Consider the following 114,546-nt stretch of genomic DNA (forward strand, 5'->3'; position numbering starts at 1 on the left):
TCATCCGCGCCCTCAACTTCCCCGAAACAACCGAGGACGAGGAAGGCTTTGCCGCTCTGCGCAAGGCCATGCTGGATCGCACCACGGCCCAACTTGTGCAGGCTGCGCAGGATATTCTGACGCTCCTCAGCCAGGATGGCATCTACATGGACGATCTGCGCCCCGACCGGGCGCGCCCAGAAGTATGGCGTCAGTTTGCCGGTGGCGAACGCGGGAGACCGGTGGCAGCTTTGGGTGGTGTGCGGGACCGTTCTTCGCTGGCTCTGACAGCCGGACGGATGAAGCAGGACCCGATCTTTCGCGATGCAGCCCACCACTTTTTGCGCCGTTTCGATCAAACGATCTCTGCTTTTGTAGAGAATGCAAGCGATGAAGACATCGCCGCCCTCAGCGACACGCGCACCGCGCGGGCCTTTATGCTCTTGGGGCGTGTTGCGGGTACATTCGATTGACGCCACCGCCCATCACGCGCATCCCAGCGCCGGGGACCGGACGCAGTGATGCCGTGGCCTCGGATGGGTATGTCTATGCAGTTGCCACCGACCCGGAATGTGCGGACGGAATCGCGGCCCAGACCCGCAATACCCTGCACGACCTTGACCGTTTACTCGAAGAACTGGGCAGCAACCGAACCCGCCTGTTGCAGGCCACCGTTTACCTTAGCGACATAGCGCTGAAACCGCAGATGGACGCGGTTTGGCGGGATTGGATCGGGGCAGAGGCAAACTGGCCGCAACGCGCCTGTGTCGGTGTCGGGCTGGAAACCGGATACCTGATCGAAGTTGTAGTGATCGCGCAAGGTCTGTGACGGCTACGCCCCAAACCCACTCCACGGAATGAACCGCACCGGATCACCGGGCCGCACATGAAGTGCGTCGTCGGGCAACTCCACAAGGCCCTCGGCCCAGGACAACCCGCTGATCCGCCCAGATCCTTCCGACTGGAACACTTCGACCCGTCCGTCGCGCGTCCGGGCGCGCAGAAACTCCCGTCGCCCCGCCTTTTTGCGTTTTTCGAAGCCGGCCGGAACGTCGAACCCCTGCGGCGCTGACCACCCGGCACCTGCCATCTGCGCCAGCGCAGGAGCGGCAAAGACCAGCGTGCATACCATCGCCGCCACAGGATTGCCCGGCAGACCAAAGACCGGCACGCCCTGCCACATCCCCAAGGCCAACGGGCGTCCGGGTTTGATAGCGATGCGCCACAGCGCCATGTGACCTGATGCATTAAGAAGGGCCGAGACGTGATCTTCGTCCCCCGCCGACGCCCCACCACTGGTCACAATCACATCAACACGGGCCGCTGCATCGTCAAATCGGCCCGAAAGTGCTGTGCGGTCATCGTTGACGTGGCCAAGATCAATGCCCACATGCCCAAGCCGGTCTATCAGGCCCAACAGCATTGGCCGGTTCGCATCATAGATTTGGCCCGGGCCAGCGTCTGAACCGGGGGCAACCAACTCATCCCCCGTGGACAAAACCCCAACGCGCAAAGGCGCGCGCACCGATACCGTTCCCACACCCACAGCGCTCAGCAGCGCCAGATCTGCCGGAGTCAACCGTCGCCCAGCGCTCACCACGCAGGCCCCGGTCTCCACATCCTCACCTGCTGCACGGGTGTTCGCACCCGCCTTGATCGGCCCGTGGAATGAAATGCGACCCCCGGTGCGCTGCACATCCTCTTGCAAGATCACCGTGTCGACGCCCCCCGGAAGCGCCGCACCAGTCAGGATGCGTACCGCAGATCCTGACGGCACTTCAAAATCTGGCGTGCGCCCGGCAGTCATTTGCGCGGCAATCACGGGCATGTCATGCACGCTCTCCGCCTTGCCCCCTGCAAAACCATACCCATCCACGGCCGTATTCGGCAACGGAGGATGGGCGCGCGGGGCTATGACGTGAGCCGCCAAAACCCGGTTCAATGCCGCATTCACCGGCGCGGTCTCGGACCCTACGACCGGCCCCAGACGCTGCCTCAGATCGGCCAACGCCTTATCAACGGGGGTCCAATGCACGCCCGGCGGCAAGGCAAAACAGTCGTTCTTTAGGGGTGGCACGGGGGCACGCTCAAGGCTTGCGCGCAAGGCATCCTCGTGGCCCACCCCGAGGATCCATCCCTCTTCCGTATCCCCTTCGCGCAGCATCACATCCATCTGTTCGCCCGGGACACCGGCCAACGCCTGCGCCGTCACCCGCACCTGCGCGCGATCCTTGATCTCGTCCACGCCCTGACGCGCAGCAATCTCCGCAGCCAAAAGCGAAGGATACACCTCGGCCAGTACAATCGGCGTATCTGGCGCCTCAAACGGGGCAACCGAAAGAGCCGCGCCGTAGCGTTCGCGCAAGCCCTGCAAACGGGCGATCCCGAGCAGTGCCTGAGAGCCAACAGAACCCGTGGTGTAAAGCTTCCAACAGGGCTGCGCAGATGCGATCAGCGTCTCGATCTTTCGACGCTCGGTCATGCCGTGCCCATGCCGGGCGCTCCCTTTGGCAGGCAGAACATCATCTGCAATAGCCGCAGGGCAGCCCCAAAACGGCCCCACACCCGGAAACAACCGGTTCAAGTCGCCCGCCACCTCAAAGCGATTGTTCGCGTTGTCATCCGCATCCTTGATCCACTTTGCCAGATTCCCCCAAAGGGCCAAGGGGTCGCTGGTCCCTGTCACCGCGCGGGCAAAGCCCGCCGGATAGCCAAAGGGAAAATCAAAACCCGCCAACACCCGCTGCCCGGCAAGGATAGCTGCATCGAACTCAGCACAAAGCGTGGCCATCGCATCCGCCCGCGTGCGGTGATAGGTGCACGTGGTCTGGCCCCCTGCCTGAACCGCGATCCAAATCGCATCGGCCGAAGGCACTTTGGGCGAAGGCGCCTTGGAGGCGGACCAATCGACAACAATGACCCGGTCAAAGCCGCTCACAGCCCGACCTCGGTCAGTATGAAATCAGCGACAGAACGCGTGTCATTAAGGTCGAACACCGGACGGTCCAGCTCCAGATGCGTATCGCTTGCAACAGCGCGGATGGTGGGATCGCCCGGCGCGATCAGCGGGTTGCCGGTCTCTGCGCGGTGCGCCTCCACTTTGGGGTGGGCGTCGCGTTTATATCCCTCCACAAGCACCAGATCGACCGGACTGAGACGGGCCAGCAACGCCTCGAGGGGCGGTTCATCTGCTCCGCGCAGTTCCTGCATCAGCGCAATGCGGTTGCGTGAGGCCAGCAGCACTTCACTGGCACCTGCAACGCGGTGGCGATGACTGTCTTTGCCTGGATGATCGACGTCAAAGGTATGATGGGCATGCTTGACCGTGGAAACGGTGATGCCACGACCCGTTATTTCAGTGACCAATCGTTCCATCAGACCAGTCTTGCCTGCGTTCTTCCAACCAACAACGCCATAAATTCTCATAACATTGCCTCGGCGCGCACCAGATCCTCTGGCGTATTAACGTTGAAAAAAGCGGCCTCATCCGGAAACACGGCAAGGCGACCATCGTGCCGGTCGGTCCATTGGACAACTTTGCGCACGCCTGCGTTTAGGGCCGCGCGCAAATCATCGCGCAAGGCCACGGGCCAAAGCCCAAAGGTCGGGTGGCGTGCCTGTCCGCGCTTTGGATCAGGGGTCGCGGCAAGAACCATCGGATGTGCCATGCCCTCTGCCGCCAACTGGAGGCTGGGGACAAGATCGCAGGGAAAGAACGGCGTGTCTGCCGCGGCTGTTACTATGGTTTCGGCACCCTGTGCGGCAGCCCAATCCAACCCCGCAAGCACGCCGGCAAGCGGACCTGCAAATCCGTCTACGCTGTCTGCAATCACCGGGATGTTTAGACCTGCAAACCGGTCCGCATCCCCATTCGCATTCAGCGCAAGCCCATCAACTTGCGGAGACAACCGTTCAATAACATGCGACAGCAGGGTCGCCTTTCCAAGCCGCAAAAGGCCCTTGTCTCCGCCCCCCATACGCGTCGCCTGCCCTCCGGCCAAAATCACCCCCAGCGGCGCATTCATCGCGAAAACCCTGCAAATTGGGCAGGCAAATCGGTGTATTTTGGGCCGTTTTCTTCCAAACAAACCCCGCCTCGCCGCACAGTCACGCTCTAGCTCCCTTGCGCCGTTGCTTTGAAGCCTCTTGTGGCACAGCATCCGGGTCCGCGTCCCGCACAAGCCGTTCTTCTCCACTCAGGCAGACAAAGCGTTGTCCGCGCATCCGCCCAATCAGAGTCAGACCCACCTCGCGCGCGATCTCAACTCCCCAAGCGGTAAAGCCTGAGCGGGACGCCAAAGCAGGGATCCCCATCATTGCCGTCTTAATCACCATCTCGGACGTGAGGCGACCGGTGGTATACAGCACCTTGTCATCCGGTGCCGTTCCAGTTGCCATCATCCAGCCCGCAATTTTGTCGACCGCATTGTGACGACCCACATCCTCCATGTAGACCAGTGGCTGATCCCCCTGACACAGCACCGTGCCGTGAATCGCGCCCGCTTCCAGATACAAGGACGGCGTCCGGTTGATCCGCGTGGCCAGCGCATAAAGGTCCGAGGTGCGCAAAGGTGTGGCAGGCAAGGTCAAACCTTCCAGCCCCTCCATCATATCCCCAAAGACCGTTCCGACCGCGCAGCCGCTGGTGCGGGTCTTTTTCTTCAGCTTTTCTTCGTGGTTGGTCGGCGTTGCCGTGCGAACCACAACCGTTTCCAACTCGTCATCGTAATCGACGCCGGTGACTTCTTCGCCCGCACCCAACATTCCCTGATTTCGCAGGAACCCAAGGGCCAGATAGTCGGGGTAGTCGCCAATGGTCATCGCAGTGACAATCTCCTGACCATTCAGGAAAATCGTGAGTGGGCGCTCTTCGATCACCGCAATTTCGGTGGCAGCCCCGGTGTGATCGTGGCCGACCACGCGACGGGTCAATCGCGCTGCCTGCGGATCAGGCGCAATCAGATAGTCGGTGGTGTCATATTCGCGCGCCAATTGCATCCCCCCTGCCGGACAGCTAAGCCTTGTTTCAGACCAACCTAAGGCCCCTTCATGCCCTTCACCACCACCAAATCCGCCTTTTGGGCGGGCGTGCGCGACGGCGCTCCGTTCATCTTTGTGGCTGGACCCTTTGCGCTGCTGTTCGGGGTGATCGCAACCGAGGCGGGGTTGAGCATATTCGAGGTAATCAGTTTCTCGGTCGTGGTGATCGCTGGGGCGGCCCAGTTCACTGCGTTGCAACTGATGCAGGACGAGGCGCCGACAGTGATCGTGCTACTCTCGGCGCTTGCGGTAAACCTGCGGGTGGCGATGTATTCGGCGGCTCTGACCCCCTATCTGGGACGCGCCCCGCTCTGGCAAAGGGCGTTCGCTGCGTACCTGCTGGTGGATCAAAGTTATGCGCTCAGCCATGCCAAGTTCGAGGCAGACGCATCGATGAGTATACCTCAACGGATGGCTTATTATTTCGGGACTTGCCTCTTGGTGCTGATCGTGTGGTTCGGGTGCAGCTATGCGGGTGCAGCCATTGGCACAGCGCTGCCCGTCGGCCTGCCAATCGATTTTGCCCTGCCGATTGCATTCCTGTCGATGGTGGCTCCGATGATGCGCACCCTGCCCCATCTGATCGCGGCAGGGGTGGCGGTGGTGGTGGCGCTGCTAGCCGTGTCCATACCTTACTCGCTTGGTCTGATCGTGGCGGGCATGGCGGGTATGATCGCGGGCGCGCAGGCTGAGGTTTGGCTGCGCGCCGATCCGATGCTGCCCGTAGATGAGGATCCCCAATGATGGACAAGGATACCCTCTGGATTGTGATCTTTGGCCTTGGCATCGGCAGCTTTCTGCTCCGCTTTGCCTTCCTTGGGTTTGTCGGGGACAGGCCGCTGCCGGCGTGGCTGGTGCGGCACCTGCGTTATACGGCTGTGGCGATCCTTCCGGCCCTTGTGGCCCCGCTGGTGGTCTATTCTGGCGAGGGTGGCACCACTGATCCGACCCGTTTGGGCGCGGCGGTGGTCACGCTGGGTGTGGGCATCTGGACCCGCAATGTTTTTGCCGCCATTGGGGCGGGTGCAGCGACATTGTTTTTGCTGGTCTACATCCTGGGATGACCCGGACTGTCCCACGCTGGGACACCTTTCCACCATAACAAATTCAATGGGTTACAGAGGCCAATTAACCTGTTCTTCAGGTTTACACCAATTATCGCGTGGCATGGAAGCGCTTGGAAGATGTCTGTTTTGACTGTCTCGGCATCATCACAACCGCCGATTTGACACCAACGCGCGATGGGTGAAACGCCTCGTTCCGGGGGCTTTAGAGATCAAGGATATCCGCGCGCAGGCCCGTCGCGCAGAGGCCCGCCAAATCGCCAATCCCGGATGAGGAGCGCACTGGAGATTGATCGTGCCTTTGGCTTGATCCCGATCTGCTCTCTTTGCGGCGGCAGCTGGGCCTTTGCCAGACCGCTTTAGCTTACAAAGCGCGCGAGCTGATCCCTGACCGGAACAGATGCACCAAGGCGATCTGCCAACAAGAACATGCCGCCAAACTTGCGCTGTAGATACAGACTGTCCATTGGCAAGGGCGGCGGAACATAGCCCGCTTGGGCGAGGGCTGCGCCTTCGCGTGTCAGCTGCTTGGACAGGGATCGGTCAGAAAAATCAAATGGCCCGTCGCTGCGAAGAGCTGCGAACACGGCTTCGATCATGGACAGGATACGCGCATCAAACGGGCCGTCGCCGTCAATGAATTGCATCCGGATGGCCGCCGTGCGCAGCCCTGCGGTGTCCGCCGCGAGACCCGCGCGCATCAGGTCGCGGTAGCTCTGGGTCAGGGCCGGATCCAGATACCGGGTGGCCCCAAAATCGAGAAGGATGATTTTGCCTGTGTCCGGGTTGTAACGGTAGTTGGCAAAGTTGGGATCGCTTTGTGTGACGCCGAATTCAAAGAGTTCACGCAGGGTCAGGTCGATCAGCACGCTGGCAATGCGGTTGCGCTCAATTTGGGGCTTTTGGATGGCTGCCTCAATCGGACTGCCCTGCACATATGACATGGTCAGGATGTCACCTGTGCTCCAATCCGGTTGGAGGGCTGGCACTTGGAAATCATCATCGCCTGCCAGAAGTCTGGCAAAGTGCGTTAAGTGTGCACCCTCGCGGACATAATCCGTCTCTTCATGCAATTGGGTGCGTGCCTCTTCGATATAGGGCGCGAAGTCGAACCCTTTTGGCAGTAAGCCAGACATTCGGATCAGGCCTGCGACGTTGGCCACGTCACTGTCGATGCTGCGCGCAATTCCGGGGTACTGCACCTTGATCGCCAGATCCCGCCCATCGCGCAAAAGGGCCCGGTGCACCTGTCCGATGCTGGCCGCCGCAATCGGGTGAACATCAAAACGCTTGAACGCGCGCAGCCAGTCGCCCCCCCAGTTCTTGCTCAGCACCTGTTTGAGTTGGCGCGGCGGCATAAAGTGCGCCTGATCGCGCAGGCGCGCCATGATATCGGCGAGTTCAGGCGGCAGCACGTCGCCCGCGTCCATCGAAATAAGCTGGCCCACTTTCATCGCCGCCCCGCGCATTCGGGCCAGTTGATCGGCCATCCGGCGCATATTGGCCGGGGTCATCAACAGGCTGCGCATATCAGGACGGGTTCCGCGACCGACTTCGCTCAGAGCTTGGATCGCCATATTTCCAGCGATCCCTGCTGTCATGGTCCCCAGCCGTGTAAAGCGGTTCAGGCGTCCGGATGGCACCGGCAGGGGGCGAGAGGTTTGCGCGCGCTCGTTCATCACCGCCAACCTGTGCCGAGAGCGCAAAAAGGCAAGCGGTCGCGGCCCACCTGAGCAAAGGCAGGCGTCGCCGGGATATGTCGCGGACGCCCCAATGGGCGCGTGGGCAGGACGGGTGGCACTGTGCGTCGGTCATCCCCCCCCTCGCGACGGATTGACGCGATGCAAATCCAGCGAGGCCCGCCTGTCGTACCTTTTGCAAAGGAGTAATGATGATGTCCGCAACAGACGAAAAAACAATGCTGATCGTTGAAGATGACGATGCCCTGCGTGCCCGCATGGCAGTGGCTATGGAAAAGCGCGGTTTCGAGGTGCACACAGCGTCGAGCGTCGCAGGTGGGCTTCGCGCTATATCCGAGAACGCCCTCGGTTTCGCGATCGTCGATCTGCGTTTGCAGGATGGCAATGGCCTTGATGTTGTTAAAGCGTTGGAGAGCGCCGACCCGACAGCGCGCGCCATGATACTGACGGGATATGGCGATATCCCAACAGCCGTGGCCGCCGCCCGCATTGGGGCCGTTGATTACCTGTCAAAACCAGCAACGGCGGATGAAATCGTCGATGTCCTGCTGACCCCGCCCGATCAAACGCCCCCGGCACCCGAAAACCCTGTGACACCTGAAAATGCCCGGCTGCAACACATCGAAGCGGTGTTTCAGGAGGCCGGTCACAACGTGTCTTTGGCCGCGCGCCTGCTCAACATGCATCGCCGCACCTTGCAACGCATTCTCAAACGTAACGGGGTGATGGCAGATGCGGCGCGCTAAAACAGATATGATTGTCTTGCAGGCCATGCGCCCCGGTGGGCGGCGCGACACGCTGTTGCGCGCATTGTTTTTAAGGATTGGAAGGGTGTCTGCCGTGTTTGGACGCGCCAGCTGAATGCCAGTGGCTAACTACAGCCATATTGCCAAGTGGCCCCCAGACTAAAGGAACGCAGGTTCGCCACACGCGACGTCGACCGGTTCCATGCCTAACAACGCAAGGTGCCTTCCGTTCTTCCATCGCTGGGCTCTGACGCGCGCAAAGAGGTGGCCCTAGGAGTGGCGCGCAAACTTTCGGCGCACGCCCATCAGGGTTGTCCGGTTGAGGTACCATAGAAAGGTCCCGATCGCGTTATTCCGCGCGTCTGTTTGGGGCATATCACCTCGAGACATTCGGGTCATCTGCCATGCGAAATACTCGACTCTCGAGACCGCGTTGATGAGTTTTATGAACCAGTTCGTCGCATTCACCCCGAACCGTCCCTGCCCGACGACCAGCCCGTCTTCTTTGATCCCAATCGTGTCTAGCGATCCGTCAATCAACCCTGCCACCGCATCGGGTTGAACACACAAAGGGCGCGCCAGACCGATCATGTCGATTCCATCCTCAGCGATTGCATGGGCCATCGCAGCACTGCTGCGAAAGCCCCCGGTGACCATCAGCGGGACGCGCACTGCGCGGCGCACTTCGCGGGCATATTCCAGAAAATATGCCTCTCGTTTGATGGTGCTGTCGCGCTGTTGTTCTTCGGTTCCGTTGACGAAACTCATCTGTTCATAGGTGCCGCCAGACAGTTCAATCAGATCGATCCCGTCCTCTTCGAGCCACCGGGCAACTTGGCAACTGTCCTCGAGCGTAAATCCACCCTTTTGGAAGTCGGCTGAATTGAGCTTGACCGCGACGGGAAAGTCCGCGCCCACAGCGGCCCGCGTTGCCGCGTAGACCGCCCGCAGGAACCGTGCGCGGTTTTCAAGTGCCCCGCCCCATTCATCGCTGCGTTGATTGATAATTGGCGACAGGAACTGACTGATGAGATAGCCGTGTGCGCTGTGGATTTGCACGCCATCAAAGCCTGCCTTTTTGGCCAAGCCGGCCGTGGTGGCATAGCGCTGAATGGCATCTTTGATATCTTCTGTCGTCATCGCCTTGGGTTTTCCGAACAGGCCAAGAATGCGCAGCTTTTCGGCAGATGGAGACAACGGCCGCATATTCACAACGATCGGGCATTGCCGCCCCGGATGGCTGATTTGCATCCAGATTTGACTGCCGCCCGTCTTGGCGGCCTGCGCCCAGTCTGTCAGCGCAGGCAGGACGCTTTCGTCCTGGACCACCACATTGCCGGGCCGTTCGAGGTAACGTCGGTCCACCATCACGTTGCCCGTCACGTTCACGGCCATGCCGCCATGTGACCAGCGTTCATAGAGCGTTTGATGTGCTGTGTTGGGTGCGTCATCCGCGTTCGCGAGCGCTTCGGTCATCGCGCTTTTGCAGAACCGATTTTTCAGGCGCACGCCGCAGGGCAGATCGAGCGGGTCGGCGTAGCTTGGTTTTGTCATTGCGTTAAACACCACTCAGACCGGGGAAAGGAATTGACGAAAATAGGGTCTGGGGGAGCGTGCCTTATGAGGGCGCTGGTCGCAAACACAATTGCGAGGCGAGACATGTCGCCAAAGTGACTTTTGCGGCACGCCGATCAGATGGCCCGCCGCCTTGATACTGTGTTTGAGCGTGAGCGCGCGTGGGGTCCACCCCCCTTAGTCTGGCAGAACGATGCCTTCGATACCGTCGACGATACCGCCCTCGTCGTCTTCGAAGTACTTTTCTTCGACCACATCGGGACGCGCGGCGATTTGTTCCATCAGCCGGGCTGGGAACATGACCTGCTCGATATCACCAAATCCGGGGACCTGCCGCAACAGACCCGTGGTCGCGCTGGTACAGAATGCGCGTGGCACTGCTCCGTTGGACATCGCCAGTCGCAGTGCAACTGCTGACTGTTCGGGTGTCACTTCCAATGTCTGGCTCACCACGTGGAAAGTGCTGCGGGCGTGGGCGCTTTTGTAGCCCTGAAGCACTGCGGGCGTGACGCCATAGAGCACGTCGTCCTGCTCGGGCACCCGGTCGTTCACAAAGGACCCTGCGGGGTCGAATATCACCCGCTGCGCCCCGTTGATCAACAATGCCGTATGCGCGCCCTTGCCGGTGCGATTGCTGACAACCGTTATGACGGTAATCGTATCAGGTCCGGACGCGCGGTAGGCTGACCTCTTCACCCGGTCGTCGGATGCGTATGGAATTTCGGGCGGTTGCGCACAGGCCGCGCACAACAGAAGCATCGCAAAGGCGGCAAACATACGCATCACAATCACTCCCACCCTGTCTGGATCACTCAGGTGATGAATATGGCCATGCCTACGATGATCACAAGGATCACGATCACGCTCCACGTGACCCACTGCATGAACCCATCAAAGGTCTTTTCGTTTTCTTTGATGTCCATCTCGCCGTGCTTGTGCTCTGCCATGTTTGATCCCTTTCACTTGCCTAGTTTCGCGCTTTAGCGCATCGCGCGGGCGCTGTCACTTGCGAGTTTGCCGCATCACGTCTCTTCGAGGTCCTGCGCGAGGCGAAAGCCGATTCGATTGGGCTCGGCCTGTTCTACCGCCTTGGGCAGTGCACGCAGCATCACATTCGTTTGTGTGACATGCTGAATCAGCTGGGTTTTGGCCCCCGTGGGGTCACTGCCATAGAATGTCACGATATCAGGGTCAAAATATCCCATCCCCTCGATCCGCAGCACGCCTGCGTCCCCACCGGTAAACCCCATGGCCACCTCGTGTTCGTTGTCGAGCGATTCTTCGAAGTTCTTGAGGTACATCACGATGCGTTCGTAAGCCCATTGAGCCGGACTTTTCTTGTCGGTTGGTGTCTTTGACACCGCGTCCGGAACGGGTTTGGTGGCGATATTGGGTGCCTTGGGGTCGCTGTGCACCTCGTGGCAGCGCGGCAAGGCCGCTGATTCTGCCGCCTCGGCGCTGGTTTTGATCTTGTCGTCCATGGCCTTACCCCTTGCGCTGATAGACCCACGCCCCGTCGTCGCGCCGCGTCCGCATGGCTTTTCCATCTTGGTAAAGGTGGCTCAGATGCGCAACGGCTTCAACCAGTGCCAGACCATATTCAGCCTCGCCGATGCTGCGTTTGAACAGCGGGGCAAAGCATTCGGTCGCAGATTTGGGGGTATCAATAAAGTCCAGGAGCCGCGCCAGCGCCCCGTGGTGGTTGTCGATCAACTGCCGCATGCGCGTGGGCAGGCCGGTAAAGGGCAGCTTGTGCCCGCCGAGCACCAGTTGGTCGTCGCGCGCCAGTTCCTTTAAACGCTCGCAGGCCTCCAGCCACTCGCCAATCGGGTCTGCCATGGGTTCCGTCGCGTAGACCCCGATGTTGGGGCTGATCGAGGGCAGGATCTGATCCCCGGAGATCACGAGATTGTCGTCCCTGCTCCAAAACGTCGCATGTTCGGGTGAATGCCCGTTGCCGATGTGGATGTCCCATTTGCGCCCACCCATTTCAATCGTGTCGCCTTGTTGGATGCGGGTGAACCCCAGCGGCATCGCTTCGACCACATCGCCAAAGTTGAAAGGCCGTTCAGCAGTGCGTTTTTCAAAGGTGTCGGCGTCCATCCCCGCGCTGCGCCAGAAGGCGAGCGTTTCGGGGGTCGGAGTGGCTTGCACGTCCAGACTTAGCATCCTGGAAAACAGCCATGCGGTGCGGGTGGTGATCAGCTCTGCGTCAAATTCGGCCTGAAACCAGCCCGCAAGGCCCACGTGGTCGGGATGGTGATGGGTGACAATCACGCGGGCGACCGGCTTGCCCGCCATTGGCCCGTTCATCAGCATGGACCAGATTCGTTTGGTCGTGTTGGACGAAAACCCGGTGTCGATCACCGTCCAGCTGTCACCATCATCCAACGCATAGACGTTCACATGATCCAGTTTCATCGGCAAAGGCAGACGCATCCAAAGTACGCCGGGCGCGACCTCGATCGCGTCGTCCCCCTTGGGCGGTGTCGTCCATGGGTATCTCAGGCCTGTGGCCACTCCGTCTGCCACTGCGTCAGGCCGCGAACTCTTCGGGTGTCATGCCGAAAAGGTCCTGATCGCCTGCCTGCGTCTGCGCCAGCAGCGAACCATGTTCGGGCAACAGACGTTGGATGTAGAAGGCGGCCACTTTGCCGCGTGCCCCGTCTGCGTCTGCCACTGCGGACATCAGATGCACATGCCCCCCCAGCACACGGGCAAAAGCCCGCAGATACGGCACGGCCCCGGCAAAGCGGGTCCGGTGATCCTGTTTGACCAACCACTCAGTTGTTTCACGCAAGGATTCGCTGGCTTGCCAGACAGGCTCGGCAAGGTCGGGCAAGGTATCGCGCGCCGCCTCGGCGGCGGCTTCGATCTCGTCCAGGATAAGGTTGGCCGCGTCGCCCCCGTCCATCATCTTGCGCGCCACAAGGTCCATGGCCTGAATGCCGTTGGTGCCCTCGTAGATCGTGGTTACACGCACGTCGCGGGCGTATTGGGCCGCCCCGGTTTCTTCGACAAAGCCCATGCCGCCATGGACCTGAATGCCCATATTGGCGACCTCGTTGCCGATGTCCGTGCCAAATGCCTTGGCAATGGGTGTCAGCAGGGCTGCGCGGGATTTCCAGCGCGGATCACCCGTGGCTGTTGTCATATCGATTGCCACAGCACACATCAGGCCAATGCCGCGCGCCGCATAAGTCTCGGCGCGCATGGTCATCAGCATCCGGCGCACATCAGCGTGGTCAATGATTGTGCCAGTGTCGCCATCGGTCTTGCCTTGCTTGCGGTCGAGCGCATAGGCCAGCGCGTGCTGATACGCGCCTTCGGCCACGCCCACACCTTGTCCGCCAACCCCAAGCCGCGCGTTGTTCATCATGGTGAACATGGCGGCCATGCCGCCCCCTTCGGCGCCGACCATCCACCCGGTGGCCCCGTCATATTGCATCACGCAGGTCGGCGAGCCGTGCAGGCCCATCTTGTGTTCAAGGCTGACAACCTTGAGCGCATTGGCCACGCCCGCATTTCCGTTCTCATCGGGGATGTTGCGTGGCACGAGGAACAGGCTGATCCCTTTGGTCCCGGCGGGTGCGCCGGGCAGGCGGGCCAGCACCAGATGGCAAACATTGTCCGTAAAGTCGTTGTCACCCCAAGAGATGTAGATCTTTTGACCTGTGACGCTAAACGTGCCGTCGCCGTTGTCTTCGGCTTTGCTGGTCAGCGCGCCCACATCCGATCCCGCTTGGGGTTCGGTCAGGTTCATGGTGCCGGACCACTCGCCCGAGATCAGTTTGGGCAGGTACAATTCCTTGATCGCATCGCTGGCGTGATGCTCCAACGCCTCGATCTGTCCCTGTGACATGAGAGGTGCAAGTTGCAGCGACAGGCACGCCGCACTCATCATCTCGTTCACCGCAGAGGTCACTGTCATCGGCAGCCCCATGCCGCCATATTCGGGGTCTGCCGCCATCCCGACCCAGCCCCCTTCTGCAATGGCTTTGTATCCGTCGGCATAGCCCGGAGACGTCCGCACAACCCCGTTTTCCAGATGGGCCGGGTGCAAATCGCCGGGGCGTTGCAGGGGCGCCATCACCTCTTCGCACAGCTTTCCTGCTTCGGTCAGGATTGCGGATGTGACGTCAGGCGTGGCCTCGGCGAACCGATCCGTCGCAATGACCTGATCCAGCCCGACGATGTGGTCGAACAGAAAGGAATAGTCATCAACAGGGGCGCGATAGGGCATTTGGGTGGGCTCCAATGGTCGTAATGGCTTGGCAAGCGCGGGGCGCGTGCGTACATGGGCGTCTTTGGCTTTATAGTTGCGGCAGGCGCGCGTGGGCGCAACTTGAACGCGGCGTCACGGATGACATGGAAACACAACGGCTTGCATCAGACCCGCCCGGCATTGCCCGGGCTGCCGAAATATTAAGCGCTGGCGGGCTGGTCGCCTTTGCCACGGAGACCGTCTATGGCCTTGGCGCGGATGCGCGCGATGGCGGGGCGGTCGCGCGGGTTTATGCCGCCAAGGGGCGGCCAAGCTTTAACCCGCTGATCGTCCATGTGGCAGACCTTGAGATGGCGCAGCGCTACGGCGTATTTAATCAACAATCGCTGGCCCTGGCGCGGCAATTCTGGCCCGGTCCGCTGAGCATTGTCGTCCCACTTGCGCCACATCACGGGTTGTCATCGCTGGTCACAGCCGGGTTGGACACCGTCGCACTGCGCGTTCCTGCCCACTCCGGCGCACGCGCCCTTTTGGCGCAATTTGACGGCCCCATAGCCGCGCCATCAGCCAATCCGTCCGGCCGGATCAGCCCCACAACGCCCGAGCATGTGATGGCAGGCCTGCAGGGCAAGATTGATGCCGTCCTTGACGGCGGCACCTGCACCGTTGGCCTTGAGTCGACGATTATTGGAGGCGCGCCGCTGGCTCTGCTGCGTCAAGGAGGCGTTCCCGAAGAAGAGATCGTTGAGATCACCGGCCCGTTGGCCCAAGCGGGAACAGACATCACCGCCCCGGGGCAACTCGCTTCGCACTACGCCCCGCGCGCCACCCTCAGGCTCAACGCCAAAGGCGCGCAGAAAGGCGAAATCATGCTTGGCTTTGGGCCCGGCCCCTGCGATCTCAACCTCTCCCCCGCGGGCGACCTCACACAGGCTGCTGCGAACCTCTTCGCCCATCTCCACGCGTTGGACGCAATCAACAAACCCATTGCAGTCGCCCCAATTCCCGACACAGGACTGGGCGCGGCCATAAACGACCGCCTTGAACGGGCCGCAGCGCCGCGCTGATCCACGTCGGTTCAATCTGACCAAAAAGCCATTGGAGGTGGCCGCGCGGCCCGGGGAAAACCCCTTCATAAAATGGCGTGGCGCAGCCTCTGTCGGATCACTTGATCCTCAGGCGCGCCCGGCAATTCCCGACAAGCCCAAAGGATCAATGCCGAGCGTGCCCAAGGCTGCCGCCCATTTGGCATCGTCATCGGGGTCAAAGACCAGAGATGCATCGCCCTCGACCGTCAGCCAACCGTTGCGGGCAATCTCGCCCTCAAGCTGACCAGCCCCCCACCCGGCATATCCGAGCATGACCAACGCCGCCTGGGGGCCCTTGCCCGCAGCCATGTCTTCAAGCACATCCAGCGTCGCGGTCATGCCAAAGTCGTCCCCAAATTCGAGCGTTTGCAGGCGCGATCGGTAATCGGTGCTGTGCAGCACAAAACCGCGCGTGGTCTCAACCGGCCCCCCGATATGAACCGACAGATCGCTCAGGGCCGGATCAGCCTCTATCTCCAATTGCGCCATGAGCGCACCCAGATCAACATCCCGCGCGGGTTTGTTGATCATCAACCCCATCGCCCCGTCCTGCGAATGGGCGCAGATCAACACGACTGAACGGTCAAAGCGCGGATCACCCATACCAGGCATCGCCACCAGCAATTTGCCTGTCAGATCGAGGGCGATAGGGTCGCTCATCTTGGTCTCCTGCCGGTGTCAGCGGGTCTTGCCTGTCCAACATGCCGCCCCGACGGGCGCATCACAAGAGGCGCCCTAATGACCGGCAAAGGTGCGCGCACTGGATCGTGACTTGGATTTTACCGCACCCATAGGCATGTAGGGGTCATGAAAATGCCCCTTGCCCTGCCCGCCGCTCTTGCCACCATTGCCGCCGCGTTCACCGCTTTGCCCGCGCAGGCGCAAAACGCCTATGCCAACCCCGTGACGTCAGAGGTCTTGCAAGGCTGGGACCTGCCCGACGGCCGACGTGTGGCCGCCCTGCGCCTCACGCTTGCGCCGGGATGGAAAACCTATTGGCGCAGCCCCGGCGATGCTGGCATCCCCCCCAGTTTTGACTGGAGCCTTGCGCGCAATCTTAAAAGCGTCGCCATCACATGGCCCACGCCGTCGGTTTATGTGGACAATGGAATGCGCTCGATTGGCTATTCGGGACAGCTGGTTATCCCGTTGCATGTCACCTCGGCCCGCGCCGGCAAACCTGTGCGCCTGCGTGGTACCATGGCACTGGGCGTATGCGCGGATGTATGCATCCCGCACGAGATCGACTTTGACACGATGCTTGATGCACCCGACACCTCTCCGACACCTGCGATTGTGGCGGCACTCGCGGATGTGCCCTACAGCGCGTCCGAGGCCAAGGTGGCCAGCGCCACCTGCCGCCTGCGCCCGCTGGACGACGGTATGGAGATCGAAGCCCATGTGACCCTGCCCAACACCGGCGGCAATGAAGTGGCCGTGATCGAAACCGGCACGCCCGATCTATGGATCAGCGAAGCGCGCACCACCCGCAAGGGCAACACGCTGATCGCTGTAAGCGAAATGATGCACGCGAACGGTGGCGCCTTTGGGATCGACCGCTCTGACGTTCGGATCACGATACTGGGTGGCAACTACGCCGTTGATGTCAAAGGCTGCACCGCCGGTTAGTCCACGGACAATTGACGTGGCTCAGGCCGAACGCCTGCGCGCGATCTGAAACCCGAGCGCACCCAACACATAGGCCAAAGCCCCCAGACCCAGCACTCCCCCACTGAACAACATCAGCGCAGCAGGCATCGCGTTACGATCTGCCAACGCGGGCAAAGCGTCCAACACCAGTTGTGGCAATTGACCGAACACAATTGTATGACCCAGCGTGCCCGCAAACCATGCCAGCACCAGCGCCCACAGCACTGTAAAGCTCCACCGCACTGAGGCCGTCGGTGATACCAGCCCACGCCGCATCGCTTTGATCTGGCGCGCCACGTCATGCTGTATCGCCACAAGTGCCGGAACGACGAGCAGCACCAAAATCATCCCGAACCCAAGCCCGTAGACCAGTGTGACGATGGTGGGTTTGAGAAACTGCGCCTGCTGGGAGGTTTCATAGAGCAGTGGCGTCATCCCAAGCACTGTTGTGAGCGTTGTCAGCATCACAGGGCGCAGCCGGTCCGAAGCTCCGTCAATGATGGACGGAAACAGCCCCCGTTCTTCGGCATATTCGTCAATTGTGGTCACCAGCACGATGGAATCATTGATGATAATCCCCGTCATGCCCAGCAAACCAACCACTGTGAACATACTCAGCGGTATATCCCACAGCGCATGCCCATAGATGGTCCCCACAAGGCCAAACGGGATGATCGCCATCACCACAACGGGCCGGGTCCAACTGGAAAAGACCCACGCCAGCACAAGGTAGATGCCCAGTAACACCAGTATGAGGCCAGTCATGGAATCGCGCAGGAATTCATCCTCTTGCTCGCTGAGCCCCGCCTGTCGGTACTCGACCTGCCGCTCTGCGGCGATGGTGGGCAGAATATCATCCGCCATCGCCTGATTGATCTCGGTTGCGCGGGCCGGGTTATCTTCGGAAATGTCACCGGTGACCGAGATCAAGCGAATTCCGTTTTCGCGCCGCACTGTGGAAAATCCTGTCCGGCTGGCCACGCTGACGATGTCGGCCAAGGGAACATACAGCCCGTCAGGCGTGCGCATCTGGGTGCGATCCAGAAAATCAGCCGTCAATTCGCCTTTGGGCAATTCCACACGGATTTCGGCACTGCGGGGTCCGTCTGGATAGGTCGCTGCCTCGATCCCGTTCAGCCGATCCCGCAGGGCGCGCCCCAATGTGTCGATGGTAAAGCCCAGCGCCTGCCCTTGCGGGGTGAGATCAAGGATCAACTCTTCCTTGTCGTAGGCCAGATTGTCCTCGACCGCGCTGACTTCGGGGTATTGCAGCAGCGCGCGTTTTAGGTCTTCGGACGCGGCCTTGAGCGTGTCTGTGTCCGCCCCGAAAAACTCTACGTCCAGCGCGTCGCCGCCGGGCCCCGAGCGCCAGCCGCGAAAGCTGACCGTTTCCACAAGCGGATGGTGGATCACCGCATCCTGCAACTGTGCCACGAAAGCGAAAGAGGAATAGGGACGCAGATCGGCATCGATCAGTTCGATTGAAATACCGCCCAGCAGGTCACTGTCCTTGGTGTCTGTGCCCGCCAGGCCCCGGCCCGCGTTGCCGCCGATCTCAGCGATCACATAGTCGATGGGATTGCGCCCATGTGTCTCTTCCAACTCGGCGCCCAGCGCTTCGGTGGCGCGCTGCATTTCGCGCATCATGGTCAGCGTGTCTTCGCGACTGGCCCCTTCGACCATAGCAAAGTTGCCGGTGACCGACCCGCGTTCCGGTGCGTTGAAAAAGCGCCACTGCACATCACCTTGGATGAACAGGGCGACTTGGCTGGCAAGGATCACGCAGACCCCGGCCACCACCGCGTAGCGGCATGCGATGACCCCGGCCATAAATGGGCGGAACAGCCGTTCGCGCATCCATTCGAACCCGGCGTTGACGATCACAGACGGGGTATCAAGGCCGCGCAGGCCCATGGCCGCGACCCATTTCGTTTTCCGCGCACGAGGCATGACCAGAAACGCCGCCCCTGCAATGCCGGGACCTGCGGCAAGGTAGGGCAGTGCCGCCCGCCAGTTGGTCATGACCTCGGGCCACAGAACGAAACTGATTGCCCCGGAAACAACTGCCGCGAGGGCCGCGATAGCGGCCAGTGCGACCCCCAAACGGGAGCGCGAGAACGTCGTTTTGTTTGACCCCTCTAGCGCGTGGGCCATGTGGTGCGGCAGGATCAGGAAACACTCGATCAACGAGGCGATCAAAACCGCGATCACCGTGAACGGGATGTCGCGGATCAGATCACCAAATCGCCCACCCACAGCAATCAGGCCGAAAAAGGCGATCACAGTGGTCAATGTGGCAGCAAAAACAGGCATGGCCATCCGTCGCGCCGCGTTCTCAGAGGCAACCTTGGGCGCTTCACCATAGGCGCGGTGCCGGTGATCGGCGTGTTCGCCCACCACGATGGCATCATCGACCACGATGCCCAGCGTGATGATCAGACCAAAGAGCGAGACCATGTTGATGGTAAGACCGCCCGCATACATCAGGGCAATCGCCGCCATCAGGGCCACCGGAATGCCCAGCGCCACCCAGAATGCGGTGCGCGCATTGAGGAACAAGAACAGCAGCGCGACCACCAAGCCCAATCCGACAATTGCGTTGTCGAGCAGGATGTTCAAGCGGGCCGAAATCGCCTCGGCCCGGGTGCGGATCAACTCGACTGTGACAGAGGGCGGCAAGGTGGCCTGCAACTCTGCGGCCACGTCCTGCACCTGTGCCTGCATTTCAATTGCGTCGCCCCGGTTCGAGCGGTCCACGCGGATGGACACAGCCGGGTTCTCGCCCACGAAATAGCTGCGTTCGCGGTTGGCCCCCAATTGATCCACCCGCGCCACATCACGAATGCGCAGCTTGGACCCATCAGGGTTGGACCGCAGGACAATGCCGCCAATCGCGTCTGGTGTTCGTTTCTGTGTGCCGGTGCGCACGCGCGCATTGGCGCCGGTCACATCACCTGCGGGATCGGTGTCGACCTCGGCCGCAATGGCCGCGGAAATCTCGGCCATCGTCACGTCATTGGCGATCAGTTGCAGCGACGGCACCTCGATCAGGATCTGGGGGGCGGCGATGCCACGAATGGAGGTCCGTGTGACCCCAACCGCAAACAGGCGCACGACCAGTTCATCTGCAAACAGCCCCAGTTGCGGTGTTTCCACAGGGCCAGTGATAACCACATCTGTCACCCTGTCGCGCCATGCGCCACGGCGCACATTGGGGTCATCCGCATCATCGGGCAGCGTGTTGACCTGATCGACCGCCGTCTGCACATCATCCGCCGCGCGGCCCATGTCCCAGCCGGGCTCAAATTCCAGCGTGATGGCGCCGGACCCTTCGCGCGATGTGGAGGACGAGGATTCGACCCCCTCAACCGCCAGCAGTCCGGGTTCAAGCACCTGAATGATGGCCGCATCAACGTCTTCGGCCCCTGCCCCATCCCAAGACACATTGACCGTCACGTTGTCGACAATCACATCTGGAAAGAACTGTGCACGCATGTTCGGCATCGCAGCAAAGCCCGCCGCCAGCATCATCAGCAAAAGCAGGTTTGCAATGGTGCGGTGCCGTACAAAATAGCTGAGGATACCGCCGGCCGCTTTGGGGATCGCACGCACCACCGCCCTAGCCCCCCATCCGGCTTTCGATACGTTCGACAGTCCGGGCGGGCACGCGGGCCTCGGCCAGTTGGGACAGCACGCGGGCTTTGGCCTCGGCGGGCATACGATCGTTTGCTTCGACAAAGGCGATCAGACGGGCGCGGCGTTCTTCGGTCAATTCCAGCATCTGCGGCTCGGTCGGGATGTTCGCCGCCTCGGGACGCAAGGGGCGCACTGAGATACCCGGGCCAAGCAGCGGTGTTCGGGTTTTTACCACATCGCGCCCTTCCAGATCGGGACTGCGCACCAGAACATCATCGCCCTCGCGGTGCAGCACGCGCACCTCCAGCGCCTCAAGCCGGTCATCTTCGCCCAGCACCAGCACTGTGCCATTCGCATCAACCGCAGAGGCCGGCAAACGTACCACGCGTTCGAGCGGCGGTTCCTGCACGGTCACCGTCACAAAATCACCCGGCTTGAATCCAAGTGCTGTGTCCAGCCGGGCGAAAATCAGGCGTCCTGTCTGCATCTCGCCCGATACCGCACTGGATCGTGTGATGATGCCGCTGGCCTGCAAATCCACACCAGACACCTCCAGCGTCGCGGTCACGGGGGCTGGCATCACCTGACCATTCTCGCCCAACAGGCGGGCGTATTGCGCCGTGGACACCCGAAACGCGACCTCAAGCGCCGCCGGATCGATCAGCAAGGCCAGTTTTTCATTGGCCGTCGCCAGACGTCCTGCCACCACATCTGTTTCGCTGAGCGTGCCATCGAATGGGGCGATCAGAGTTGTGTCATCAAGTACGCGTTCCGTCTCTCCCAGCGCGATCATGGCGCGGGCCAGCCGGGTTTGAGCCTGATCAATGCGGGCCTCGGCAATCGTCGCGGCCTGGCGGCGGGCCAGCACTGACTGGCGCGCAGAGGCTGCTGCCAGTTCCGCGGCTTCCACGGCTGCGGCCGTTCCGACACCGCGATCCGCCAGATCAACCTGCCGCAGGTACGCGCGGCGCTGCAAATCTGCCTGATCCTGTGCCGCCGCCTCTTCATCCAGCGACAAGGCAAGGCCGCGTTCGGCGTCGCGCACCTCGGCCTCGGCATCCAGCAGATCGGCCTTGGCGCGGTCCAGCGCCGCTCTTGCATCAGCGGGGTCAATGCGCACCAGCACTTGACCGGCCTTGACCACGCCGCCGTCGTCAAACCCTTCGAACAGTTCAATTATCCGGCCCGAAGTGGCAGCGCGCAACTCAAGCCGGCGCCGGCTTTCCACCTCTCCGAACGTTTCAAGCAGCGGAGTTTCGGTGCCGGGTACGGCGCGTTCGACCCCAACGGCAAAGACACGTTCCCGCGCGGGCGGCGCGTTGGTCTGTTGTGCCATGCGTTCCTGCACCGCGGACCCAACCAGTTGCGCGGCATAGGCCAGCAACCCGAGAGTAACCCCGGCCAGCACGAAACCAATCAAACTTTGTCTAATAAAACGCATGTATCTTCGCTACTTTTTCGACCCGTACCAAGTAGATAGCACATTATATGGGCTTTCCAGTCATCCAAACCCACAAAGCTGTTACGCGTTGGCCCCCTATTTCCGTCGCTGATGTTCGTCCAAACGGGGCAAAATTTCCACAAAGTTGCAGGGGCGGTGGCGATAGTCGAGCTGTTTGCCCAAAATTTCATCCCACGCGTCCTTGCACGCACCCGGGCTGCCGGGCAGTGCAAAAAGATAGGTGCCGTTGCAAACGCCACCTGTCGCGCGGCTTTGAACGGCGCTTGTCCCGATCTTTTGCATCGACACGATCGTAAACACGGTGCCAAAGGCGTCGATCTCTTTTTCGTAGACATCGCGGTGCGCCTCGACCGTGACATCGCGCCCCGTCAGGCCCGTTCCGCCGGTCGAAATCACCACGTCGATTTCTGGATCATCGCACCATGCGCGCAGTTGCTCGGCGATCTCAGCCCGCTCATCTGTGAGGATTTTGCGATCAGCGAGGGTGTGCCCTGCCTCTGTGAGCCGCCCGACCAGCAGATCCCCCGATCGGTCCTCGTTCAGCGTGCGTGTGTCACTGACGGTCAGAACAGCGATGCGGATCGCAATGAAGTCTTTGCTTTGATCAATACGGCTCATGCGCGCTCCAATATGGCCAACCGCAGCGCCAAAGCGCCAAACACGCTGGCGCAAATCCAGTCCAGCACCCGGCTGCCACGGGCAAAGCGGCGGCCCATACCGCCCGCGAACACCCCAACGGCGCTGTTGATGATAAATCCCCCAAAGCTCATCATCGCGCCAAAGATCAGGAACTGGCCCAGCACCGATCCCGCGTGCGGATCAACAAATTGCGGGACGAAGGCCAGCACGAAGAGGATCACTTTGGGATTGGACAGGTTCACAATCAGGCCACCACGAAAGGCCATGGTTGCATTTGATACGGGCACATTTTCGGCTTGCCCGGAATGGCGCAGTGTCTGCACGGCCAGCCACAAAAGATAGGCGACCCCGACCCAGCGAATGATTTCAAACGCGGCTGGAACCGTTGCGACCAGAGCGCCGAGGCCCAATCCCGCGAGACCTGCATGGATAAACGCCCCCAGTGAAATCCCTGCGCTGGCCGCCACCGCCGCGCGCGGCCCCGAACGCAGCCCCTGCCCAAGGCAAAACACCATATCCGATCCCGGCGTCAGGTTCAGCGCCAGACCTGCCGGGATAAAGGCCAGTAACATCAGCGGATCAACCATCGGCCAACCGCGCCTTCAACGCCAATAGATCTGCCCATGCCTCGCGCTTGGCCGCAGGGTTGCGCAGCAGGTAGGCGGGGTGGAACATCGGAATCGCGGGCTTGCCTTCGGCAGTCGTCCAATCGCCGCGCAGCCGCGTGATCCCCCGCTTGCCCAGAAGAGCCTGACAGGCGTGATTGCCGACGACGACCAACACATCCGGGGCAGCCAGCGCGATATGACGCTGCAAAAATGGCTGCATCATTGCGATCTCTTCGGGTTTTGGGTCCCGGTTTTGCGGCGGGCGCCATGGCAGGACATTGGTGATGTAGACCGAGCTGTCCCGATTGAGGTCAATCGCCGCGAGCATTTTGTCGAGCAACTGCCCGGCCCGGCCCACAAACGGACGCCCCTCGCGGTCCTCATCCCGGCCCGGTGCCTCGCCCACAATCATCACCCGCGCACCCGGCGCACCGTCAGAAAACACCAGATTGCGCGCGCCCAGCTTTAACTCGCAATGCGGAAAGGCCTCCAAGGCGGCCCGCAATCCCTCAAGATCCTGTGCACCTGCGGCCGCAGCGCGGGCTGCGGCAACGACATCAACCTCGCCTACAGGGGCCGCGACAACCGCAACCGCCGCCACCGGAGCCGCCGGAGCCGCTGGTTTCTCAACCTTTGCAGGCACCTCATACCGATTGATCGGTTCATCCGCGATGCACGTATCCACGCCCAGCTCAATCTGCCAGGTCAGGGCGCTTAATGCGCTGTGATACTCCGCCGAATCCATAAGACCAGACTAGCGACTGCTTGGGCAAAGCTGAATGGCCCATCGCGCTTGCCGCGCCGCCCGCTCAGTGCATATAAGCTGACAAGCACAGCGACAGGGGCCGCCATGACCTTTACCCACCGCCACCTTCTGGGCATCGAACACCTGCGGCCCGAAGAAATCGTGACCCTTCTGGACCTTGCCGAGGACTACGTGACGCTTAACCGATCTGCGGAAAAGCATAGCGACGCGCTGGCTGGCCTCACCCAGATCAACATGTTCTTTGAAAATTCGACGCGCACGCAGGCCAGTTTCGAACTGGCGGGCAAACGGCTGGGCGCGGATGTGATGAACATGGCGATGCAAGCCAGTTCCATCGCTAAGGGCGAGACACTGATCGACACCGCGATGACACTGAACGCCATGCACCCCGACCTGCTGGTGGTGCGCCATCCACACTCGGGCGCTGTGGACCTGCTGGCGCAAAAGGTGAACTGTGCCGTTCTCAATGCCGGCGACGGGCGGCACGAACACCCCACCCAAGCCCTGCTTGACGCGCTTACCATTCGGCGAGCCAAGGGGCGGTTGCACCGGTTGAGCATCGCGATCTGCGGCGACATCGCGCATTCGCGCGTGGCGCGGAGCAACATTATGCTGTTGGGCAAGATGGAAAACCGCATCCGGCTGATTGGGCCGCCGACACTGATGCCTTCGGGAATCGGAGAGTTTGGGGTCGAAGTCTATGACGACATGGCCGAAGGACTGGCGGACGTTGACGTGGTCATGATGCTGCGCCTGCAACGCGAACGCATGGATGGCGGGTTCATTCCGTCGGAACGCGAATACTTCCACCGATTTGGGCTGGATGCTGAAAAACTGTCTCACGCCAAACCGGATGCCATCGTGATGCACCCGGGGCCGATGAACCGCGGCGTGGAAATTGACGGAGAGCTTGCCGACGATATCAACCGCTCGGTCATTCAGGATCAGGTCGAAATGGGGGTCGCCGTGCGCATGGCCGCTATGGATTTGCTGGCGCGCAATCAACGCAAGCTCAAGGGCGCTGCATGAGCGCGCAAATCCACGTCCCGGCCAGTGAACAAGGCCTTGTGCGGGTATTTGCCCTATCCATGCCGTCAGAAGAGGTCAGCGAGCGCACCAAGACGGTCGAAGAAACCTTTGCCCTTCTTGGCCCCGACGGTCCGCTCGACAATGCCCATATCGCCTTGTTCGAAGTGGCCGACATTCAGGAAATCGGGCTAACCGAATACCTCGTTGAGGGCGGCGACGTCACCGAGGAAACGATTGGGACGGACCAAGCCAAGCTGAACAGTTTGGACGGCTGGGTGATGGTCGTCTATTCCCGGGCCTTTGGCCAAAAGGCGATGACGCTGACACCGATCCCGGAAATGACCCTGATTGGCACCTACGGGCAACACCGCACCGATTGGCAGGCGAAAGAGAACATCGAGTCCGACAGCGCCAAACCCTACTCCGCGCCACCTGAAACGGTGAAAAAGAAGCCCTCGGATGCGGCCATGTCCGGGCGTGTCGCGACGCTGGTGCTGTTGGTGCTGGCGGTATTTACGGCAGTGTTTATTTGGATTGCCGGGTAGGGTTGCGCAGGCAGCGGGCGATGCAATGGTTGCGCGGCTTTCCGATATCGGGCCTTTGGGAGGGATGCCGCGAACAGCGGCTTTCGATGTCAAACCTCTGGTCGCTGGGTTACGACACAATTGCGGCGTAGCGCTGGCCTCAAGGCCAAACAGATCTAGCGAAACTGCGTGACTGTCTTGCCTTTCAGGCAATGAGGAAAAAACGGAAAACTGTCCGTAGCAAAATAGGTGTAAGTGCCTTCCACCATGGCGCCATTACATTCGTCTAAGTTGCCGCTGTGCAAACTCTACAAAGTTCGAGTGATCCCGTTGCCCCAACGTCAAATCTTTGTAGGATGCTTCATGATACTGATTTAGCTGGAGGTATTTCGATGTCTGAAGTCGCGCTGAAAGGCGATGAGCTCAAGAAACTGCTCAAGGTGGCAAAGAAACAAGAGATCGCCTTTGCTTATGCGCCGGGCAAGAAACCGGAAGATGATATCTTTTCGATGGATCGCAAGAAGGCGCCGGAAGTCGTGTCCCGCCAGGTCCGTAAGGAATCCGATGGATCGAAATATGCCTTTGGGCTTGCGTCAGTGAGCGGGAAGGTCATTTCTTTGAAATGCGAGCGTGAGCTCCCAGGCATGTCAAAGAAGCTGAAAAAGCTATTCAAGGCCGAGAAATGCGCCCTAAATGTTGTGATCCTCGACGGAAGCGGCAACGTTCTTGAAGAGGACATCGAAGAGCTTCCAGACGATGGATTGCCGGATGACGGTGATGACAAAGACGGTAGCGAGCTGGAAGATGAGGCGCGCCGCAAGACCGTTTTGGAGATGGCAGCGGCCATAAAAAGCAAGTTGGCCGCGTTGCCTGAGAATGTGCGCAAGGCCTTATCAGAGCACTACGCCAAAGCTGTGAAGGCGGTTAAGGATGGTGACCTTGATGCTGCTGAAAATGGCTTCAACAAACTGAATGCGGCAATCAGCAAGGTTGAGAATGCCAACACGGGAACAAGTGACAGCCCTGCGCCGCCGCCTCCTCCCCCTCCATCCAATCCGGATGTGATCAAACTGCTCGGCGTGGCGGCGTCTTTGGAAAAGCGTATCGACGGTTTGCAGGACAGCGAAAGCAAAACAAAGCTGCTGGGGGTACTGGAGCGCCTGAAAAATCAGATTGAGGCGGAAGACATCAAGGCCGCCGGAGAGACCGCAAAGGTGCTTGGGGCTGCGATCACCAAAGCTTCGGCGGCGCAGACACAGGAGGCGAAAGACCCCCCTGATACTGACGAAGACGACAGTTCGGATGAAACGCCTCTAATCGATCATACCGCTACAGAAGATGGACGTGCATGGAGTGATGCTTTTGCCAGCCTCGAAGCGCCTGTACTTGCCGCCTTGGGTAAAGGTTTCGGCGATGTCGGCAAAATGCGCGCGGCCTGGTCGGCCTTTACCGGCGCGGGCGCGCAGCAGAAATATGACGGCGCATTAAAACTGGTACCCGGCATCGAAAAGTTGCTGGCCGATGCGGAAGCCGCCGAAAGCTCGGACGCTGAGAAAGACATTCCGACCAATATCGTTCCTTTTGTGCGTGCCAGATTGGGATGGATCAAAGCACGCACGTCGCTGCGCGGAGAAATGGGCAAGCTGCGAAACGCGATTATCGCGGAGTGTCAGGGGGAAGAGTATGGAGGGATCGCCGACGATACCCACGAGCTGTTTGAATATCTCGACGCCTTGGATGACAAGCTAGAGAATGCGCTGGAGGCGCTGGTTCAAGAACCCGACGGGAAAAAACGGGAAGATCTGAAGAAAAAAGCTCGCAGTATCTTGAGTGATTTCCAAGCCGAGTTGGAAACGCCGTTCTTCAAAGATGTCGACGGAAACAATGGCTTCACCACTGTCAGTGTACGCGGCACGGCAATACCGGCGCTTTCTGCCGTGAACTCGGCCCTCGCAAGCTAAGCGAAATATAGGAATTTGATCGATGAACTCCGAACAAGAAGATTTTTTCAAAAAACACCTGAAGAAATCCAAATACGCCAGAAATTCCAAAAAGAAGAATGATGAACGCCAGCGCAAGTATGAAGCCTACCTACAGCTTAAAGACAATGTAGCGCGCGCAATCGCAAACTTGCCTGACACCGTCTCGGACAAAAAGCCCGGTTTGGTGTCGATGATGGAAGGTGCCGACAAAACGGTGTCTGACTTCAAGACGCTTGGTACGGCGTTTGAATCCATGCAGCAGGTCGAACTTCAGGTTACTGCTGTGATGGACCTCGCGAAGTCCAAAGCCAAAAACGCAACGCCCAAAGGCCAGATCCTGTTGCTGGTGTCGCAAGCGACGTCTGCCGTGATGGCCGAAGGCACCGCGGGGCGCGAAAAGTTTGAAAAGGTCGCCACGAAGTTTGAAGCCCGTTTGGGAGACTCCGCTGGGCTAGGTCTGGTGCAGGAAAAAGCATTTACGGCCGATCACGGCAGTGCATTGCAAGCGCTCCAGCGGATTCCCGGACAGATTGAGGATGATGTTGATGCCGCAGAGGCCAAGATCAAAGAGATCCGCGATGCATGGGATGTAAAACGCCGCAAGCACGAGGCTGATCTTGGCAATCTGCTGAAAAACCCAAGCGACTTGGTCGACTCGATCAACAACAGCAAGGCCAGAGGCGATCTGCTTGCGCTGCTGAGAGAGGCGGACGCCCTTATTCAAGACTTGGAACGGTGGGACAATGTGGACGCGCCAACTTTGCGCGGGGATTACAAGAAGCTTTATAAGTTGAGTTCTGACGCCTCTCAGGACTTTGAGGCGCTGAAGTCTGAGGGCGAAACCTTGTTAAAGGACGCAACGAAGATCAAAACGCTTCACACCAAACAGTACTACGAAGATGCCGCAGCTCTTAGCGCGCGTATCACCGCCCTGCGCAAGAACGGCGGCGCGCTCAATTTTAAAAAGTTGAAGAAAGAGCAGACAGCGCAACTGCTGGGATTGATCCAGCAATGCGAAGCAACTTTGTTTGTAGGCTGCAACGCGGCGATGTTGGTGCCGCTTGAGACGTTGGTGGCGGATGCAGAGGCCATGCTGCACGACTTGCAGAATGCTGAAGTTACCAATGCACACGCTTCGAAAAACTTGAAAGAAATCGCAACGCTCCTCAAATCGGGGTTGGGGTCGAAGGCGATCCGGCAAACCGATCTGGCAAACCTGACAAAGGAATTGACGGATTTGAATGGCGAGTGGGTGTCGATGGCACCGCAAGACGCGCAGCAAGCCATTTTGGATCTCAAGCTGAAGACGCGCGAAGCCGTTAAGAACGAGCAGGAACAGCAAGAGTGGCGAAAGTTGCGATTGGCCGAGATCAGCGCTCTGGAGAAAGAGCTTGCGACCTTGAACAAGGAGTTCCAGGCGTTCCTCAAATCAAAGGGCGAAAAGAAGGCCAATTATCAAGGGTCGATGGCATCCGATCTGGCCTTGTGCAAAACGTGGACCACAACCAAGGAACACCGCTCGTTTGAATCGACGGTCGAAACCAAACTGGCCGACGCACGCTCAAACATCGCCAACGCTTTGGCGCGACTAAAGGGTACCAATCAGAAGGATATTCTGTTGGGTGAACTGCTGACTGAGCACAAGTCGATAGAAGAAGGCAAAAGCGATGCAGAGAAGGCGCGTCAGCAATTGCTGACAAACATTTCCGACTTCGAGTCAGAATTGAAAACGGCCAAGAAGGAAAACCCAGCACTCAAAACGCATCCTGAAGATCTGGCTTTGGTCGCCAACACCCTGAAACAAGCAAAGGACGCGGCCAAGAAGGGTGGCGATTCAGCAAATGGTGAACGGTTGTTGAAAGCTGCCAAAGATCGGTTGGCGGATGCGATCAAAAAGCCTGCGAAGCTTGACTACGATTCACTCGGCAAGATCGGCGAAAATTGGTCAAAGGCGCATGCTGCGTTCCTCGAGAAAGTCACTAAACTGAGCAAGGAAGTGAACGACCTCGCTGACAGCTCTCAGGAAAAAGAGCGCGCCAAGAAACTTTCAGACCAGTTATCAGCAGCAGCTGACCGGATGGAAGCTGATGGGTTTGACGCGGTTGCGGACAAACTCAAAGAAGAAAAGACGCCCGAAGGCGAACGTAAGGCAAATCGTGAAAAAGCTCTCGCGCTTGTTCGGACATACCGCGACGTTGTTCCGGGGGATCAGTTGATAAAGGTCTGCGCCGGCGGCGCACCGTTTGAAGGTGGCAAAAATTTCGCAGGCCCGGTCCATCAATGTCTTCGCGAAATCGAACTTGAAGTTTTGCGCGGGATCTAAGGGAAACACGACATGGCATATAATGACAAACAAGAAGCGTGGCTGACCAAGACCGTAACCGCCGTTGCAGCATCGAAAGACGCTGGCGAGATGGCTGTAAAACGTGACGAAGGCCGCAAAGTTATCGCCGAGCAACTGGAAAGCCAGAAACTGGTCATCCAGCAAACCCTGATGGGCACAGAGATCGATATGAAAGTCGAAGGCTTCCGGGCGATCCTGCGCGAAAAAGTAGGTTTATCGAACAAAATGGCGCTGCTCGATCCCGGCCATGATCCGATGGCCGAGGTCGACAGTTGGCATGACCTGCCCCAAGCCAAGGATATCCCGCCCAATGTGGTGCGCGCGATCGTAACGGAAGTCAGCAAGATCCTGATCGTACAGGCTGAGTTGTTGAAGAACGACTATTACAAAGAGCCTGAGCTGTCTGATCCGCCGACAGCAGAAGAGCTTGACGCCCAAAAGGAGGCGCGGCGACGCCTTGCTGAGGATTTGTGGAAACCTCTGGAGCGCGAAGGCATCATTCCTGAAAATTTCGTCCCGGATGAGTATTCAGAGGTCAATCGTACCTTCATGGAAGCCAACGCTTTGTATGAAGAGCGATTGCAGGAATACACCGCTGAACTAGGCGAGCATGGGGAGTTCATGCGCAAGTTTGAAGATGGCATGGCCGTCGGTCAGGGCCTGATCAAACTCGCCACAGCCGGAGCTGATCTGACGGCCGCTGCTGGCGCGCTCGCCAAGTCATCTGACGTTGTGAAGGACGCAAAAGAAGCCAAAGAGATTCTGGGGTGGGTCGAGTTGGGCATGTCCTCTTCTTCGGCCATGGTCAAAGGCGCTCTGAAGGAGCGTGATGCGATTTCCGTCATAGACGGGCTGAACATGTATGTGAGCAAGTTGCTCAGCGAAGTTCTGGATGAAGACCTTGCCAAGGCGATCAATACGAGCGTCGAGGTGGCCTTGCGGTCTTGCTCGGCCGGTAAGAAGTTTGCTCAGGGCGATTACAAAGGCGGAATGCTTGAAGTTGCCACTGCCGTGTTCACCGGGTTCTCAGGTGTCGACAAAACCGAAGAAGATGAAGGTCTGAAAACCTCGGGCAAAGACATCCACGACGGGATCGCAAAACTCGCGAACGATCCAAAGATCGCTGAATTGCTCAAGAGTGGCGATACGAACAAAGCCATGGGCGAGATATTCAAACAACTGCCGGGCATCGTAGGAAGCGCCAAGGGCGCGTTGGAACAGCTCAACGAATCCTTGTCCGAAGATACGAAAGAAGCGCGTGCCGCACAGGCCAAGATCAAGGAGAAATTCAGCGACGAGGCGCTTGCTGCCCAAGCAGAAGAGGCTGCGCGCATTCAGCGCGAGGATTTTGAGGAATTCATGCGCCGCGAGGACCGCGCCTTTGGCGAAATGATGGCTTATGGTTTTGCCGATCCTGACGGCGATGACGAGGAGATCGAACAAGCCGAGCTGAAACGCCTTGAGTCACTGGAACATCTGATTGCCGTACAGGTTCGAAATCAAAAGATGTTTGATCTGTCTCGAAAGATCTCAAAGGGCGGCATTGATCTGGTTTCGAAGCTTGTGCCCGGAATGTCGCTTGTCGCTGCTGCACAGCAGCTTGCCTACTCCATTGCAGAAGCGATCAAGCATACGCAGCAGTTGCTGATCTGGATGGACAACGTGTCGGATGCTGGAAAGGCGCAGACGGTTCAGATGGACGCCATGATGAACCGGTATGGGCTGCAAAAGAAGCAGGCCCTGCAAGCAAACCTGACGGTTGCGATTGACGCGGTTCGGGTGTGCGGAGAAGCGATGAAACTGGCCGGGCAAGCGGCTCCGGTTGGGCTTGTTGTTTCCGCTTCGGCCGACACCGCTGCAGCCGCACTCGAAGTTGCCGCCAAGATCGTCGAGATAGCAGAGATGGAAAGCGCCTGGCGTGACTATAAAAAAGCTCTGTCCAACCCAAAAGATCGCAAGAACATTCGCAAGACGTTGCGCACCAATCCAACCTTGTCGAAATATGCGATGGCGTATGGGGCCATCGATGATGGCAATCCGATTGCCCAAGAAGCCATGCGCCGTTGCGGGTTGAACGAGCGCACCCTTGCGCAAAAAGACGCAAAGGTCAGTGATGTCGTCACATATCTGGAGACGATCTACCGCGATGACCCTGTCTTGCTGCGCTCTGTTCCACCGCGGGATGCGTGGCACCCAAGTGGTGATCCCGAACTGACCTTTCGCAGTTGGATCGCCTATTTCAACGCAGCGGTCGCGAATGCAGAACCGAAGTTGAAGCAGATGGATGTCAGTAAAATCAACGTCCTTCTTGGAGAATTGGTCAAACTGGAAGAGGCGATGCAGGCCGCGATTGTTGAAGCTCAGGAGGCGAACAAGGCGCTGGAACCTGCTGATTTTGCAGACAGTCCCGTTGCACCTGATCCTGCGGTTCTGTCGGCCCCTGCGATCACTGCCGAAAAGCTTCGCGTTGGGTTTTCAAAACTGTCTGTGATGGGTGTGGACGGAAATCGTCACGTCGAAATGGCCAGCTACGTCGATGCGATGAGTGCCAAGGCAAAGCTGAAAATGGATGAGTGTAAGAAAATCGAAACCGCACAACCATGGCTCATGATCTAACCCTGAGGACCAAATGGTCCGTCGTTTACCGTGCGGGGCTTTGCCCATCGCGGTTCTTCTAAAGGATTGGCGCGCCGGCCAATTGCAAGTGGCTGGGCGGCCCGCACCTACCGCGAATTGCACCCCACCCAGATTTTGCATTTGCGGCGAAGGCCGGTAACGCAGGTTGCAACGTTGCCTTGAGGGGCCGAATTTGTCCGCAGTCGGTGCCCCCAGTAGAAAGGTTCCCCCTTGGCGGGGTTCGATACTGCATAACCACAGGTCTGTTTGAGACCGAACACGCCGCCCATTTCAATTCAGATTTGCCGCGTCTCGTCTTTCCAATATGGCTCTCGAAGCCTTGGCTTAAAAACTTTGCCACTGTCCTCGCGCGGCAATGCCGCGTGGAAATCGACAATTCGGGGGAATTTGAAGCGGGCGAGCTTTCCGTCAAGGAATTCCAACACGTCGCGTGCGTTCGGCGCCCACCCATCGGCAGGCTGTATCGCCGCGACAACTTGCTCGCCGAATTCGGGGTCAGGGGCACCAAAGACGGCGACGTCATAGATAAAGGGCGCCCGTAGGAGCACACCTTCGATTTCTGCCGGGAATATGTTTGCACCGCCCGAGATGATCATATCTTTCTTGCGATCAGTGATGAACAGGTATCCGTCCTGATCAAGCCATCCAAGGTCACCGACAGAGTAGTGTCCATGTTTCTCGACGTCGGCGCGCGCATCCGGATCATTTGAATAATCAAATCCTCCGAAAGCATCCAAACGCGCATAAATTTCGCCGACTTCACCGGGCGGTCGCTCTTGGCCTTCCGAATCCAGTATCAATACCGATCCGCCCAATTGCATCCGACCGGCGGTCCCCGGCCTTTCGAGCGCTTCGGCTGAGGAAACCATCGTCATAAACCCGATCTCTGTCGCGCCGTAGCTTTCCCAGAAAACCGGCCCCCACCAATCAATCATCGCGACTTTCAGTTCGTGGGACCATGGGGACCCTGTCGAAACGCAAAACTCTACCGACGAAACGTCATACCTGTTGCGCACCTCTTCGGGCAGCTTGAGCATCCGGCTCATCATTGTCGGAACGAGGTAGATGTGGGTCACTTGTTCGGCTTCAATCGTGGCAAGAAACCCCTCGGGGTCAAATCGGGGCGCGACAAGAGTTGAGACTTCTGGTGTCACCAACGCAGCACTTGTCAGCGTAGAGGGTGCGGAGTGATAGATGGGGGCCGCGGTGAAGAACTTTGCGCCCGGCTTTAGCTGTAGCATTTCATCCGCGACCCGATGCAGAACGTCTTCGAAATTCTTGCGTACGCCGGGTTGCAGACGTCGCACACCTTTGGGTTTTCCGGTTGACCCGGAAGTATACCGCAACAAAGGGCGCATCGCCGAGCGCTGTGTTATCGGGTCCTGCGCTTGCCGCAACGTGTCCCATTCTGGATACTGGTCGCCGTAATTCGCCTGCTCGGGATCAATTCCAAACGCAAGGCGCAGAGTGTTGTTGGGGCGAACGCCAATGACTTGGCGCCCCTCAAGAGCTGTGCCGACGTTTTCAATTAGGTCGCGATGTATAATCACGATATCTGCGCCGCTATCGTCACAAATATCTGCAACTTCATCGCCCGCCGCATGCCAGTTTTGTGCGACGATAACTGTTCCAGACAAGGCCGCAGCGCGCATGATTTCGAGTTGTGTGAGATCGTTTCGCATAATGATCGCAACCGGAACATCTTCTCCGGCACTGAGCGCTTTTAATGCGGCTGCCCCTTGAGAAGCGCGTGTTTCGAAATCCTTGCAACTCAGTCGCGTTTCAAAGTCGGTGACGAAAGCGGGTTCGAAACTGTCGGCTACGCTCATTTGGGCTCCCTGGCGCTGGATTGTAGCGCCACTGATAAGCTAGCAGATCGCTTTTTGGATGTCTCTGGATCTAAGGTGTTCCGGCATTGTCGCCACCCTTGATCAAATGTCGCATGTTTTCACGAGTTTTGCGGCCTTTAACAGGCTGTAAGAGCTCAGTGTCCTTTCAGACTCTCAAAGCGAATACGGGAATTCACGTAATGCGATACTATGCGGGCTGGCAGACAATTCTGTAAACTAAAGACACGCCCCCGCCATTCAGACAACGAGCGTTTGGGGTGGACCGCAAGCTGCCATCGGGCCACACTCGGGCGCCCTAAATACAAAGCACAGCCCCACCTGCCCCCGTCCAAGGCACGGACGCCCCGTTGATCTTTCGTGACTTTGCACCTCCCCGGGGTGCATCCTGTCTTTTGCCGCATCGCCCCTCTTTGGGCGCACCACTGGCAGGCCTGTCTCTGGACAATCCCTGCACTTTGCCCGACAACGCAGAAGGGTCCAGATTGAGGAATGTCATGGCTATCTTTCCTACTCTCACAGCCGTAGGGCACGAGGCTGCATGAGCACGACCCTGTTCACGAACGCCAAGCTGATCGACCCCGAAGCGGGCACCGTCACCTCTGGTGCGGTGGTCGTCCGCAACGGAAAGATTGCAGACGTCTTAACGCAAAATACTGATCTTGATGAAGACACGTTGGCGCCTGTCAACTTCGACCACGTCATTGACTGCAACCGTAAACACCTCGCCCCCGGCATCGTTGATATCGGGGTAAAGGTCTGCGAACCGGGTGAGCGCCACAAGGAAAGCTTTGGTTCCGCTGGACTCGCGGCCGCTGCTGGCGGTGTCACCACCATGGTCACACGCCCCGACACCGACCCCGTGATCGACAATCCCGAGGCCCTCGAATTTGTCATCCGGCGTGCCCGCGAGGCCGCGCCGGTCAACGTTCTGCCCATGGCCGCATTGACCAAAGGGCGTGCGGGTCGCGAGATGACCGAAATCGGGTTTCTGCTGGACGCAGGCGCCGTCGCCTTCACCGATTGCGACCATGTGGTCGGCGACACAAAGGTGTTCGGACGGGCGTTAACCTATGCCCGCAGCCTTGGGGCGCTGGTGCTGGGCCACCCTCAGGATCCCGGTCTATCTGCCGGGGCAGCGGCAACCTCTGGCAAATTTGCGAGCTTGCGTGGTCTCTCCGGCGTTTCGCCCATGGCCGAGCGGATGGGGCTCGACCGCGACATCGCAATGATCGAGATGACGGGCGCAAAGTATCATGCGGACCAGATCACCGCAGCGCGCGCGCTGCCACCGCTGGAGCGGGCCAAGCAGAACGGGTTCGACATCACGGCAGGCACCTCGATCCACCACCTCACACTGAATGCGCTGGACGTTGCGGACTACCGCACCTTCTTCAAGATCAAGCCGCCGCTGAGGGACGAAGAAGACCGCCTCGCCATTGCCCAAGCGGTGGCGTCCGGTCTGATCGACGTGATTTCGTCCATGCACACCCCGCAAGACGAAGAAAGCAAACGCCTGCCCTTCGAGGCGGCGGCCTCGGGCGCTGTCGCGCTGGAAACTCTGCTGCCTGCCGCCATGCGCCTGTTCCACAGTGATCACATCACTCTGCCGCAGCTGTGGCGGGCGATGTCGCTGAACCCGGCCAAGCGGTTGGGACTGGATTGCGGACGTCTTGCCCCTGGCGCTCCGGCGGACCTTGTCCTGTTTGACCCGCACGCGCCCTTTGTGATGGATCGGGCCACACTACATTCCAAATCGCGCAACACCCCCTTTGACGGGGCGCGGATGCAGGGTAAAGTTCTCGCGACCTACGTGGCGGGCAAGTCCGTCTATCAAAAACAATAGATATCAAAGGCTTGGCACATGCCGCTGATTGAAACCCCGACGACCATCCTGCTGCTCTGGGCAGTCATCGGCTATGCGCTCGGCTCCATACCGTTCGGTATGGTGCTGGCGCGCGTCATGGGCCTTGGCAACCTGCGCGAGATCGGATCCGGCAATATCGGGGCCACAAACGTCTTGCGCACGGGCAACAAACTGGCTGCTGCCCTTACCCTGCTGTTGGACGCGGCAAAAGGAGCGGCAGCGCTGCTTTTGGCGCGCTATGCCACGGGTGCAGAGGATGCAGCCCAACTGGCCGGCCTCGCTGCGATGATCGGGCACTGCTATCCCGTCTGGCTCAAGTTTCAGGGCGGTAAAGGCGTCGCGACATTTCTGGGCCTGTTGCTGGCGCTGGCATGGCCTGTGGGGTTGGGTGCGTGCATCGCGTGGCTGATCGGGGCGGGCCTGTTCCGTATCTCGTCCATGGGGGCGCTGGTGGCCGCGGCAGCATCGACCTTTCTGATGATGTTCCTTGGTCGACCAGACGCGTTGGTTCTGGGTGCGATCCTTACATTGCTGATCTTCTGGCGTCATCGCGCCAACATTGCGCGGATCAAGGCAGGCACTGAACCGAAGATCGGCAAAAAGAGCCAGTGACCCCCTTTGAGGCCGCATTGCACGCCTTGCCTGTCGGTACCTTTAACGGGCGCGCGGCGGGGCGGCGTTATGTGGTGACGAAATCGGCATTCTCAGGGGGGCGCGCTGTCAAGCTGGTGGCCGAAGAACTGGGTGGTACAGATTACATCAGCCTCAACTGGTATGATCTGGCGGCTGGTGGCGTGCTGAAACCCTGCGAGATGCCAAAGGCGAAGGTTGTCACCTTTGTGCTGGGCTTGTCAGTCGACCAAGAGCAATCAGACACGTCGGTTCAACTGGTGGACCGGCCCCAATTGGCACCGTGACACCAAGAGTGAACGGCGCGCCTACATCAAGGGTTTGTTTACCGACTTTGCTGCCGCACACACCCATCAGACATATGAGCCCATAGCCCGCGTCTTTGTCCGGCGCCACGTTTTGCCGACGCATGTGCAGGCACTTTCTGCCCTTGGCTGAGTTGAGTGCACCACATGCGGATTGGCCCGGCATGCGCATTCGATCCTGTCCAATATCAGAAAAAACACGCCAACCAACACTGCCACAGTAACTCGGTGCACGGGGCCACAAGCGCCGCCACGACATCGCACAGAAACCGTCACAGTCGCGCCTCAATACACACTCATAACGTGCATGAACAATCAATGCCGACACGAAGAGGGCAGCACCGTTATGGGTTTTTTTGAAGCGATCAACTCAGTCTTTGCAGGCTATTTCAAATTTTCAGGCCGCGCGACGCGCCCAGAATTCTGGTGGTTTTTCCTGTTTGAAGTCCTCGTGGGCGGGGCCGCCTTTGCGATTGACACCTCCCTTGTCGTCAGCACACTGAACGCTGCGGCCTGGAACGAAACCGCGTTGCTGGCGCTCAGTCCTCTCGACTTTATGCTGACGTATTACATGCTGATCACGTTTATTCCTCGCATGGCCGTAACCATACGCCGCTTGCATGATGTGGGACTGTCGGGGTTCTTTTACCTGATGTATTTCGTCCCAATCGTGGGTGGCTTGGTCGTTTTTGTTCTGACCCTTCTCCCATCAGAGGCTGACACCAACATTCATGGCCCGGGCCCGTTCCAGCGTGGTGGTGGCATGCCTTCGCCCAAGCCGCGTGCGGGCGGTGGTGGCCTTGCTGCACAGCGCAAGCACGACCCGATGCAAGGCTATGCCGTTCTCGACAAGATCAAAGAACAACCCACGCCCGAAGTGCTGGCCGCGCGCAAGGCCGAGGTACGCGCCCTCTACGAGCGGCGCGTGCTGGGTAAAGGACCGATTGTGGCCGAATAGTGCGTCAGTACGAATAGGCCTCGAACACACGCGTGACGTCACCATCCCAGTCGTTGTGGTAATGTGCGATCAGTTCATCCGCCAGCGTCTGACCGGATTCCAAACTGGCCTCAAGTTCGTTGAGAAAGTGGGTTTCATCCGGGATCAGCCCCCCGGCCCCGGGACGCGCGCGCGACACCAAACCCGCACGTGAAATCGCCACTGCTTCGCGGGCCAAATCCTGCATCTTGATCCCGTTTGCCTCGCCCTGAAGCCCATCGACCGACGCGGCAACGCGCAGCCCTTCGCGGGTTTCAGCATCCAACCCTTTGACGAGATCCCATGCGGCGTCCAGCGCCGTCTGGTCATACATCAGCCCCACCCAGAACGCGGGCAGCGCGCACAGTCGCCGCCAAGGCCCACCGTCTGCGCCGCGCATCTCGATGAACTTTTTCACCCGCGCCTCGGGAAAGGCCGTCGTCATGTGATCGGCCCAGTCGCTGAGCGTCGGGGTTTCACCTGGCAATGCGGGCAGTTTCCCGGCCATAAAATCGCGAAAGGACATGCCCAGCGCGTCAATGTATTTGCCATCGCGGTAAACAAAGTACATCGGCACATCGAGCGCGTATTGCACCCAACGTTCGAACCCAAAATCTTCGTCGAACACAAACGGCACCATGCCTGTGCGCGCCGGGTCCAGATCCCGCCAAACACGGCTGCGCCAGGATTTGTGCCCGTTTAGCTTCCCCTCAAAGAACGGAGAACTTGCGAACAGCGCGGTCGCCACAGGTTGCAACGCGATGGCGACGCGCATTTTTTGCACCATGTCGGCTTCGGTCGCAAAATCAAGGTTCACTTGCACCGTGCAGGTCCGCCGCATCATGGTCCGTCCCATGGTGCCGACGCGGCCCATGTAGGCATCCATCAGCTTGTAGCGGCCCTTGGGCATCAGTGGCATATCTTCATGCAGCCAGTGCGGGGCGGCTCCGAGGCCGATAAAGCCGGCTCCCAGACTTTCGCAGACGTCCTTAACCTCGCTGAGGTGTTGGTTCACCTCGTCACAGGTCTCATGGATCGTCTCAAGTGGTGCCCCGGCCAATTCCAGCGCGCCACCGGGTTCGAGGCTGATATTGCACATCCCCTTTTCGAGCCCGGTGAGTTTGCCGCCTTCGCGCAACTCGCTCCACCCGTGTCGGTCGCGCAAGCTGCCAAGGATCGCCTCGATAGATCGTGGCCCCTCGAAGGGGAGCGGTTTCAGAGTGTCGGTGCAATAGCCGAACTTTTCGTGCTCGGTGCCGATGCGCCAGTCTTCTTTTGGCTTGCACCCGCTTTCCATGAAACCGGCAAGTTGGTCGTGGTGTTCGATGGGCCCGCCGCCGGACTGAGGAATGGACATGGGGCGTGCTCCGCAAATGCCTGAAATTCGAACCTAAGGGATGGTGCGATTTGGACGGGGTGTCAATGTGTGAGGACGGTGCGCTGGATCACGAGATGTTGCGCGGATACGCGCACCAACAACTTGCGGCGCGGATACGCGCACCACAAACTTGCACCGCGCATCCGCGCATCACAAACGTGTCGTGGCCAGCGCATCGCTGCTGCGCCATGCTTTGGCGCGGACCTGTCCTCAGGCGCGCCCGAGCGGTTGCATTTGTGCAAGGCCGGGTGCGCTCCGTTGCCAGATCACCACGGGTGTCGCCGGGGCTGCGCGCAATTGCGACAGCATATGCTCAGTCTTGAGCCCAGGCAGGCTGGCGAATGCATCAAACAGAGCATCCGCGCCGTCTGCATCAACCGGGATCATGAGTGCTGGCTGCCCTTGCTGTTCCAGCCGCCAGTGCGCGGGCCGTTGCGCCCCGTCCAGTGTCAGCCGCGACATCTCTCGCAGGGCAACGGCGCCGCCGGTGAGTGGCCCAAAATAGGTCACCTGCCCTTCGTCCACCTGCACAGTTCCAAGGCCTACGCCCGCAGAGCGAAAGCGACCGCGTTGCAGACCCACCATGATCAGCGCACCTGCCCCGACCAGCAGCACCGGCGCGAGATAGCCCAAGAGCCCGCCCGGCCCAGCCAACCACCACAGCGCGAGAACAGCCAAGGCAATGCCAAACAGCACTTCACGCCAGCGCCATAGCGCTGCTTTGGCTTCGGGTCGGAAGAACGTCATTTGAACCACTTTCTTACATGCATGTTGCAAATATAGGCATTCGAGTGCCGCCTGCGCAGTCCCTTTTGTGGCGCAAGGCAAAAGATCTACTTTTGCCATTGGAAGTCAAAGGGCAAAGCGACCCGCCTTGGTGGAATGCGGATATCGCCCCGACAGATGGGTATCTGACAGCGCCGCCCACCCACCTTTGCTGGTCTATTCCGGTTCGCCGACCACACGCGGTGTGGCCAACAGCGCCACGCGGTACTCTCCCACATGTTGGAAACCCAACGCCTCGTAGGCCCGCGCGGCAACTGCGTTGTGGGCAAAAAGCACCGATTGCGTCACCCCTTGGGCTCCGCACTGCCGAAGCAACCCCGCAGTGGCGCGCCGAGCATAGCCGTTTCCGCGCATCCCATCGGGCGTAAAGACGCCGCCCACTTGCACGATATCAGGCAGGCGGGCGTTGATCCCGGCCATGGCAAGCGGCGTCCCGTTCTCTTCAAGGATCACAACATCATCGCTGCCTATGGCAGCGCCTGCGCGCGCTTTGGCCCACTCTGTCGGTCCATCACCCGGCTCTGCCTGCTCAGTGTCCAACGCATAGGTCGTGAACCACGCCTCAAGCAACGCCCGGTCTTTTTCGGCGGGTGTGCGCACTGTCCCGGGCACGTCTGCCAAGTCCGTCAGAGTCAGGTGGTAAAGAGGCTCGTCCGCCAACACTGCCCACGGCCCAAGCGTCAGCCCGGTCGCGGAAAGGCAGGCCGCCACCTGAATGGGTCGACCCGTCATACCCGCCACCTTTCGTCCTTTGATTGCTGCGGCAAAGGCATCCCAGTCTTCGGGCGGCGCGTCCGGGGCTTGCGCCATAAGGTAGCCGCCATTGCTGATCCCAAAAATGCCGGTGATCTCTTGTCTTTCTGTCGTCAGAAAGAAGGTCGTCCCATGCGGGTGCGTTTGTTCATCAGTGCCGTGCGCGGCAAGGTTGCTGCGCAAGAACATGGATGTGGCCGCGAATTGCGCCAAAAACACCTCCATCGCCTCTGCGTCCTGAGGCATTGCGCGCCGCAAATCAGTCATTGCCAATCCCCAAGCTGGCGTTGCCACAGGGTCATTGCAGCAACGGCCGCTGTGTCCGCGCGCAATATACGCGGCCCGAGGGCGACGGCGTGGGCAGTGTCCAGCGCGTGCAGTCGATTGCGTTCCTTGTCCGAAAACCCGCCCTCCGGACCGATCAGGATCGCCCAGGGCCCGGGAGTATCCGGCAAGGCGGAGGGGTCCTCGGCCCCAGCCAAACCCTCGTCACAGAACATCAGAGCACGATCACCCAGATCGGCCAATGCACGATCCAGTTTGATCATCTCTGCCACTTGCGGAACGTATGTCCCACCGCATTGCTCGGCAGCCTCAACCGCGTGGGCTTGGAGCCGGTCGCGCTGCACCCGGCCTGCATTGGTAAAGTCAGTTTGCACAGGCAGAATCCGCCGCGCACCCATTTCGGCGGCCTTTTCCACGATGAAATCCGTGCGCGCCTTCTTGATCGGGGCAAAGAGCAGCCAAAGGTCGGGCGGCATTTGCAAGGCCCGTGTCTGCGCAACACATGTAAGCACTCCGCCGCGCTTGCCCGCCTCGGTCACGTCTGCATGCCATTCGCCATCTTGCCCGTTGAACAGAGCGACAGCACCCCCAACGGCCAGCCGCATTACCCCAAATAGGTAATGCGCCTGCTCCCGCGACAACGGCACGGATTGCCCCTGCCCCAAAGGGTGCTCTACATAAAGGCGGATTTTCGGCGTAACCATAAGGCCTTCATATGACCAACACGTCTCCTGTACCAGATGGTCAGGTTGCTGACGCGGAAGACCGCAACTGGGTGGACCTTTATGCCCCGGCTTCAACGCGCCCCTACTTGCGCCTATCGCGCGCAGATCGCCCGATAGGCACGTGGCTGTTGTTGCTGCCGTGTTGGTGGGGACTGGCCCTTGCCATCATCCACGACCAGCAGATGGGTTGGCAGGACGCATGGATCGCCATTGGCTGTGCAGCGGGCGCGTGGCTGATGCGGGGGGCGGGATGCACGTGGAACGACATTACAGACCGCGACTTTGACGGGCAGGTCGAACGCACGCGGTCGCGGCCCATCCCTGCGGGTCAGGTCAGTGTCAAAGGGGCCGTGGTTTGGATGTGCGTGCAGTCACTGTTGGCATTTGGCATCCTGCTGACGTTCTATGTGAACGCAATCCTCTTGGGTATCCTTGCCCTGTTGCCCGTCGCCATCTACCCCTTCGCCAAACGGTTCACGTGGTGGCCGCAGGTGTTCCTTGGGCTTGCATTCAATTGGGGCGCGCTGCTCGCGTGGACGGCTCATACCGGCGCGCTGGAGGCTCCGGCCGTCGTTCTGTACCTCGCAGGAATTGCATGGACGCTGTTTTACGACACCATCTATGCGCATCAGGACACCGAAGACGACGCGCTGATCGGGGTTAAATCCACCGCGCGGCTGTTCGGAGAGCAGACGGCCGCGTGGTTGCGACGTTTTTTGATGGCCACAGTAGGCCTCATGGGGATTGCGGTGATCTTTGCGGCGATTGATGACGCATCGGTTATGGCAATGGTCCTTGCCCTTGGCGGGCCATGGGCGATGGGCTGGCATATGGCGTGGCAATTGCGCGGACTCGACATCGAAAACCCGGCCAAATGCCTGCAACTCTTCCGGTCAAACCGAGACACCGGCATCATCCCGCTGCTGTTTTTTTGCGCAGCCCTGTTCGTGTGATTGAAACGCGCGCGCGACAGGCTTAAGTCTGTCGGGCACGTCCCCAGGCAAAGGCCCGCATATGCGCCTCTCTTCGCTGCTCACTGTTGTCGGCACTTTTTTTGTCGCGGCACTTTTGTCGCTGATCGCGGCGAACATGTCGGTAAAACTGATCGAGGAAAGCTCGGAAATCGGCGTGCGCCAAGCATTGGACGAACGCGAACTGACATGGGCCGAAGTTCAGGCGGACGGCTTGCAAGTCACGTTGGCCGGGATCGCGCCAACTGAGGCGGTGCGTTTTGCGGCACTGTCGGCCGCAGGCACGGTGGTCGATGCGGCCCGGGTGATCGACGATATGGAGGTTGAAGCCGCCGCAGCGATCGCCCCGCCCAGATTTTCCGCCGAAATTCTGCGCAACGATGCAGGCCTGTCGATCATTGGGCTATTGCCGACCTCTACGGACCGCGAGGCCCTGTTGGGGCGCGTGCGCGGCATCAGCGCGCGCTTGCCAGTCACGGATCTGCTTGAAACCGCTGATTATCCTGCCCCGCCGGGCTGGGAAGACGCTATTGGCTTTGCCCTGATCGCCATCGAACAACTGTCCCGGGCCAAGGTGTCGGTCGAAGCCGGACGTGTCAGCATCACCGCCATCACCGACAGTGCTCAGGAAAAAGCGCGCCTTGAGCGCAACCTGCAACGCGCGAGCCCGCCGGGCCTGCAATTGACGATGGACGTCGCTGCGCCGCGCCCCGTGATCACGCCCTTTACACTGCGGCTGGTAAAAGATGAGATCAGCACCCGCTTTGACGCCTGCTCGGCAGACACTGACACCACCCGCGAACGCATCATCGCCGCTGCCGAAGCCGCAGGGCTACAAGGCAGCGCAAAATGCACCGTAGGCATGGGTGTCCCCAGCAAGAACTGGGGGCGCGCCGTTGGGCAAGCGATATCCGCCCTGAACGAACTGGGCGCAGGCTCGGTCACTTTTTCCGATGCGGATGTGACCCTTGTGGCGGCTGAAGGCACGGCTCAGGGCGAATTTGATCGGGTGATTGGTGAGCTGGAAAACCGCCTGCCTGCCGTCTTTTCTCTGACAGCGATTCTGCCTGAGACAGTGGATCCAAACCAAGGCCCACCCGAATTTGTCGCCACGCTCAGCCCTGAAGGCCTTGTGCAACTGCGCGGGCGGTTGTCGGATGAAAATCTGCGCAACGTCGCGGACAGCTATGCCAAAGCGGCCTTCGGCTCTGACAACGTCTATACTGCGACGCGTCTGGTCGACGATCTGCCCGCGTCATGGCCTGTGCGCGTCCTGACCGGGCTTGAGGCCCTTGCGCAACTGTCCAACGGAGCGGTGACCGTGACGCCCGAGACGCTGGTCGTGGCTGGAAACACCGGCAACCCCGAAGCGAGCACGAACATTGCCTCTCTTTTGGCCTCAAAACTGGGGGATGCCACGACATTCGACATCCGCGTGGCTTACAAGGAAAAGCTGGATCCCGTGGCCGCAGTCCCCACACCAGATCAATGTGAGGCCGAGATTGCCGAAATTGTGGCGGTCTCCAAGATCACCTTCGAACCCGGCAACGCGACGATTGACGCCAGTGCTCTTGGCACGATGGACGACATCGCCGAAATCCTGAAACTTTGCGGCAGCATCCCGCTGGAGATACAAGGGCACACAGACAGTCAGGGGCGCGAAGAGATGAACCTGAACCTCAGTCAGACTCGGGCGCAATCGGTTCTAAATGAGTTACGCGCGCGTCGGGTGTTGACGGCGTCGTTTGATGCCGTGGGCTACGGCGAAACTGTTCCTATCGCCGACAATGACACCGAAGAGGGGCGCGAGGCCAACCGTCGCATAGAATTTAAACTGATCCGCCCAAAACCCAGCCTGCCTGAGGGTGAAACAACGCTGGAATCTGTGGCCAGTTCAGGCGATACAGAAGTCCCGAGTGAAGACGAGTCAGGACAGAGTGATGAGTAGAGCCGAGTTTGTCATTGCGACAGCCATCGTTCTGTTCGTGGCGTTTTGTCTGGGCTGGTTTGCCAACTGGCTGATCCACCGCTTTACCCGCGTTGCAGCAGGCGATGTGGCCGAACTGGATCGGATGAGCCAGGAGCTGCACGAAGCCGAAGAGACTCGCGATCAGGCGATCACCTACCTGCAACAACGCGAGGCGGAACTGACCAACCAACTTTCGCAGACAGAAGCCGAATTGCGTGCCGCAATGGACGGATTGCGCGACGCGCGCCACGAAGCAGAAGAGCTGCGCGCCTGGATCGAACGACAACAAGCCAGCTGAGGCGCAGGGATGAACAAAACGTCTGCCTAACAGGACAAACAGCACCCGCCCAATCAACTTCTCTGATTTAAAAAATCCCGGGGGAGTCGCGCAGCGACGGGGGCAGAGCCCCCTCGTCCTGCTATCGATAAAAAGGCGTCGCGCGCAGCGCGCCCTTTAGATCACGCTACCACCGTTTCAGCGCGTCCTCGTCTGCATCTTTGGCAGCGACCCACTCGGCCCGTTGCGACGTCACTTCCCGTTTCCAGAACGGAGCACGTGATTTGAGATAGTCCATCAAGAATTCTGCCGCCTCGAACGCGTCTTTGCGGTGCGGTGCGGCGGTGGCGACCATCATGATCATCTCGTGTGGCGCCAACGCACCGTGGCGGTGAATGACCAGTGCATCCTCTAGCGCCCAGCGGGTCATGGCCTCCTGAGCGATGCCCGCAAGCGCGGCTTCCGTCATGCCAGGGTAGTGCTCGATCTCCATGGTCTCAAGCCCGCCTGCCACATCGCGCACAATGCCGGTGAAGGTCACGATAGCGCCGGATTCCGTGCATCCCTTAGCAAAAAGAGCCGCCTCAGCCCCCAGATCAAAGGGCGCCTCTTGCACAACGATACGCACGCGTCTCTATCCCCCAGTCATGGGCGGAAAGAATGCGACTTCGCGCACACCATCCAGCGAGGCGTCAAATTCGGTCAGCTGCTGATCCACCGCGACGCGCAAGGCTGAAACGTCAGCGAAAGCAGCGGCATAGCGGTCTTCGCGGGCCCGCAGTTCCTTTACCAGCTCCATCACTGTAGCCGCTTCACTGTGCACCGTTTCGCGTGGCAGACCGATGCGCTCGCGCACCCAGGCAAAATAGAGGACATCCATCGCACTTATCCTTTCAGGTATGGCGTCGCTTTGCGGAAATAGTCCCAGCCGGTGATCAGGGTCAGAAGGGCCGCAATCCACAAGAGCCACAAACCAACGCGTCCAGCCCATTGCGCACCCGCCAGCTTCCAGCCCAGACCCTGCAGATCAGGCTCATCCCCATTCAGGATGGCCGACACCATTGTCTCGTCCATGCCCCATATGGACATGCCAAAGTAATGTTCGAAAACCCCTTGAGAGAACAATACTGCGATGGCGACCATCTGCAGCGTCGTCTTCCACTTTGCCAGTTGGGTCACCTTCAGAGTGCCCGCCGTATCACCCAGGAACTCGCGCAGGCCTGACACGAACACCTCGCGAAACAGGATCATTGTGGCCGGCAGGACCAGCCACGGGGACCATGAGGAAAAGGCCACGATCACCATCAGCGCGATGACCACCATTGCCTTGTCCGCGATCGGATCCAGCATCGTGCCCAGCCGTGTCTGCTGGCCCCAGGCCCGCGCCAGATAGCCGTCAAACCAATCTGTAATGGCCGCCCCCACAAATAGGATCACAGCAAAAATATCCGCGTAGGGCCGTGTGAAATAAAGGAACATCACGGCCACAAGTGGCGCTGCAAGCAAGCGTAATACGGTGAGGATATTTGGAATGGTCCACGTCATAGCCAATCTCTATCGCGTTCCGCAAAGCGCAGGAAGGGGGCGCAGACATACAAGCGCCTTACGCGCGGGTTCAGGTGTCATGGAAAAAATCATAGACCTTCTGCGCCAGCCCCTCTGACACCCCCTCAACCGCCTTGAGATCAGCCAAATTTGCGCGCCCAACCGCCTTGGCGGACCCGAAATGCGCAAGCAGAGCGCGTTTTCGCGCAGCACCGACGCCCGGAATGTCATCCAGCGGGTTCTTCATGTTGGACTTGGCGCGTTTGGCCCGGTGTGTGCCGATGGCAAAGCGGTGCGCCTCATCCCGCATCCGCTGTACGAAATAAAGCACCGGATCGTTGTGTCGCAGCGCAAAAGGGCGTTTGCCTGTACGGTAAAATTCTTCTTTGCCAGCGTCTCTATCCACGCCTTTGGCGACGCCGACCATCGGGATGTCTTCCACACCGTGCTCGGCCATGATCTCGCGCACCGCACTCACCTGCCCGGCCCCGCCGTCAATCAGCAACAGGTCAGGCCACATACCTTTTTCGCGGTCCGGGTCCTCGTTCAGCAAGCGTTTGAAGCGACGGTGCAGCACCTCTTTCATCATGCCAAAGTCATCACCGGGCGTCAGATCGTCGCCCTTGATGTTGAACTTGCGGTAGCTGTTTTTCATGAATCCTTCGGGGCCAGCCACGATCATCGCGCCCACTGCGTTGGTGCCCTGAATGTGAGAGTTGTCATAGACCTCAATCCGCTCGGGCGGTGCCGACAGATCAAACGCGTCTGCCAACCCCTTGAGCAGCTTCGTCTGTGTCGCGCTTTCGGCCATTTTGCGGGCAAGACTTTCGCGGGCGTTGCGCAGGGCGCTGTCCACCAGTTCCAGCTTTTCACCGCGTTTCGGCACGAGCAATTCCACCTTGCGACCCAGCTTGCCACTGAGCGCCTCGGCCATCAGATCAGGGTTCTCAATCTCATTGGACAGGATCAACTGTCGGGGCGGTTCCTTGGTGTCATAGAACTGGCCCAGAAACGCCTCGAGCACCTCGGCGTCGTCCACATCTGCACCCACACGGGGGTAAAAGTCGCGGTTGCCCCAGTTCTGGCCCGCCCGGATGAAAAACACCTGCACGCAGGCCTGTCCTTGTTCCAGATGCAGAGCGACAATGTCCGCTTCTTCCACATTGCGGGGATTGATCCCCTGAGCCGACTGAACCTGCGTCATTGCGCGGATACGGTCGCGCAGGGCAGCCGCGCGTTCGAACTCCATCTCTTCGGAGGCCTTTTGCATTTGCCCGGCCAGCTCTGCCTGAATGTCCGTGCTGCGGCCTGACAAAAAGCGTTCTGCGTCCTTGACCGTCTTGGCATAGTCTTCTTCAGAGATCAGCCCAACACATGGCCCCGAACACCGCTTGATCTGATATTGCAGGCAGGGCCGCGTGCGGGTCGAAAACATCGAATCCGAACAATTGCGCAGCAGGAACACGCGCTGCAACTGGTTTAGCGTCCGGTTGACTGCACCTGCACTGGCGAAGGGGCCGTAATATGCACCCTTTTCCTTTTTCGCGCCGCGATGCTTTTTGATCATGGCAAAGGGGTGATCGCCGGTGACCAGAATGTTGGGAAAGCTTTTGTCGTCACGCAGCAGCACGTTGAACTTGGGCTTGAGCTGCTTGATCAGGTTTTGTTCAAGCAGCAACGCCTCGGTCTCTGTCCGTGTGGTCAGGAACATCATCGAGGCGGTCATGGAAATCATGCGAGCGATGCGGGGGCTATGCCCTGCGGGTCGCGCGTAGTTGGACACCCGCGCCCGAAGATTGCGCGCCTTGCCAACGTACAAGACCCTGCTTTCCCGGTCGAGCATGCGATACACGCCGGGCGAAGAGTCGAGAGTTTTGAGATAGCCTTGCACAACGCCGTGGCCCACTGGCGCGGGCGGCTCTCGTTGGGGCTGTGAGGTTTCGGGCGTCGGGTCCATTCGATTCGGCATTCGCTGCAATGATTGACGTGCGGTTTCAAGCTATCTTGCATCCACGGATACTGTGGATAAGTCTGGAGATAAGTTCTGAGCCTTTGCAATTTTTCGTTGTTTTTTGGGCGCTTCTCCGATCTGCCTATTTTTTAGGCAATAAAATAAGCTATTGATTTTACTGCGTTAAATTTTGATGATCTGTCAAGTGTTTGAACTTAAAGACATTTTTGTAACGCTTTTGTAACGAAGATTACGTCGGTGCAAAACTTGACTGGAGGTCACCTATTCCACCCCTACAACGTCCGGCGTTTCCCACGCCAGATGCTGCCCGCCATCCACGCACAAAAGCTGCCCGGTGATCCCCGGCGCATCGAGGAAATAGCCAAGTGCTGCGACGATATCGGCGGGGTTCGATCCCCGCTCCAGCACGGTCGCGGCGCGTTGGGCGGCGAAATGTTCCGCGCTTTGCCGCCCCCCTTGCAGGGTGGGCCCGGGACCAATCGCGTTGACGCGGATAACTGGGGCCAACGCACGCGCGCTTGTTTGGGTCAATGCCCACAATCCCATTTTGGCCAACGTGTAGGTCATGAATTCGGGCGTGAGTTTACGCACCCGTTGATCGACCATGTTAAGGATCAGTCCGGCGGCGACGGGTTCGCCCATATCATCGCGGCTTGGCTGCAACCCTTGGGCGGCCATGGCTTGGGTCAGCACAAAAGGCGCGCGCAGGTTGCTGTCCATGTGGCGATCCCACGTTGCTCGCGTTGCGGTTTCGACTGTGTCGTATTCAAAGATTGAGGCATTGTTAACGAGGCACGTGATTGGCCCGCCAAGGGCGTCTACGGCGCGCCCAAATAGGCCTTGGGTTGCGCCCTCGTCTAGCAGATCGGCCTGCAATGCAACGCCGCGCTGTCCCTTGGCCTCGATCTGCGCGACGGTTTCAAGCGCCCCTTTGTCCGAACTGGCGTAATGCACGGCCACATCATAGCCGCGCCCCGCAAGATAAACCGCCATGGCCTGCCCCAATCGGTGCCCGGCCCCTGTCACAAGTGCGCGCATGCTCGCACCCTCCCCTGCTTTGATCTCAGATTAGTACAATGAGCAGATAGGTCACATAAAGGGCTGACAATACCACCCCCCACGTCCGTGTGATATCGCGCCTCATGTAAACAAATGGCACCAGCAGGATAGAAGCACCCAGCATCACCCACAAATCAAAGGTAAGGAACGCGCGATCAACCGGGATTGGACCCACCAACGACGCAATGCCGATGATGGCCAATAGGTTAAACATGTTAGACCCGATCACGTTGCCCAGCGCCACATCCGCCTGACGACGAAGCGCCGCCATTACAGTAGTGGCGAGTTCCGGCAGAGACGTACCAACAGCTACCAACGTAAGACCAATGACCGTATCACTGACCCCGTAAGTCTTGGCGATGATACTGGCGTTTTCGACCAGTAGGCTTGCGCCCAATGGAAGGCCGATCAGGCCAAGGACCAAAAAGACGGCGATGCGCCAGCCGGGCAAGTCGGGGTCAACGCCCTCGATTTCTTCTTCGTCCGCTGTACCAGCGGCACAGGCCGATCGGTGCCCCATCGCCTCTTTGGCCTGATCAAACAGAACAAAAGCGAGGGCCGCGAGCAACACAATCGCCGAGATCCAGTCGAACACTTCGCGAAAGGCAAGGGCAATAAACAGGACCGAGGCCGCGATCATGTAGTTATAGGTCTTGCGCGTCTCGCATTCGGACGTGTGCATGGTCGCCAGTAAGGCCGGAATACCGAGCACCAACAGTATATTGGCGGTATTTGATCCGACAACATTACCCATGGCGATGCCGGGGGCATCGTCCAGTATCGCTTCGATTGCGATAAGCAGTTCGGGGGCTGACGTGCCAAAGGCCACAATGGTCAGACTCACGATCAACGCGGGAACGCCAAGGCGCAGGGACAAGTTCACCGCCCCTTTGACCAACGAGTCCCCGGCCAGCAGCAGGATCAACAGACCCAACCCGCTTAACAGCCAAGGAAGCATTTCATGCATCAGGATTTACCCCGACCGCAGGCACACGGGCCTTTGCCAATACGGTAACGTCCGCACTCACACTTGGCCTTGGTCAGACGTTTTCCCCCGAGCCAATGTAATTTCCCGAACATGGCCAGAACACCCATGAAGACCAGAAACAGTATCACGATCTTCGAGAGCATAAATTACAGTCCAAACTGGGCGAAGGCTGCCCGTTCTTCGACCGAAGCAATGGCATCGTCAACCATTTGGGTTCCGAAGCGCGCCAGAAACGGTTTGCGCACGCCATAGCGGCGGAATTGAACTTTTTCACCGAACCGCTCTTTGAGGAAAGGTTTGATGTGGCCGATTCCGTCGATCAGGCCCAAGGCATGTGCCTTTTTGGCAAGCCACACTTCGCCTGTAAACAACTCGGTCTCGCTGTCCAATTTGCCTGCACGTCGCGCGGTCACATGATCGATGAAATTTGCGTGGATGTCGTTCAGCAAGCCCTTGAGGCGCTCAACATCTTCCGGGTTTTCAGGGCGAAACGGGTCCAGCATGGATTTGGATTTTCCCGCCGTGTAAACGCGTCGTTCAACCCCTTGCCGGGCAAGCAATTCATGCGCGCCAAAGCCCGCAGAAATCACCCCGATGGAGCCAACGACCGAACTTTCGTCGGCATAGATTTCGTCGGCCGCTGCCGCCAGCCAGTATCCACCAGAGGCAGCCACATCTTCGACGAATGCGATCACGGGAATCTCTTTTTCCTCAGCAAGTCGCCGAATGCGCGCACCGATCAACGAAGATTGCACCGGGCTGCCTCCGGGCGAGTTCACCTCAAGAGCGACCGCGGCCGGTTTACCTTTTGAGAACGCTTTTTCAATGATGGGGCCAAGGCTTGCATCATTGAGCGTACCACGCCCCCCACCGGCAATGACGCCCTGAAGCCGGATCACAGCCACTGTGGGGTTGGATTTCATGAAGGGGATAAATCGTTTCATCTTGCCCCATGTAGAATGCTGTATTGGTGCAAACAAGGTCGCAGAGCAAACGAGTTGCCCACCGCGCCCTTATTGTCGAATGCGCCACCCGGTTTTGAAGATAAATGCCACGACCCCGAGACAGGCGGCAGTGAATGCTCCGATTGCCAGCAGCGACAGCCCAATGGGCACATCCGCCACCCCAAAAAACGCCCAGCGAAAGCCCGAGATCAGGTAGACCACCGGATTGAACATCGAAATTGTCTGCCAGACCGGCGGCAACATTGAGATTGAGTAGAAAGATCCACCAAGGAACACGAGCGGCGTGATGACCAACAGCGGGATCAGTTGTAATTGTTCGAAATTCCCAGCCCAGATGCCGATGATAAAGCCAAAGAGCGCAAAGCTGACGCAGGTCAGAACCAGAAACACGACCATCGCCAGCGGGTGCGCAATCTGAAGATCAACAAAGAAGAAAGAGGTGATCAGGATGATAATCCCGATAAACATGGATTTGGTCGCCGCAGCCCCCGCATAACCGATCACGATCTCAAGGAAGTTCAGCGGGGCAGAGAGCAACTCATTAAATGTGCCGATGAACTTTGGGAAATAGATGCCAAAAGACGCGTTCGAAATCGCTTGGGTCATCACCGTCAGCATGATCAGGCCCGGCACGATGAACGCACCATAGCTGACCCCCTCAACCTCGTCGATGCGGCTGCCGATGGCGGCTCCGAACACCACGAAATAGAGCGATGCTGACAAGACAGGCGAGATAAAGGATTGCGCCAGTGTACGGAAAAAGCGCGCCATTTCATTGCGATAGATGGCGGCGATGGCAGTCCGGTTCATTGGTCCCGCTCCCCTTTTTCGCTGACAAGAGTGACAAAGATGTCTTCGAGGCTGGATTGCCGTGTGACCACATCGCGCAACGACAGGCCCGCGTCTGCGACGTCCTTGAGCAGCCTGGTGATCCCGGTGCGCTCGCTCTTTGTGTCGTAGCTGTAAATCAGGGTGTGACCGCCATCGCCTAACGTCAGGTCATACGCTGACAGCGCATCAGGAATTGCGCCAAGCTGCGCGGTTAGTTGGACCTCCAACTGTTTCTTACCCATACGGGCCATCAACTTGTCCTTGTCCTCAACCAACAGGATTTCACCCTTGTTGATGACGCCGACCCGATCCGCGATGGCTTCGGCTTCTTCGATGTAATGTGTTGTCAAAACTGTAGTCACGCCATCTGCACGCAACTGTTCGACGATGCCCCACATGTCCTTGCGCAGTTCCACGTCGACGCCGGCGGTGGGTTCGTCCAGAAACAACACGCGCGGTTCGTGGGCCAGCGCCTTGGCAATCAGCACGCGGCGTTTCATGCCGCCCGACAATTCGAGAATCTGCGCGTTGCGTTTGTCCCAGAGAGACAACCGTTTCAGCACGTCTTCGACAACGCCGTCCATTCGCGGCTTGCCGAACAAGCCGCGCGAGAACCGGACCGAGTTGATGACTTTTTCGAATGGTTCCAGCGCAATTTCCTGCGGGACAAGTCCGATCATGCTGCGTGCTGCGCGAAAGCCTGTGATGATGTCGTACCCGGCCACGGTGACCGTGCCCGAGGTGGGCATGGTGATCCCGCAGATGGTCGAAATCAGTGTTGTCTTGCCTGCACCATTGGGTCCCAAAAGGGCGATGATCTCGCCCTCTTCGATGTCAAGCGACACGTCCTTGAGGGCCTCAAAGCCACCCTTGTAGGATTTGCGCAGGTTCTTGATACTCAGGATAGTCGGCATGGGGCCCTCTTCACCGCGAATGGCGCAGGGTTAACGCGCACAGGCGTCCATCGCCAGCGCATGCGCGCACAAACGGGTGTGCGAGGCGTTCAGGTCTTGCCGGTCAGCCGGCCCAACCACCCCTTCTTCTGCTCACCCTCTTCGCCTTCTGCGGCGTCTGGTTCGGCAGGTCCTTCAAGGGTTTCTTGAAGGTTGGTAAAAAACTGATCCGCCATTTTCTTGGCAAAGCCGTCGATGATGCGGCTGCCAAGCTGCGCCAGCTTGCCGCCAACCTTGGCTTCTACGTCATAGCTTAGCGCCGTACCGCCATCGACAGCCTCCATACGCACTTCGGCCCCGCCCTTGGCAAAGCCTGCGGCACCACCCTTGCCCTCGCCCGTGATCGTGAGGCTTTGGTTTTCAATCATATCAGACAGGGTCACCTGCCCTTTGAACGTTGCCTTTACGGGGCCGACTTTCTGAGTGACCGAGGCTTCAAACCCATCCTCGGGGCTGCCAGTGACTTCGGTGGCGCCCGGCACGCAAGCCTTCAGCACCTCGGGGTTGAGCAAGGCGGCATAGACCTCGGCCGGCTTGGCTGCGATCTGGCGGGTGTCGGACATTTGCATTTTAGGGCACTCCCTGAGGGGTCATGATGTTTGAGAGCCAGCATAGCGCAGGGATGCAGGACTCACCACGTCGGAATACGCCCCTTTTTTTTCGCCCGATGTCGCCCCTGAGACAGAGTTGCCCATCACGCACAATACGGCTGGAAGCATGGACAGCACCCGTCAGAATATCGCAGGCTTGGGCATACTCTCGGTCCTGATCGGGATGGTTTGCATCTCGGTTAACGACATGCTCGTCAAACAGTTGTCGGGCGGCTACCCGCTGCACCAGATCGTTTTTGCCCGGTCTGGCATTGGGATTATGCTGAGCCTGCTGATCGTTCAATACGAAGGGGGATGGCAGATCCTGCGCACCTCCCATCCGTGGGCCCATGCCTTGCGGGGGCTGTTGATCGTGGTGGCCAACATGACCTTCTTTGTTGCCTTGTCTGTACTGCCGCTGGCCGATGTCACCGCGCTGTTTTTCGTTGCCCCATTGTTCATCACCCTGTTGTCGATCCCAATGCTGGGGGAACGGGTCGGGCCGATGCGGTTGGGGGCTGTGGCGTTTGGCTTTGCAGGTGTGGTCGTCATGCAGCGCCCGTGGGCCGATGCCGGAGACCTGGAAGTCAGCCGTATCATGCTTTTGCTCCCGGTTGTGGCGGCACTGACCTATGCGCTCAATCAGGTGATGACGCGCAGGCTGGGCGTGACCAGTAAGGCAAGTGCGATGTCCGTCTACATCCAGGCCGCCTTCATCGTGGTATCTGTCGGCTTTTTCGTGGTGGCAGGGGATGGACGGCTGGCCCAAGGAAGCACCAACCCGTCGGTTCTGTTCTTGTTGCGGGCATGGGTGTGGCCGCCAGCGCAGGACATGTGGGTTTTTCTGGGCCTTGGGATAAACGTCGCGATCGTTGGTTATTGCCTCAGCCAAGCCTACCGGCTGGCTGATGCGGCCACAGTGGCACCGTTCGAATATATCGGCCTGCCGCTCGCCGTCTTTTGGGGGTATGTCGTGTTTGGCGAGTTTCCGGCATTCGAGGTTTGGGTGGGGATTTTCATGATCCTCGGCGCGGGCCTGTTCGTTTTTCTGCGCGAACGGCACAAATCCAGAATGCTCGGCCACGCACAACCCAAGCGGCGATACTGACGCTTCAGACCCCTGTTTCGATAACAACCTTGCCCGTGGCCTTGCGACTGCGCAGCAACTCCAACCCCTCATTGGCCTGCTCCAACGGCAACACGTGGCTCACGTGCGGTTTCAGCTTTCCTTCTGCATACCACCCAAACAGCACTTCAAAGCTGTCGGTCAGAACCTTGGGGTTCACCCGCATATAGCCGCCCCAATAGTACCCGATCACGGTGAGGTTTTTGACCAGCAGAATATTGGCCGGGATTTGCGGCACCGTCCCGCTTGCAAAGCCAAGCGGCAGCAGACGCGCCTCGGGGTTACACGCACGCAGCGCTGCGTTGAACAGATCTCCCCCCACCGGGTCATAGACGACATCCGCGCCTCCCAGCGCCTTTACATCGGTGCGCAGATCACTTGTATCACTGTCCAGCACATGATCCGCCCCGGCGGCCTTTGCCACCTCCAGCTTGGCCGCACCGCGTGCTACAGCAATGACCTCGGCGCCCATCAGTTTGCCAAGCTCGATCGCCGTCAAACCAACACCGCCAGAGGCACCCAACACCAACAACCGCTCGCCGGGTTTCAGGCCCGCCTTGTAATCAAGACCGACATGGCTTGTCCCATAGGCGATCAAAAAGGCCGCCGCGTCTTTGGCGGACATTTCATCGGGAATAGGCACGCAGATATTGGCAGGCAGGGCCGCGTATTCAGCCAACCCACCAAACCCGGAATAGGCGGCCACACGTTGGCCCACGGCCAGATGGTTCACACCTTCTCCCACAGCCTCAACCGTGCCGCACATCTCCATACCCACAGTCGCCGGCAGGGGCGGTTTTTCCTGATAGGTGCCTTTGACGATCAAAGTATCGCCAAAGTTCAGCCCGCAAGTATGGATGCGCAACAGCACTTCACCCGCTGCGGGCGTCGGCACGTCGATATTGCGCAGCTCAAGTGGCTGGCCAAGGCTGGTAAGTTGCATCGCACGCATGGGCGGTTCTCCTTGGAAGTTCAGGAGCCCTCAGTCATCGCTGCGCCCCATTTGCCAGACCACATAGCTGATTTGCACCGCGCCAAACAACAGCCCGTTAAAGAACCATAGAATGAAAAGAAGCAGAAACGCGTCTTTGCTGCCTTGGGCACGGGTTGCAATCTCAAGCGTGTTAGTCAGCCACAAGATTGTGACAAAAACCGCCGAAAGGGCAAAGCCGACAGCCGTCCCATTGAGGAACAAGCGGATCAAGGGGTGCGGATCTGTTTCCATGCGCATGAGCTAGGTCCGCAGAGGGCGCATGTCGAGGGAATGAGATCAAAAAACAGGGCCGCGCCGGTTGGGCAGCTTGGCTATGGCGCTGCAACCAAAACTGGCCTGATCCCCTAGCGGATCAAAAAATCATCGGGGGAGGCTGTTTCATTTCTGTTCGCGCAACGAAGACACTCGCCAGGCCCCAAAATCACTTGGGTGGCGGAGGAAGCACACCTTTCGACTGCAACACTTTCAGGATATCGATGATCGTGTCGGTGCTGGCATCTAGGGATCCTTGAAAGAACACTCCTATGCCGCCGTCTCCCAGTTCTCGTGTGCCGCCGGCATCATAGGTGGGCGCAAGCGAAGACAATTCGGCAGGGAGTTCGGGGCAGATCGGATGGTTTGTAAAGATCGCATCCGTGGCCTTGAAGAAGATGTCTTTGACTTGCGCGACGGTCTCTTGCGACTCCGCAGTCTCGGGGAACCGATCAGGCGTCAGCCTCAAATCGACAAGACTAAAGTACAGACACTGATCCCGAAGAACAGCGGAGGCAGAGGCCGCGACGGTGAGGCCAGCCGTATAGACGCGTTCACCGCGTTTACGGTCCGCGCCAAGTTGGCCTTCGCAATCGAAGACTTGTGCTTCGATCCTTCCGCCCAGCGTGAGAGCAATATCGTCAGTCTCGGCAACGGCCTCAGTCACACTGATCTTGGCATCGCAAACATCAACGAATGCGGATCCGGTGAGTTCGTCGATGAGCATTTCCTGTGCGCGGCGCAGGTCGATAACGCTTTCGATGGCAATCCGTGTGGTGCTTATATCTTTCAGGCGCAGCGCCAAATCCACGGGGACCTCGCGTTCGCCCAGCGTTATGTTCGGGCTGGCCTTGAACGTGACCACCTCGGCAGGAAGCTCGGTCGCAAAAAGACCCGCAGTGAGCAGAGCAAAAAGATATATCCGGCCCATCATTGTCCCCCTCCGACGATATCGCGCGCCTGCATAAGAGCGAGGAGTTCCATGAGTGTGTCCGCACTGGTGTCGATGGAGCCGCTTAGTGCCACGCCAATGCCACCTTGGCCGGTTTCGCGTGTACCCCCGGATTCGAGGACCGGCGCCAATGAAGACAGTTCAGGCGGCATCTTAGGACAAATCACATTCTGATCGGCAAATTCCTCTGCCTTGGAGAGAATTACCTCTTCGACACGTTCCGTGAGACCAAACAGGTTCACCAATCCGCCAAGAAAGCCGGTGGGTTGGAGCACCACGTCGGCAAGATCGAAACGTACGCACTGCCCACGGACATTGGCACGTGCAGCGGCGGCCACCCCAATCGTGGTCGAGATCAGCCGCGCGCCGCGCCCCTCAACCCCTTGGGTCTTTTCACCCCGGCACCGATAGAGTTCAACGTCCACCGTGCCAACGAGGCCGATCAGATCACCTGTGGCGCCTGTTTCGTCGAGATTGGCAACAACGTTCAGTGCGCACCCTTCTTCGAGGGGGCCCGACAACAGTTGCGGCGCTTGAGCCTGAAATTCGCGCAAGTCCAAAAGCCCCCGAAAGCCGAGCCGCGTCGGTGTGACGCTGCGCAGGCCTGCGTTCAACGTGAATGGCACTGTTTTTCCGCGCGCTTCGATCCCATCGGTAAAACCGAACCGAATGTCACCCGAGTAATCAGCGGATGTCGCGCGAACGGCAGCGGGTTGGGCGTCCAATTCAGCTTTCAAAAGCTCTGTATTGGTGCTGGCGCAAGACACGAGGAGAATGAGGCTGGCAAGACCAATCAGTGCGCCACCGCGCGCTCTCGCTCTTCTCGATTGTTGTGTCATGCATTTCTTCCGCAGCTTTGCAGTTCGACCGCGTTTATACGGCCTACGGCAGTGGGTCAAATTCTTGCGCCGCGACAGACAGATATCTGGCAAGCGCTGCGATGCAGGCAGCCGCAGCTTTGCAACGTGATCAATCGTGCATAGTCTGGGATCATGATCGAATTTCGAAATGCCCAACCCTCAGATGCCTTACGCTGCTTTGAAATCGAGACTGCCGCATACGAAGGCGATGAAGCCGCGACATTGGAAAAGATATCAAAGCGGATCGAGATTTATTCCCAAGGTTTCCTCATTCTTGAATTAGAAGGAATGATTGTTGGCTTCGTAAACTGCGGATGTGCGCATGAGGTCGAAATGTCTGATGAGGAATTCAAAGAGATGGTTGGGCATGACCCCGACGCACCCAACGTCGTCATCATGTCTGTCGTTGTCGATCCCGCTCAACAGGGAAAGGGCCTGTCACGAGCGTTGATGGACGAGTTCGTCCAGCGCATGAGGCGGATGAACAAGGTGACGATACACCTGATGTGCAAAGACCATCACGTGCCGCTTTATGAGAAGTTCGGGTACCGCTATTTACAGCCATCCACGTCTGATCATGGCGGAATGGCTTGGCATGAGATGTCTATGTCTCTTTGACCTCGCACTGCGAGCCGTGCGATCCTTAAAACGCCTCAGGCCGCGCCTCTCGCGCCATATGATCCAGCACCGCATTCACAAAGCTCGGCTCTTTCCCATCCGGAAAAAAGGCCCGTGCCACATCCACGTATTCCGTGATGACCACCTTTGGTGGGGTGGACGTATCGCGCAGTTCCGCACCCGCAGCACGAAACAGCGCCCGGATCGTCGGATCAATCCGCGCGATCGGCCATTTAGCGACCAGCCCCCGGTCCGTCATCTGGTCGATCGGCGCCTGATAGTTCACGGCATCATCCATCACACGGGCAAAGTGGTCCGGATCACCTTCGGTCATCTCGTCGCCCTCATAGGACGCGCCAAAGCGGTGATCCATGAACTCGACCTTGATTTGATCGACGGTCTGCGCGCTTTGCTCCATCTGGAACAGCGCCTGCACAGCATAAAGCCGCGCCGCTGAACGCATCTTGCGTTTCTGGTTGCCCGAAAGGGTCATGTGGTGGTGGACCTCGTGTTGCCGGCCAACTGATACTCGGACGCGGGTTTGAACCCGACACCCTTGCCTTGGCGGCCCCACTTACGGCTGAGCGCGATCAGGTGCAAGGCCGCAGCGGCCGCACCGCCACCTTTGTTTTGACCAGCAGGGTCAGCGCGCACCTCGGCCTGTGTCACGTTTTCGACCGTAAGGATGCCATTGCCGATGCACAGCCCCTGCAAACCCAGCAGTTGCAGTGCCCGAGAACTGTCATTGCAGACCGTTTCGTAATGCGTCGTCTCCCCTCGGATCACGCAGCCAAGGGCGACATAGCCATCAAAATTCGACATTCGTTCCGATATCCCGATGGCCGTCGGGATTTCCAAGGCACCGGGCATCTCGACCAAATCCCACGTGGCGCCTGCGGCCTCGATCTCGGCCTTGGCACCGGCAACCATGTTTTCGGCAATCGCCTTGTAATAGGGTGACACCACAATCAGCAGTTTTGTCTGTTGGTCGAATTCTGGGCGGTCCAGCACGTGATGTTCGATTGAAGCCATGTCTACTCTCCCAAAATCGGACGGGTACCGACGATCTCAAGACCGTAGGCGTCAATGCCCATATAGGTCGTGCGCGGGCTGTCCGTCAGCAGGATCAGGCGCGTGAGCCCCATGTTGGACAGCATCTGGGCGCCAAGCCCCGTGTTCTTGACGATGCGCGGACCGGCCTCTTCTTCGTCGAACAGCGACTTGCGGGGCTGGCGGAACAGGCAGACGACACCGCGCCCTTCCTCGGCAATGATCTCCATCGCGCGCGGCAATTCGCCGACGGGTTTGTCGGACAGACCCAAAATATCAGTGACTTCGGCCAGCGCATGGGTACGCACAAGAACCGGTTCGTCATTGCTGAGATCGCCCTTGGACAGCGTCACATGTTCGATGCCGTGGGTCTGATCAGTAAAAATGCGCATGTGCCAGTCCCCACCATGCTGCGAGGTCACAGTGCTGTTGGCCGTCTCGACCACCAGATTGTCATGACGGCGGCGATAGCTGATCAGGTCGCTGATGGTGCCAATTTTCAGCCCATGGCGCTCGGCATATTCGACAAGGTCGGGCAAGCGGGCCATGGACCCGTCTTCGTTCATGATCTCGCAAATCACGGAGGATGGGTAGTGCCCTGCCAACCGGGCAACATCGCACCCTGCTTCGGTATGCCCTGCGCGCACCAAAACGCCACCCTTGCGCGCACGCAATGGAAAAACATGCCCAGGGGTCGCAAGCTCGGCCGCAGTGGCCTGCGGATTTACTAACGTAGAAATCGTAAGCGCACGGTCAGCCGCAGAAATGCCTGTGGTCACACCCTCACGCGCCTCGACAGACACAGTGAACGCGGTCTCGTGGCGCGACGAATTGTGCATCGCCATCATCGGCAATCCCAGCGCATCCACACGTTCGGACGGCAAGGTCACGCAGATCAGGCCACGGCCATAGGTCGCCATAAAATTGACCGCCTCGGGCGTCGCGAAATTGGCTGGGATCACCAAATCGCCTTCATTTTCGCGATCCTCGTGATCGACCAGAATGAACATCTGGCCCGCGCGCGCGGCTTCGATGATCTCTTCGATGGGCGAGATGGCAGCAGCAAGGTCCGTCTCGACAGGACCGGGGGTTTCAAAGCTCATGTTTCACCTTAAACAGCACGTGCACGCGACATAAAGGAAGGCCAGAGACTTTGCCAGTGGGACGCGGCGCACAATCACCCTGCGCCCAACACTTCTCTGATTTCAGAAAATCCTCCCCGAAGGGTCGGGCAGCCCAAAACGCACCGGCACATGATGCGAGCAAACCAATCCAAAAGCGCCAGAATGTCGTCAGGCCCTTGGGCCTGTCCGCAAGATCAACCAGCCTCAGCCAGACGGGCGACGTAACGGGCAAGCGTGTCAATCTCGAGGTTTACCATATCCCCCACGGCCACATCGCCCCATGTGGTGACATCTTTGGTGTGCGGGATGAAATTGATGCCAAAGACCGCCCCCTGCACCTCATTCACAGTCAGTGATGTGCCATTCAAGGCGACGGACCCTTTGGGCGCGATAAAACGGGCCAGGCCCTCAGGTGCGCGCAACTGCACGCGGGTGCTGTCACCGTCATCGACCACAGATACGACCTCGGCCACCCCGTCTACATGGCCCGACACGATGTGTCCGCCCAACTCGTCACCAACTTTCAACGCCCGTTCAAGATTGACCCGTTTGCCGACCTCCCAACCTGCAAGGTTGGTCTTTGAGACCGTCTCGGCGCTGATCTGCACGTCATACCAATCGGGGCCCAGATCCACCACGGTCAGGCACACGCCGTCCGAAGCGATGGAGGCGCCCATGTCGATGCGGGCCGTGTCATAGCCTGTTGAGATGCGCGCGCGCAGGTCACCCTCCTGCTTGAGGTCAACCAAAGTGCCTATATCGGTGATGATGCCAGTGAACATACGCAGCTCGCCTTTTTTGCCAGTAAAGGTCAGGTAGCGGTGCAATCGGCGCAGGGCAAGGGTGCCACGCATTGCGCGCACCCACCGACTGGGCCATAAAATCGCCCCAGTCCCGTGTTCACCTCAGGGAAAGAGATGCCGAGTATCAAAGACCAGATGACACCGCACGCCCCTGATGCCCGGGTGTTCCTGTTCTTGCAGGGGCCGCATGGGCCGTTTTTCAACCGTCTTGGTGCCATGTTGCGCAAGGCGGGCGCGACGGTGTGGCGCGTCGGGTTCAACGCCGGCGATCGCGCCTTCTGGTTTCATCCGGACAGTTATATTCCTTTTCGCGGGGCGGCAGGCGATTGGGGCGAAACATTTTGCAATCTGGTCGACGAAAAAGGCGTCACTGATATCGTCCTTTACGGTGATTTACGCCCCATCCACGCCGAAGCGGTGGCAGAAGCCAAACGACGCGCCATTACTGTTCATGTCTTTGAAGAAGGGTATATGCGCCCTTACTGGGTGACCTATGAGCGCGGCGGCACCAATGGTCATTCCCGCCTGATGGATATGAGCGTTGCGCAAATGCAAGACGCGCTTGCGCTCTCGGATATAGAAGCCCCCCTCCCTCCGGGCCATTGGGGTGATATGCGACAACACGTTTTTTATGGCGCGCTCTATCATTGGTTTGTGATGTTTCGGAATGGCGCCTACCGCAATTTTCAACCCCACCGCGCCCTAACCGTAGGACAAGAATTTGGGCTCTACATTCGGCGTCTGCTGCTGATGCCCGTGCACACCCTGGACCGGATACAAGCCACGTGGCGCATCCGTTATGGCGGCTTTCCATACCATCTGGCCTTGCTGCAACTCGAACATGACAGCAGCTTTCAAGAGCATTCGCCATTCGCATCGATGACGGAATTCCTGGATGTGGTGATCCGCGGCTTTGCCTCAGGCGCCCCCGCTCACCATCATCTGGTGATAAAGGCGCACCCTCTGGAAGACGGGCGCGCGCCCATTCGCCGCCATATAAGCGCGCTCATGACTGAGCTGGGCCTCAAGGGCCGCGTCCATTACGTACGAGGCGGCAAGCTGGCACAGTTGCTTAATGATGCGCGCAGCGCCGTTACAGTGAACTCTACGGCGGCTCAGCAAGTGCTCTGGCGCGGTATCCCGCTCAAGGTATTTGGGCGGGCGGTTTTTGCAAAACCGGAATTTGTCAGCGACCAAACAATGCCCGAATTTTTCGCTGGCGCTTCCCGCCCAGACAACAAGGCGTACAAGGATTATCGGCGGTATTTGCTTGAAACCAGCCAGTTGCCGGGTGGGTTTTACTCTGCGCGGGGGCGGCGGCAACTGTTGCGGCAGGTCGTCGACATGATGCTGTCAGACGAAGACCCGTATGACGCTCTGGCCTCTGGCACCGCGGCCCCAAGGCAACAGTTGCGTCTGGTGACCTAAAGAACACTACCCCTATGGCTAGATTTTATCGCCAGACTCCGGTAGTTTGCAGGCAAATAAGGGGCATAAAAATCCGCTCCACTACAAAAACATGATGTGGGTCAACCCACGTCCTGAGGCAGAACAAGAACAGGTCGAGGAGACCGAGCAGTGATTTTCCAGTCTTTCCGCTGGGCGCGCGCCGTCGCGCTACTTGCTATTGTGGGCATCGTTTCATCGTGCGGTTTGCCGAATGTCGGTCCTAACAAACGCGAAATCTTCTCGGGATCAGTTCAGAAACAGGGCGACGCCTTTGTTGTGACTGTCAATGATCGGGTCACACGGGCAACCGCTGTCACACCCGCACTGGGGTTTAACGATGGGTTCACCAATGCCGGTGTGATCGGGTCTGATACAATTCAACCCGGTGACATTCTGGGACTGACGATTTGGGAAAACGTCGACGAAGGCTTGCTGGTCGGACAAGGCCAGAACGCCACCGCGCTCGAAGAAGTGCAGGTCGACGGATCCGGGTTCATCTTTGTGCCCTATGCCGGACGTATCCGGGCTGCTGGCAACACCCCCGAAGCAATACGTCGCATTATCACCACCAAGCTCGAAGAGCAGACGCCGGACCCCCAAGTGCAGGTTCGCCGCCTTGCTGGTGATGGATCGACGGTGTCGCTCACCGGTGCGGTTGGTGCACAGGGCGTTTATGCCATCGAACGGCCGACCCGCACTTTGTCCACCATGCTGGCCCGCGCCGGTGGTGTGACGATCGTGCCCGAGATCGCACAGATCACTGTCATTCGCGGCAACCAGCGCAGCCGCATCTGGTTCCAGGACCTGTTTGACCATCCCGAACGTGACATTGCGTTGCGCGGTGGTGACCGCATTCTTGTCGAAGAAGACACCCGCGCATTTACCGCGCTCGGCGCCACAGGCGGACAGGCGCGCGTTCCGTTTTTCTCGCAGGACCTGAGTGCGCTTGAAGCCATTGCACAGGTCGGAGGTCTGCAATCGGCAACCGCTGACCCAACGGGCATCTTTGTCCTGCGCAATGAGCCAGAAGAGATATCCAATGCTGTTCTGGGTCGAAATGATCTGGTTGGTGCCCAGCGCCTTATTTATGTACTGGACTTGAYCTTTGCTATACCGGCGCCGCAAAAACGACGTCGCCCCAGCAAAGGTCAACTCAAATGACGGCCCCTTTAAATCGGTGCGCGTAAACGCGTGGTCCATCTCGTTCTTTGCATCTTCCAAAGCCATATGGTCAGGCGTCCTTCATCTTCTCTGATTCAAAAAAATCCCGGGGGAGGCGAAGCCGGGGGCAGAGCCCCCAATCAGGCGCGCGGTTGCGCTGTTTCGACCAGGCGGGCAAAGAACGACGCCCCAATCGGAGCAATCTCGTCATTGAAGTTGTACATGGGGTGGTGCACGCCCGCCCCGTCGCCCTGCCCCAGCATCAGGTAAGCACCCGGTCGGGCCTCGAGCATGTATGAAAAATCTTCTGCTCCCATTACGGGCGTTATTGCGTCATCCACACCGTCGGCACCTGCAACATCCGCCGCAACGCGCGTGGCAAAAGCCGCCTTGTCCGCATCATTCACAGTGGGCGGATAGCCATACTCGATCTCAAGCACCGCTTCACAGCCATAGCCTGCCGCAACGCCGGCCACGACCTCCTCCATCCGGCGCGCCACCATAGCCTGAACCTCTTTGTCAAAGGTGCGGATGGTGCCGTTGATATAGGCCGTCTCGGGGATCACATTGTCTGTCGTGCCGGTATGGATTTGCGTTGCCGAAATGACCAGCGTGCCTGCCGTGTTGTGATTGCGGCTCACAATGGTTTGCAGGGCCGTGACAATGCCACAGGCCGCTACCACCGGATCGACGCAATCATAGGGGCGCGCGCCGTGCCCGCCCTTGCCTGTGATGTTGATATGGAAAGTGTCAGCGGCTGCCATGATCGGGCCGGCTGTTGTGTGGAACTTGCCAAAATCCTTTCCGGGCGCGTTGTGGATGGCATAGACCTCGCCGATGTCGAACTTGTCCATGATGCCCTCCTGCACCATGACCTCACCGCCGCCACCGGCCTCTTCCGCAGGTTGGAAAATCAACGCAACTTTGCCACTGAAATTGCGCGTTTCAGCAAGATAAGTCGCCGCGCCCAAAAGCATCGCGGTATGCCCGTCATGGCCACAAGCATGCATCTGACCGGGATGGGTCGAGGCGTATTCAACCCCTGTCTCCTCCGTGATCGGCAAAGCATCAAAATCTGCGCGCAAGCCGATCGTCGGACCGTCACCAACCCCTTCAATGATCGCCACAATACCTGTCTGCGCAATCCCATCATGGATCGCATCCACCCCGATTTCTTCCAGCCGTTCTTTGATAAAGGCTGACGTCTTTGGGCAGTCAAAAGACAACTCGGGGATCGTGTGCAGATGCTGGCGCCACGCGGCCATTTCGGGGCCGAGATCGCCAATGCGGTTGATGATTGCCATGGGTGGACTCCTCGCTGACAGATGCGTCACATGTCAGCAAACGCGAAACCCGAAAGGCTTGCAATGGCTCAGGACCTGATTAACGACCAAACTGCCGGGATCGAGCGGCTTTTGGAGATTATGCGCCGCTTGCGTGACCCCAAAACAGGCTGCCCTTGGGACATCGAACAGACATTTCAGACCATTGCGCCCTACACCATCGAAGAAGCTTATGAGGTAGCAGACGCCATTGAGCGGCAGGATTGGTCCGAATTAGAGGGCGAATTGGGTGATCTGCTGCTGCAATCTGTCTATCACACCGCCATCGGCGAAGAGGCCGGGCATTTTTCGTTTCAATCCGTCGTGACTAACATCTCTGACAAGATGGTTGCGCGTCACCCGCACGTGTTTGGCGACGAAAGCCGGGATAAATCCGCCGATCAGCAAACCCGCGACTGGGAGGCGATCAAAGCCACAGAGCGCGCGGGAAAAGCACAAAAAGGCACACTCGACGGGATCGCGATGAACCTTCCCGCCCTCCTGCGCGCCCACAAGCTGCAAAAGCGCGCCGCGCGGGTCGGGTTTGACTGGCCCGACACGTCTCACGTTCTTGACAAGATTGTTGAAGAGGCGGGCGAATTGGTTGAGGCGCGCGATACCATGGACCACGAGGATATGGTGGATGAAATGGGCGATCTGCTGTTCGTGATGGCCAACCTTGCCCGCCATCTCAACATCGACCCCGAAGAAGCGCTCAGGCGGACCAATGCCAAGTTCACCCGCCGCTTTGGTGCAATCGAAGACGCGCTGGCCAAGCGCGGAAAACGACCTGAAGACAGCGACTTGAAGGAGATGGACGCGCTTTGGGACGAGGTCAAAGCACGAGAAAAGGCCGCCAAGGGCTAACGGCGCTGGATGGCGCAATCTGGACAAGCCGGTGCAAATCCCCCACACGACTCACAAAAATCGCAGGAGACAAACGTGGCCCCCCGTAAAATCATCATCGACACTGATCCCGGTCAGGATGACGCCGTAGCGATCCTCCTTGCTCTGGCGAGCCCCGAAGAGATCGAGGTGGTTGGCATTACCTCTGTTGCTGGCAACGTGCCACTTGCGTTGACAACAAAAAATGCTCTTATGATCTGTGAGTTGGCGGGCAAAGCTGATGTACCGGTCCATTCAGGCTGCGACCGGCCCATGGGGCGCGAACTGGTCACAGCCGAATACGTGCATGGCGCGACCGGAATGGATGGACCTGACCTACCAGACCCCACAATGCCGCTTCAGGAGCAGCATGGCGTCGACTTCATCATCGACACTCTGCGCAGCAATCCTCCCAGGACGATTACGCTTTGCCCCCTTGGCCCGCTGACCAATATCGCCACCGCTTTGGAAAAGGCACCAGACATTGCGGAACGTGTGCACCAAATCGTTCTGATGGGCGGCGCCTATTTCGAGGTCGGCAATGTGACCCCAGCAGCGGAGTTCAACATTTACGTCGACCCCCAAGCTGCGGAAATTGTGTTTAAATCTGGGATTGATATCGTCGTCATGCCCCTTGATGTAACCCACAAAGCGCTGGTGACCAAAGAACGCAACACGGCCTTTCGTGCCATTGGCAATGCGGCCGGAACTGCGGTCGCTCAAATGACAGATTTTTTTGAACGCTTTGATCGTGAAAAATACGGGAGCCCCGGCGCGCCGCTGCATGATCCTTGCGTGACCGCCTATTTGATTCGACCTGATCTGTTTTCAGGCCGACATGTGAATGTAGAGATCGAAACCTCTTCAGAACTCACCATGGGCATGACGGTCGCCGACTGGTGGGGCGTGACAGATCGCACCCCCAACGCGACATTCATGGGCTCCGTGGATGCAGACGGGTTTTTTGCGCTCCTGACTGAACGTTTGGCCCAGTTGTGAGCCTTGTGGTGCCCTATGACGGCACCTGGCCGATCAGGGCGGACGAAGAAATGCAGCGTTGGCGGGAAGCCGTGGAGGGCCTGATCACGGTGCACCACATCGGATCAACCTCTGTGCCCGGACTGCCTGCCAAGCCCATTCTAGATCTTCTGCCTGTCTTTGCCGATGAGGCTGCCGCTGATGCCAGTCGCGCTGCCCTTGAGGTCTTGGGCTATGAATGGATGGGCGCCTTTGGCCTTGAAGGACGACGTTATTGCCGCCGCATTGACCCTCAATCAGGCGACCGGCAGGTCCACGCCCACGCCTATGTGCAAGGGCACGCAGATATCCGCCGTCATCTGGCCTTTCGTGATGCCTTACGTGCCAACGCGTCCTTGCGGGCGGCTTACGCCTCTGTCAAAGGCGCGTGTGCGGCGCGCCACCCCGAAGGCGGTGAAGCCTATGGAACATGCAAATCCGCATGGATCAGCAAGACGGAAAGCCGCGCATTGGAGCGTTATTGATGAGTGCCGCCCTCACCCTCGCCAACCTTGACCATCTCGATCGCCTGTTGCCACTGGTGGCGGCCTTCCACGCCGAGGCGGGAATAGAAACATCAGAACAACAGCGCGCCGATGGCATTACGCCCTTGTTGGAAGGTAGCCCACATGGTGCCGCCTATCTTATCGGGCCACCCCGCGCGCCGATTGGCTATATCGTTGTGTCCTTTGGCTGGTCGCTTGAATTCGGCGGCATGGACGGGTTTGTTGACGAACTGTTTATCCGTCCGGGCGTGCGCGGGCGCGGTGTCGCCAGCGAAGTTCTCATCGCCCTGCCCCGCGCACTGGCTGACGTTGGCCTCAAGGCGCTGCATCTGGAGGTCAGCAAAGAGAACGCCAGCGCGCAGCGTTTGTATACCCGCGCCGGGTTCGGTCTGCGGACCGGGTATCACCTGATGACACGCACCTTCTAGGCAAGGCTGGCGATCCGCCCTATGTGAAGAGGCATGAGCTTGCATATCCCCTTTGATAACTCTTACGCCGCCCTGCCGGATGCCTTTTACACCCGGCTGGACCCAACGCCTGTGTCCAAACCGCAGATGTTGGCTTGGAATGACGCCCTTGCCAGCGATCTCGGGATCACCGGTTCGGATGCAACAGTCTTTGCCGGAAACATTGTGCCCAAGGGTGCGGCACCGCTGGCTCAGCTGTATGCGGGGCATCAGTTCGGCAATTACAATCCGCAACTCGGGGATGGGCGTGCCATTCTGTTGGGCGAGGTGATCGACAAATCTGGCACGCGGCGCGACATCCAACTGAAAGGCTCCGGGCCGACACCTTATTCGCGTATGGGTGACGGGCGCGCATGGCTCGGCCCAGTCCTGCGCGAATATGTGGTGAGCGAGGCAATGCATGCCCTGAGCATCCCCACCAGCCGCGCATTGGCTGCCGTCGCCACAGGCGATCCGGTCTACCGTGAACAAGGCGCATTGCCGGGCGCGGTGCTAACCCGCGTAGCCGCAAGCCACCTGCGCGTTGGCACATTTCAGGTCTTTGCCCATCGCGGTCACATCGACGAATTGCGCACCCTCGCTGACTACGCCATCGCGCGCCACTGGCCGGACGCGGACGGGCCCATGGGCTTGCTGTCAGCAGTCTGCGCGGCGCAAGCCGAACTGATTGCCGCATGGATGTCTGTTGGTTTTATCCACGGGGTGATGAACACCGACAATTGCACCATCTCAGGTGAAACCATCGACTATGGCCCCTGCGCCTTTATGGACGCCTACACCGAAGGGCGCGTGTTCTCTTCAATCGACCAGATGGGCCGCTACGCTTATGGCAACCAACCGCGCATTGCGGTGTGGAACATGGCGCAACTGGCCACGGCCCTCATTCAACTGTTTGAGGACAAGGATAAGGCCGTCGAAGACGCCACGGCCATCGTGCACGCCATGCCCAATCAGTTGCAGGCCGCCTGGCTGCGCCGTTTTGGGGCCAAGATCGGGCTAAATAGCGCCACTGCCGACCACCAACCTTTGATCGAAGAATTACTTGCTTTGATGCAGACTGATGGTGCGGACTTTACCAACACTTTCGCCGCGCTTGGCACGGACAGCGCGCGGGATCAGTTCAGCGACCGCGACGCTTTTGATGCTTGGGCGCAGCGCTGGCAGGCGACAAACCCCGATATTAATCTGATGGCACGCACCAACCCGCAGATCATTCCGCGCAATCACCGGATCGAGGCGATGATCGAGGCCGCCGTGGCTGGGGATATGGGTCCGTTCGAACGGTTGACCAAAGCACTCGCAACCCCGTTCCGAGCCACAGACCCAGACCTGCACCGCCCGCCAAACACAGACGAAATCGTACCGGCCACGTTCTGCGGCACTTAACGACGGTTGATCAGCACAAGTCCTACAGCGACCAATCCAAGGGCCGCCCAGATGTTCAGCCCAATCTGTTCGCCTAGGATCAACCACCCCAACAGCACCGAAAATACCGGTGAGAGAAAGCTGAACGAGGCCACGCCAGAGGCTGGATATATCTTGAGCAGCCAGAACCAGAACAAGAACCCAAAGCTCGCGATTGCGATGATTTGATAGACAAGACCAGCCACATGCAGAGGCTCCAAATCGCGCACCAAGTCACCGAAAAACAGTGAAGCCACCAGCAAAAGGGGCGCTGAGATCAACAACTGCCATAGCAGTTGCTGAGCGGCGGGCACTGTACTCAGCGGCGTAATGCGCACGCACAACGCAATACCTGCCCAACACATGCCCGCACCAATCGCGAGCAGATCCCCCGTCAGGCTGGCCTGCCCGCCACCACGGTCAGACATGGCCAAAATAACTCCGCCCATGGCAAGCGCCATGCCCAGGATACGCAGCGCTGACAACCGCTCGCCGGGTAACAATACGTGACTGGCCAACGCCAGCCAGATCGGCATTGCGTAAAACAAGATCGAAGTGCGCGATACGGTTGTGAGGTCCAGCGCCTTGAAAAGGAACGTAAATTCGATTGCGAACAAACAGCCTGCAATGACTGCGCCCATATGGGCGGGCTTTGGCAGGCTTAACGAAATCCCGCGCGCCCGCATCCAAATCACCAGCACCACCCCTGCCCCAGCTGATCGCAGCGCAGCCATGAACACAGGCTGAAATCCACCATTGGATACTTTTATCACCACCTGATTGAGCGCCAGATTCAGCGCAAAGGCGGTTAGGGCCACAGCACCGATCAGATCAATGTGAGACTTGCGGTTCATAGAGCGCACTTGGCGCGGCCTTTGTCAGGGATGTCAATTGCCTGATAACTTTCCCCGCTGCCGGACAGCAATTTTGTGCAAAGATTTACCAATACGATTCTATGCATTGATTAAAGGGAGAAAACCCAATGAGCTTGATGAAGACCCTGGCCAAAGTGGCCATTGGCGTGGCGGTCGCAAAAGGCGCCAGCTCGATGATGAAAAGCCGAAGCGGTGCTCAGACAGCAGGAACCGATGCCGGGCTTGGCGGATTGCTAGGTGGGCTTGCAGGCGGTACCCAAGGCGGCGGCGCTGGATTGCAGGACATGCTTGGCGGGTTGATGGGTGGTGCGCAGAGTGGCGCCGGGGCGGCCGGTTTGCAGGACATGCTTGGTGGTCTCATGGGGGGTGCACAGGGTGGTACCGGTGGCCTTGGCGGCTTGCTTGAAAACCTTGGAGGCGCCGGCGGTGCGGGCGGTGGTTTGCAAGACATGCTGGGTGGGCTTGCTGGTAGTGCGGGCGCCGGTGGTCTGCTGGGTGCACTGGGTGGCGCCGTCGCGCAACGCCCCGAAAGCAACAACGCCAGCTTTGGCGAGGTCCTGAATTCGGCTTTTGATCAAACCCCACAAGAGGCCATCGAACCCTCCGCCGATCAAGAGGCCGCCGCGGCCCTGATGTTGCGCGCCATGATTCAGGCCGCGAAGTCCGATGGCAAGCTGGATGACGGCGAACAAGAAAAACTAATGGGCCAACTGGGCGGCGACATTGACGACGGCGAGGCCGCGTTTTTGCGCACCGAAATGCAGCGCCCCGTGGATGTGAACGCACTTGTGGCCGATGTGCCGCGCGGCATGGGCCCGCAAGTCTATGCGATGTCCCTGCTTGCCATTGATCTGGATAGTCAGACCGAGGCGCAGTACCTGCATTCGCTGGCCCAAGGGCTTGGGATGGATGCTACATCCGTGAACGACGTGCACGCACAGCTTGGCGTGCCATCGCTTTATACCTGAAAAGTCGGCTTTCTGGCTGAACGGGGCGGACAACGTGCCGCCCCGTTCGTCAAGGATGCCATGAGGAAGCGCCAAAATCTTGCGGATTGAGGCCTTGAGGACAAAGATGTCCTGCTAAAATTGTCCCCCCCACTCCCGGCGGCATTCAACTGGTATTCAAAGCGGTCAGAGGATCAGCAACGCGCGTCCCGTGCCCGGACATAAAAAACTGGGATAAAGATTTGTGTGGAATGGGTGCTTAACCAGGCACAGCATCCATTTTTAAATTTCCTCGCCTCGGTCGACCAGGGCGCACGCCAACCGGTCGCAGACACATCACTGGTGAGCGATGTAAAAACCGAGTCACTTTGGTTTTTGCATCAGGGACGCATGACCTGCCCACCAAGAAATGCCGACAAAATTGCCGCATAAGTTGCAGTGGAATGGCATCAATCTTTGCTGTGAGACTTTCGATGCTGCGCGCGATACTTGGAAGGCGATGTCCCGGCAACTTTTGCAAACGCGCGGGAAAAATTGGATGGGTCCGAATACCCAAGATCAAAGGCGATCTCCTCAGCGCTGCGATTGGATCTCTCCAATGCATTCTGAGCGTATTCAATTTTCGCGGCCAACACTTCTTTCGTTGTTGTTGTGCCAAATTTTGCAAGCCGCCGAGACAGCGTTCTGGTGTTCAAATGAACCAATTGGGCGGCTTGTTCAGCACTTATGCCGCCCATCGGAACTTGCTGGCGCAACAGCGTACGAAAACTCGCCAAAAAGCTTGAATCGGAAACTTTATGCTGAATGGTCTCTGGTTTCTTGGTTGTTGGATGTGCAGATAGCGGAGTATTTAACCACTCCGACGGAAACTGGATCTTTGAGCCCATTTCATCGCCTTTTAAGACCTGAAAACGCGTCATCGGCTTTGGTAGAACGCTTGGATCGCTCACAACAAGCGAGACATTGGTGCCATCCAACTGCTCTCCCACGGCAATTTCGATCATTGAGAGCTTTAGACTGATCATGAACCCGTCGTTTTGAGCCGGTAAGACCAGAGGTTTGAACCTTCGGCGCTCCCCAAACACAGCCATGTCGCCTCTGATATCCAAGAATGGCGTCACTGAGGACGCCACTTGCGAGACAAGCGTCACATAAATGGTGAGCATTTCGCCAAGAGTTCTCGCGTCAGCCATCGCTTTTTGAATCATCGGCCAGCCTGTCGTGTCCAGACTGGCGCCTACCGTGGCGCAAAATGACTTGTCATTGGCGAAAATGGCACAGTTTTCAAGGAATTGGTGGATGACCATCACATGCACCGTCGACCCCGGCTGCTCGACCGCAGACACCGTCAGACCGGCGCTTTCGAGAACGGTTTCCGGATCAATACCCCGCGCAGTCAAGGCAGTCAGAATTGGTGCAATGAGTTGCAATTGAACCAAAGGAAGCGAGTCGGACACTTGTTAAAAAAACTCCGTTGATGGGCAACTTCAGCAGTGACCATGTCTTCAGGTCAATAAAAACTTCTCCAAACCGATCATAAAGTGCCATATTACTTAACTGGTGTCTGAAAATGACCGGAATATTTTGGATTTCTGTGTTTAACTAGGCATCCGTCTTTATGGACAAATGACTAACCGGGGGTTTCCACATGAAAAACAGCAGCTTTCTTGCTGGCGTAGTTGCCAGCTTTGTACTGGCGTTCGCGCCGCACGCAGGCATGGCACAAGACGATGAAGCCTTGCCGCAAACTCTGTTCACCAACGTGAATGTCTTTGACGGAGTGAATGAAGCTCTAATCGAAAACGCCAGCGTTCTGGTTGAAGGCAACCTGATCAAGACGGTGTCTTCCGACGCGATTGATGCACCGGATGCGACCGTCATCGACGGTGACGGCCAAACGCTTACGCCGGGCTTCATCGAGAACCACGCGCACCTGATGCTTATGGGCCCCTCCCTTTCAGCGATGGAGGCCGACACGACTTGGGAAGACTTCGGTATCCACGGCACAAGAATGGCAGAGATGTACCTCATGCAGGGATTTACGACGGTGCGTGACGCCGGAGGCGCCAACGGTGGACTTCGTCGCGCCATCGACTCTGGCCAGATCGTTGGGCCTCGTTTCTACCCTTCTGGTGCCTTTATTGGGACGCGCGGCGGCCACGCGGATTTTGCCACCTTCACATCACCACCCGGGGGTTCGACAAATTTCGGTCGCCTGAATTTGTCTCAGGAAGTCACCGGTGTGGACGACGTATACCTTTATGGCCGCAACAACTTCCGCATGGGAGCCACCCAATTGAAGTTCATGATCTCAGGCGGCGTGGTCTCGGCATTCGACCCATGGCAATTGCTGGCCGGAGCACCGGAAGAAATCGCTGCGGCAGTGCAAGTTGCAGCTGAATATGAGAGCTATGTGATGGCGCATGCCTATCGTAAGGAAGCCATCATGAACGCGCTCGATGCGGGTGTCATGTCCATCGAGCACGGCTTCTCATTCGACTGTGACATCGCGAAAGTAATGAAAGAGAAAGGGGCTTACATCACGACCAATTTGACGGCTTTTGACCCAGGCCTTCTCGATGTACCCGCCGTCAAGAACCAAGCGTCTAGCCTCGCGAAAGCGAAATCTGCTTCGGCGACATTTGCCAATTACATTCCGAACATGAAAGAATGCCCCGTGCCACGCGGCTTCCAGACAGATTGCGTTGGGTCTGTTGAAGCTTGCAACATTCAGATTGCGTATGAAAAGCACCTGAACAATGACTTTTTCGGACCCTATCAATCGATGCTGACGCTAACGTCGATCGGCGGAGAAATCGCAGCGCTGTCGGGAAGCTTCATGAACCCCTATCCTGACGCCAAGCTAGGAGTGATCGAGGAAGGCGCCTATGCCGACATTCTGTTGCTCGACGGAAATCCGCTCGAGGACTTCTCGGTAGTTGGCACCGGAGACCAGTGGTTCGGCGCAGACCCACGTCCCGACAGCCCAGAAACCATACGTATCATCATGAAGGATGGCGTGATTTACAAAAACACGCTGGACTGATGAGATTGCGGGGCGGTTCAATACCTCGGCCGCCCTGCACACTTCTTCGAACAAGGGTCAGATTGATATGAACATTGTGTCTATTGGCATTCGGGTGGCCGCCGCCCTCGTTTTGTCTGCAACGTTGGTCTCAGCCACAGAAAACCGACCGGTGGATTGGGATGATTTGATAAACCAGTCCGCGCAAACGTTTGAGGACCCATTTAGAGACCTGAGCTACGATCAAATCTTCGATGTCAGAACAGTTTTTCAAAAACGACAAGATTTGGAAAACCCGTCCCTGACCGATGACGCCCGTACAGAAGCCGAGACTGCTCTGAACGAAACACTTGCCCGGCTCGCTGAGGCAGAAATTGACGCCGACTGGCTGATCTCGCAGCGTTGGATTGTTGCAGAGCGGCGCCAGAAAGCAGCAACCGCAGCCAACCCGCTGCTCGATGGGAAAACGGTGACGCTGGCCGGCTTTGCCATTCAGGCGCCACCGGAAGACGATGGGACGCGGATTGTTTATCTCGTGCCAGAGCGGGGCATGTGCAGCCATATGCCGCCACCAAACGCCAACCAGATGGTGCGTGCGGTGGTCGAAGGTGACTGGAGCCCAAAAACGTTGCACGAACCTGTACGACTGACAGGAAAACTGAGCATCGAAGAGACGCAGCAGAGTTTCCACATTGTCGATGGTTCGGTGCAAATGAACGCCAGCTATGTCCTTGATGTTACTCAGGTCGAAACGATTGAAGACATGCGGAAAAGCCAACAGGCGAATGACTGGGCGACATCCCACGCTAAACGGCTGCGCGCATCTGGGAAGCTGTACGGTCCAAAACAAGGAGTGTCAGAATGAGACACCTCATCGCGACCGCCCTGCCGCTGATGCTGGCAGCACCGGCCTTTGCGCAAGTGGGCCCAAACATTGATGATCTTGCAAAAGAGCTTTCAAATCCGGGGGCTGCAAACGCGACCCTGAATTTCAAGCTGGAGTATCGCACCTTTGACGGTGATCTGCCCGGTGCAGATGATCAGGACAGTTTGACAGCGACATTCCAACCCGTCTTTCCGTTCATATTGGAGAACGGAAACAACCTGATCTTCCGTCCGGCATTTTCGTATGTCTTGGATCAACCCATTGCCTCGCCCACTGGGTTCTCGGATCTAAGCCAATTCGGCGATATCCCGTATGATCTGCTGTATTCTTGGAACAACAATGGCTGGACCTTTGGGGCCGGTTTGGTTGGTTTGATACCAACAGGCAGTGGCATTTCGTCAGATAACTGGCTGCTGGGCCCAAGTGCGCTGGCAGTAAAGACACAAGACTGGGGCGTCTGGGGCTTCTTTCCCTTTCACAACGAAAAAGTCGGTGGAAGCGGGCCTGATGTGTCCATCACCTCGCTTCAGTATTTCTTGTTCTACGGGCTGGGCAACGGATGGCAAATCGGAACCGGTCCCACGATCACCTACGATTGGAACGCGGACAGTGATGACGCCTGGACAGTCCCATTCGGCATTCAAGTCGCCAAAACAACGGCGATTGGGAACCAGCTGATCAAACTCAACGCAGGCATCGAGAAAAGCGTCATAGCCCCTGATGCCTTTGCTTCGGACTGGAAATACACGTTCACGTTCAGCCCAGTCATAAGCAACCCGTTTCAACCCAATCCACCGTCACCACCCGTGGACGAGGTCACACGCGCCGCGGTTCTGGCGCCCATCAGATAAGGTTCTCACATGCTCTGCAGATCGCTCTCCGCCGCGTCAGTTCTCGTCTGCCTTGCGTGTTCTGCATTTGCTCAGGGCCTAGGCGGACCATCTTCGGTCGAGGCAGATTTGCAACCCGGCGATGGTCTGACTGATCCGCAGTTCCGGTCGGACTTTCCGGTGAACGTCGCGCCGAGCTATTTTGAGTGGAAGGAAGGCCTTGCAGAACAAGGTTTTCGCTTTAACTTGGACTATTTGGCGTTGGGACAGACAACGAACTCTGATTTGGGCGAAGGAAACGCGTCGGGCGGGATTTTCCGACTCTATGGGTCCTGGCAGGCGACCGATCGCGGAAGTCTGACATTCAAACTGGAAGATCGGCACGCTTACGGAGATGTGGCGCCTCAAAACTTAGGGTTTGATGCGGGCGCGCTGTCAATCACTGGCACGGCTTTTAATGACAATGGTACGCTTCTGACCAACCTGTTCTGGACCCAGCGTGCGGCAGATGGGTCATGGACGCTACAATTCGGCATTCTGGATGTAACGGACTTTCTGGACATCTATGGGTTGGTCAGCCCCTACACCGCCTTCCAAAACCTGGCCTTCAATACGAACCCCACGATCAACGCACCAAACCCGGGCTTTGGCATTGCTGGGGGCGTTAAACTGGGAGCGAACTACTATTTGACGGCTTCGGTTGCCGATGCAAACGCTGACCCCTCCAGTCCTGACCTGGATGTCTTCTCTGACGGTGAACTCTTCAAGAGTGTGGAAATTGGCTACACCAGCGGGTTTGATCGCGTCTATTTCGATAACATCCACTTCACATTCTGGCATGCGGACGCGGCCGATGACGGCAGCCGCCTCGAAGATTATGGCGCCAGCTTTTCGGCGGCATGGTTTGTAGGGAACAAGTGGATGCCATTCTTTCGTGCTGGAACATCCAAAGGTCGGGCAGCGCTTTATGATAAATCGGTGTCGATGGGCTTGGGGTATTTCGCCCGAAACACAGATTTGGCCGGAATCGGATTCAATTGGGCCGAAGCAAATGGTATCTCTGGCGACCAGAAAACGATTGAGGCGTTTTACAGGTTCTCCATTTCACCCAACCTACAGATCACACCTTCGATTCAGTACATCTCAGACCCCTTGCTTGCCACTGACAAGTCCAGCCTCACGGTATTCGGGCTGCGTGCACGGATTGTCTTCTGACCTAGAAGGTAATGACCTCTAAGAAAGCCAATTTTCCTTAAGTGGCTAATACTTGAGAAGGCATTTATGGGTCCGAATGTGTCTTGCAGTGATGCAAAGAAAAACCAACTTTGAACCATTATGACAAATGGTTAAGATCTTTGCTTTGCTGGCTTTTGACTGTGAAAAAGCACATTAACCGCACATCACAACCGATTGTTGTATAAACTATTTTCTCAATTTTGATGTAACAGGGCATCGCTACGCCATTTCGAGTATCAGAGACGATGTGCGGCAAAGACGCGCGTTCGAACTGGTGAGTGAGAGCGAGGAGTCTGTCGACCACATCGCTTCGCGTCTTGGATATACAAACAGTTCGAACTTCACGCACGCGTTTCGAGGTTGGACTGGCAAATCACCACGTGACTTTCGAAGGACCCGTTAGGCTCCTTTTGATCTTCTTGCTGCGACTGAATGGACCTTGCGCAAGTTTCCCGACCTTGTGTTCGACTCTGACCGCGACTTCCTGCTCAGTGCAGAACGGCGGGAAAGATTCAAACCAATTCTCGTTACGTCTTGGGCTTGGGTTTGCGTCGACGTCGGTTGCCCGGCTTGGCCCCACCTGGCGCACCGCCGGGACGACCACCACCGGGGCGTCCGCGTCCCCTGCCCCGGCCACCGCCGCCAGGCTTCCTTGCGGTCGGGTCATCCACAGGCTCCCAAGGGCGGCCAGAGGCCACCGGAATGGCCGTTTTCAGTACCTTCTGAATGTCTTTGAGCTGATCCATCTCGTCGGGCGCGCAAAACGCGATCGCGGCGCCGTCCTTACCAGCGCGGGCTGTACGACCAATGCGGTGCACATATGCCTCGGGTACGTTGGGCAGATCAAAGTTGTAGACGTGCTTGACGTCTGGAATGTCCAGGCCCCGCGCCGCCACATCCGTGGCCACCAGCACCTTGACCTCGCTCGCCTTGAACGCGGCCAGCGCGCGGTCGCGCTGTCCTTGCCTCTTGTCACCGTGGATGGCGGCAACGGCAAAGCCCTTTTTCTCCACTGCACGGGCAAGACGGTCGGCCCCGTGTTTGGTGCGGGTGAAGACTAGTGCGCGCTCATCTTTGTGTTCGGACATCAGCTCGATCAGCAGTGCAGTCTTTTCAGCCTTGGCGATAAAGTGGATGGCTTGGGTGACTTTGTCGGCGGCCTTGCCGGGAGGAGACACTTCCACCCGGATCGGGCTGCGCAGGTAGGAACCCGCGATCTCGGCCATCTGTTTGGGCATCGTCGCGGAAAACAGCATGGTCTGGCGATCTTCACCCATCATCGACGCGATCTTGCGCAAGTCATGAACAAAGCCAAGGTCCAGCATCTGGTCCGCCTCGTCCAGCACCAAAAACCCGGTCTGATCAAGACGCACGGCACGGCGATCCACCAGATCAAGCAAGCGCCCGGGCGTGGCGACCAGAATGTCGACGCCTTTGGACAGCCGTTGGATCTGCGGATTAATGGACACACCACCCACCACGATCTGCACTTTCATATCCGTGAGGGCACGCAGCACAGTCGCAATCTGCCCCGCCAATTCACGTGTCGGCGCAAGGATCAGGCCGCGGGCCGTTTTGGGGGCAGCACGTGCGCCCTCTTCCATCAGTCGCGCAATCAGTGGAATGCCAAAGGCAGCCGTTTTTCCGGTGCCGGTTTGGGCCAACCCCATCACATCGCGCCCATTCATCGCATGCGGGATCGCCTGGGCCTGAATGGGGGTCGGGTCCGTCAGACCCATCTCTGCAACGCGCGCACGCAATGCGTCCGGCAGGTTCATCATGTCAAAATCGCTCATGGCCCCCCTTGGACCCATCCCCGCATGGCGTCAACCGCAAACGGGGATAGCGAATTGTGCAAGCGGCAATCCTTCGCTAAACCAAGACCCATGAGTGCCAAACGCCCCACCATCACCCAGCGAAGCGAAGCCAATGGTCTGCGCATGACCCACCCGCGCCGGGTGATTGCCGAAGTATTGGAATCTTCTGACGACCATCCGGACGTCGAAGAGCTTTACAATCGCGCAAGTGCTGTGGATTCCGGCATCTCGATCGCCACGGTCTATCGTACGGTTAAGCTGTTTGAAGAGGCTGGTATTCTGGACAAGCTGGAATTCGGCGACGGGCGCGCGCGCTATGAAGATGCCGAGCGCGAACACCACGACCACCTGATAGACATGAATTCGGGCGAAGTGATCGAATTTATGGATGCAGAGATCGAGGCCTTGCAGGAAAAGATCGCCCAAAAACTTGGGTATGAGCTGCGCGGTCACCGCCTTGAGCTTTATGGCGTGCCAAAAAAAAATCTCTGAGCGTGAAAAAGGAAAACCTGTGAGTGACCGAAACCGCCCTTTGTTGGCTGTATTGATCGATGCCGACAACGTGCCCGCCAAATTCGCTGACGCGATCTTGCGCGAAGTGACATCAATTGGCGAACCTGCCCTGCGGCGTGTGTATGGTGACTGGACCTCGGGACGACTGAACGCGTGGTCAGCCCGCATTCTGGAACTGGGGCTGGTCGCCCATCAGGATACGTCCAACACCACGGGCAAGAATGCCAGCGACATCGGCCTTGTGATTGACGCCATGGACATCCTGCACGGGAGGCGCTTTGACGGATTTGTCATCGTCTCGTCAGACAGTGATTTTACAGCCCTTGCCAACCGCCTGCGAGAAGACGGGCTGACCGTGATTGGCATCGGCGAGGCCAAGGCCCCCGAAGCGCTGCGCAATGTCTGCAACCGTTTTATCCTCATTGAAAACCTTCTTGACGAACCACAGGCGACAACCAGTCGCGAAGCCCCCAAGTCCGCTCTGCCCCTGATTGAGGCCGCCATGGACAAGATCGACCAGGACGATGACTGGTATGCGTTGGGTCAGATTGGTCAGGCCATCCAGAACGCGCATCCCGATTTTGATACGCGCACTTATGGACATCGAAAGCTGTCAGCCCTTGTGGACTCGCTCAAAGGAGTAGAAACGCGCAAGCAGGGCAATCAGTTGATGCTTCGGTTGGCGCAGTAAAGGCAAAACATGGACAATTTGCGCGGCGCAGCGATCATGGTGCTGGCCATGCTTGGCTTTGCGATCGAAGACGCTTTGATCAAACTGCTGTCCGGCGCTTTGCCTGTTGGTCAAATCATCGGTCTTCTTGGGATCGGCGGGGCCACTGTCTTTGCTGTTCTGTGTCGTGTGCAGCGCCAGTCTCTTTGGCAGGCGAGCTTTTTGGCGCGCCCAGTGCTTTTGCGAAATCTGGCCGAATTGTTGGGCACTTTGGGCTTCGTCACAGCTCTTGCCTTGATCCCTTTGTCTACGGCCTCGGCCATTCTCCAAGCTGCCCCCTTGCTGGTCACGCTTGGAGCGGCCGTGTTTTTCCGCGAACCAGTGGGCTGGCGGCGCTGGGGCGCGATCCTGGTCGGGTTTGGCGGTGTGTTGATGATCATTCGGCCTGGCACGGATGGGTTTGACTGGCTGTCTCTTTTTGCCGTGTTGGGTGTGTTGGGGCTGGCAGTTCGGGATCTCGCTACGCGACGGGTGACCTTTGCGATCAGTTCGATGCAATTGAGCTTTCTTGCGTTTCTGACGCTCATCCCTGCTTCGGTCATCCTGCTGACCTTTGGTGGGGTCGCTCCGGTCATGCCAAATGGGCTGCAATCCGGGCTTCTTGGCGCCGCAGTCCTGATTGGGGCCATCAGCTATTTTGCGATCACTTACGCCATGCGGATTGGCGACATTGGGTTCGTCACGCCCTTTCGCTATTCACGTATGATCTTTGCATTGATCATCGCCATGGCGCTGTTTGGTGAGAATCCGGATGCGCTGACCCTGATTGGGGCAGCGATTATCGTTGCTTCCGGCCTCTATACCCTATGGCGCGAACAGGTGCTAAAATCACAGGCCAGCGCCTGACCCCCCTTTTGCTAGCGCTCACATCGCGCTAGACGCTAATCAAATTTACGCCAACCCTCCCGGAGACGTCATCCATGAGCACCATCATCGACATTTACGCCCGCGAAATCCTCGACAGCCGGGGCAACCCCACAGTCGAAGTCGACGTTACCCTCGAAGACGGCACAATGGGCCGCGCAGCTGTCCCTTCCGGTGCCTCTACGGGAGCGCATGAAGCGGTGGAAAAGCGCGACGGCGACAAAAGCCGCTACATGGGCAAAGGCGTGCTTGAGGCGGTCGCTGCCGTAAACGGCGAGATCGCAGAGGCACTGGTGGGCATTGACGCTACTGAACAGGTCGAGATCGACCACGTCATGATCGAATTGGACGGCACACCGAACAAGGCACGTCTGGGCGCAAACGCTATTCTTGGCGTCTCGCTGGCCGTGGCCAAGGCCGCTGCGGATTACACGCAGCAGCCGCTGTTCCGCTACGTTGGCGGCACATCCGCCCGCGTTTTGCCCGTGCCGATGATGAACATCATCAACGGCGGCGAACACGCTGATAACCCCATCGACATTCAGGAATTCATGATCATGCCGGTGGCTGCGGACAATATCCGCGAGGCCATTCGCATGGGATCAGAAGTATTCCACACGCTGAAAAAAGAACTGACTGCGGCCGGATATGCGACCGGGATCGGAGACGAAGGTGGCTTTGCTCCAGCAATCAACTCCACCCGTGACGCGCTTGATTTCATTATGAAATCAATTGAAAAGGCCGGGTACACACCGGGCGAGGAAATCTACCTCGCGCTCGATTGCGCAGCTACAGAATACTACAAGGATGGCGCCTACGTCATGGCCGGCGAAGGAAAGACACTGACCTCCGCAGAAAACGCGGCCTACCTTGCAGCACTGGTAGACGATTACCCCATCATCTCGATTGAGGATGGTATGGGAGAAGACGACTGGGACGGTTGGAAGCTGTTGACGGACACCATCGGTGATCGCGTGCAGTTGGTCGGGGACGATCTTTTTGTCACCAATCCAGAGCGTCTGGCGACAGGCATCGAAAAAGGTTCGGCCAACTCCATGTTGGTAAAAGTCAACCAGATCGGTACGTTGACCGAAACTCTTAAAGCAGTCGACATGGCGCACCGCGCCCGGTTTACCAATGTAATGAGCCACCGTTCCGGTGAAACGGAAGATGCGACCATCGCCGATCTCGCCGTCGCAACCAACTGTGGGCAAATCAAAACTGGATCGCTGTCGCGTTCGGACCGTTTGGCCAAGTACAATCAGTTGATCCGGATCGAAGAGACGCTGGGCGAAAGCGCGGAATATGCAGGCCGCTCGATCCTGAAGTAACGCCCGGTCGGTGACTGATCTTACCATACGCAGCGCGACATTAGCGGATAATGCTGATGTCGCGCGCTTGTGCTGGGCCTATCGGGATTTGTTGCTTGAGCGGTCGCACGCCTTTCCTCACGTCCTCGCTTCATATCTTGATCAACCCACTTATCGTGATTTGATCCAAGACCTACCGCGCATCCATGCTCGTCCCACTGGCGACATCCTGTTGGCGTCCTTTGGAAATGAAGTCGTCGGGTGTGCGATGTATTACCCTCTCGCCACACCCGGCGTGACGGAAATCAAACGTGTTTACGTTGATACCGAAATCCGTGGCAGTGGTGCCGGGCGCGCGCTTGTGGGCGCCGCCATCGCGGCGGCGCGCAAAGATGGATATTCGCGCATGGTGTTGGATACTATCACGCCTCTGACCCAAGCGATCGCGCTCCATGAACAGATGGGGTTCGCCCCTTGTGATCCGTTCTACGAGGTTGATCCGACCCATGACCAATACCTCAGGTTTTACGACTACCCGCTTTGAAATCGGTCCGGGGTAAATGGCGCAGCCAATGCGCTCTGTGCATTACTCAGCGTCGCATTCATGACTTGTGGGGCCAACAGTTCGGCAGTGATTGCCGCTAGCGTCACCCCCGAATGCATCACGGCCGCAAACAGACCCGCGGGCCCGCAGGCCCCTATGACCGGTAATCCGTCTTGCGGCACAGGACGCGCGGCCAACATCACGCGGTCCCAAACCAGCGGGTGATCGGGCAGCATGGATTGAAGCCGGACCAATGCCGCGTCCGCGAGCAGGTCAGGACGCGTTGTAATCTCCTCGGTATCGTCGCCTTGGTGGTTGGCGGCAGTGGGTGCCCAGATATGGCCCTGCGCGTCCTGCCGCACTTCCTGCCCCGGCGTGACAAGGATGTGCTGCATCAGTTGTGGAACAGGTGCTGTGCGCAGCATCAGACCGGGACGCTCCAGCATCGGCAAGTTCACACCCACTGTGCTCAAAATCGACGGACTGCCAGTCCCGGCGGCCACGACGACCCGGTCGGCTGGGATCAGACCCTGTGCCGTTTCAACGCCAGTGACGGTATCCCCGGACGTTGCGATGCCTTTCACATGCACGCCCGTGATCCGACGCACGCCCGACAACAACGCTTCGACCACTTGGGCGGGCGCGGCCACCCCTTCCTGTGCAAAACGCAATGCACGTTCGGGTGCTTGGATGTTTGGTTCGAGTGCAGCAAACCCTTGTGCGTCGACCTCCTCAACATTGTAGCCTATCGTGGAAAGCCTATCCCGTTGGGCGTCAAAGGCGTCGCCTGTCTCTTCCCAGCACAGACACCCTGACCACGTGACATGCCCGCCCAATCGCTTCCACGCATCAAGGCCAGCCGCGCGCAAGACAAAGTGGTCGTCGTTCAGATAGAAGCTGGCGTTGATCCATCCAAAGGAAGCCGGCGTTGCCCCTCCTGCGCCCTCGATCACCGTAACGCGCGCCCCCACTTCGCCCAATCGATGCGCAAGCGTTGCCCCGATGATGCCTCCGCCGATGATCACCACATGCATGGCACTTGTCCTCCGTTTGCGCCCACCCTACCGTTGCCCCATGACGGCACAAGAGATCATCGACCACCTTGGCCTTTCGCCTCACCCGGAGGGCGGTCACTACCGCCAGACATGGGTAGGATCAGGCGATGGGCGACCCTGCGGTACCTGCATCTACTTTCTGTTGGCCGACTGCGAATCCAGCCACTGGCACAAGGTTGATGCAACCGAGATCTGGTTGTTCCATTCCGGCGCTCCTTTGGTTTTGTCGCTCAGCGGTACCCATGAAGGCCCGGCGGTGGATCATATCCTGACCCCCGATCTGAGCGCGGGAGCACCGCAGATCATTGTGCCTGAAGGGCATTGGCAGGCGGCGCGCAGCACCGGGGCATATACGCTTGTCTCTTGCACAGTCTCGCCGGGTTTCCAGTTCGAAGGTTTTACGCTGGCTCCACCCGGGTTCGATATACCGCGATGACCCATCAGACGGTCCTGTCTGCCCTGCCCTCTGAAACCAAGGTGGCGCTAACGGAAATGCGTGTGCTATAGACCAACGCGTCTGGGTCATTGGCGCACCTCAATTTCCCTCCCCAAGGCACAGCGCCATACGAAGTTTACGGCAGACTAAGCACGCGGTTTGGAGCGCTGAGCGTGCCGCCACCCACAGCCGCCCGCACGCCCGTTGTCCCGGGACAGGACGTTGGCATTCCGCGCGCCACGCGGACCGCCAGATAGGCAAAGGCTTGCGCTTCGAGCATATCCCCATCAAGGCCAACCGCCTCAACCGGTTTCACAGGGCAATCAAGCGACACCTCAAGCATCTTCATCAAAACCGGGTTTTGACGCCCGCCACCGGTCACCAGAACGGATGTGGGTGGACTGGGGCAATGCTGCATCGCTTCGGCGACCCCTGCGGCGCACATGGCCGTCAGGGTGGCAGCGGCGTCAGGATCACTCAGTTCCCGCACGAGCCCAACCATCTCGGCAAAGTCATTTCGATCCAACGACTTGGGCGGCATACGTGCAAAGAACGGCTCAGCCAGAAACAACTCAAGTGCGCCTTCTTCAACGGTGCCACTTGAGGCAAGTGCACCGTCCTTGTCATAGGGCTGACCCAGGCGCGACAGCATAAGATCGTTCAGCGGCGCATTGGCAGGGCCCGTGTCAAAGGCCAGCAGCGCACCGTTCTCTTCGGGCGCATCTCGTGTCGGATCGACCCAAGTGATGTTGCCCACCCCGCCGAGGTTCAGAAAGGCGACAGGCACCTCAGCCCCAATCCATTTGGCGCAGGCAAAGTGAAAGAACGGGGCAAGCGGCGCACCCTCACCGCCCAGTTCCACGTCTGCCGAGCGGAAATCCCAAACGACAGGTGTTTGAAGCGCATCCGCCAATGCGGCCCCGTCCCCTAGTTGCAGCGTGCCCTGAAGGCGCGGAGCATGCGCGACAGTCTGGCCATGAAAGCCAACCAGATCGATATCTTCAAAGTCGGACAACAGCCCGACATGCGCGGACATCACGACCTCAAGCGCCGGCTCCAGTGTCGGCCCAGCCCATTGGCCCAACGCGGCGCGCAAAACGTCCTGTTCGGCCGCGTCATAAGTGCGATAGCCGCTTGGCCCAAAGCCAGAAATGCTGACGCCGTCTGTCTCAAGAACAGCCGCATCCACGCCGTCAAGCGACGTCCCTGACATTGCCCCCAAGGCACGGATAACCGTCCCTTTGTCTTTGACCCTTTCCATGGCCTTTTCCTTTGCTCGCCTGCCCCTTATAGACAGCGCCACGCCCGCTGATGTGCTTGCAGAGTGGGCCAGCACCGCCGCAAGGACAAGCTATGACATACACGCCCCGATCCGATTTCCTGCACGTGATGCAATCGCGTGGGTTTCTGGCCGACTGCACTGACCTGCAGGGCCTTGATGAAACTCTGCTGAAAGGATCACACCCGGCCTATATCGGCTTTGATGCGACGGCCAAGTCGTTGCACGTGGGGTCATTGATTCAGATCATGATGTTGCGCTGGTTCCAGAAGACGGGGCACAAGCCGATCACCCTGATGGGCGGTGGGACAACCAAGGTGGGCGATCCGTCTTTCCGTGCCGACGAACGCCCCCTGCTGGGCCCCGAGCAGATCGACGCCAACATCGCGGGCATCAAGCAGGTGTTCTCTGCCTATATCGATTATGATGCAGGCGCGCAGATGCTGAACAATGCAGAGTGGCTGGACGGTCTGAACTACCTCGATTTCCTGCGTGACATTGGGCGGCATTTTTCGATCAACCGGATGCTGAGCTTTGAAAGCGTGAAGTCCCGGCTGGACCGCGAACAATCCCTGTCCTTCCTCGAATTCAACTACATGATCCTGCAAGCCTATGATTTCATGGAGCTTCACCGCCGATACGGTTGCATCCTGCAAATGGGCGGCAGCGATCAATGGGGCAATATCGTCAACGGCATCGACCTGACCCGCCGCGTGATTGAAGGCGAAGTGTTTGGCCTGACATCCCCTCTGTTGACCACGTCGGACGGCAAAAAGATGGGCAAATCGCAGTCTGGCGCTGTCTGGCTGAACGCAGATATGCTCTCGCCTTACGAATTCTGGCAATTCTGGCGCAACACCACGGATGCGGATGTCGGGCGGTTCCTGAAACTCTATACTGAGTTGCCCCTGGACGAGTGTGAGAAACTGGGCGCACTTGAGGGGTCCGAAATCAACGAGGCCAAAGTGCGGCTTGCGACCGAAGTCACCAGCCTTTTGCACGGAGAACAAGCTGCGCAGGCGGCAGCAGACACTGCGCGCGATGTGTTTGAAAAGGGCGGCGTCGGGGACGATCTTCCAACGCTCACATTGAACGCGGCGGATGTCGGCGATGGTATCTCCATTGTGCAACTCATCGTCAAATCAGGCCTCGCTGGGTCCGGCAAAGAGGCCAAGCGCCTGATCTCGGAAGGTGGCGCCCGGTTGAATGACGCTCCGCTGAGCAACGCAGGCCTGATGATCGACGCAGATGCGCTGACCTCACCCATCAAACTCTCTGCAGGCAAGAAGCGACACGCCTTGGTGCAACTGGGCTAGCACTTTGCCCTGCTCGGGCCTGAACTGGCGGGCATTCAATTACGTAATGCGCCTGGGGTGTGTTTTATTAGATCACAGTCGGTCCAGAACGGCCCGCGCCGCACGCACCCCGGGATCCTCGCCGCCGCGTCCCAATAAATCCATGGTCTGTTCCATGGCCTCGGCTTGAACAGATGGATCTGCCAGCAGCCCTTCCATCGCGGTGCGCACGTTGTCAGCCGTAAAGTCAAAGCCAATCAATTCAGGCACAACGCGGCTGTCCGTTACAAGGTTAACCAAACAGGTCGTATCGGTGATGAGCATGCGTGGGATGATGATGCGGCTCAACCAGTTGAGATCGAACGCGCTGACCATCGGTGTCCCGGCAGCGGCCAGTTCAAGCGCGACGGTGCCGGATGTGGCAAGAGCCACGTCGGCTGCCGCAAAGGCCGCGCGTTTGGTGGCCTGAGCGGTTTCGCTGTCCATTCCGCGAATATCGATGATATGCGCCGGGACTGGCCAATCCTTGACCAACGCCTGCACTGCGTCGGCAACGGCTGGGGCGGCGGGCACGATCATGCGCATGTCTGGATTGCTTTTCGCCAGCGCACCCAGCACCTCGCCAAAAACAGGGCCCATGCGTGCCACTTCACCCCGTCTCGATCCCGGCAAAACCAGAACCAGCGGGTCCGCATCGGCAAGCCCATGTTCTGCACGAAAGACCGCGCATTCATCAGCAGTTGCGCGAAGAGCATTCGCCGCCGGGTGCCCGACAAAATCACAAGCCATGCCTTCGGCTTCCATATAGGGCGGCTCGAACGGGAACAGCGCCAGCACATGATCAATCATCCGTGCCATTTTCTTGGCCCGCCCCGGACGCCACGCCCACACGGTTGGGGCCACGTAATGCACTGTGCGGATGTCGCTGCCCGCTTTGACCAGTTTGGCCACACGCAGGCAAAAATCGGGGCTGTCGATGGTGATCAGAACATCTGGTTGTTGCCCGATCACGGCGTCAGCTGTCTCTGCGATCCGGCGCTTGAGATGAAAGTACTTGGGCAAGACTTCGGCGATACCCATAAGGCTCAGTTCAGACATATCAAACTGGCTGGTCATCCCTTGCGCTTCCATCAGCGGACCACCGATGCCTGCAAATACAACATCGGGGCGCAACTGCTTGAGCCCCGCCATCAAAGCAGCCCCAAGGGCATCACCAGAGGGCTCTCCGGCCACAAGAAAGACCTTTAGTGCACCCACAAGAACATCCCCGCCCGATCAAGGATCCGGCGGACCTCTGCCATGTTCAGAACCATCACCCCGCCTGCGGCAATCACAATCCCATCCAATCCGGCGCGTGCCGCGCACTTAACTGTGTCGGGCCCAATGGTTGGCAGATCAACCCGGAGGTCCTGCCCCGGCTTGGGCGCCTTGAATAAAAAACCACCTTCGCGGTTGGGCGCGTCCGGGTCAGACCGCCAATTGGCTGCGCTGTCCAGCGCCTCTCCGGCCAAGTCAGCTGTCGCGCCAAACGGGTTATCCTCGAGAACGGCACCGTCTGCATCGGCCACAAGGTCAGACAGCATCGCGTCTGTCCCTCGCGCATCTTCTCGGGCGATCACGTGGCCTGCCCGCATAACGCAGGCTTGACCAAGGTCAGCCTGTCCCTGCGCCCCGGACACAGCCTGTGCTGCGGGCAACGCTGCACCCACATCTGGGCCCGGTTGAACGGCGCCGATCATGCCCGCCTTTGGCAGCAGATCTGGTGCGAGATCATGGGCTGCGCGCACTGTGACACCAGCGGTTTCAAACAAACCAACGACCGCGCGCAGGGCCCTGTCTTCTCCCCCTGCGACAGCGGCGGCAAGGACCGGGACCATCGGTGCAGTGGCGGCATCAATCTGGGCAGGGTCAATTTCGGGGCGGGTGATGGCCCCGCAAAAGCATACCTCTGCCACGCCGTGGGCGCGCAGCTGCTCAAGAAAACCACCCAAATGCTCAATACGAAACCAGATATCTACATCCAGGTGATCCGGGTCGTGCCCTTGAAGGGCGCAGATTAATGGTGGTGTTTCCTGCGCTGCGGCCACAGCGCCTGGAAGCGCCCCGCGCCCTACTATCAGGGCAAGGTTTGCCTGAGGCATCAACGCGGTGTCAGGAACGACCGGTCGCTGTCGCCCATTACGAATGCCACGATCTCGCGCACATATTCGCTCTCGGATTCCTTGCCTAGTCGTTCGGCGCGATCGTGGAAGGTTCCATCACCTTGGGCCAACATCTGAAACGCCGCACGCAGGGCCGTGATATCGCCGCGCGCAACCCCACGCCGTTTGAGGCCGACAAGGTTCAGCCCATCCAATTCGCCCCGCGGGGCTTGCACGAGACCGTAAGGGATCACGTCGTTCGTCACCATTGTCACAGCGCCAATGATGGCCCCGCGTCCGATGCGCACAAATTGGTGAATACCGGACAATCCGCCGATGATCACATCATCCTCAAGCACGCAATGCCCGGCAACGGCGGCCGAATTGACCACAATCACCCGGTCGCCAATTTGGGCGTCGTGGGCCACATGACAACCAGCCATGAACAGACCGTCGTCGCCGACCTTGGTCACACCGCCGCCCCCGGCCGTGCCACCATTCATGGTGACATGTTCGCGAATTCGATTGCGCTTGCCGATGACCAGAGTGCTGGCCTCACCTTTGAACTTGAGATCCTGCGGCACCTCACCGATCACCGCAAATGAGAACACAATTGTGCCCTCGCCAATCTGTGTGTGTCCCGTGACAACGACATGGCTCTTAAGAACCACGTCCGCGGCGACCACAACATTCGAACCGATCACACAAAACGGACCGATTTCGGCACTGGGGTCAATCTGTGCGCCGTCTTCGATAACGGCAGAGGGGTGGATGCCCAGGGTGCTCATGCGGCGGGCAGGTCCATCATCGCTGTGAATTCAGCTTCACAGGCCATATCGCCCTCCACTTCTGCCACACCTGAAAACTTCCAGACCTTGCCGCCGGGCTTGCCGCGCGTTGTTGTCAATTTGAGTTCCAAAACATCACCGGGGACCACCATGCGGCGGAATTTGCATTTGTCGATGGCCATAAAATACACCAGCATATTCTTGTCTGCCATATCAAGGGCGGTGCCGACCATAACGGCAGCAGTCTGCGCCATCGCCTCGATGATTGTCACGCCGGGCATGATCGGCTTTTCAGGGAAATGGCCCTGAAAATGGGGTTCGTTCATGGTGACATTTTTGATGCCAGTTGCTGATTGATACCCTTCGATATCAACCACCTTGTCTACCAGAAGGAAGGGATATCGGTGCGGCAGAATGCGTTGGATCAGTGCAATATCTGCAGTCTTCATCTCGGTCGACATTTGGCAAGGGCCTTGTTTTAAGAGCTGTTGTTTCTCTGTGCCTATCAAGGGCGACGAAAGGGAGCAAGCACCGCTAGTCCTTTGCACTTTCGGTGCCGTCGCCAAGCGCGAAATTGATCCGCGCAATGGCGGTGTCAGTGATATCGAAGGCATTGGCGCTAATGAATACACTGCGCTGTTCCAGGACAATGCCCGCCCCAGACTCGAGCATGATTGCCTCAAGAATCGGCAGGGCCACTGTCAGGAACCGGTCTCGGTTGCTTTCAAGTTCAGAGGCGATGTCGCCACTCTTGGCCTCGCGCTCTCGTCGGATTGCCTGAACACGGGCATCAAAGGCGTCCGCCAGTGCGCGAAACTCCTCAGCCTCCATCTCAGAGCGTTGCTCCGTCAACGCCGCTTCTTCCTTTTCAAGCTGTTCTTCAATCGTGCGGTTTTCTTCGGCCAGACTGGCGGATCGCGCCTCAACTTCCTGAAGAACACGTTGGCCAAAAGCGCTTTCGCGATACAGCCGTTCACTGTCTATGGTGAGAATTGGGCTGCGCATGTTTTGCGCAGCGGCACTGTTCGCACCTGCCAGAGCGAGTACTACACACAACCACCGCAGCCACTGTCCCATCCGTCAGAACGTGGTCGAAATGGTCAGGTCGAAGGTCTGCTCTTCGTCGAAGTCTTCTTTCTTGAGCGCATTGGAGAAATTCAAACGCAATGGGCCAATCGCAGTGTCCCAGAAGATCGAAAACCCGATCACATGACGGAAAGAACCGCTTTCACCAACAACGTTGCCGCCAGAGAGATCCACGTCACTCAGATCCCAAAGGTTGCCAACATCGTAAAACAGGCCCCCACGGATACCCAATTCTTCGGGCAGACCAAGTGGGAACTCAGCTTCAAAACTGGCAACAACAAACAGATTGCCGCCCAATGGGTCAGGATTCTCTGGGGCGCTCAGATCGCGTGGCCCAATGCCGCCCGGTTCAAAGCCACGAAAAACCCTCGGTCCAACAGAAAACCGGTCTACTGTACGGTTGGTGCCTTCTTTCCATGACAGCACCCCACCCTCAAGCGTGGCCCGCAAAATCACATCTTTGTTGAATGCAAAACGTTGGCCAACGATTTTGGCCGTGGTGCGAATGTATTTGGCATCGCCGCCAAGTCCTGCAAAGTCCTGGCCAAATTCAAAGAGCCAGCCGGCATCAGGGTCCAAACCGCCTTCTCTGGAATCAAAAACATACGAATAGCCGAGGGATGAGGCGACTTGAGATCCAGCGTCAATTTCCCGCTGGACAATCGGGCCGTTTGTAACCGGGTTCCTGACCAACATCTGATCTTTATCATATGTGTAACGCACGCTTAAGCGACCGCGTTCGCTTATTGGAAAGGTCAGGCTCGGGCGGAACAGAAGGTTTTCAGCGTCATAGTTGGCAAAGCTGGAGTCGCTTTCAGAATATCTTAGATTGAGGCCAAAGGCGACGTCACGGCCCAAGAATGATGGTTCGATAAATGTGAACCCGTATTGCTCGGATTCCTGCGCGGTCGAGAAGTTAAAGCCAAACGTCTGGCCACGTCCAAGGAAGTTTCGTTCAGTAAAGGCCAGAACCAGACCAAATCCATCGTCGGCACCATACGACCCACCAAAGTTCAACGATCCAGTTGGTTGTTCTTCAACGTCAACATCAATGACAACTTGATCAGGTCTAGAACCTTCGCGCGCATTTACGTTTGAGGCGGCAAAGAAATCCAACGCGCGAATGCGTTCGGCTGAATCCCTGATTTCACGAGGATTGAAGGGGTCCCCTTCCGCGATCTTGAATTGGCGTCGGATCACACGGTCCAGCGTGGTTGTATTGCCTTCGATATCAATCCGTTCGACAAAAACCCGTGGCCCCCGAGTCAGGATCAATTCCACATCAAGCGTAAGATCGCGGTCGTTGCGCGTGACGCGCGGTTCGACGCGCAGGAAGTCGATCCCGTCTCGCTGCCCCTGACGTTCTAAGCGCGAAATCTCGTCGTCCACCAGCGTCGGCGAATACGTCACGCCAGGCTTGGCTTTTACCAATGACTGATAGTTTGCTACGTTAACTTCCGGCAGATCGCTGGAAACTATGACGTTTCCAAAGCTGAATTGCTGTCCTTCTTGAATGTTGAACACAAGAAAGAAGCCATCACGCTCTTCGGTCAGCTGTGCGTTTGTTCCCAGAGTGCGGAAATCGACATAACCACGGGAAAAATAAAAATCTTGCAGAATTTGTTTATCAAACTCGACCCGGTCCTCAACCAACGTGTCTGATTGAATCAGGGCGCGAAAGATGCCCGCCTGTTTTGACTCAACAACCCGGCGCAGACGGCGGTCCGAATAAACCCGGTTGCCGACAAAGCTGATCCGTTCAATCTCGACCACATCGCCTTCAAAAATTTCGAATACGAGATCGACGCGATTGTCCTGACGTCTGATGATCCGGGGGTTGACCCGCGCCGCGATACGCCCCGCAATGGTATAGGCCTCGGCGATCGCACTAGCGTCCCGTTCAACCTGTGCCGGGTTCAGAACACGTCGTTCCTGACTTTGGATAACGGCACCTAGAGCGTCATCATCAACACGTCGGTTCCCTTCCAGCGAAATCCTGTTGATCGTGGGCAATTCGACGACCGTGATACGCAGGGTCGAGCCCTGTGGAACAACGCTGACCGTTTCGAACAATCCACTGGTCTGAAGGTTCTGCAACGCGTCATTGACCTGACCCGCTGTGACCGTCTGTCCCGGAGCGATTCCTGCCCGTGTGATGATTGCAGCATCACCGATCCGAGTGTTGCCTTCGATGACCACCTGGTTAAATCGAAAACTCTGCGCCGATGCGGGCGCCGAAAAAGCGGTCCAACACACTGAAACCAGTGCAATAATCAAAAACGCTCGAAAGACGCGCCGAAGGCTGCTTTCAGCCACCGTTTTCACGCCGCTCATCCCCAGTCCCATGGTGTTCCCCACGTGTTCAGACATTCAGTGAGAATGTGAGTAACGGCAATGCGGAGGGTTGTCAAAACCACAAAACCCGCGACATTGCGCGGGTTGGCCTACTACATCTGTGGATAAGTCAATAAATTCAGATACTGCCGAGCCATGCGCCAGCAGCCAATGCTGTGGCCAATGTCGCGACATAAAGAGCGCGATCCCAATTCAGCGTCATGATCAGGCTCAAGCCGCGATATCCGCTTTGAATAGTTTGCATGGGTCCATCCTTTTCCTAGACAGACAGCTAACAATCGATTGCGGCGTGAAGTTGAACCAAATGTGGCAGAATATGGGCGGTTGCCCAATTCTACGCGCTATGGGCAGAACAGATCGTTCCCAAGGGCAAACACCATGAGCGACAGCACCAGCGCCAACCCCACTGTCATCAACACACGCAAGGCACCATCACTGGGAGGTTTGCCAGTCACGGCCTCATAGGCATAAAACACAAGGTGTCCCCCATCGAGTGCGGGTATCGGGAAAAGATTCAACAGACCAACTGCGGTCGAGAGAACCGCAATGAACCAGATAAAGCTTTCAAGCCCCTGGCTGGCCATTGTGCCAGACACCTGTGCGATGCCGATTGGGCCTGACAGGTTACACGTGCTGATCGCGCCCGTTATCATATACCCAAGCCCAGAAACCGAACCGGAGATGATCCGCCATGTTTGTGCAACTCCGCCGGTGATCGCCTCGCCCACACCCGGGGCTTCGGTGGCAGGTTCAAAGGCGTTTCCGCTTGCGATTCCGATTCGCCACTGGGTGACAAAGCCGCCCTCCGGCTGAGGCTCATCCACGCGTTTGGGTGTCAGTACCTTTTCACTGAGCGTTCCATCGCGCCATACGGTCAGGTTGAGGCTGCGCCCATCTGACCCTTCGACTGCTTCCTTGATCTGCCCAAAGGCAAAGATTGGAGCCCCATCAACAGCCGTAATCACGTCGCCACGTTCAAGATCAGCGGCCACTGCCGCGCTTTGAGGGCTGACACTGCTGACCAATGGGGGGCGCAGATACGGCCCCATGACCACCCGTTCGGATCCCTCCCGCTCAATCGTGTATTCCAACTGAGGTTTTTTTGGCAGGTCGCTCATAAAGTCGCTGTATGCATCATCATTAATGCTGGGCACTGTCGCACCTTCGATGGCCAAAACCACGTCGCCCGACTGCAATTCCTGCACTTCGGCAGGCAGCGGGCGCAATTCACCGACGGTCAGCGGGTCGCGTATCACCCCGTTGGAATAGCCCACGATAGCAAAAACCATGATGGAGAGCGCAAAGTTGAAAACGGGCCCTGCCGCGACTGTTGCCGCGCGCGCCCACAAAGGAGCGCCGTGCATCGTACGGCGCAGGGCAGCCGGGTCTGCTTGAGCTTCTTCCATTGCGGCCTCATCCTTGCCCGAAGCCGCGTTCGCGTCCCCTGCAAACTTTACGTAACCCCCAAAAGGAAGTGCGGCGATCTGCCAGCGGGTGCCGCGTTTGTCCATTCGGCTCCAGAGGACCGGGCCAAATCCGATCGAAAACACATCTGCCTGAATGCCAGACCAACGTCCGACGATGTAGTGGCCATATTCATGGATCGCGACGATCACGCTGAGCGCAAGCACGAAGAAGAAAAGCGTCCATGCCGTGCCACCAAAGGCGGAAAAAAGGGCCGAAATATCCAAGGTGTTATCCTGCTGTTTGCTCGATGATGTTTTTAGCGACTTGTCTGGCCATGTGGTCCGCCGCCTGCACGTTATCAAGGGTCATTTGGGCATCAATATGGCTTGGGTCGGACGTGTTCAGCACTTCGTCTACCACCTCTGCCATGCGCGTAAAGCCCAAGTGGCCGTCGATAAACCCATCTAGGGCCGTTTCCTTGGCGGCGTTGAACACGGCCCCCGCCAGACCACCCCGCTCCATCACCTCGCGGGCCAATCGCAGTGCCGGCCAACGCTCCTCGTCCGGGGCACGGAATGTGAGTGCGCCGATGGCGGCCAGATCAAGCCGTTCGACTGGCAAAGCGCGCCGCGTGGGCCAATTGAGAGCATAACCAATCGCGTGGCGCATGTCGGGCGGTCCCACATGCGCCATAAGAGCACCGTCGTTAAAACCCACCAAGGCGTGGATCATGGATTCGGGGTGCACAAGGACTTCGATTTGCTTTGGTGAAACCTCGAAATACTCTCGTGTTTCAATAAGTTCCAATGCTTTGTTGAACATCGACGCTGAGTCGATGGTGATCCGCTGTCCCATATCCCAGTTCGGATGGCTCGAGGCTTGCGCCAAAGTCGCCTGCGCCAGATCCTCAAGCGGCCAGTCGCGAAACGCGCCGCCGCTGGCCGTTAAAATGATCCGCTCAACCGACCCCATGTCCTCGCCCACCAAAGCTTGAAAGACGGCTGAATGTTCGCTGTCTACAGGCAGTAACCGAGCGTCGTGCTGTTTGGCCGTGGCCAGTATCAAAGCTCCGGCACAGACAAGAGATTCCTTGTTAGCCAGCGCCAGTGTGGCCCCCTGTTCCAACGCGCAAATACCCGGCTGCAGCCCTGCCGCCCCAACAATCGCAGACATAACCCAATCGGTTGGACGTTGTGCGGCCTCGATCATCGCGTCATGTCCGGCAGCGGCCTCAACCCCGGATCCGGACAAAGCAGCGCGCAAATCTTCCAGCCGCATTGGGTCCGCCGTTACGGCCACGTCCGCTTTCAGCTGTTTGGCATCCTTTGCCAGCCGGTCAATATTTGACGCCCCCGTCAGAGCAACAACGTCATAGGCATCGGGGTCGCGCGCGATCAGATCAATCGTGTTTTGCCCAATCGAACCTGTGGCGCCGAAAATCGACACCCGCCGCGTCACTGCACCACCCAAGGAAAGCCAAAGGCCAGTTCGATCAGCAGGAATCCAACAGACGCCCCAAGCATCCCGTCAAAACGGTCCAGCACGCCGCCATGCCCCGGGATCAGTGCAGAGCTGTCCTTGACCCCCACTTTGCGTTTGATCGCACTTTCGGCGATGTCGCCCATTTGGCTGGCAAACGACAAAAAGATCGAGGCGACAAAGACCGCGCCCCAAACCCCTGAATTTAGGCCAAATATCGCGCCTATAACGGCGGCTCCGATCCAACCAGCAGCGGTGCCAGACCATGTTTTCTTGGGGCTTACGCGCGGCCAGAACTTGGGACCGCCCAGCACACGGCCCGCAAAGTACCCGGCAACATCAGTCACCACAACGATAAGGACCAGCCAGACGAGCCAGGTAAAGCCCAAGTCATCACGCACATGCACCATGCCAAAGCTTGCAGCGAGAACCATCACGGTGAAACCACCAAAAAGCCCACGATATCGTTGCAACTGTGTGGCGCCAACAAAGGCCGGGGCGATCAACAACGGTGCTGCAAACACCAGTGGCAAGTACATAGCCAGCAGCACGGCGAGCCCGGCGACCGCGCCCAGTTGGATCGCAAGGCCGGGGGTCTCCGGCGCCAGCATCCGCGTCAATTCCCAGATCATTAACCCGCATATGAGCGCGACAACCGCATGAAAGACATCGCCCCCCATCCAGATCGCCCAGATCCCAACCACAACCATGAGCCCGCCCGACCCAAGGCGCACAGCAAGGTCAGACCAACGTTCGCTCACGTGCCCACACCGCCATAACGGCGCGAACGTCCGCCATAGTTGGCACAAAGCGCCGTAAATTCTTCACGCCCAAAATCGGGCCAGAGCGTGTCGATGAATTCGTATTCTGAATAGGCAGACTGCCAGAGCAAAAAGTTGGAAATACGCGCTTCTCCGCTGGTGCGAATGACCAAGTCCGGGTCGGGCAAAACATAAGTATCCAAGTATTTTGGAAGCGTTTCTTCATCCACGTTTTCGGGCATAAGTTTGCCATCAGCCACGTCTTGGGCAAGGCGCTTGGTGGCGCGCGCCACTTCGTCTCGGCCACCGTAGTTGAGCGCAATGGTCAGGTTCACCACCGTGTTGCCTGCCGTCAGTTCCTCAAGTTCGTTCATCAACTCGATCAGTTTGTCGTCCAATCGGACGCGATCGCCGATAAATCGAACGCGCACCCCAAAATGGGTCAGGGACTTGGCCTCTTTGATGATGTAGCGGCGGAATAGGTTCATGAGGCCTGCAACCTCAACCTGGGTGCGTTTCCAGTTTTCTGTCGAGAAGGCAAAGATGGTCAGGTATTTCACACCGATGTCGGGGCAAGTTTCGACCACTTCACGCACGCGCCGCGCACCCGCGTGGTGCCCGAATAAACGAGGCCGCCCGCGCTGTGTCGCCCAGCGGCCGTTGCCGTCCATAATGATGGCCACGTGACGCGGACCGTTATGCGGGGTGTGTTTAATGTCTGAACCCTGATTGTTTAGAATTGAAACGCGGCGATAATATCATTCGGTTATAGTCATCTTGTTAATAGTTTGAGGCGACAAACCGAAATTGCGTTCTTTGAGGGGCTGAAAGGGTGTGACCGACCCATTCCAAGGCCGCCCTATTTAAACTTGCATGATTTCCGCTTGCTTGGTTTCAAGAGCTTCGTCCACGTTCTTGATGTACTTGTCTGTCATCTCCTGCACTTCGGATTCCCAGAGCTTTTGATCATCTTCGGACAGCCCGTCGGCCTTGCCTTTCTTGATTTGATCCATGCCGTCACGACGCACATTGCGTACCGACACGCGCGCGTTTTCGGCGTAAGAACCAGCCACCTTGCTCAATTCACGGCGCCGTTCCTCGTTCAATTCAGGAATGGGGAGCATGATGATGGTGCCATTCAGCTGCGGATTGATTCCCAGACCGCTCTCGCGGATCGCCTTTTCAACCTTACCCACAAGGCCCTTGTCCCAGACATTAATCGTGACCATCCGTGGTTCAGGGACGTTTACCGTGCCGACCTGGTTGATTGGTGTCATTGACCCGTAGGCGTCCACCATGACCGGTTCCAGCATTGAGGACGATGCACGACCTGTGCGCAACGATGCGAATTCGGTTTTGAGATTGGCCATGGCACCGTCCATACGGCGCTCAAGGTCATCGGTGTCCAGCATAAAGTCGTCTGACATGGGTCTCATCCTGTGGTCTTGCTGTGGTCTGTGCCACCTTCGTTGCTATTGGTATAGATCAAGGACGCGCCAAAAGGCCAGCGGGCTTTCGCTCCAGATCACTGGGAAATCAGACCGCGTGCGAGCCTATTTGCGCGTGCGGTCGCGTTAGTCCCTGACCACTGTGTAGATACCTTCGCCGGCTAGAATGCTCTTGAACCCACCCGGTGTATCAAGAGGAAAGACAAAAAGCGGCAAGTTGTTGTCGCGCGCCAAGGCGATGGCACTGGCGTCCATGACCCCAAGACGTTTTTGCAAGACCTCGTCATAGGAAACGGTGTCATAACGTACCGCATCCGGATGCGTTCTGGGGTCTTTGTCATAAACACCGTCCACGCCATTCTTGCCCATGAAAATGGCCTCACACGACATTTCATTGGCCCGCAAGGTCGCGGCGGTGTCGGTGGTAAAGTACGGGTTCCCCGTTCCCGCGGCAAAGATACAGACCCGCTTTTTCTCCAAGTGGCGCACGGCACGGCGGCGGATATAGGGTTCGGCCACTTCGTTCATTGTGATGGCTGATATGACCCGCGTGAACACACCAATCCCTTCGAGTGCGGATTGCATCGCCAACGCATTCATGACCGTGGCGAGCATGCCCATGTAGTCGGCCGTTGTACGCTCCATCCCCTGCGCAGACCCTTGCAGACCACGGAAAACGTTGCCGCCCCCGATCACCATGCAAATTTCGACGCCCATGTCGTGCACAGACTTTACCTCATGTGCGATCCGTTCGACTGTGGGTGGATGCAAACCAAAGCCCTGATCCCCCATCAGCGCCTCGCCTGAGATTTTCAACATTACTCGTTTGAATGTGGCTTTGGTGTCGGTGTCGGTCATGGCGCGCCCCTGCTCTTTCAATTGCGGGGCAACCTGTCCTAAAACAGGCGCGGTTTCAATGGACGACACAGCATGATCCGCGACCTCATTTCCACCCTGCCCGCCCATTTGCCGGTTTTGATCGCAGGACCGACCGCGTCGGGCAAATCTGCGCTGGCTCTGGCGATCGCCGAGGCGCAGGGCGGTGTGATCGTAAATGCTGATGCCAGCCAAGTTTACGACTGCTGGCGGGTGATCACAGCCCGTCCGTCGCCCGACGAAGAAGCCCGCGCGCCCCACGCTCTTTATGGCCACCTACCTTATGATGCGCCCTACTCCACAGGCCACTGGGCACGCGAGGTTTTGCCGATCTTACAAGACCAACGCCCGATCATTGTCGGCGGTACGGGTTTGTATTTCACCGCTCTTACCGAAGGGCTTGCCGAGATTCCGGAAACCCCCGCACAGATTCGGCGCGACGCCGATGGCATGAACCTCAACGATATGGCTGCTGGACTGGACGACGAAACAAAGCGCCGCATCGATATGGCCAACCGCGCACGTGTTCAGCGTGCGTGGGAGGTTCAGCAGGCCACAGGCCGCTCTCTTGCCGACTGGCAAAACGACACCGCGCCTCCAGTTTTGGCGCGGGATGCGTTTTCTGGGATCGTGCTCGACAGTCCAAAGGAATGGTTGACCCCTCGCATTGAAACTCGGTTTGACCAGATGTTGCACGGCGGCGCACTGGACGAAGCCCGCGCCATGCAAGACCGGTTCGATCCCGTTTTGCCCTCGTGTCGCGCCATCGGTGTGAAGGAGGCGTTGGGTGTCCTGAACGGATCGTTCGCCCATGAACAGGCGGTATCATCAGCCACAATCGCCACGCGGCAGTACGCCAAACGTCAGCGCACATGGTTTCGCGCCCGCATGGGTGGCTGGCACTGGGTGGCGGCTCAGGCCCTTGCGCTCGCTTGACAAAAATCGTCCTTAACGGTCAAGTCATCCATAGAAACGAACGATCAGGCTTTCATTTTCGAACATAGAGGCAGTTATGCCCTTTCCGCCCATCAGGGTTCTTACACTCTCGCAACTGACCGGCACACAGGACTGGCGGCTGTCACTTGCCCATGACCGTGATGCACACTTGTTGATCTGGGTCACGCGGGGACAAGGGCGAATGTTGCTTAATGGGACGCGCCGTGGGGTCGGAACGCACAATGCGATTTTCGTGCCCGCCGGCACGCTTTTTGCGCTTGAACTGGGGCGTCAGGGCATGGGGCTTGCCGCACAAATCCCTAACGGAACGCAAGTGCGTCTGCCCGAGGGACCACGCCAATTGCGTGTGCGAGATGCCCCTGCCATCGGTGAACTGACCAACTTGTTTGAGGCCGCACAAAGGGAAGATGCAAGCGGACGGGAATTGTCCCAAGACGCGCTGGACGCCCATATTGCGCTTATGTCCGTCTGGTTGCGCCGTCAGATCACGCGGCCTGAAAATCTGCCCACACCGATGAATGCTGCCGCCCGGCTCAGCGCCCGATTTTGCCAGCGGGTCACTGCGTTTCACGCAACCAGTATGAGCATGGCAGATCACGCCAGCGCACTCAGCGTGACCCCGACGCATCTGACCCGAGCCTGCAAAGCTGCGACCGGGCGCACGGCGGCTGATCTCTTGACCGAACGGGTGCTTTATGCGGCGCACATCGCGCTTTGCGAAACGGACGTCGCCATTCAGGATATCGCCCGCCATCTAGGATTCGGATCAGCGGCGTACTTCACCCGGTTCATACAGGCGCACACCTCAAAAACGCCCACTGCGTTGCGTAAATCTGGGTCCCGCTGAAAAATAGGCGCCAAGCCGAATTTGGTAACGTCAGTTGATTTATGTCGCAAATGGAATGGCTTTATGTCGCAAAAGTGCTTCAATTCCCCGACGCGCCCCGTTGACGTAGGCCCTGTTCTGTTGCCTCATGCGTGAACGGAACAAAAAACGCATCCGCCGTACAGGATATCGATCTGCAGCGTGCAACTGATTACGCCGCAGTTCATAGACCAACCAACGGACGGGCGCAGGGGAAAATCGACGGGAATACCTCACGCAAAATGCACCGGGCCTGACAGGGCCGCCAACTGCGAGGCGCTTTGAATGTCGTCCGCACTTAAGCCACCGGCAGAAAATAACTGCCTTTAGCCACCAACAGGGGCGATTTTATGGGACTATTCATCCTCAGAAGACTGGGCGTCATGTTGCTGACCGCACTATGCTTGACGTTTCTGGTCTTCTTTTTGACCAACCTCTACCCGAACCTCGAAAAACTCGCCAAGACCCAAGGCAACTTCCGCATGTCGGATGAAGCGGTGTCCAGTTGGCTGGGCAACCGAGGTTATCTGGACAACACCTTTATCAAATATGGGCGTTGGCTGGGGGTCGCACCGGGCTGGGTGACCGAGTCCGCCGAAGGCGTGGTGACGGGACAGTGTTTTGCGGAAGACGCCCCCGAAGGCGAACGCCCTACATTCTGTGGCATTTTGCAGGGCGATTGGGGGTATTCACTGGTCTTCAAGGATGAGGTTAGCAGCATTGTCGCGGTCCGGCTTGCCGCGACGGGCAAGCTGATGGGTTTTGTACTGTTGGTTATGGTGCCGATGGCACTTTTGGTGGGCGTTTTGGCCGGGATGCGAGAGGGGTCAGGATTGGACCGATCCCTATCTACATTCTCCATCACGACCACGGCGACGCCTGAATATGTGTCCGGGGTTATCTTTATCGCGGTCTTTGCCTCCTCAGCCTTTGGACTCAAATGGTTCAAAGGATCGGCCACGCAGGCCGTCGAGAATGCAACATTCGAGAACTTCACCCTGCCTGTGATCACTATCGCACTCTATGGCATGGGCTATATCGCGCGAATGACGCGGGCGAGCATGACCGAAGTCATGACAGCGCAGTACATTCGAACGGCGCGCCTGAAAGGCGTTAGTTTCGGCAACATCGTCATGAAACACGCGCTGCGCAACGCATTGATTGCTCCGTTCACGGTGATCATGCTGCAAATCCCATGGCTGTTGAACGGTGTCGTGATTGTTGAGACCTTGTTCAACTACAAAGGCTTTGGCTGGTTGCTGGTGCAGGCCGCGTCGAACAATGACATCGAACTTCTTCTGGCCGTCTCGGTCGTCTCTGTGGTCGTGGTTCTGATCACGCAGCTGATATCGGATATCGGCTACGTGTTCCTCAACCCACGCATCCGCATTTCTTAAGGGAGGGCCAGATACATGGAACCTTTGACGTGGACAGGGTCGCTCGGAATAATTCTAGACCCGATACTGTATGCAGTTGCCGCGATCTTTGTGATTGCTCTGGCGGTGCAGATCGTACTGGGCATTGCATCGGGCGGTGCACGGGTCGTGACCAACCCGGATGGTACGCTCAGCTCGGCAGGAGGCCCCTATGGGATGTCGACTGCCGCAACCAAGTGGATTGGACTGGCACTTGTTTTGGTGGTTTTGACCTATATCGTGATGGGCGCAATCACCGGCCCCGGGATGGTCGGGATCATCGGCGGGATGAGCCAACAGCTTATCCCAGTTTGGATCGCGCTGGTTGTCACCTTTGTCGTGTCGATCAAGTTCAAGCGCAAACTGGGCCTTTACGGCAAACTGTTTGACAGCACGGTTGGCATGATCGGCTTTGCGCTGGTGATGTTCTGGATATTTGCCGGTGTCATGGCCGGTGTGTTCGACATGATCGTCACACATGACAGCCTTTCACAGGTGTCAGGGATGAAGAACAAGTTGCCAGGCACGCCCCTAAACGGAGCAGAAGAGGGTGAATACGCCTGGTATCTGCTGGGCGGTGACAACCTGGCGCGCGACGTCTTTAGCCGCCTGTTCAAGGGGGCTTGGGTGGTGGTGCAGATCGCACCACTGGCGACGCTCTTTGCCTTCATGGTTGGCATCACGCTTGGCCTGCCTGCTGGATATTACGGGGGTCGGCTGGACACCATCTTGTCTTTCATGGCCAACCTTATCCTCGCCTTCCCTGTGATCCTGCTGTTTTACCTGCTGGTGACGCCGGAAATCGTGGCAACGGGTATTCCAAACTACATGGCAACGGTCTTGTTTGTCTTCCCGTTGGTTTTCCTTGGAGTTCTGCTGAACTCTCGGTTTTACACGCAGCCATCTGTGCGCACGCCGCTGTTGATTGTTGTGTTGGGGATCACGGGCTGGATTTACCTTTCCCTGATATCGACGGATGGCGCGATTGTATCTACACCGACATATGCCATCCCCGGACTGCCAAACGCCATTGACCTCTTCAACATCGAGGCGGGCATTCTGGTGGTGTTCGTTTCCGTGGTCTTTGTGAACGCACCTACCGTGTTTCGGATCGTGCGTGGCCTCGCGCTTGACATCAAAACGCGGGACTATGTGGCTGCGGCCCAGACCCGTGGCGAGGGCCCATGGTACATCATGCTCTGGGAGATCCTGCCCAACGCACGTGGGCCGCTGATTGTCGATTTCTGTCTGCGCATTGGCTACACCACGATCCTTTTGGGCACTTTGGGCTTCTTTGGTTTGGGTTTGGAAAGCGAGAGCCCGGATTGGGGCACAACGATCAATGCGGGCCGTCGTCTCCTGTCGATCTATCCCCATGCGGCCATCGCCCCTGCCCTGTCTTTGCTGACATTGGTTCTGGGTTTGAACCTGCTGGCGGACGGCTTGCGCGAAGAAAGTCTGAAAGACTGAGTTGAACCGGGTGGACCGGGGGCCAGCCCCCGGACCCCCGTGGTATTTTTGGCCAGAAGAAGCCCGAAGGGGCACATGACTGGCAGGGAGAATGTAGAATGGCGAAACTGGATTATGACGGACCAATCCTTGAGATCGATAAACTGTCGATTTCATTCTTCACGCGCTTGCGCGAAATCCCAGCGGTCATGGACTTTTCAGTCACTGTGCAACCCGGTGAAGCCGTGGGGCTGGTTGGCGAATCCGGATGCGGGAAGTCTACGGTGGCTCTGGGCGTCATGCAGGACCTTGGAAAGAACGGGCGCATCGTTGGCGGGTCGATCAAGTTCAAGGGCCGCGATCTGCAAGAGATGAGTGCTGAAGAGCTGCGCGACATTCGCGGATCAGAGATCGCTATGATCTATCAGGAGCCCATGGCCTCGCTGAACCCGGCGATGAAAATCGGCAAGCAGCTGATGGAAGTGCCCATGATCCATGCGGGCATGAACGAAAAGGACGCTTATGACCGCGCCCTTCAAGTGGTCACGGACGTCAAGCTGCCGGACCCCAAGCGCATCCTGAATTCGTTTCCTCACCAGCTTTCGGGTGGTCAACAACAACGTATCGTCATCGCGATGGCGCTGATGTCAGAGCCGTCGCTGTTGATCCTTGATGAGCCCACCACCGCATTGGACGTGACCGTCGAGGCCGCTGTGGTCGAACTGGTGAAGGATCTTGGCAAAAAATACGGCACTTCGATGCTGTTCATCTCTCACAACCTTGGTCTGGTTCTGGAAACCTGCGACCGCATCTGCGTGATGTATTCGGGTGAAGCGGTCGAACGCGGCTCTATTGAGCAGGTGTTTGATGATATGCAGCACCCGTACACCCAAGCGCTGTTCCGCTCGATCCCGCTGCCGGGCGCGGACAAGAACGCCCGCCCGCTGGTCGCCATTCCTGGCAACTTTCCCCTGCCCCACGAACGCCCCCCGGGCTGTAATTTTGGTCCGCGTTGCGACTACTTCGAGGAGGGCTTGTGCAACGAAGACAAGGCCATATCGATGTATCCGGCCAATGACGACGGCAGCCACGAATCCCGTTGTCTCAAGTTCAAGGAAATCGACTGGCAGGCGCCTTTGGAACTGGCAGAGGTCAAGACTAAAGGCGAGGTCGGCGATGTTGTCATCAAGATGGACAACCTCAAGAAGTACTATGAGGTGGCAGCATCGGCCTTGTTCTCTTCTGGGGAAAAGAAAGTCGTCAAAGCCAATGAAACTTTGAGTTTTGAGGCCCGCGAGTCAGAGACCCTCGCCATCGTCGGCGAGTCCGGCTGCGGCAAGTCCACATTTGCCAAGGTGTTGATGGGGCTTGAGACAGCGACCGAAGGCACGATCACCCTGGGCAACAAACAAATTCAGGACATCCCGATCGAGGATCGCGATACGCAGACCGTGGCGGACGTACAGATGGTCTTCCAGAACCCGTTCGATACGCTGAACCCGTCTATGACCGTGGGCCGTCAGATCGTGCGCGCGCTTGAAATCTTCAAGGTCGGCAAGAACGAGGCCGAGCGGTGGGAGCGCATGCTGGAACTGCTTGATTTGGTGAAGCTGCCCCGCGCCTTTGCCACGCGCATGCCGCGCCAGCTCTCAGGTGGTCAGAAGCAGCGCGTGGGGATCGCGCGCGCCTTTGCCGGCGACGCCAAGATTGTTGTGGCCGACGAGCCTGTGTCAGCGTTGGACGTGTCTGTACAGGCGGCTGTGACGGATCTGCTGATGGAGATCCAGCGCAAGCATAAAACGACCTTGCTGTTTATCTCGCATGACTTGTCGATTGTTCGTTATCTCAGCGACCGGGTCATGGTGATGTACCTGGGCCACGTGGTTGAATTGGGCACCACCGATCAGGTGTTCTCGCCCCCTTATCATCCGTATACCGAGGCGCTCTTGTCAGCCGTTCCGATTGCAGACACCAAGGTTGAAAAGCAACACATCGTGCTTGAAGGCGATATCCCATCGGCGATGAATCCGCCCCCTGGATGTCCGTTCCAGACGCGCTGTCGTTGGAAATCAGAAGTGCCAGGCGGCCTGTGCGAGCAAGAGGTACCGCCCGTGCGTCATCTGGCAGAAGGCCATCAGGTCAAATGCCATCTGGCCGATGACATCCTTGCGCGCATGGAGCCTGTGATCAAAATTGCGGCTGAGTAGCGGCAGCCTCGTTCACCACATCGCCCGCGGCCGTATAGGCGCCGACATATTCCCAGAAACCGGGAATGATGATGAATTCGATTACATATCGGACTTCGACGTGGTTCGCGGCGAGGACACCAAGGGTGTAGAAAGTCCAGAACTGCAACAGGCGCTTTGCTGTGCGGCTGAAGATCAGAGACATGAGGAATCCGACCGGCCCAATGGCGCATGCGCCAGCGTAGGCTGCCAACTGATAGTCGGACATGAACAGTCCCTGAAGGGTCACCCAATCCAGCGACAGAATAAAAAGCAGACCAAGGTTTTGCGCAAATAGCGCCCCCGCGACGGCCCCCGCCAGACCACCGATGACGATCATATCAACGTGAATCCGGCGCTTTTTGCCAGACCTGTTCACGAGCCCGCGCTTTTGGACAATGACGTCACTCGCGTTCTTTACCTTGCCAGAGTTGATGCGCGCGACGCGCTCGTCAAAAGTGGATTGTCCGGGTTTCATTGCTTTGCTCGCTGTCTGTTTGGTTTTTCATTTAACCAAACGCCGTGGCGACACTGAGGCGAAACCCGCACTTTTTAGAGTGCAAAGCCTGGCGCATTGTCAAAGAATCGCAATATCAGAAACCCGGTGACCAGAACGCAAATTGAATGGAAAACCCTGAACGGCACAGATGTTTAGCCGCCCCAGATCACCCGTACATAGTTGCGAGTTTCCTGGTAAGGCGGCACGCCATTGTGCTTTTTCACGGCACCCGGTCCGGCATTGTAGGCTGCAAGCGCCAACCGCCAACTACCAAAGGTTTGGTATTGCTGCCTGAGGTACCTCGCACCGCCATCGAGGTTTTCGTGCGGGTCTTTGCGATCCACTCCCAATCCACGCGCCGTGGAGGGCATCAATTGGGCCAAACCATAGGCCCCTTTGTGTGAACGTGCCTTGGGGTTCCAACCAGATTCCTGTTGGACCAGTCGCAGGAACAGATCAACGGGAACGCCGTGGCGCTTTGCGGCATCCTTGGCCACCGCCAGATAAGGCCCCTTATAGGAACCACGGAATTTCGGGCTTTCCCCATCCCATTTGGTTGGGGTGACAACCTTGGGCGGCTGTAATCTGACAGAGTTATTGTATTGCTCAGATGCGCGGGAATCGAGAATTCTGGTTTGCGAGCTAAACAGCTTGCTGCGGTTCTTGGTCGACAGCGTCTGTGCCGCAGCACTTTGCGCAACCAGAGCCACCAATATGGCCACTGCCCAAACAGCCTGCATCGTTAATCCACACCCCGGTTGACAAGCTTAACGCCTTTGTCCGGACTATATACTCATTTTTGCGCCTTTATCCAGCCTGATGCGGTTTAAGCTTCCATTAACCATGTGTAGTCTAGCCAGAACCGTGCAGCTGTCCGGAATCAGCAGCGCACAAGCCACGAAGGGGAAGAACATGGCAGGGTCCGTCAACAAGGTTATTTTGATCGGCAATCTGGGGCGTGACCCCGAAGTGCGCACGTTTCAGAACGGTGGCAAAGTGTGCAACCTGCGCATTGCAACGTCCGAAACGTGGAAAGACCGGAACACCGGTGAGCGCAAAGAGCGGACCGAATGGCACTCCGTCGCCATCTTTTCGGAACCTCTGGCGCGCGTAGCAGAACAGTACCTGCGCAAAGGATCCAAGGTCTACATTGAGGGTCAACTTGAGACCCGCAAATGGCAGGATCAATCGGGCCAGGATAAGTATTCGACGGAAGTGGTACTGCGCCCTTATCGTTCCGAACTGACTATGCTGGATGGTCGTGACGGCGGCGGTGGCGGTGGTGGCGGCAACTTTGGTGGCGGCGGCGGCGCGGATCAGATGGGCTATGATGATCGTGGCGGCGGTGGTGGTAGCGGCGGTGGTTCGCCTAGCCCGGCCCCTTCACGTGATCTGGATGATGAAATTCCGTTCTAAGCATATCGGGTTTTACAAATAATTGGGGCTGGGAACCGAAATGGTTTCCAGCCCTTTTTCTTGCAAGTTTGTGGTTTATGAACCGTTTCCTGCCGATCAAAAACACGACAACCGTGTTTAGTTGCCTCTCAGCGCATCCTGTAGGACGCCCAAAACAACATTGCGCGGAACATCCGACGTCACAAAGGCGTCTCCGATCCCGCGGGCGAGCACGAAATTGAGTGTACCCGCGACCACCTTCTTGTCCTGCCCCATAAGGTTCAGCAACGCCTCTGCCCCCGGCAAGTCACCGGGGATGTCCTTAAGGTCTGTCTTCATCCCCATCGCCTTCAGATGCGCACGCACCCGGCTTGGGCTTTCCTGGCTGCACAAACCAAGACGTGCAGACAGCTCATAAGCCAGCCCACATCCGATCGCGACGCCCTCACCATGAAGCAGGCGGTCCGAATAGCCCGTGGCCGCTTCAAGCGCATGACAAAACGTATGGCCAAGGTTCAGGAGCGCGCGCTCCCCCTGCTCTGTCTCGTCTCGCGTTACGATCTCTGCCTTCATCTCGACTGACCGTCTGACAGCCGCCACACGCAGCCCCATGTCGCCTGCGGCCATGGCAGGTGCGTGTTCCTCAAGCCATTCAAAGAACGCGGAATCGCCAAGCAGCCCGTATTTCATCACCTCGCCATAACCGGCAAGAAAATCTCGGGGCGCAAGCGTCGACAGCGCATCTGTGTCCGCCAGAACCAGGCTGGGCTGATGAAACGCCCCGGCAAGGTTTTTACCCTGTGACGTATTGATTCCAGTCTTGCCCCCGACAGAGCTGTCTACCTGTGCCAGTAGTGACGTCGGCACCTGAACAAACCGCACGCCGCGGCGTAGAATAGCACAGGCAAAGCCGACCAGATCGCCAATCACTCCCCCACCAAGTGCGACAACGACATCCCGCCGCTCAATCTTTTGATCGAGCAGCCATTCAGTGACTTGCTCCAGATGTGCCCAGCCTTTTGTCGCCTCGCCCGGGGGCAGTTCCAAAACCACAGAATCAATGCCGACGGCACTCAACCCGGACCGAAGTGCATCCAGATGAAGCGCCGCAACACGGGTCTCGGTGACGATGGCCACGCGCAGACGGGGCAAAAGCGGCTGAATAAGCGCGCCGGCTTCGGCCATCAAACCTGGCCCGATCAGAACGTCATAGGCTCGCGCGCCCAAGGGGACATGTACAGTCTCACGCATCACGAAGCTCCAATACGTCGGGTCGGTCGACCACCAGCGTAGCGATCACCCGGTTCACCATTTCTTCGATGCTCAGATCGGGCAACGACGGCACAGTAACGTCCGCCATCGCATAGAGCGGCACGCGGGTGGCGTAGATCTCGGCCAGTGTGGCACGTGGGTCGGCTGTGCGCAGAAGCGGTCGCGTATCCTTGTGACGCACACGCTGCCATAGCAGATCAAGATCGGCATTGAGCCAGACGGACACACCACTTTCTGAGATGTTTTCCCGATTTTCCTGCGCCAGAAACGCGCCGCCGCCCGTCGAAAGTACACACCGTTTCGTATCCAGAAGTCGCGAAATCACCTGCGTCTCCTTGCTGCGAAAAAACGGTTCTCCGTCTCTCTCGAATATCTCGGGCACTGTGCGTCTGGCCGCGGCCTCTATCTCGGCATCGCTATCCAGAAAAGGCACGCCAATACGCTGCGCAAGCGCGCGCCCAACGGCTGTTTTGCCTGCCCCCATCATCCCCACCATCACAATGGTCTTTTTCAAATGGTAAGGGGTGTCCAGCGTTGGGTGTGACTGATTTTGCTGTTTTTCGCTCATTATCGTGTCAATGACGTGATTTTCAGAAAAAGGCCATATATGCTTTGCTCCAAAACAAGAAATCGCGCAAACGACATTGAGGCAGTAATATCCATGGGCCGACTAATCAAATTGTTGATCTATCTGGCGATCTTTGGGTTCGTTGGACTTGTTGGCTATGCCTATGTGGGCGAATATTTCGGCGCCAACTTTTCGCCACCTCAGGATGAGGTACGCGTGCCTGTGACCCTTGATGCTGACTAGAACCCGATATTTTGTATCTGTGTCGGCTGTGATGGCCGCAACGGCAGGATTCTCGCAGCAAGAAACCGAGGAATCCCCCCTGAATGTGATCGAGTGGCTGGATGGACCGGCGATATTGCCCACTGCTCTGCCATTGGATGAACCGGATGTGACCGCATCAGGCACCGTTCCGGACGTGACAGTGCGCCCATTGGGCACCACTGCGCCCAAACGGGTTGGACTGGCACCGCCCAGCATCACGGGCCTGCCAGATACTCTCTGGTCTGGCACTGGTGGAGACACCTTGGCGCAAACAATTGCTCAACTGCCGGGTGCAAAGCTGCCCGCGCTGCAATCATTGCTGTTCACCTTGCTGTTGGCAGAGGCTGCACCGCCTCCCAATAAGGTGGACGCTTTTGATCTGGCACGCGTCGATGCGCTTTTTGAACTGGGCGCATTGGAACCTGCGCTCGCCTTGCTGGACCAGGCGGGGCCAGAGACATCGCCAGAGCATTTTGCCCGATTTATGGACATGTCCCTGCTGGCCGGCACATCAGCACAGGCCTGTGCAGTGCTGCGCGCTCGCATCGATTTGTCACCGGGCAAAGCATATGAAGTGTTCTGTGCCGCGCGTGCAGGTGATTGGAGCACAGCCGCCTTGCTACTTGGCACCGCGCGCGTTCTTGGGTTGATCGACGAACCCACAGTCGCAGCGCTGGAGCGGTTTCTTGATCCAGATTTGTTTGAGGGCGAACCACCCCTGCCCGCTCCAACATCACGCAACCCGTTGACGTTCCGTCTGTTCGAGGCGAACGGCACCCCAATCCCGACACGCACCTGGCCGTTGCCCTATGCGAATGCTGATCTGTCTGACACGGTTGGCTGGAAGTCACAGATTGAGGCGGCTGAACGCCTTGCCCGTACCGGTGCACTGCCGGACAACCGCCTGCTGGGTCTATATACTCAACGACGCCCTGCGGCCTCTGGCGGTGTCTGGGACCGGGTCGAGGCATTGCAACAGTTCGAAACTGCACTAGGCACAGGCAGCCCGGCGGCTGTGTCCAAGACGTTGCCGCAGGCGTGGCAAGCCATCCGCGACGCCCATCTTGCAGTGCCGTTCGCCACGCTATTCGCCGAAGACCTGAGCAAGTTGACCCTGAGCGGGCGCGCCGCCGATGTGGCGTTTGAAATTCTGCTGCTGTCACCCAACTACGAAAAAGCTACTCAAGTTTTCCCAGCCCGCGCCTTGCGTCGCCCGGCGCTGGCGGCTGTCGCTGCCGGGGACGCAGCTGCGATCGCGGATGTAGATGTGGACGGAGTGACCGCTGCCGTCTTGGCCGCGTTTGACAACGCCCCACCTGACCCCCGCATCGTCATTCGTGCGCAGGGTGGCGCCTTGGGGGCTGCTTTGCTGGACGCACTTGCGCTGACTATTGAGGGCACACGAGGCGATGTTGCACGCCTGACCACCGGTTTGGCCACCTTGCGTGCCCTTGGCCTTGAGGACGCTGCGCGCCGGACCGCGTTACAGGTCATATTGCTGGAGGACACGATATGAGCGACACTTGGATCCCCACATTCCTTGAGGCCCAAGCCGCCGAACTCGGGGCCGCGCGCAACACGCTGCTGGCCTATGGGCGCGATCTGATCGATGCACAAAGCTGGCTCGCCGGTCGTAACCTTGGATTTGCCGACGCCACACAGTCGGATATCGAAGGCTATCTGATCTATTGTGATGCCCAAGGGCTGGCCAAGTCCACCCGCGCCCGCCGCCTATCGGCGATCAAGCAACTGTTCCGCTTTGCGTTTGAGGAAGGCTGGCGCGCGGAAAACCCAGCGATCCAGATCGCAAGCCCCGGACAAGACAAACGCCTGCCCAAGACGCTAGACGAAGCGGAGGTGGATCGCCTTCTGGATGCGGCCTGCAATTTCGGACGCAACGCCCATGACCGGACCCGAGACACCTGTCTGATGCAGTTGCTCTATGCCACGGGCATGCGCGTGACTGAGCTTGTCAGCCTGCCTGTCAGTTCGGCGCGCGGTGATCCGCAGATGCTGCTGATCCTGGGCAAAGGGGGCAAGGAACGCATGGTGCCTTTGTCGCCGCCTGCCCGTTCTGCGCTGGCTGAATGGATCATTGTACGCGACGAGGTTCAGAAACTGGCCCAAGACAAGGGCGCGGCCCCTTCCCGCTTTCTCTTTCCATCGCGCGGCGTGACAGGTCATTTGACCCGACATTGGTTTTACGCCCGCATCAAGGCGCTTGCCACGCACGGCGCCGTGGCCGCCGACAAGGTGACGCCACACACCCTGCGCCATGCCTTTGCCACCCATTTGCTGGCCGGGGGCGCCGATCTGCGCGCCATCCAGACCATGCTGGGCCATGCGGATGTGGCGACCACCGAAATTTACACTCATGTTGTGGATGAGCGGTTGACCCAACTGGTCATGGATCACCATCCACTGACCAAGGCAGACACGCGGCACGACACAGACTGACCCGGCACATACGCAACAAAAACATGCCACTATGTTTCGTTACATGCCTTCGCAATGCACCCGCGCGGGCCTGACGTCTTGATTGCGACGCACTGCGCCCCCATAACCCTATCCTGATCAAAGGACAAAACCGCCCCATGGACGACCCGAGTACTGTTTTCGACGCTGCTTTCTGGACCACCGCCGGGGTGATCTTGTTTCTGCTGGTGCTGTCAGGGTTCTTTTCCGGTTCTGAAACCGCACTGACGGCAGCCTCGCGGGGCAAGTTGCGCACTCAAGCGGACAAAGGGTCCAAGGGCGCGCGACGCGCTCTCGACATTACCGAAGACAACGAACGGCTGATTGGCTCTGTCCTTCTGGGCAACAACCTTGTGAACATTCTGGCCGCATCTTTGGCCACCAGCCTTTTCACCCGCGCCTTTGGGGAAAGCGGCGTGGCACTGGCCACGCTGGTGATGACCTTGCTTGTGCTCATCTTTGCCGAGGTCCTTCCAAAAACATATGCGATCACCAATTCTGAAAGCGCTGCGTCGATGGTGTCGCGCCCGATTTCACTGGTGGTCACCATCTTTTCGCCCATCGTGGCGGCCGTACGGTTGCTGGTGCGGGGGCTACTACGCCTCTTTGGGCTTCAAATTGACCCGGACAGCCACATCATGGCCGTGCGCGAAGAGATCGCAGGCGCGCTCCAACTGGGTCATTCCGAAGGGGTAGTAGAGAAAGAAGACCGTGACAGGATCCTCGGCGCCCTCGATTTGGGGGACCGAACTGTCGAAGAGATCATGCTGCACCGCTCTGGCATCGAAATGATCAATGCCGATGACGACCCGCAGGTCATTCT

Annotated in this window: 115 protein-coding genes and 1 pseudogene (2 of these 116 cut by a window edge); 51 read left to right on the plus strand and 65 right to left on the minus strand. The window is 58.3% G+C overall.

The annotated features are described in order from the left end of the window. On the plus strand, positions 1–452 hold the end of the coding sequence (locus DHN60_RS01915) for a hypothetical protein (protein ID WP_108835560.1). It extends 565 nt beyond the left edge of the window; the window shows 452 of its 1,017 coding nt (coding positions 566–1,017); the start codon falls outside the window, past its left edge; the stop codon is at positions 450–452. Beyond that, entirely contained in the window at positions 449–808 is a 360-nt protein-coding gene (locus DHN60_RS01920) for a RidA family protein (RefSeq protein WP_159089082.1), read from the plus strand. The genes DHN60_RS01915 and DHN60_RS01920 overlap by 4 nt, the downstream gene beginning before the upstream one ends. Positions 809–811: 3 nt before the next feature. On the opposite strand, the gene glp is transcribed toward DHN60_RS01920, so the two are convergent. The 4 genes from glp to DHN60_RS01940 all read right to left on the minus strand — a co-directional run bounded on the left by glp (position 812) and on the right by DHN60_RS01940 (position 4,977). Then, positions 812–2,917, minus strand: a complete 2,106-nt coding sequence (gene glp, locus DHN60_RS01925; RefSeq protein ID WP_108835562.1) for a gephyrin-like molybdotransferase Glp — start codon at positions 2,915–2,917, stop codon at positions 812–814. After that, positions 2,914–3,405 (minus strand): molybdopterin-guanine dinucleotide biosynthesis protein B, encoded by a 492-nt coding sequence (gene mobB / locus DHN60_RS01930; RefSeq protein WP_108835563.1) that lies wholly within the window; start codon positions 3,403–3,405, stop codon positions 2,914–2,916. The genes glp and mobB overlap by 4 nt, the downstream gene beginning before the upstream one ends. Further along, on the minus strand, positions 3,402–4,004 hold the full coding sequence (mobA, locus tag DHN60_RS01935; protein WP_108835564.1) for a molybdenum cofactor guanylyltransferase MobA: 603 nt from the start codon (positions 4,002–4,004) through the stop codon (positions 3,402–3,404). Before mobA ends, mobB begins: the two co-directional genes overlap by 4 nt. An 82-nt stretch (positions 4,005–4,086) precedes the next feature. After that, positions 4,087–4,977, minus strand: a complete 891-nt coding sequence (locus tag DHN60_RS01940) for a formate dehydrogenase accessory sulfurtransferase FdhD (protein WP_108835565.1) — start codon at positions 4,975–4,977, stop codon at positions 4,087–4,089. A gap of 51 nt (positions 4,978–5,028) precedes the next feature. Between DHN60_RS01940 and DHN60_RS01945 the strand changes: the two genes are divergently transcribed. Both DHN60_RS01945 and DHN60_RS01950 read left to right on the plus strand, forming a co-directional pair. Next, complete coding sequence (locus DHN60_RS01945) at positions 5,029–5,763, plus strand: AzlC family ABC transporter permease (RefSeq protein WP_108835566.1); 735 nt, start codon at positions 5,029–5,031, stop codon at positions 5,761–5,763. Then, the gene (locus tag DHN60_RS01950; protein ID WP_108835567.1) at positions 5,760–6,083 is read left to right on the plus strand and encodes an AzlD domain-containing protein; all 324 of its coding nucleotides are present in this window, start codon (positions 5,760–5,762) and stop codon (positions 6,081–6,083) included. The genes DHN60_RS01945 and DHN60_RS01950 overlap by 4 nt, the downstream gene beginning before the upstream one ends. A gap of 359 nt (positions 6,084–6,442) precedes the next feature. Here DHN60_RS01950 and DHN60_RS01955 read toward each other — a convergent pair whose 3' ends face one another. After that, positions 6,443–7,762, minus strand: coding sequence for an AarF/ABC1/UbiB kinase family protein (locus DHN60_RS01955; protein ID WP_108835568.1), 1,320 nt, complete (start codon positions 7,760–7,762; stop codon positions 6,443–6,445). Between the two features lie 209 nt (positions 7,763–7,971). Between DHN60_RS01955 and DHN60_RS01960 the strand changes: the two genes are divergently transcribed. Further along, a complete protein-coding gene (locus DHN60_RS01960; protein WP_108835569.1) occupies positions 7,972–8,529 on the plus strand; it encodes a response regulator transcription factor in 558 nt (185 codons plus the stop codon). Positions 8,530–8,799: 270 nt separating this feature from the next. Here DHN60_RS01960 and DHN60_RS01965 read toward each other — a convergent pair whose 3' ends face one another. The 6 genes from DHN60_RS01965 to DHN60_RS01990 form a co-directional block, all read right to left on the minus strand. Beyond that, on the minus strand, positions 8,800–10,083 hold the full coding sequence (locus DHN60_RS01965; protein ID WP_108835570.1) for an NADH:flavin oxidoreductase/NADH oxidase family protein: 1,284 nt from the start codon (positions 10,081–10,083) through the stop codon (positions 8,800–8,802). A gap of 198 nt (positions 10,084–10,281) precedes the next feature. Beyond that, positions 10,282–10,887, minus strand: a complete 606-nt coding sequence (locus DHN60_RS01970) for a hypothetical protein (RefSeq protein WP_108835571.1) — start codon at positions 10,885–10,887, stop codon at positions 10,282–10,284. 29 nt (positions 10,888–10,916) lie between these two features. Further along, positions 10,917–11,051: an aa3-type cytochrome c oxidase subunit IV gene (locus DHN60_RS01975; protein ID WP_108835572.1), complete on the minus strand. Its 135-nt coding sequence runs from the start codon at positions 11,049–11,051 to the stop codon at positions 10,917–10,919. A gap of 75 nt (positions 11,052–11,126) precedes the next feature. Further along, positions 11,127–11,585 (minus strand): DUF6173 family protein, encoded by a 459-nt coding sequence (locus DHN60_RS01980; RefSeq protein WP_108835573.1) that lies wholly within the window; start codon positions 11,583–11,585, stop codon positions 11,127–11,129. 4 nt (positions 11,586–11,589) lie between these two features. Next, positions 11,590–12,624: an MBL fold metallo-hydrolase gene (locus tag DHN60_RS01985; protein WP_234423507.1), complete on the minus strand. Its 1,035-nt coding sequence runs from the start codon at positions 12,622–12,624 to the stop codon at positions 11,590–11,592. 16 nt (positions 12,625–12,640) lie between these two features. After that, positions 12,641–14,347, minus strand: a complete 1,707-nt coding sequence (locus tag DHN60_RS01990) for an acyl-CoA dehydrogenase (RefSeq protein WP_108835574.1) — start codon at positions 14,345–14,347, stop codon at positions 12,641–12,643. Between the two features lie 125 nt (positions 14,348–14,472). Between DHN60_RS01990 and DHN60_RS01995 the strand changes: the two genes are divergently transcribed. Continuing rightward, the gene (locus DHN60_RS01995; protein WP_108835902.1) at positions 14,473–15,396 is read left to right on the plus strand and encodes an L-threonylcarbamoyladenylate synthase; all 924 of its coding nucleotides are present in this window, start codon (positions 14,473–14,475) and stop codon (positions 15,394–15,396) included. 108 nt (positions 15,397–15,504) lie between these two features. Here DHN60_RS01995 and DHN60_RS02000 read toward each other — a convergent pair whose 3' ends face one another. After that, entirely contained in the window at positions 15,505–16,077 is a 573-nt protein-coding gene (locus DHN60_RS02000; RefSeq protein ID WP_108835575.1) for a YqgE/AlgH family protein, read from the minus strand. A gap of 147 nt (positions 16,078–16,224) precedes the next feature. On the opposite strand from DHN60_RS02000, the gene DHN60_RS02005 reads away from it, so the two are divergent. Further along, entirely contained in the window at positions 16,225–17,046 is an 822-nt protein-coding gene (locus DHN60_RS02005) for a protein-disulfide reductase DsbD domain-containing protein (RefSeq protein WP_306415964.1), read from the plus strand. Positions 17,047–17,067: 21 nt separating this feature from the next. Here DHN60_RS02005 and DHN60_RS02010 read toward each other — a convergent pair whose 3' ends face one another. The 5 genes from DHN60_RS02010 to DHN60_RS02030 all read right to left on the minus strand — a co-directional run bounded on the left by DHN60_RS02010 (position 17,068) and on the right by DHN60_RS02030 (position 24,157). Further along, complete coding sequence (locus DHN60_RS02010; RefSeq protein WP_108835576.1) at positions 17,068–20,682, minus strand: efflux RND transporter permease subunit; 3,615 nt, start codon at positions 20,680–20,682, stop codon at positions 17,068–17,070. A 4-nt stretch (positions 20,683–20,686) separates the two neighbouring features. After that, on the minus strand, positions 20,687–22,144 hold the full coding sequence (locus DHN60_RS02015; protein ID WP_108835577.1) for an efflux RND transporter periplasmic adaptor subunit: 1,458 nt from the start codon (positions 22,142–22,144) through the stop codon (positions 20,687–20,689). A gap of 96 nt (positions 22,145–22,240) precedes the next feature. Continuing rightward, entirely contained in the window at positions 22,241–22,783 is a 543-nt protein-coding gene (moaB, locus tag DHN60_RS02020) for a molybdenum cofactor biosynthesis protein B (protein ID WP_108835578.1), read from the minus strand. Further along, positions 22,780–23,391, minus strand: a complete 612-nt coding sequence (locus DHN60_RS02025) for a LysE family translocator (RefSeq protein ID WP_108835579.1) — start codon at positions 23,389–23,391, stop codon at positions 22,780–22,782. Before DHN60_RS02025 ends, moaB begins: the two co-directional genes overlap by 4 nt. Further along, positions 23,384–24,157, minus strand: a complete 774-nt coding sequence (locus tag DHN60_RS02030) for a uracil-DNA glycosylase family protein (protein ID WP_108835580.1) — start codon at positions 24,155–24,157, stop codon at positions 23,384–23,386. The genes DHN60_RS02025 and DHN60_RS02030 overlap by 8 nt, the downstream gene beginning before the upstream one ends. A gap of 105 nt (positions 24,158–24,262) precedes the next feature. Between DHN60_RS02030 and DHN60_RS02035 the strand changes: the two genes are divergently transcribed. Together DHN60_RS02035 and DHN60_RS02040 are read left to right on the plus strand one after the other, a co-directional pair. Next, a complete protein-coding gene (locus DHN60_RS02035) occupies positions 24,263–25,207 on the plus strand; it encodes an aspartate carbamoyltransferase catalytic subunit (protein WP_108835904.1) in 945 nt (314 codons plus the stop codon). Then, entirely contained in the window at positions 25,204–25,752 is a 549-nt protein-coding gene (locus DHN60_RS02040; protein WP_108835581.1) for a hypothetical protein, read from the plus strand. The genes DHN60_RS02035 and DHN60_RS02040 overlap by 4 nt, the downstream gene beginning before the upstream one ends. A 155-nt stretch (positions 25,753–25,907) precedes the next feature. On the opposite strand, the gene DHN60_RS02045 is transcribed toward DHN60_RS02040, so the two are convergent. Continuing rightward, positions 25,908–26,036, minus strand: a complete 129-nt coding sequence (locus DHN60_RS02045) for a YHYH protein (RefSeq protein WP_255415547.1) — start codon at positions 26,034–26,036, stop codon at positions 25,908–25,910. Positions 26,037–26,123: 87 nt separating this feature from the next. On the opposite strand from DHN60_RS02045, the gene DHN60_RS02050 reads away from it, so the two are divergent. From DHN60_RS02050 to DHN60_RS02060, 3 genes are read left to right on the plus strand one after another with little or no spacing between them, the layout of a single operon-like run. Then, positions 26,124–27,692, plus strand: coding sequence for a hypothetical protein (locus DHN60_RS02050; protein WP_108835583.1), 1,569 nt, complete (start codon positions 26,124–26,126; stop codon positions 27,690–27,692). 22 nt (positions 27,693–27,714) lie between these two features. Further along, the gene (locus DHN60_RS02055; RefSeq protein ID WP_108835584.1) at positions 27,715–30,036 is read left to right on the plus strand and encodes a hypothetical protein; all 2,322 of its coding nucleotides are present in this window, start codon (positions 27,715–27,717) and stop codon (positions 30,034–30,036) included. A gap of 12 nt (positions 30,037–30,048) precedes the next feature. Beyond that, positions 30,049–32,673 (plus strand): hypothetical protein, encoded by a 2,625-nt coding sequence (locus DHN60_RS02060; RefSeq protein WP_108835585.1) that lies wholly within the window; start codon positions 30,049–30,051, stop codon positions 32,671–32,673. Between the two features lie 296 nt (positions 32,674–32,969). Here the strand turns inward: DHN60_RS02060 and DHN60_RS02065 are convergent, their stop codons facing one another. Continuing rightward, a complete protein-coding gene (locus DHN60_RS02065; RefSeq protein WP_108835586.1) occupies positions 32,970–34,523 on the minus strand; it encodes an AMP-binding protein in 1,554 nt (517 codons plus the stop codon). Between the two features lie 559 nt (positions 34,524–35,082). Between DHN60_RS02065 and pyrC the strand changes: the two genes are divergently transcribed. The 4 genes from pyrC to DHN60_RS02085 all read left to right on the plus strand — a co-directional run bounded on the left by pyrC (position 35,083) and on the right by DHN60_RS02085 (position 38,301). Next, positions 35,083–36,387 (plus strand): dihydroorotase, encoded by a 1,305-nt coding sequence (gene pyrC, locus DHN60_RS02070; protein WP_108835587.1) that lies wholly within the window; start codon positions 35,083–35,085, stop codon positions 36,385–36,387. Positions 36,388–36,405: 18 nt separating this feature from the next. Continuing rightward, positions 36,406–37,020 (plus strand): glycerol-3-phosphate 1-O-acyltransferase PlsY, encoded by a 615-nt coding sequence (plsY, locus tag DHN60_RS02075; protein ID WP_108835588.1) that lies wholly within the window; start codon positions 36,406–36,408, stop codon positions 37,018–37,020. Next, positions 37,017–37,325 carry a hypothetical protein gene (locus tag DHN60_RS02080; RefSeq protein ID WP_306415965.1) on the plus strand — a complete coding sequence of 103 codons (309 nt, stop codon included), beginning with the start codon at positions 37,017–37,019 and terminating at the stop codon, positions 37,323–37,325. Before plsY ends, DHN60_RS02080 begins: the two co-directional genes overlap by 4 nt. A 364-nt stretch (positions 37,326–37,689) precedes the next feature. Next, entirely contained in the window at positions 37,690–38,301 is a 612-nt protein-coding gene (locus DHN60_RS02085; protein ID WP_159089083.1) for a DUF805 domain-containing protein, read from the plus strand. A gap of 4 nt (positions 38,302–38,305) precedes the next feature. On the opposite strand, the gene DHN60_RS02090 is transcribed toward DHN60_RS02085, so the two are convergent. From DHN60_RS02090 to DHN60_RS02105, 4 genes are all read right to left on the minus strand, one after another. After that, positions 38,306–39,676, minus strand: coding sequence for a glutamate--cysteine ligase (locus DHN60_RS02090; protein WP_108835590.1), 1,371 nt, complete (start codon positions 39,674–39,676; stop codon positions 38,306–38,308). A 231-nt stretch (positions 39,677–39,907) separates the two neighbouring features. Next, positions 39,908–40,444, minus strand: coding sequence for a hypothetical protein (locus DHN60_RS02095; protein WP_108835906.1), 537 nt, complete (start codon positions 40,442–40,444; stop codon positions 39,908–39,910). Positions 40,445–40,639: 195 nt separating this feature from the next. Beyond that, positions 40,640–41,503 (minus strand): GNAT family N-acetyltransferase, encoded by an 864-nt coding sequence (locus DHN60_RS02100; protein ID WP_108835591.1) that lies wholly within the window; start codon positions 41,501–41,503, stop codon positions 40,640–40,642. Beyond that, a complete protein-coding gene (locus DHN60_RS02105) occupies positions 41,500–42,225 on the minus strand; it encodes a 16S rRNA (uracil(1498)-N(3))-methyltransferase (RefSeq protein ID WP_108835592.1) in 726 nt (241 codons plus the stop codon). Before DHN60_RS02105 ends, DHN60_RS02100 begins: the two co-directional genes overlap by 4 nt. 11 nt (positions 42,226–42,236) lie before the next feature. On the opposite strand from DHN60_RS02105, the gene ubiA reads away from it, so the two are divergent. From ubiA to DHN60_RS02120, 3 genes are all read left to right on the plus strand, one after another. Then, complete coding sequence (gene ubiA / locus DHN60_RS02110) at positions 42,237–43,199, plus strand: 4-hydroxybenzoate octaprenyltransferase (RefSeq protein ID WP_108835593.1); 963 nt, start codon at positions 42,237–42,239, stop codon at positions 43,197–43,199. Positions 43,200–43,260: 61 nt separating this feature from the next. Next, complete coding sequence (locus DHN60_RS02115) at positions 43,261–45,165, plus strand: OmpA family protein (protein ID WP_108835594.1); 1,905 nt, start codon at positions 43,261–43,263, stop codon at positions 45,163–45,165. Beyond that, on the plus strand, positions 45,158–45,484 hold the full coding sequence (locus DHN60_RS02120; protein ID WP_108835595.1) for a hypothetical protein: 327 nt from the start codon (positions 45,158–45,160) through the stop codon (positions 45,482–45,484). Before DHN60_RS02115 ends, DHN60_RS02120 begins: the two co-directional genes overlap by 8 nt. 166 nt (positions 45,485–45,650) lie before the next feature. Here the strand turns inward: DHN60_RS02120 and DHN60_RS02125 are convergent, their stop codons facing one another. The 10 genes from DHN60_RS02125 to DHN60_RS02170 form a co-directional block, all read right to left on the minus strand. Further along, entirely contained in the window at positions 45,651–46,091 is a 441-nt protein-coding gene (locus DHN60_RS02125; protein ID WP_108835596.1) for a molybdenum cofactor biosynthesis protein MoaE, read from the minus strand. A 6-nt stretch (positions 46,092–46,097) separates the two neighbouring features. After that, a complete protein-coding gene (gene moaD, locus DHN60_RS02130; RefSeq protein ID WP_108835597.1) occupies positions 46,098–46,343 on the minus strand; it encodes a molybdopterin converting factor subunit 1 in 246 nt (81 codons plus the stop codon). 5 nt (positions 46,344–46,348) lie between these two features. Beyond that, positions 46,349–47,008: a CDP-diacylglycerol--glycerol-3-phosphate 3-phosphatidyltransferase gene (pgsA, locus tag DHN60_RS02135; RefSeq protein ID WP_108835598.1), complete on the minus strand. Its 660-nt coding sequence runs from the start codon at positions 47,006–47,008 to the stop codon at positions 46,349–46,351. 70 nt (positions 47,009–47,078) lie between these two features. Then, positions 47,079–48,965, minus strand: coding sequence for an excinuclease ABC subunit UvrC (gene uvrC, locus DHN60_RS02140; RefSeq protein WP_108835599.1), 1,887 nt, complete (start codon positions 48,963–48,965; stop codon positions 47,079–47,081). Positions 48,966–49,241: 276 nt separating this feature from the next. Continuing rightward, the gene (locus DHN60_RS02145; RefSeq protein WP_108835600.1) at positions 49,242–50,018 is read right to left on the minus strand and encodes an SDR family oxidoreductase; all 777 of its coding nucleotides are present in this window, start codon (positions 50,016–50,018) and stop codon (positions 49,242–49,244) included. Positions 50,019–50,043: 25 nt separating this feature from the next. Then, positions 50,044–50,997: a calcium/sodium antiporter gene (locus tag DHN60_RS02150; RefSeq protein ID WP_108835907.1), complete on the minus strand. Its 954-nt coding sequence runs from the start codon at positions 50,995–50,997 to the stop codon at positions 50,044–50,046. 176 nt (positions 50,998–51,173) lie between these two features. Continuing rightward, the gene (locus DHN60_RS02155; RefSeq protein ID WP_108835601.1) at positions 51,174–51,971 is read right to left on the minus strand and encodes a S49 family peptidase; all 798 of its coding nucleotides are present in this window, start codon (positions 51,969–51,971) and stop codon (positions 51,174–51,176) included. Between the two features lie 69 nt (positions 51,972–52,040). Next, positions 52,041–52,802, minus strand: a complete 762-nt coding sequence (locus DHN60_RS02160) for an ABC transporter permease (protein ID WP_108835602.1) — start codon at positions 52,800–52,802, stop codon at positions 52,041–52,043. After that, the gene (locus DHN60_RS02165; protein ID WP_108835603.1) at positions 52,799–53,737 is read right to left on the minus strand and encodes an ABC transporter ATP-binding protein; all 939 of its coding nucleotides are present in this window, start codon (positions 53,735–53,737) and stop codon (positions 52,799–52,801) included. Before DHN60_RS02165 ends, DHN60_RS02160 begins: the two co-directional genes overlap by 4 nt. A gap of 89 nt (positions 53,738–53,826) precedes the next feature. After that, the gene (locus tag DHN60_RS02170; protein ID WP_108835604.1) at positions 53,827–54,345 is read right to left on the minus strand and encodes a CoxG family protein; all 519 of its coding nucleotides are present in this window, start codon (positions 54,343–54,345) and stop codon (positions 53,827–53,829) included. A gap of 148 nt (positions 54,346–54,493) precedes the next feature. Between DHN60_RS02170 and DHN60_RS02175 the strand changes: the two genes are divergently transcribed. After that, positions 54,494–55,474, plus strand: coding sequence for a DMT family transporter (locus DHN60_RS02175; protein WP_108835605.1), 981 nt, complete (start codon positions 54,494–54,496; stop codon positions 55,472–55,474). Between the two features lie 4 nt (positions 55,475–55,478). On the opposite strand, the gene DHN60_RS02180 is transcribed toward DHN60_RS02175, so the two are convergent. The 4 genes from DHN60_RS02180 to DHN60_RS02195 all read right to left on the minus strand — a co-directional run bounded on the left by DHN60_RS02180 (position 55,479) and on the right by DHN60_RS02195 (position 58,529). Beyond that, positions 55,479–56,444, minus strand: coding sequence for an NADPH:quinone oxidoreductase family protein (locus tag DHN60_RS02180; RefSeq protein WP_108835606.1), 966 nt, complete (start codon positions 56,442–56,444; stop codon positions 55,479–55,481). Positions 56,445–56,474: 30 nt separating this feature from the next. Next, positions 56,475–56,717 (minus strand): hypothetical protein, encoded by a 243-nt coding sequence (locus DHN60_RS02185; protein ID WP_234423485.1) that lies wholly within the window; start codon positions 56,715–56,717, stop codon positions 56,475–56,477. A 190-nt stretch (positions 56,718–56,907) separates the two neighbouring features. Then, on the minus strand, positions 56,908–57,672 hold the full coding sequence (locus tag DHN60_RS02190) for a hypothetical protein (protein ID WP_159089084.1): 765 nt from the start codon (positions 57,670–57,672) through the stop codon (positions 56,908–56,910). After that, positions 57,669–58,529: a hypothetical protein gene (locus DHN60_RS02195; protein WP_159089085.1), complete on the minus strand. Its 861-nt coding sequence runs from the start codon at positions 58,527–58,529 to the stop codon at positions 57,669–57,671. The genes DHN60_RS02190 and DHN60_RS02195 overlap by 4 nt, the downstream gene beginning before the upstream one ends. A 153-nt stretch (positions 58,530–58,682) precedes the next feature. Between DHN60_RS02195 and DHN60_RS02200 the strand changes: the two genes are divergently transcribed. Further along, positions 58,683–59,168, plus strand: coding sequence for a GNAT family N-acetyltransferase (locus DHN60_RS02200; RefSeq protein ID WP_108835610.1), 486 nt, complete (start codon positions 58,683–58,685; stop codon positions 59,166–59,168). Positions 59,169–59,193: 25 nt separating this feature from the next. On the opposite strand, the gene nusB is transcribed toward DHN60_RS02200, so the two are convergent. From nusB to DHN60_RS02220, 4 genes are all read right to left on the minus strand, one after another. After that, positions 59,194–59,661, minus strand: coding sequence for a transcription antitermination factor NusB (gene nusB / locus DHN60_RS02205; protein WP_108835611.1), 468 nt, complete (start codon positions 59,659–59,661; stop codon positions 59,194–59,196). Further along, positions 59,658–60,200 carry a 6,7-dimethyl-8-ribityllumazine synthase gene (locus DHN60_RS02210; protein ID WP_108835612.1) on the minus strand — a complete coding sequence of 181 codons (543 nt, stop codon included), beginning with the start codon at positions 60,198–60,200 and terminating at the stop codon, positions 59,658–59,660. Before DHN60_RS02210 ends, nusB begins: the two co-directional genes overlap by 4 nt. A gap of 2 nt (positions 60,201–60,202) precedes the next feature. Beyond that, entirely contained in the window at positions 60,203–61,321 is a 1,119-nt protein-coding gene (gene ribB, locus DHN60_RS02215; protein WP_108835613.1) for a 3,4-dihydroxy-2-butanone-4-phosphate synthase, read from the minus strand. A gap of 215 nt (positions 61,322–61,536) precedes the next feature. Then, positions 61,537–62,124, minus strand: a complete 588-nt coding sequence (locus DHN60_RS02220) for a riboflavin synthase (RefSeq protein ID WP_108835908.1) — start codon at positions 62,122–62,124, stop codon at positions 61,537–61,539. 135 nt (positions 62,125–62,259) lie between these two features. Between DHN60_RS02220 and DHN60_RS02225 the strand changes: the two genes are divergently transcribed. Next, positions 62,260–63,573: a capsule biosynthesis protein gene (locus tag DHN60_RS02225; RefSeq protein WP_234423486.1), complete on the plus strand. Its 1,314-nt coding sequence runs from the start codon at positions 62,260–62,262 to the stop codon at positions 63,571–63,573. Positions 63,574–63,723: 150 nt separating this feature from the next. After that, on the plus strand, positions 63,724–64,755 hold the full coding sequence (locus tag DHN60_RS02230; protein WP_199913614.1) for a polysaccharide biosynthesis/export family protein: 1,032 nt from the start codon (positions 63,724–63,726) through the stop codon (positions 64,753–64,755). Here the strand turns inward: DHN60_RS02230 and DHN60_RS22570 are convergent. Continuing rightward, positions 64,699–64,821, minus strand: a pseudogene (locus DHN60_RS22570) (agmatinase); the annotation flags it as partial. The gene DHN60_RS02230 and the pseudogene DHN60_RS22570 sit on opposite strands and share 57 nt — an antisense overlap. Before the next feature lie 74 nt (positions 64,822–64,895). Then, positions 64,896–66,059, minus strand: a complete 1,164-nt coding sequence (locus tag DHN60_RS02240; protein ID WP_108835614.1) for a M20 aminoacylase family protein — start codon at positions 66,057–66,059, stop codon at positions 64,896–64,898. A 63-nt stretch (positions 66,060–66,122) separates the two neighbouring features. Here DHN60_RS02240 and mazG point away from each other — a divergent pair, with 63 nt between their 5' ends. From mazG to DHN60_RS02265, 5 genes are all read left to right on the plus strand, one after another. After that, positions 66,123–66,944 carry a nucleoside triphosphate pyrophosphohydrolase gene (gene mazG / locus DHN60_RS02245; RefSeq protein ID WP_108835911.1) on the plus strand — a complete coding sequence of 274 codons (822 nt, stop codon included), beginning with the start codon at positions 66,123–66,125 and terminating at the stop codon, positions 66,942–66,944. A 75-nt stretch (positions 66,945–67,019) separates the two neighbouring features. Further along, positions 67,020–67,961, plus strand: coding sequence for a nucleoside hydrolase (locus tag DHN60_RS02250; RefSeq protein ID WP_108835912.1), 942 nt, complete (start codon positions 67,020–67,022; stop codon positions 67,959–67,961). Further along, the gene (locus DHN60_RS02255) at positions 67,958–68,464 is read left to right on the plus strand and encodes a GrpB family protein (protein WP_108835615.1); all 507 of its coding nucleotides are present in this window, start codon (positions 67,958–67,960) and stop codon (positions 68,462–68,464) included. The genes DHN60_RS02250 and DHN60_RS02255 overlap by 4 nt, the downstream gene beginning before the upstream one ends. Then, on the plus strand, positions 68,464–68,913 hold the full coding sequence (locus DHN60_RS02260) for a GNAT family N-acetyltransferase (protein WP_108835616.1): 450 nt from the start codon (positions 68,464–68,466) through the stop codon (positions 68,911–68,913). Before DHN60_RS02255 ends, DHN60_RS02260 begins: the two co-directional genes overlap by 1 nt. 33 nt (positions 68,914–68,946) lie before the next feature. Continuing rightward, positions 68,947–70,338, plus strand: coding sequence for a YdiU family protein (locus tag DHN60_RS02265; RefSeq protein WP_108835617.1), 1,392 nt, complete (start codon positions 68,947–68,949; stop codon positions 70,336–70,338). Here DHN60_RS02265 and DHN60_RS02270 read toward each other — a convergent pair. Further along, positions 70,335–71,210 (minus strand): DMT family transporter, encoded by an 876-nt coding sequence (locus DHN60_RS02270; protein WP_108835618.1) that lies wholly within the window; start codon positions 71,208–71,210, stop codon positions 70,335–70,337. The two genes, DHN60_RS02265 and DHN60_RS02270, sit on opposite strands and share 4 nt — an antisense overlap. A 128-nt stretch (positions 71,211–71,338) precedes the next feature. Here DHN60_RS02270 and DHN60_RS02275 point away from each other — a divergent pair, with 128 nt between their 5' ends. Further along, the gene (locus DHN60_RS02275; RefSeq protein ID WP_108835619.1) at positions 71,339–72,199 is read left to right on the plus strand and encodes a tellurite resistance TerB family protein; all 861 of its coding nucleotides are present in this window, start codon (positions 71,339–71,341) and stop codon (positions 72,197–72,199) included. Between the two features lie 428 nt (positions 72,200–72,627). Here DHN60_RS02275 and DHN60_RS02280 read toward each other — a convergent pair whose 3' ends face one another. Further along, a complete protein-coding gene (locus tag DHN60_RS02280; protein ID WP_159089086.1) occupies positions 72,628–73,608 on the minus strand; it encodes an AraC family transcriptional regulator in 981 nt (326 codons plus the stop codon). 218 nt (positions 73,609–73,826) lie between these two features. Between DHN60_RS02280 and DHN60_RS02285 the strand changes: the two genes are divergently transcribed. The 5 genes from DHN60_RS02285 (at position 73,827) to DHN60_RS22950 (ending at position 78,558) form a co-directional block, all read left to right on the plus strand. Continuing rightward, complete coding sequence (locus tag DHN60_RS02285; RefSeq protein WP_199913615.1) at positions 73,827–75,224, plus strand: amidohydrolase family protein; 1,398 nt, start codon at positions 73,827–73,829, stop codon at positions 75,222–75,224. A gap of 67 nt (positions 75,225–75,291) precedes the next feature. Beyond that, positions 75,292–76,068, plus strand: a complete 777-nt coding sequence (locus DHN60_RS02290) for a DUF3299 domain-containing protein (RefSeq protein WP_108835621.1) — start codon at positions 75,292–75,294, stop codon at positions 76,066–76,068. After that, positions 76,065–76,940 (plus strand): hypothetical protein, encoded by an 876-nt coding sequence (locus DHN60_RS02295; RefSeq protein WP_108835622.1) that lies wholly within the window; start codon positions 76,065–76,067, stop codon positions 76,938–76,940. Before DHN60_RS02290 ends, DHN60_RS02295 begins: the two co-directional genes overlap by 4 nt. A gap of 9 nt (positions 76,941–76,949) precedes the next feature. Continuing rightward, complete coding sequence (locus DHN60_RS02300) at positions 76,950–78,134, plus strand: carbohydrate porin (RefSeq protein WP_108835623.1); 1,185 nt, start codon at positions 76,950–76,952, stop codon at positions 78,132–78,134. 256 nt (positions 78,135–78,390) lie between these two features. After that, positions 78,391–78,558, plus strand: coding sequence for a helix-turn-helix domain-containing protein (locus tag DHN60_RS22950; RefSeq protein ID WP_368773169.1), 168 nt, complete (start codon positions 78,391–78,393; stop codon positions 78,556–78,558). 124 nt (positions 78,559–78,682) lie between these two features. Here DHN60_RS22950 and DHN60_RS02310 read toward each other — a convergent pair whose 3' ends face one another. Next, positions 78,683–79,951, minus strand: coding sequence for a DEAD/DEAH box helicase (locus tag DHN60_RS02310; RefSeq protein ID WP_108835625.1), 1,269 nt, complete (start codon positions 79,949–79,951; stop codon positions 78,683–78,685). A 90-nt stretch (positions 79,952–80,041) separates the two neighbouring features. Between DHN60_RS02310 and DHN60_RS02315 the strand changes: the two genes are divergently transcribed. From DHN60_RS02315 to DHN60_RS02335, 5 genes are all read left to right on the plus strand, one after another. Continuing rightward, on the plus strand, positions 80,042–80,464 hold the full coding sequence (locus DHN60_RS02315; RefSeq protein WP_108835626.1) for a Fur family transcriptional regulator: 423 nt from the start codon (positions 80,042–80,044) through the stop codon (positions 80,462–80,464). A 19-nt stretch (positions 80,465–80,483) separates the two neighbouring features. Beyond that, a complete protein-coding gene (locus DHN60_RS02320; RefSeq protein WP_234423487.1) occupies positions 80,484–81,176 on the plus strand; it encodes an NYN domain-containing protein in 693 nt (230 codons plus the stop codon). A 9-nt stretch (positions 81,177–81,185) separates the two neighbouring features. Continuing rightward, positions 81,186–82,061 carry a DMT family transporter gene (locus DHN60_RS02325; protein WP_108835628.1) on the plus strand — a complete coding sequence of 292 codons (876 nt, stop codon included), beginning with the start codon at positions 81,186–81,188 and terminating at the stop codon, positions 82,059–82,061. Between the two features lie 74 nt (positions 82,062–82,135). Further along, complete coding sequence (gene eno / locus DHN60_RS02330; RefSeq protein WP_108835629.1) at positions 82,136–83,410, plus strand: phosphopyruvate hydratase; 1,275 nt, start codon at positions 82,136–82,138, stop codon at positions 83,408–83,410. A 10-nt stretch (positions 83,411–83,420) separates the two neighbouring features. Next, on the plus strand, positions 83,421–83,933 hold the full coding sequence (locus tag DHN60_RS02335) for a GNAT family N-acetyltransferase (protein WP_108835630.1): 513 nt from the start codon (positions 83,421–83,423) through the stop codon (positions 83,931–83,933). On the opposite strand, the gene DHN60_RS02340 is transcribed toward DHN60_RS02335, so the two are convergent. Further along, positions 83,921–84,967, minus strand: a complete 1,047-nt coding sequence (locus tag DHN60_RS02340; RefSeq protein WP_108835631.1) for an FAD-binding oxidoreductase — start codon at positions 84,965–84,967, stop codon at positions 83,921–83,923. The genes DHN60_RS02335 and DHN60_RS02340 overlap by 13 nt on opposite strands. Positions 84,968–85,007: 40 nt before the next feature. Here DHN60_RS02340 and DHN60_RS02345 point away from each other — a divergent pair, with 40 nt between their 5' ends. Continuing rightward, positions 85,008–85,424: a cupin domain-containing protein gene (locus DHN60_RS02345; protein WP_108835632.1), complete on the plus strand. Its 417-nt coding sequence runs from the start codon at positions 85,008–85,010 to the stop codon at positions 85,422–85,424. A 136-nt stretch (positions 85,425–85,560) separates the two neighbouring features. Here the strand turns inward: DHN60_RS02345 and DHN60_RS02350 are convergent, their stop codons facing one another. Next, complete coding sequence (locus tag DHN60_RS02350) at positions 85,561–86,685, minus strand: anhydro-N-acetylmuramic acid kinase (protein WP_108835633.1); 1,125 nt, start codon at positions 86,683–86,685, stop codon at positions 85,561–85,563. A gap of 92 nt (positions 86,686–86,777) precedes the next feature. On the opposite strand from DHN60_RS02350, the gene tyrS reads away from it, so the two are divergent. Continuing rightward, positions 86,778–88,019, plus strand: a complete 1,242-nt coding sequence (gene tyrS, locus DHN60_RS02355) for a tyrosine--tRNA ligase (RefSeq protein ID WP_108835634.1) — start codon at positions 86,778–86,780, stop codon at positions 88,017–88,019. 72 nt (positions 88,020–88,091) lie between these two features. On the opposite strand, the gene lpxB is transcribed toward tyrS, so the two are convergent. The 13 genes from lpxB to pyrH form a co-directional block, all read right to left on the minus strand. Continuing rightward, a complete protein-coding gene (gene lpxB / locus DHN60_RS02360; protein WP_108835635.1) occupies positions 88,092–89,255 on the minus strand; it encodes a lipid-A-disaccharide synthase in 1,164 nt (387 codons plus the stop codon). Then, complete coding sequence (locus DHN60_RS02365; protein ID WP_108835636.1) at positions 89,243–90,139, minus strand: LpxI family protein; 897 nt, start codon at positions 90,137–90,139, stop codon at positions 89,243–89,245. Before DHN60_RS02365 ends, lpxB begins: the two co-directional genes overlap by 13 nt. Next, positions 90,139–90,927, minus strand: a complete 789-nt coding sequence (lpxA, locus tag DHN60_RS02370) for an acyl-ACP--UDP-N-acetylglucosamine O-acyltransferase (RefSeq protein ID WP_108835637.1) — start codon at positions 90,925–90,927, stop codon at positions 90,139–90,141. The genes DHN60_RS02365 and lpxA overlap by 1 nt, the downstream gene beginning before the upstream one ends. After that, a complete protein-coding gene (gene fabZ / locus DHN60_RS02375) occupies positions 90,924–91,388 on the minus strand; it encodes a 3-hydroxyacyl-ACP dehydratase FabZ (RefSeq protein WP_108835638.1) in 465 nt (154 codons plus the stop codon). Before fabZ ends, lpxA begins: the two co-directional genes overlap by 4 nt. A gap of 73 nt (positions 91,389–91,461) precedes the next feature. Continuing rightward, positions 91,462–91,932, minus strand: a complete 471-nt coding sequence (locus DHN60_RS02380; protein WP_234423488.1) for an OmpH family outer membrane protein — start codon at positions 91,930–91,932, stop codon at positions 91,462–91,464. Positions 91,933–92,007: 75 nt separating this feature from the next. Further along, on the minus strand, positions 92,008–94,383 hold the full coding sequence (gene bamA, locus DHN60_RS02385) for an outer membrane protein assembly factor BamA (protein WP_234423489.1): 2,376 nt from the start codon (positions 94,381–94,383) through the stop codon (positions 92,008–92,010). A 103-nt stretch (positions 94,384–94,486) separates the two neighbouring features. Beyond that, positions 94,487–94,612 (minus strand): hypothetical protein, encoded by a 126-nt coding sequence (locus tag DHN60_RS22795; protein WP_255415548.1) that lies wholly within the window; start codon positions 94,610–94,612, stop codon positions 94,487–94,489. A gap of 97 nt (positions 94,613–94,709) precedes the next feature. Continuing rightward, positions 94,710–96,059 carry an RIP metalloprotease RseP gene (gene rseP, locus DHN60_RS02390; protein ID WP_108835640.1) on the minus strand — a complete coding sequence of 450 codons (1,350 nt, stop codon included), beginning with the start codon at positions 96,057–96,059 and terminating at the stop codon, positions 94,710–94,712. A 4-nt stretch (positions 96,060–96,063) separates the two neighbouring features. Further along, positions 96,064–97,221, minus strand: a complete 1,158-nt coding sequence (gene dxr / locus DHN60_RS02395) for a 1-deoxy-D-xylulose-5-phosphate reductoisomerase (protein ID WP_234423490.1) — start codon at positions 97,219–97,221, stop codon at positions 96,064–96,066. Positions 97,222–97,229: 8 nt separating this feature from the next. Next, the gene (locus DHN60_RS02400) at positions 97,230–98,015 is read right to left on the minus strand and encodes a phosphatidate cytidylyltransferase (RefSeq protein WP_255415549.1); all 786 of its coding nucleotides are present in this window, start codon (positions 98,013–98,015) and stop codon (positions 97,230–97,232) included. Further along, positions 98,012–98,698 carry a polyprenyl diphosphate synthase gene (gene uppS, locus DHN60_RS02405; protein ID WP_306415966.1) on the minus strand — a complete coding sequence of 229 codons (687 nt, stop codon included), beginning with the start codon at positions 98,696–98,698 and terminating at the stop codon, positions 98,012–98,014. Before uppS ends, DHN60_RS02400 begins: the two co-directional genes overlap by 4 nt. A gap of 180 nt (positions 98,699–98,878) precedes the next feature. Next, on the minus strand, positions 98,879–99,442 hold the full coding sequence (gene frr / locus DHN60_RS02410) for a ribosome recycling factor (RefSeq protein WP_108835642.1): 564 nt from the start codon (positions 99,440–99,442) through the stop codon (positions 98,879–98,881). A 147-nt stretch (positions 99,443–99,589) separates the two neighbouring features. Further along, on the minus strand, positions 99,590–100,321 hold the full coding sequence (pyrH, locus tag DHN60_RS02415; protein ID WP_108835917.1) for a UMP kinase: 732 nt from the start codon (positions 100,319–100,321) through the stop codon (positions 99,590–99,592). Between the two features lie 72 nt (positions 100,322–100,393). Here pyrH and miaA point away from each other — a divergent pair, with 72 nt between their 5' ends. The 5 genes from miaA to DHN60_RS02440 all read left to right on the plus strand — a co-directional run bounded on the left by miaA (position 100,394) and on the right by DHN60_RS02440 (position 107,232). Beyond that, positions 100,394–101,275 carry a tRNA (adenosine(37)-N6)-dimethylallyltransferase MiaA gene (gene miaA / locus DHN60_RS02420; RefSeq protein WP_108835643.1) on the plus strand — a complete coding sequence of 294 codons (882 nt, stop codon included), beginning with the start codon at positions 100,394–100,396 and terminating at the stop codon, positions 101,273–101,275. Positions 101,276–101,351: 76 nt separating this feature from the next. Then, positions 101,352–102,143 carry an AraC family transcriptional regulator gene (locus tag DHN60_RS02425; RefSeq protein WP_108835644.1) on the plus strand — a complete coding sequence of 264 codons (792 nt, stop codon included), beginning with the start codon at positions 101,352–101,354 and terminating at the stop codon, positions 102,141–102,143. Between the two features lie 368 nt (positions 102,144–102,511). Next, positions 102,512–103,558 carry an ABC transporter permease gene (locus DHN60_RS02430; RefSeq protein WP_108835645.1) on the plus strand — a complete coding sequence of 349 codons (1,047 nt, stop codon included), beginning with the start codon at positions 102,512–102,514 and terminating at the stop codon, positions 103,556–103,558. 15 nt (positions 103,559–103,573) lie between these two features. Further along, positions 103,574–105,046, plus strand: coding sequence for an ABC transporter permease (locus tag DHN60_RS02435; RefSeq protein WP_199913616.1), 1,473 nt, complete (start codon positions 103,574–103,576; stop codon positions 105,044–105,046). Between the two features lie 98 nt (positions 105,047–105,144). Further along, the gene (locus tag DHN60_RS02440) at positions 105,145–107,232 is read left to right on the plus strand and encodes an ABC transporter ATP-binding protein (RefSeq protein ID WP_108835646.1); all 2,088 of its coding nucleotides are present in this window, start codon (positions 105,145–105,147) and stop codon (positions 107,230–107,232) included. On the opposite strand, the gene DHN60_RS02445 is transcribed toward DHN60_RS02440, so the two are convergent. After that, complete coding sequence (locus DHN60_RS02445) at positions 107,213–107,728, minus strand: hypothetical protein (RefSeq protein ID WP_108835647.1); 516 nt, start codon at positions 107,726–107,728, stop codon at positions 107,213–107,215. The genes DHN60_RS02440 and DHN60_RS02445 overlap by 20 nt on opposite strands. Before the next feature lie 173 nt (positions 107,729–107,901). Beyond that, the gene (locus tag DHN60_RS02450; protein WP_108835648.1) at positions 107,902–108,489 is read right to left on the minus strand and encodes a lytic transglycosylase domain-containing protein; all 588 of its coding nucleotides are present in this window, start codon (positions 108,487–108,489) and stop codon (positions 107,902–107,904) included. Positions 108,490–108,661: 172 nt separating this feature from the next. On the opposite strand from DHN60_RS02450, the gene ssb reads away from it, so the two are divergent. After that, on the plus strand, positions 108,662–109,165 hold the full coding sequence (gene ssb / locus DHN60_RS02455; protein WP_108835919.1) for a single-stranded DNA-binding protein: 504 nt from the start codon (positions 108,662–108,664) through the stop codon (positions 109,163–109,165). A 117-nt stretch (positions 109,166–109,282) separates the two neighbouring features. On the opposite strand, the gene aroB is transcribed toward ssb, so the two are convergent. After that, positions 109,283–110,395, minus strand: a complete 1,113-nt coding sequence (aroB, locus tag DHN60_RS02460; RefSeq protein WP_108835649.1) for a 3-dehydroquinate synthase — start codon at positions 110,393–110,395, stop codon at positions 109,283–109,285. After that, entirely contained in the window at positions 110,388–110,984 is a 597-nt protein-coding gene (locus DHN60_RS02465) for a shikimate kinase (RefSeq protein ID WP_108835650.1), read from the minus strand. Before DHN60_RS02465 ends, aroB begins: the two co-directional genes overlap by 8 nt. A 93-nt stretch (positions 110,985–111,077) precedes the next feature. Between DHN60_RS02465 and DHN60_RS22450 the strand changes: the two genes are divergently transcribed. The 4 genes from DHN60_RS22450 to DHN60_RS02480 form a co-directional block, all read left to right on the plus strand. Next, positions 111,078–111,227 (plus strand): hypothetical protein, encoded by a 150-nt coding sequence (locus tag DHN60_RS22450; protein WP_199913617.1) that lies wholly within the window; start codon positions 111,078–111,080, stop codon positions 111,225–111,227. Between the two features lie 31 nt (positions 111,228–111,258). Then, positions 111,259–112,764 (plus strand): hypothetical protein, encoded by a 1,506-nt coding sequence (locus DHN60_RS02470; protein WP_108835651.1) that lies wholly within the window; start codon positions 111,259–111,261, stop codon positions 112,762–112,764. Beyond that, entirely contained in the window at positions 112,761–113,705 is a 945-nt protein-coding gene (locus tag DHN60_RS02475; RefSeq protein ID WP_108835652.1) for a tyrosine recombinase, read from the plus strand. The genes DHN60_RS02470 and DHN60_RS02475 overlap by 4 nt, the downstream gene beginning before the upstream one ends. A gap of 137 nt (positions 113,706–113,842) precedes the next feature. Then, positions 113,843–114,546, plus strand: the 5' portion of a protein-coding gene (locus tag DHN60_RS02480; protein WP_108835653.1) for an HlyC/CorC family transporter. Its footprint extends 607 nt past the window's final position; the window shows 704 of its 1,311 coding nt (coding positions 1–704); the start codon lies at positions 113,843–113,845; its stop codon lies off the right edge, out of view.

This window comes from Tateyamaria sp. Alg231-49, assembly GCF_900143535.1.
Classification (GTDB): Bacteria; Pseudomonadota; Alphaproteobacteria; order Rhodobacterales; family Rhodobacteraceae; genus Tateyamaria.

Coding starts and splice junctions, on each gene's coding strand:
- DHN60_RS02365 (WP_108835636.1), bottom strand. CDS start 90,139: ATGCCTCAGGCAAACCTTGCCCTGATAGTAGGGCGCGGGGCGCTTCCA.
- DHN60_RS02425 (WP_108835644.1), top strand. CDS start 101,352: ATGCCCTTTCCGCCCATCAGGGTTCTTACACTCTCGCAACTGACCGGC.
- DHN60_RS02260 (WP_108835616.1), top strand. CDS start 68,464: ATGAGTGCCGCCCTCACCCTCGCCAACCTTGACCATCTCGATCGCCTG.
- DHN60_RS02435 (WP_199913616.1), top strand. CDS start 103,574: ATGGAACCTTTGACGTGGACAGGGTCGCTCGGAATAATTCTAGACCCG.
- DHN60_RS02055 (WP_108835584.1), top strand. CDS start 27,715: ATGAACTCCGAACAAGAAGATTTTTTCAAAAAACACCTGAAGAAATCC.
- DHN60_RS02315 (WP_108835626.1), top strand. CDS start 80,042: ATGAGTGCCAAACGCCCCACCATCACCCAGCGAAGCGAAGCCAATGGT.
- DHN60_RS02085 (WP_159089083.1), top strand. CDS start 37,690: ATGGGTTTTTTTGAAGCGATCAACTCAGTCTTTGCAGGCTATTTCAAA.
- DHN60_RS02105 (WP_108835592.1), bottom strand. CDS start 42,225: ATGGTTACGCCGAAAATCCGCCTTTATGTAGAGCACCCTTTGGGGCAG.
- DHN60_RS02300 (WP_108835623.1), top strand. CDS start 76,950: ATGCTCTGCAGATCGCTCTCCGCCGCGTCAGTTCTCGTCTGCCTTGCG.
- DHN60_RS02295 (WP_108835622.1), top strand. CDS start 76,065: ATGAGACACCTCATCGCGACCGCCCTGCCGCTGATGCTGGCAGCACCG.
- DHN60_RS02210 (WP_108835612.1), bottom strand. CDS start 60,200: ATGGCTTCAATCGAACATCACGTGCTGGACCGCCCAGAATTCGACCAA.
- mazG (WP_108835911.1), top strand. CDS start 66,123: ATGGCTCAGGACCTGATTAACGACCAAACTGCCGGGATCGAGCGGCTT.
- tyrS (WP_108835634.1), top strand. CDS start 86,778: ATGACATACACGCCCCGATCCGATTTCCTGCACGTGATGCAATCGCGT.
- DHN60_RS02040 (WP_108835581.1), top strand. CDS start 25,204: ATGAGCGCGCAAATCCACGTCCCGGCCAGTGAACAAGGCCTTGTGCGG.
- DHN60_RS02290 (WP_108835621.1), top strand. CDS start 75,292: ATGAACATTGTGTCTATTGGCATTCGGGTGGCCGCCGCCCTCGTTTTG.
- DHN60_RS02175 (WP_108835605.1), top strand. CDS start 54,494: ATGGACAGCACCCGTCAGAATATCGCAGGCTTGGGCATACTCTCGGTC.
- DHN60_RS02265 (WP_108835617.1), top strand. CDS start 68,947: ATGAGCTTGCATATCCCCTTTGATAACTCTTACGCCGCCCTGCCGGAT.
- pyrH (WP_108835917.1), bottom strand. CDS start 100,321: ATGACCGACACCGACACCAAAGCCACATTCAAACGAGTAATGTTGAAA.
- DHN60_RS02450 (WP_108835648.1), bottom strand. CDS start 108,489: ATGCAGGCTGTTTGGGCAGTGGCCATATTGGTGGCTCTGGTTGCGCAA.
- DHN60_RS01975 (WP_108835572.1), bottom strand. CDS start 11,051: ATGGCAGAGCACAAGCACGGCGAGATGGACATCAAAGAAAACGAAAAG.
- DHN60_RS02275 (WP_108835619.1), top strand. CDS start 71,339: ATGAGCTTGATGAAGACCCTGGCCAAAGTGGCCATTGGCGTGGCGGTC.
- DHN60_RS02050 (WP_108835583.1), top strand. CDS start 26,124: ATGTCTGAAGTCGCGCTGAAAGGCGATGAGCTCAAGAAACTGCTCAAG.
- DHN60_RS01990 (WP_108835574.1), bottom strand. CDS start 14,347: ATGCCCTATCGCGCCCCTGTTGATGACTATTCCTTTCTGTTCGACCAC.
- aroB (WP_108835649.1), bottom strand. CDS start 110,395: ATGCGTGAGACTGTACATGTCCCCTTGGGCGCGCGAGCCTATGACGTT.
- DHN60_RS02115 (WP_108835594.1), top strand. CDS start 43,261: ATGCGCCTCTCTTCGCTGCTCACTGTTGTCGGCACTTTTTTTGTCGCG.
- DHN60_RS02445 (WP_108835647.1), bottom strand. CDS start 107,728: ATGAAACCCGGACAATCCACTTTTGACGAGCGCGTCGCGCGCATCAAC.
- DHN60_RS01970 (WP_108835571.1), bottom strand. CDS start 10,887: ATGCGTATGTTTGCCGCCTTTGCGATGCTTCTGTTGTGCGCGGCCTGT.
- DHN60_RS01945 (WP_108835566.1), top strand. CDS start 5,029: ATGCCCTTCACCACCACCAAATCCGCCTTTTGGGCGGGCGTGCGCGAC.
- DHN60_RS01940 (WP_108835565.1), bottom strand. CDS start 4,977: ATGCAATTGGCGCGCGAATATGACACCACCGACTATCTGATTGCGCCT.
- DHN60_RS02380 (WP_234423488.1), bottom strand. CDS start 91,932: ATGCGCAGCCCAATTCTCACCATAGACAGTGAACGGCTGTATCGCGAA.
- DHN60_RS02120 (WP_108835595.1), top strand. CDS start 45,158: ATGAGTAGAGCCGAGTTTGTCATTGCGACAGCCATCGTTCTGTTCGTG.
- DHN60_RS02155 (WP_108835601.1), bottom strand. CDS start 51,971: ATGAAACGATTTATCCCCTTCATGAAATCCAACCCCACAGTGGCTGTG.
- DHN60_RS02470 (WP_108835651.1), top strand. CDS start 111,259: ATGGCCGCAACGGCAGGATTCTCGCAGCAAGAAACCGAGGAATCCCCC.
- uvrC (WP_108835599.1), bottom strand. CDS start 48,965: ATGGACCCGACGCCCGAAACCTCACAGCCCCAACGAGAGCCGCCCGCG.
- DHN60_RS02475 (WP_108835652.1), top strand. CDS start 112,761: ATGAGCGACACTTGGATCCCCACATTCCTTGAGGCCCAAGCCGCCGAA.
- DHN60_RS02225 (WP_234423486.1), top strand. CDS start 62,260: ATGCCGAGTATCAAAGACCAGATGACACCGCACGCCCCTGATGCCCGG.
- lpxA (WP_108835637.1), bottom strand. CDS start 90,927: ATGAGCACCCTGGGCATCCACCCCTCTGCCGTTATCGAAGACGGCGCA.
- DHN60_RS02430 (WP_108835645.1), top strand. CDS start 102,512: ATGGGACTATTCATCCTCAGAAGACTGGGCGTCATGTTGCTGACCGCA.
- ribB (WP_108835613.1), bottom strand. CDS start 61,321: ATGAGCTTTGAAACCCCCGGTCCTGTCGAGACGGACCTTGCTGCTGCC.
- DHN60_RS22795 (WP_255415548.1), bottom strand. CDS start 94,612: ATGCAAACTATTCAAAGCGGATATCGCGGCTTGAGCCTGATCATGACG.
- DHN60_RS02240 (WP_108835614.1), bottom strand. CDS start 66,059: ATGGCAATCATCAACCGCATTGGCGATCTCGGCCCCGAAATGGCCGCG.
- DHN60_RS02350 (WP_108835633.1), bottom strand. CDS start 86,685: ATGGAAAGGGTCAAAGACAAAGGGACGGTTATCCGTGCCTTGGGGGCA.
- DHN60_RS02060 (WP_108835585.1), top strand. CDS start 30,049: ATGGCATATAATGACAAACAAGAAGCGTGGCTGACCAAGACCGTAACC.
- DHN60_RS01980 (WP_108835573.1), bottom strand. CDS start 11,585: ATGGACGACAAGATCAAAACCAGCGCCGAGGCGGCAGAATCAGCGGCC.
- DHN60_RS02160 (WP_108835602.1), bottom strand. CDS start 52,802: ATGAACCGGACTGCCATCGCCGCCATCTATCGCAATGAAATGGCGCGC.
- DHN60_RS02270 (WP_108835618.1), bottom strand. CDS start 71,210: ATGAACCGCAAGTCTCACATTGATCTGATCGGTGCTGTGGCCCTAACC.
- DHN60_RS02440 (WP_108835646.1), top strand. CDS start 105,145: ATGGCGAAACTGGATTATGACGGACCAATCCTTGAGATCGATAAACTG.
- miaA (WP_108835643.1), top strand. CDS start 100,394: ATGATCCGCGACCTCATTTCCACCCTGCCCGCCCATTTGCCGGTTTTG.
- bamA (WP_234423489.1), bottom strand. CDS start 94,383: ATGTCTGAACACGTGGGGAACACCATGGGACTGGGGATGAGCGGCGTG.
- DHN60_RS01960 (WP_108835569.1), top strand. CDS start 7,972: ATGATGATGTCCGCAACAGACGAAAAAACAATGCTGATCGTTGAAGAT.
- DHN60_RS01955 (WP_108835568.1), bottom strand. CDS start 7,762: ATGAACGAGCGCGCGCAAACCTCTCGCCCCCTGCCGGTGCCATCCGGA.
- ssb (WP_108835919.1), top strand. CDS start 108,662: ATGGCAGGGTCCGTCAACAAGGTTATTTTGATCGGCAATCTGGGGCGT.
- DHN60_RS02180 (WP_108835606.1), bottom strand. CDS start 56,444: ATGCGTGCGATGCAACTTACCAGCCTTGGCCAGCCACTTGAGCTGCGC.
- DHN60_RS02100 (WP_108835591.1), bottom strand. CDS start 41,503: ATGACTGATTTGCGGCGCGCAATGCCTCAGGACGCAGAGGCGATGGAG.
- DHN60_RS01950 (WP_108835567.1), top strand. CDS start 5,760: ATGATGGACAAGGATACCCTCTGGATTGTGATCTTTGGCCTTGGCATC.
- frr (WP_108835642.1), bottom strand. CDS start 99,442: ATGTCAGACGACTTTATGCTGGACACCGATGACCTTGAGCGCCGTATG.
- DHN60_RS02220 (WP_108835908.1), bottom strand. CDS start 62,124: ATGTTCACTGGCATCATCACCGATATAGGCACTTTGGTTGACCTCAAG.
- pyrC (WP_108835587.1), top strand. CDS start 35,083: ATGAGCACGACCCTGTTCACGAACGCCAAGCTGATCGACCCCGAAGCG.
- ubiA (WP_108835593.1), top strand. CDS start 42,237: ATGACCAACACGTCTCCTGTACCAGATGGTCAGGTTGCTGACGCGGAA.
- DHN60_RS02170 (WP_108835604.1), bottom strand. CDS start 54,345: ATGCAAATGTCCGACACCCGCCAGATCGCAGCCAAGCCGGCCGAGGTC.
- plsY (WP_108835588.1), top strand. CDS start 36,406: ATGCCGCTGATTGAAACCCCGACGACCATCCTGCTGCTCTGGGCAGTC.
- DHN60_RS02325 (WP_108835628.1), top strand. CDS start 81,186: ATGGACAATTTGCGCGGCGCAGCGATCATGGTGCTGGCCATGCTTGGC.
- moaB (WP_108835578.1), bottom strand. CDS start 22,783: ATGAGCCGTATTGATCAAAGCAAAGACTTCATTGCGATCCGCATCGCT.
- DHN60_RS02285 (WP_199913615.1), top strand. CDS start 73,827: ATGAAAAACAGCAGCTTTCTTGCTGGCGTAGTTGCCAGCTTTGTACTG.
- DHN60_RS02345 (WP_108835632.1), top strand. CDS start 85,008: ATGACGGCACAAGAGATCATCGACCACCTTGGCCTTTCGCCTCACCCG.
- mobA (WP_108835564.1), bottom strand. CDS start 4,004: ATGAATGCGCCGCTGGGGGTGATTTTGGCCGGAGGGCAGGCGACGCGT.
- DHN60_RS02195 (WP_159089085.1), bottom strand. CDS start 58,529: ATGACACAACAATCGAGAAGAGCGAGAGCGCGCGGTGGCGCACTGATT.
- DHN60_RS02145 (WP_108835600.1), bottom strand. CDS start 50,018: ATGCGCGCACTTGTGACAGGGGCCGGGCACCGATTGGGGCAGGCCATG.
- DHN60_RS02000 (WP_108835575.1), bottom strand. CDS start 16,077: ATGAGCGACCCTATCGCCCTCGATCTGACAGGCAAATTGCTGGTGGCG.
- DHN60_RS02310 (WP_108835625.1), bottom strand. CDS start 79,951: ATGAGCGATTTTGACATGATGAACCTGCCGGACGCATTGCGTGCGCGC.
- DHN60_RS02025 (WP_108835579.1), bottom strand. CDS start 23,391: ATGGTTGATCCGCTGATGTTACTGGCCTTTATCCCGGCAGGTCTGGCG.
- mobB (WP_108835563.1), bottom strand. CDS start 3,405: ATGAGAATTTATGGCGTTGTTGGTTGGAAGAACGCAGGCAAGACTGGT.
- DHN60_RS02065 (WP_108835586.1), bottom strand. CDS start 34,523: ATGAGCGTAGCCGACAGTTTCGAACCCGCTTTCGTCACCGACTTTGAA.
- DHN60_RS22450 (WP_199913617.1), top strand. CDS start 111,078: ATGGGCCGACTAATCAAATTGTTGATCTATCTGGCGATCTTTGGGTTC.
- moaD (WP_108835597.1), bottom strand. CDS start 46,343: ATGGATGTCCTCTATTTTGCCTGGGTGCGCGAGCGCATCGGTCTGCCA.
- DHN60_RS02030 (WP_108835580.1), bottom strand. CDS start 24,157: ATGGATTCGGCGGAGTATCACAGCGCATTAAGCGCCCTGACCTGGCAG.
- pgsA (WP_108835598.1), bottom strand. CDS start 47,008: ATGACGTGGACCATTCCAAATATCCTCACCGTATTACGCTTGCTTGCA.
- DHN60_RS02150 (WP_108835907.1), bottom strand. CDS start 50,997: ATGCTTCCTTGGCTGTTAAGCGGGTTGGGTCTGTTGATCCTGCTGCTG.
- DHN60_RS01965 (WP_108835570.1), bottom strand. CDS start 10,083: ATGACAAAACCAAGCTACGCCGACCCGCTCGATCTGCCCTGCGGCGTG.
- DHN60_RS02090 (WP_108835590.1), bottom strand. CDS start 39,676: ATGTCCATTCCTCAGTCCGGCGGCGGGCCCATCGAACACCACGACCAA.
- DHN60_RS01995 (WP_108835902.1), top strand. CDS start 14,473: ATGGAAACACAACGGCTTGCATCAGACCCGCCCGGCATTGCCCGGGCT.
- DHN60_RS02190 (WP_159089084.1), bottom strand. CDS start 57,672: ATGATGGGCCGGATATATCTTTTTGCTCTGCTCACTGCGGGTCTTTTT.
- DHN60_RS02035 (WP_108835904.1), top strand. CDS start 24,263: ATGACCTTTACCCACCGCCACCTTCTGGGCATCGAACACCTGCGGCCC.
- DHN60_RS02015 (WP_108835577.1), bottom strand. CDS start 22,144: ATGCGTTTTATTAGACAAAGTTTGATTGGTTTCGTGCTGGCCGGGGTT.
- DHN60_RS02185 (WP_234423485.1), bottom strand. CDS start 56,717: ATGGAAACAGATCCGCACCCCTTGATCCGCTTGTTCCTCAATGGGACG.
- DHN60_RS02165 (WP_108835603.1), bottom strand. CDS start 53,737: ATGCCGACTATCCTGAGTATCAAGAACCTGCGCAAATCCTACAAGGGT.
- DHN60_RS02095 (WP_108835906.1), bottom strand. CDS start 40,444: ATGACGTTCTTCCGACCCGAAGCCAAAGCAGCGCTATGGCGCTGGCGT.
- DHN60_RS02005 (WP_306415964.1), top strand. CDS start 16,225: ATGAAAATGCCCCTTGCCCTGCCCGCCGCTCTTGCCACCATTGCCGCC.
- DHN60_RS02200 (WP_108835610.1), top strand. CDS start 58,683: ATGATCGAATTTCGAAATGCCCAACCCTCAGATGCCTTACGCTGCTTT.
- DHN60_RS02465 (WP_108835650.1), bottom strand. CDS start 110,984: ATGAGCGAAAAACAGCAAAATCAGTCACACCCAACGCTGGACACCCCT.
- DHN60_RS02340 (WP_108835631.1), bottom strand. CDS start 84,967: ATGCATGTGGTGATCATCGGCGGAGGCATCATCGGGGCAACGCTTGCG.
- nusB (WP_108835611.1), bottom strand. CDS start 59,661: ATGACCCTTTCGGGCAACCAGAAACGCAAGATGCGTTCAGCGGCGCGG.
- eno (WP_108835629.1), top strand. CDS start 82,136: ATGAGCACCATCATCGACATTTACGCCCGCGAAATCCTCGACAGCCGG.
- fabZ (WP_108835638.1), bottom strand. CDS start 91,388: ATGTCGACCGAGATGAAGACTGCAGATATTGCACTGATCCAACGCATT.